The 112,974-nt window shown below is 71.4% G+C and carries 106 protein-coding genes, 1 tRNA gene, 2 pseudogenes and 1 riboswitch (2 of these 110 cut by a window edge); of the genes and pseudogenes, 48 read left to right on the top strand and 61 right to left on the bottom strand.

Going from position 1 to position 112,974, the window contains the following annotated elements:
* From groL to thrC, 4 genes are all read right to left on the bottom strand, one after another.
* A protein-coding gene (gene groL, locus BKA18_RS21640; RefSeq protein WP_006603858.1) for a chaperonin GroEL crosses the window boundary here: on the bottom strand, positions 1-253 show its beginning. It extends 1,373 nt beyond the left edge of the window; the window shows 253 of its 1,626 coding nt (coding positions 1-253); its start codon is at positions 251-253; the stop codon falls past the left edge of the window.
* 324 nt (positions 254-577) lie between these two features.
* Positions 578-781: a cold-shock protein gene (locus tag BKA18_RS21635; protein WP_003986833.1), complete on the bottom strand. Its 204-nt coding sequence runs from the start codon at positions 779-781 to the stop codon at positions 578-580.
* Positions 782-1,204: 423 nt separating this feature from the next.
* Entirely contained in the window at positions 1,205-1,483 is a 279-nt protein-coding gene (locus BKA18_RS21630) for a MoaD/ThiS family protein (protein WP_006603859.1), read from the bottom strand.
* A gap of 76 nt (positions 1,484-1,559) precedes the next feature.
* Positions 1,560-2,843, bottom strand: a complete 1,284-nt coding sequence (gene thrC / locus BKA18_RS21625) for a threonine synthase (protein ID WP_006603860.1) — start codon at positions 2,841-2,843, stop codon at positions 1,560-1,562.
* A 17-nt stretch (positions 2,844-2,860) separates the two neighbouring features.
* Positions 2,861-3,023, bottom strand: a riboswitch (SAM riboswitch).
* Between the two features lie 169 nt (positions 3,024-3,192).
* Here thrC and BKA18_RS21620 point away from each other — a divergent pair.
* On the top strand, positions 3,193-4,155 hold the full coding sequence (locus tag BKA18_RS21620; protein WP_366047634.1) for a glucosyl-3-phosphoglycerate synthase: 963 nt from the start codon (positions 3,193-3,195) through the stop codon (positions 4,153-4,155).
* Positions 4,156-4,218: 63 nt separating this feature from the next.
* Positions 4,219-5,712 carry an alpha,alpha-trehalose-phosphate synthase (UDP-forming) gene (locus BKA18_RS21615; RefSeq protein WP_366047633.1) on the top strand — a complete coding sequence of 498 codons (1,494 nt, stop codon included), beginning with the start codon at positions 4,219-4,221 and terminating at the stop codon, positions 5,710-5,712.
* Positions 5,713-5,838: 126 nt separating this feature from the next.
* Here BKA18_RS21615 and otsB read toward each other — a convergent pair whose 3' ends face one another.
* From otsB to BKA18_RS21600, 3 genes are all read right to left on the bottom strand, one after another.
* Positions 5,839-6,756, bottom strand: a complete 918-nt coding sequence (gene otsB, locus BKA18_RS21610; protein WP_366047632.1) for a trehalose-phosphatase — start codon at positions 6,754-6,756, stop codon at positions 5,839-5,841.
* A gap of 131 nt (positions 6,757-6,887) precedes the next feature.
* The gene (locus BKA18_RS21605) at positions 6,888-7,190 is read right to left on the bottom strand and encodes a DUF3263 domain-containing protein (RefSeq protein ID WP_006603865.1); all 303 of its coding nucleotides are present in this window, start codon (positions 7,188-7,190) and stop codon (positions 6,888-6,890) included.
* Between the two features lie 85 nt (positions 7,191-7,275).
* Entirely contained in the window at positions 7,276-8,541 is a 1,266-nt protein-coding gene (locus BKA18_RS21600) for an ABC transporter substrate-binding protein (RefSeq protein WP_366047631.1), read from the bottom strand.
* A 242-nt stretch (positions 8,542-8,783) separates the two neighbouring features.
* Between BKA18_RS21600 and BKA18_RS21595 the strand changes: the two genes are divergently transcribed.
* Both BKA18_RS21595 and nagA read left to right on the top strand, forming a co-directional pair.
* Positions 8,784-9,749, top strand: coding sequence for an ROK family protein (locus BKA18_RS21595; protein ID WP_366047630.1), 966 nt, complete (start codon positions 8,784-8,786; stop codon positions 9,747-9,749).
* Positions 9,749-10,972 (top strand): N-acetylglucosamine-6-phosphate deacetylase, encoded by a 1,224-nt coding sequence (gene nagA, locus BKA18_RS21590; protein ID WP_366047629.1) that lies wholly within the window; start codon positions 9,749-9,751, stop codon positions 10,970-10,972. The genes BKA18_RS21595 and nagA overlap by 1 nt, the downstream gene beginning before the upstream one ends.
* Here the strand turns inward: nagA and BKA18_RS21585 are convergent.
* Positions 10,929-11,253: pseudogene (locus BKA18_RS21585) on the bottom strand (helix-turn-helix domain-containing protein); the annotation flags it as partial. The gene nagA and the pseudogene BKA18_RS21585 sit on opposite strands and share 44 nt — an antisense overlap.
* A 173-nt stretch (positions 11,254-11,426) precedes the next feature.
* On the opposite strand from BKA18_RS21585, the gene BKA18_RS21580 reads away from it, so the two are divergent.
* A complete protein-coding gene (locus tag BKA18_RS21580; protein WP_366047628.1) occupies positions 11,427-12,353 on the top strand; it encodes a 1-phosphofructokinase family hexose kinase in 927 nt (308 codons plus the stop codon).
* Positions 12,354-12,425: 72 nt separating this feature from the next.
* On the opposite strand, the gene BKA18_RS21575 is transcribed toward BKA18_RS21580, so the two are convergent.
* Both BKA18_RS21575 and cdgB read right to left on the bottom strand, forming a co-directional pair.
* Positions 12,426-13,343, bottom strand: a complete 918-nt coding sequence (locus BKA18_RS21575; protein ID WP_366047627.1) for a CBM35 domain-containing protein — start codon at positions 13,341-13,343, stop codon at positions 12,426-12,428.
* Positions 13,344-13,616: 273 nt separating this feature from the next.
* Entirely contained in the window at positions 13,617-15,284 is a 1,668-nt protein-coding gene (cdgB, locus tag BKA18_RS21570) for a diguanylate cyclase CdgB (protein WP_006603872.1), read from the bottom strand.
* 367 nt (positions 15,285-15,651) lie between these two features.
* Between cdgB and BKA18_RS21565 the strand changes: the two genes are divergently transcribed.
* Positions 15,652-16,212 (top strand): flavin reductase family protein, encoded by a 561-nt coding sequence (locus tag BKA18_RS21565; RefSeq protein WP_366047662.1) that lies wholly within the window; start codon positions 15,652-15,654, stop codon positions 16,210-16,212.
* A 181-nt stretch (positions 16,213-16,393) separates the two neighbouring features.
* Here the strand turns inward: BKA18_RS21565 and arfB are convergent, their stop codons facing one another.
* Positions 16,394-16,822, bottom strand: coding sequence for an alternative ribosome rescue aminoacyl-tRNA hydrolase ArfB (arfB, locus tag BKA18_RS21560; RefSeq protein ID WP_366047626.1), 429 nt, complete (start codon positions 16,820-16,822; stop codon positions 16,394-16,396).
* Positions 16,823-17,025: 203 nt separating this feature from the next.
* Between arfB and BKA18_RS21555 the strand changes: the two genes are divergently transcribed.
* Positions 17,026-17,601, top strand: a complete 576-nt coding sequence (locus tag BKA18_RS21555; RefSeq protein WP_006603875.1) for a TerD family protein — start codon at positions 17,026-17,028, stop codon at positions 17,599-17,601.
* 117 nt (positions 17,602-17,718) lie between these two features.
* On the opposite strand, the gene BKA18_RS21550 is transcribed toward BKA18_RS21555, so the two are convergent.
* The gene (locus BKA18_RS21550; RefSeq protein ID WP_366047625.1) at positions 17,719-17,991 is read right to left on the bottom strand and encodes a helix-turn-helix domain-containing protein; all 273 of its coding nucleotides are present in this window, start codon (positions 17,989-17,991) and stop codon (positions 17,719-17,721) included.
* Between the two features lie 88 nt (positions 17,992-18,079).
* Here BKA18_RS21550 and map point away from each other — a divergent pair, with 88 nt between their 5' ends.
* A complete protein-coding gene (gene map / locus BKA18_RS21545) occupies positions 18,080-18,847 on the top strand; it encodes a type I methionyl aminopeptidase (protein ID WP_366047624.1) in 768 nt (255 codons plus the stop codon).
* Between the two features lie 87 nt (positions 18,848-18,934).
* Positions 18,935-19,432 (top strand): hypothetical protein, encoded by a 498-nt coding sequence (locus tag BKA18_RS21540; RefSeq protein ID WP_006603878.1) that lies wholly within the window; start codon positions 18,935-18,937, stop codon positions 19,430-19,432.
* 233 nt (positions 19,433-19,665) lie between these two features.
* On the opposite strand, the gene BKA18_RS21535 is transcribed toward BKA18_RS21540, so the two are convergent.
* Together BKA18_RS21535 and BKA18_RS21530 are read right to left on the bottom strand one after the other, a co-directional pair.
* A complete protein-coding gene (locus BKA18_RS21535) occupies positions 19,666-20,310 on the bottom strand; it encodes a pentapeptide repeat-containing protein (protein ID WP_366047661.1) in 645 nt (214 codons plus the stop codon).
* Between the two features lie 294 nt (positions 20,311-20,604).
* Positions 20,605-21,708, bottom strand: a complete 1,104-nt coding sequence (locus BKA18_RS21530; protein WP_366047660.1) for an aminopeptidase P family protein — start codon at positions 21,706-21,708, stop codon at positions 20,605-20,607.
* Between the two features lie 266 nt (positions 21,709-21,974).
* On the opposite strand from BKA18_RS21530, the gene BKA18_RS21525 reads away from it, so the two are divergent.
* Positions 21,975-22,802 carry a nuclease-related domain-containing protein gene (locus tag BKA18_RS21525; protein WP_366047622.1) on the top strand — a complete coding sequence of 276 codons (828 nt, stop codon included), beginning with the start codon at positions 21,975-21,977 and terminating at the stop codon, positions 22,800-22,802.
* A 75-nt stretch (positions 22,803-22,877) separates the two neighbouring features.
* On the opposite strand, the gene BKA18_RS21520 is transcribed toward BKA18_RS21525, so the two are convergent.
* Positions 22,878-22,951 (bottom strand) — tRNA-Thr (locus tag BKA18_RS21520).
* Positions 22,952-23,128: 177 nt separating this feature from the next.
* On the opposite strand from BKA18_RS21520, the gene BKA18_RS21515 reads away from it, so the two are divergent.
* From BKA18_RS21515 to BKA18_RS21505, 3 genes are all read left to right on the top strand, one after another.
* Entirely contained in the window at positions 23,129-24,265 is a 1,137-nt protein-coding gene (locus tag BKA18_RS21515) for an ABC transporter ATP-binding protein (RefSeq protein WP_006603882.1), read from the top strand.
* 218 nt (positions 24,266-24,483) lie between these two features.
* The gene (locus tag BKA18_RS21510) at positions 24,484-24,900 is read left to right on the top strand and encodes a hypothetical protein (RefSeq protein ID WP_366047621.1); all 417 of its coding nucleotides are present in this window, start codon (positions 24,484-24,486) and stop codon (positions 24,898-24,900) included.
* Between the two features lie 30 nt (positions 24,901-24,930).
* Complete coding sequence (locus BKA18_RS21505) at positions 24,931-25,659, top strand: nucleotidyltransferase family protein (RefSeq protein ID WP_366047620.1); 729 nt, start codon at positions 24,931-24,933, stop codon at positions 25,657-25,659.
* Between the two features lie 322 nt (positions 25,660-25,981).
* On the opposite strand, the gene BKA18_RS21500 is transcribed toward BKA18_RS21505, so the two are convergent.
* From BKA18_RS21500 to BKA18_RS21470, 7 genes are all read right to left on the bottom strand, one after another.
* The gene (locus tag BKA18_RS21500) at positions 25,982-27,613 is read right to left on the bottom strand and encodes a DoxX family protein (protein WP_366047619.1); all 1,632 of its coding nucleotides are present in this window, start codon (positions 27,611-27,613) and stop codon (positions 25,982-25,984) included.
* A 157-nt stretch (positions 27,614-27,770) separates the two neighbouring features.
* Positions 27,771-28,727: a 23S rRNA (guanosine(2251)-2'-O)-methyltransferase RlmB gene (rlmB, locus tag BKA18_RS21495; RefSeq protein ID WP_006603886.1), complete on the bottom strand. Its 957-nt coding sequence runs from the start codon at positions 28,725-28,727 to the stop codon at positions 27,771-27,773.
* Between the two features lie 128 nt (positions 28,728-28,855).
* Complete coding sequence (cysS, locus tag BKA18_RS21490) at positions 28,856-30,247, bottom strand: cysteine--tRNA ligase (protein ID WP_366047618.1); 1,392 nt, start codon at positions 30,245-30,247, stop codon at positions 28,856-28,858.
* A gap of 121 nt (positions 30,248-30,368) precedes the next feature.
* Positions 30,369-30,773, bottom strand: coding sequence for a PPOX class F420-dependent oxidoreductase (locus tag BKA18_RS21485; RefSeq protein WP_006603888.1), 405 nt, complete (start codon positions 30,771-30,773; stop codon positions 30,369-30,371).
* Between the two features lie 176 nt (positions 30,774-30,949).
* Positions 30,950-31,474 carry a 2-C-methyl-D-erythritol 2,4-cyclodiphosphate synthase gene (ispF, locus tag BKA18_RS21480; RefSeq protein WP_366047659.1) on the bottom strand — a complete coding sequence of 175 codons (525 nt, stop codon included), beginning with the start codon at positions 31,472-31,474 and terminating at the stop codon, positions 30,950-30,952.
* Positions 31,467-32,213: a 2-C-methyl-D-erythritol 4-phosphate cytidylyltransferase gene (ispD, locus tag BKA18_RS21475; RefSeq protein ID WP_006603890.1), complete on the bottom strand. Its 747-nt coding sequence runs from the start codon at positions 32,211-32,213 to the stop codon at positions 31,467-31,469. The genes ispF and ispD overlap by 8 nt, the downstream gene beginning before the upstream one ends.
* A 412-nt stretch (positions 32,214-32,625) precedes the next feature.
* On the bottom strand, positions 32,626-33,108 hold the full coding sequence (locus tag BKA18_RS21470) for a CarD family transcriptional regulator (RefSeq protein WP_003953493.1): 483 nt from the start codon (positions 33,106-33,108) through the stop codon (positions 32,626-32,628).
* Between the two features lie 865 nt (positions 33,109-33,973).
* On the opposite strand from BKA18_RS21470, the gene BKA18_RS21465 reads away from it, so the two are divergent.
* Positions 33,974-34,615 carry a copper chaperone PCu(A)C domain-containing protein gene (locus tag BKA18_RS21465; protein WP_366047617.1) on the top strand — a complete coding sequence of 214 codons (642 nt, stop codon included), beginning with the start codon at positions 33,974-33,976 and terminating at the stop codon, positions 34,613-34,615.
* A 114-nt stretch (positions 34,616-34,729) separates the two neighbouring features.
* Here the strand turns inward: BKA18_RS21465 and phoP are convergent, their stop codons facing one another.
* Together phoP and phoR are read right to left on the bottom strand one after the other, a co-directional pair.
* Positions 34,730-35,401: a two-component system response regulator PhoP gene (gene phoP, locus BKA18_RS21460; RefSeq protein ID WP_465270440.1), complete on the bottom strand. Its 672-nt coding sequence runs from the start codon at positions 35,399-35,401 to the stop codon at positions 34,730-34,732.
* A 5-nt stretch (positions 35,402-35,406) separates the two neighbouring features.
* The gene (phoR, locus tag BKA18_RS21455) at positions 35,407-36,729 is read right to left on the bottom strand and encodes a two-component system sensor histidine kinase PhoR (RefSeq protein WP_366047616.1); all 1,323 of its coding nucleotides are present in this window, start codon (positions 36,727-36,729) and stop codon (positions 35,407-35,409) included.
* A gap of 529 nt (positions 36,730-37,258) precedes the next feature.
* Here phoR and phoU point away from each other — a divergent pair.
* A complete protein-coding gene (gene phoU / locus BKA18_RS21450) occupies positions 37,259-37,939 on the top strand; it encodes a phosphate signaling complex protein PhoU (protein ID WP_006603894.1) in 681 nt (226 codons plus the stop codon).
* 405 nt (positions 37,940-38,344) lie between these two features.
* Here phoU and BKA18_RS21445 read toward each other — a convergent pair whose 3' ends face one another.
* Both BKA18_RS21445 and BKA18_RS21440 read right to left on the bottom strand, forming a co-directional pair.
* Positions 38,345-38,593 (bottom strand): SCO4226 family nickel-binding protein, encoded by a 249-nt coding sequence (locus BKA18_RS21445; RefSeq protein WP_006603895.1) that lies wholly within the window; start codon positions 38,591-38,593, stop codon positions 38,345-38,347.
* Between the two features lie 164 nt (positions 38,594-38,757).
* Complete coding sequence (locus BKA18_RS21440; RefSeq protein WP_366047615.1) at positions 38,758-39,519, bottom strand: phosphoglyceromutase; 762 nt, start codon at positions 39,517-39,519, stop codon at positions 38,758-38,760.
* A 224-nt stretch (positions 39,520-39,743) separates the two neighbouring features.
* Here BKA18_RS21440 and BKA18_RS21435 point away from each other — a divergent pair, with 224 nt between their 5' ends.
* Both BKA18_RS21435 and BKA18_RS21430 read left to right on the top strand, forming a co-directional pair.
* A complete protein-coding gene (locus BKA18_RS21435) occupies positions 39,744-41,192 on the top strand; it encodes an MDR family MFS transporter (protein WP_366047614.1) in 1,449 nt (482 codons plus the stop codon).
* Positions 41,102-41,413, top strand: coding sequence for a deoxyxylulose-5-phosphate synthase (locus BKA18_RS21430; RefSeq protein WP_366047658.1), 312 nt, complete (start codon positions 41,102-41,104; stop codon positions 41,411-41,413). Before BKA18_RS21435 ends, BKA18_RS21430 begins: the two co-directional genes overlap by 91 nt.
* A 125-nt stretch (positions 41,414-41,538) precedes the next feature.
* Here the strand turns inward: BKA18_RS21430 and BKA18_RS21425 are convergent, their stop codons facing one another.
* The 3 genes from BKA18_RS21425 to mshA all read right to left on the bottom strand — a co-directional run bounded on the left by BKA18_RS21425 (position 41,539) and on the right by mshA (position 43,975).
* Positions 41,539-41,835, bottom strand: coding sequence for a hypothetical protein (locus tag BKA18_RS21425; protein ID WP_366047613.1), 297 nt, complete (start codon positions 41,833-41,835; stop codon positions 41,539-41,541).
* 273 nt (positions 41,836-42,108) lie between these two features.
* Positions 42,109-42,612 (bottom strand): type III secretion system chaperone family protein, encoded by a 504-nt coding sequence (locus tag BKA18_RS21420; protein WP_366047612.1) that lies wholly within the window; start codon positions 42,610-42,612, stop codon positions 42,109-42,111.
* Complete coding sequence (gene mshA / locus BKA18_RS21415; protein ID WP_366047611.1) at positions 42,605-43,975, bottom strand: D-inositol-3-phosphate glycosyltransferase; 1,371 nt, start codon at positions 43,973-43,975, stop codon at positions 42,605-42,607. The genes BKA18_RS21420 and mshA overlap by 8 nt, the downstream gene beginning before the upstream one ends.
* A 263-nt stretch (positions 43,976-44,238) precedes the next feature.
* On the opposite strand from mshA, the gene BKA18_RS21410 reads away from it, so the two are divergent.
* Entirely contained in the window at positions 44,239-45,072 is an 834-nt protein-coding gene (locus tag BKA18_RS21410; protein ID WP_366047610.1) for a class I SAM-dependent methyltransferase, read from the top strand.
* Between the two features lie 23 nt (positions 45,073-45,095).
* Here the strand turns inward: BKA18_RS21410 and BKA18_RS21405 are convergent, their stop codons facing one another.
* From BKA18_RS21405 to tgmA, 9 genes are all read right to left on the bottom strand, one after another.
* Entirely contained in the window at positions 45,096-45,989 is an 894-nt protein-coding gene (locus BKA18_RS21405) for a helix-turn-helix domain-containing protein (RefSeq protein ID WP_366047609.1), read from the bottom strand.
* 27 nt (positions 45,990-46,016) lie between these two features.
* The gene (locus BKA18_RS21400; protein WP_366047608.1) at positions 46,017-47,657 is read right to left on the bottom strand and encodes a hypothetical protein; all 1,641 of its coding nucleotides are present in this window, start codon (positions 47,655-47,657) and stop codon (positions 46,017-46,019) included.
* An 81-nt stretch (positions 47,658-47,738) separates the two neighbouring features.
* On the bottom strand, positions 47,739-51,179 hold the full coding sequence (locus BKA18_RS21395; protein ID WP_366047607.1) for a hypothetical protein: 3,441 nt from the start codon (positions 51,177-51,179) through the stop codon (positions 47,739-47,741).
* Positions 51,180-51,220: 41 nt separating this feature from the next.
* A complete protein-coding gene (locus BKA18_RS21390; RefSeq protein ID WP_366047606.1) occupies positions 51,221-53,425 on the bottom strand; it encodes a hypothetical protein in 2,205 nt (734 codons plus the stop codon).
* 209 nt (positions 53,426-53,634) lie between these two features.
* A complete protein-coding gene (locus BKA18_RS21385; protein ID WP_366047605.1) occupies positions 53,635-56,196 on the bottom strand; it encodes a DUF6603 domain-containing protein in 2,562 nt (853 codons plus the stop codon).
* A 505-nt stretch (positions 56,197-56,701) separates the two neighbouring features.
* Complete coding sequence (locus BKA18_RS21380; protein WP_006603908.1) at positions 56,702-57,028, bottom strand: histone-like nucleoid-structuring protein Lsr2; 327 nt, start codon at positions 57,026-57,028, stop codon at positions 56,702-56,704.
* Positions 57,029-57,130: 102 nt separating this feature from the next.
* Positions 57,131-58,300 (bottom strand): ATP-grasp peptide maturase system methyltransferase, encoded by a 1,170-nt coding sequence (gene tgmC / locus BKA18_RS21375; RefSeq protein ID WP_366047604.1) that lies wholly within the window; start codon positions 58,298-58,300, stop codon positions 57,131-57,133.
* Positions 58,293-59,261, bottom strand: a complete 969-nt coding sequence (gene tgmB, locus BKA18_RS21370) for an ATP-grasp ribosomal peptide maturase (protein ID WP_366047603.1) — start codon at positions 59,259-59,261, stop codon at positions 58,293-58,295. Before tgmB ends, tgmC begins: the two co-directional genes overlap by 8 nt.
* Positions 59,261-59,524, bottom strand: a complete 264-nt coding sequence (gene tgmA / locus BKA18_RS21365) for a putative ATP-grasp-modified RiPP (protein WP_366047657.1) — start codon at positions 59,522-59,524, stop codon at positions 59,261-59,263. The genes tgmB and tgmA overlap by 1 nt, the downstream gene beginning before the upstream one ends.
* Before the next feature lie 529 nt (positions 59,525-60,053).
* On the opposite strand from tgmA, the gene BKA18_RS21360 reads away from it, so the two are divergent.
* Both BKA18_RS21360 and BKA18_RS21355 read left to right on the top strand, forming a co-directional pair.
* Entirely contained in the window at positions 60,054-60,890 is an 837-nt protein-coding gene (locus BKA18_RS21360; RefSeq protein WP_366047602.1) for a helix-turn-helix domain-containing protein, read from the top strand.
* Positions 60,887-61,084, top strand: coding sequence for a DUF397 domain-containing protein (locus BKA18_RS21355; RefSeq protein WP_366047601.1), 198 nt, complete (start codon positions 60,887-60,889; stop codon positions 61,082-61,084). The genes BKA18_RS21360 and BKA18_RS21355 overlap by 4 nt, the downstream gene beginning before the upstream one ends.
* Positions 61,085-61,193: 109 nt before the next feature.
* Here the strand turns inward: BKA18_RS21355 and BKA18_RS21350 are convergent, their stop codons facing one another.
* The 5 genes and pseudogenes from BKA18_RS21350 to BKA18_RS21330 form a co-directional block, all read right to left on the bottom strand.
* Positions 61,194-61,613, bottom strand: coding sequence for an NUDIX hydrolase (locus tag BKA18_RS21350; RefSeq protein ID WP_366047600.1), 420 nt, complete (start codon positions 61,611-61,613; stop codon positions 61,194-61,196).
* A gap of 22 nt (positions 61,614-61,635) precedes the next feature.
* Positions 61,636-62,994 (bottom strand): CHAD domain-containing protein, encoded by a 1,359-nt coding sequence (locus tag BKA18_RS21345; RefSeq protein WP_366047599.1) that lies wholly within the window; start codon positions 62,992-62,994, stop codon positions 61,636-61,638.
* Complete coding sequence (locus BKA18_RS21340; RefSeq protein WP_366047598.1) at positions 62,957-65,239, bottom strand: RNA degradosome polyphosphate kinase; 2,283 nt, start codon at positions 65,237-65,239, stop codon at positions 62,957-62,959. The genes BKA18_RS21345 and BKA18_RS21340 overlap by 38 nt, the downstream gene beginning before the upstream one ends.
* 771 nt (positions 65,240-66,010) lie before the next feature.
* Positions 66,011-67,057, bottom strand: coding sequence for an ABC transporter permease (locus BKA18_RS21335; protein ID WP_366047597.1), 1,047 nt, complete (start codon positions 67,055-67,057; stop codon positions 66,011-66,013).
* Positions 67,058-67,644: 587 nt separating this feature from the next.
* A pseudogene (locus BKA18_RS21330) lies at positions 67,645-68,169 on the bottom strand (ATP-binding cassette domain-containing protein); the annotation flags it as partial.
* A 95-nt stretch (positions 68,170-68,264) separates the two neighbouring features.
* Between BKA18_RS21330 and BKA18_RS21325 the strand changes: the two are divergent.
* A complete protein-coding gene (locus BKA18_RS21325) occupies positions 68,265-68,879 on the top strand; it encodes a GNAT family N-acetyltransferase (RefSeq protein WP_366047595.1) in 615 nt (204 codons plus the stop codon).
* A gap of 87 nt (positions 68,880-68,966) precedes the next feature.
* On the opposite strand, the gene mshD is transcribed toward BKA18_RS21325, so the two are convergent.
* On the bottom strand, positions 68,967-69,884 hold the full coding sequence (gene mshD, locus BKA18_RS21320; RefSeq protein WP_429638758.1) for a mycothiol synthase: 918 nt from the start codon (positions 69,882-69,884) through the stop codon (positions 68,967-68,969).
* Positions 69,885-70,059: 175 nt separating this feature from the next.
* Between mshD and BKA18_RS21315 the strand changes: the two genes are divergently transcribed.
* Positions 70,060-71,871: a bifunctional metallophosphatase/5'-nucleotidase gene (locus BKA18_RS21315; RefSeq protein WP_366047593.1), complete on the top strand. Its 1,812-nt coding sequence runs from the start codon at positions 70,060-70,062 to the stop codon at positions 71,869-71,871.
* Positions 71,872-72,206: 335 nt separating this feature from the next.
* A complete protein-coding gene (locus tag BKA18_RS21310) occupies positions 72,207-72,842 on the top strand; it encodes a MerR family transcriptional regulator (protein WP_366047592.1) in 636 nt (211 codons plus the stop codon).
* Between the two features lie 107 nt (positions 72,843-72,949).
* On the opposite strand, the gene BKA18_RS21305 is transcribed toward BKA18_RS21310, so the two are convergent.
* Positions 72,950-73,831, bottom strand: a complete 882-nt coding sequence (locus tag BKA18_RS21305; RefSeq protein WP_366047591.1) for an SDR family oxidoreductase — start codon at positions 73,829-73,831, stop codon at positions 72,950-72,952.
* 436 nt (positions 73,832-74,267) lie between these two features.
* On the opposite strand from BKA18_RS21305, the gene BKA18_RS21300 reads away from it, so the two are divergent.
* Positions 74,268-75,656, top strand: a complete 1,389-nt coding sequence (locus tag BKA18_RS21300; protein ID WP_366047590.1) for an LmeA family phospholipid-binding protein — start codon at positions 74,268-74,270, stop codon at positions 75,654-75,656.
* 45 nt (positions 75,657-75,701) lie between these two features.
* Here BKA18_RS21300 and BKA18_RS21295 read toward each other — a convergent pair whose 3' ends face one another.
* The 5 genes from BKA18_RS21295 to BKA18_RS21275 all read right to left on the bottom strand — a co-directional run bounded on the left by BKA18_RS21295 (position 75,702) and on the right by BKA18_RS21275 (position 81,160).
* Positions 75,702-77,165 (bottom strand): HAMP domain-containing sensor histidine kinase, encoded by a 1,464-nt coding sequence (locus BKA18_RS21295; protein ID WP_366047589.1) that lies wholly within the window; start codon positions 77,163-77,165, stop codon positions 75,702-75,704.
* Positions 77,162-77,896: a response regulator transcription factor gene (locus tag BKA18_RS21290; RefSeq protein ID WP_366047588.1), complete on the bottom strand. Its 735-nt coding sequence runs from the start codon at positions 77,894-77,896 to the stop codon at positions 77,162-77,164. Before BKA18_RS21290 ends, BKA18_RS21295 begins: the two co-directional genes overlap by 4 nt.
* Positions 77,897-78,044: 148 nt before the next feature.
* Positions 78,045-79,157 (bottom strand): S1C family serine protease, encoded by a 1,113-nt coding sequence (locus BKA18_RS21285; protein WP_366047587.1) that lies wholly within the window; start codon positions 79,155-79,157, stop codon positions 78,045-78,047.
* A gap of 113 nt (positions 79,158-79,270) precedes the next feature.
* Positions 79,271-80,296, bottom strand: a complete 1,026-nt coding sequence (locus BKA18_RS21280; RefSeq protein WP_366047586.1) for a LacI family DNA-binding transcriptional regulator — start codon at positions 80,294-80,296, stop codon at positions 79,271-79,273.
* Between the two features lie 24 nt (positions 80,297-80,320).
* On the bottom strand, positions 80,321-81,160 hold the full coding sequence (locus BKA18_RS21275; RefSeq protein ID WP_366047585.1) for a response regulator transcription factor: 840 nt from the start codon (positions 81,158-81,160) through the stop codon (positions 80,321-80,323).
* Positions 81,161-81,407: 247 nt separating this feature from the next.
* On the opposite strand from BKA18_RS21275, the gene BKA18_RS21270 reads away from it, so the two are divergent.
* The gene (locus tag BKA18_RS21270; protein ID WP_429638486.1) at positions 81,408-82,271 is read left to right on the top strand and encodes an alpha/beta hydrolase family protein; all 864 of its coding nucleotides are present in this window, start codon (positions 81,408-81,410) and stop codon (positions 82,269-82,271) included.
* 26 nt (positions 82,272-82,297) lie between these two features.
* Here BKA18_RS21270 and BKA18_RS21265 read toward each other — a convergent pair whose 3' ends face one another.
* Together BKA18_RS21265 and BKA18_RS21260 are read right to left on the bottom strand one after the other, a co-directional pair.
* The gene (locus BKA18_RS21265) at positions 82,298-84,199 is read right to left on the bottom strand and encodes an ABC transporter ATP-binding protein (protein ID WP_366047655.1); all 1,902 of its coding nucleotides are present in this window, start codon (positions 84,197-84,199) and stop codon (positions 82,298-82,300) included.
* Between the two features lie 107 nt (positions 84,200-84,306).
* Complete coding sequence (locus tag BKA18_RS21260; RefSeq protein ID WP_366047584.1) at positions 84,307-86,040, bottom strand: ABC transporter ATP-binding protein; 1,734 nt, start codon at positions 86,038-86,040, stop codon at positions 84,307-84,309.
* A gap of 210 nt (positions 86,041-86,250) precedes the next feature.
* Between BKA18_RS21260 and BKA18_RS21255 the strand changes: the two genes are divergently transcribed.
* From BKA18_RS21255 to BKA18_RS21225, 7 genes are all read left to right on the top strand, one after another.
* Complete coding sequence (locus BKA18_RS21255) at positions 86,251-86,496, top strand: MoaD/ThiS family protein (RefSeq protein WP_366047654.1); 246 nt, start codon at positions 86,251-86,253, stop codon at positions 86,494-86,496.
* A gap of 10 nt (positions 86,497-86,506) precedes the next feature.
* On the top strand, positions 86,507-87,823 hold the full coding sequence (locus BKA18_RS21250) for a hypothetical protein (RefSeq protein WP_366047583.1): 1,317 nt from the start codon (positions 86,507-86,509) through the stop codon (positions 87,821-87,823).
* A gap of 239 nt (positions 87,824-88,062) precedes the next feature.
* Positions 88,063-88,764 (top strand): LmeA family phospholipid-binding protein, encoded by a 702-nt coding sequence (locus BKA18_RS21245; protein ID WP_366047582.1) that lies wholly within the window; start codon positions 88,063-88,065, stop codon positions 88,762-88,764.
* Positions 88,765-89,069: 305 nt separating this feature from the next.
* A complete protein-coding gene (locus BKA18_RS21240) occupies positions 89,070-89,177 on the top strand; it encodes a putative leader peptide (RefSeq protein ID WP_350252853.1) in 108 nt (35 codons plus the stop codon).
* A gap of 166 nt (positions 89,178-89,343) precedes the next feature.
* Entirely contained in the window at positions 89,344-90,189 is an 846-nt protein-coding gene (locus BKA18_RS21235) for a sulfurtransferase (protein ID WP_093484550.1), read from the top strand.
* A 40-nt stretch (positions 90,190-90,229) separates the two neighbouring features.
* Positions 90,230-90,517 (top strand): DUF1416 domain-containing protein, encoded by a 288-nt coding sequence (locus BKA18_RS21230; RefSeq protein ID WP_006603933.1) that lies wholly within the window; start codon positions 90,230-90,232, stop codon positions 90,515-90,517.
* A gap of 147 nt (positions 90,518-90,664) precedes the next feature.
* Complete coding sequence (locus tag BKA18_RS21225) at positions 90,665-90,952, top strand: DUF3099 domain-containing protein (RefSeq protein ID WP_366047581.1); 288 nt, start codon at positions 90,665-90,667, stop codon at positions 90,950-90,952.
* Between the two features lie 22 nt (positions 90,953-90,974).
* Here BKA18_RS21225 and BKA18_RS21220 read toward each other — a convergent pair whose 3' ends face one another.
* A complete protein-coding gene (locus tag BKA18_RS21220) occupies positions 90,975-91,340 on the bottom strand; it encodes a DsrE family protein (protein ID WP_006603935.1) in 366 nt (121 codons plus the stop codon).
* Between the two features lie 324 nt (positions 91,341-91,664).
* On the opposite strand from BKA18_RS21220, the gene BKA18_RS21215 reads away from it, so the two are divergent.
* The 3 genes from BKA18_RS21215 (at position 91,665) to ygfZ (ending at position 93,872) form a co-directional block, all read left to right on the top strand.
* Positions 91,665-92,252: a heme-binding beta-barrel domain-containing protein gene (locus BKA18_RS21215; protein ID WP_093484548.1), complete on the top strand. Its 588-nt coding sequence runs from the start codon at positions 91,665-91,667 to the stop codon at positions 92,250-92,252.
* Between the two features lie 170 nt (positions 92,253-92,422).
* The gene (locus BKA18_RS21210; protein ID WP_006603938.1) at positions 92,423-92,860 is read left to right on the top strand and encodes a Fur family transcriptional regulator; all 438 of its coding nucleotides are present in this window, start codon (positions 92,423-92,425) and stop codon (positions 92,858-92,860) included.
* Positions 92,861-92,891: 31 nt separating this feature from the next.
* The gene (ygfZ, locus tag BKA18_RS21205; protein ID WP_366047580.1) at positions 92,892-93,872 is read left to right on the top strand and encodes a CAF17-like 4Fe-4S cluster assembly/insertion protein YgfZ; all 981 of its coding nucleotides are present in this window, start codon (positions 92,892-92,894) and stop codon (positions 93,870-93,872) included.
* Positions 93,873-93,950: 78 nt separating this feature from the next.
* Here ygfZ and dtd read toward each other — a convergent pair whose 3' ends face one another.
* Entirely contained in the window at positions 93,951-94,376 is a 426-nt protein-coding gene (dtd, locus tag BKA18_RS21200) for a D-aminoacyl-tRNA deacylase (protein ID WP_129246631.1), read from the bottom strand.
* Between the two features lie 175 nt (positions 94,377-94,551).
* On the opposite strand from dtd, the gene BKA18_RS21195 reads away from it, so the two are divergent.
* The 4 genes from BKA18_RS21195 to BKA18_RS21180 all read left to right on the top strand — a co-directional run bounded on the left by BKA18_RS21195 (position 94,552) and on the right by BKA18_RS21180 (position 97,885).
* The gene (locus BKA18_RS21195) at positions 94,552-95,298 is read left to right on the top strand and encodes an RsiG family protein (RefSeq protein WP_366047579.1); all 747 of its coding nucleotides are present in this window, start codon (positions 94,552-94,554) and stop codon (positions 95,296-95,298) included.
* 47 nt (positions 95,299-95,345) lie between these two features.
* Positions 95,346-96,365: an asparaginase gene (locus tag BKA18_RS21190; RefSeq protein WP_366047578.1), complete on the top strand. Its 1,020-nt coding sequence runs from the start codon at positions 95,346-95,348 to the stop codon at positions 96,363-96,365.
* Positions 96,366-96,645: 280 nt separating this feature from the next.
* Positions 96,646-97,077: an ankyrin repeat domain-containing protein gene (locus BKA18_RS21185; RefSeq protein WP_006603943.1), complete on the top strand. Its 432-nt coding sequence runs from the start codon at positions 96,646-96,648 to the stop codon at positions 97,075-97,077.
* Positions 97,078-97,318: 241 nt separating this feature from the next.
* Complete coding sequence (locus tag BKA18_RS21180) at positions 97,319-97,885, top strand: NADPH-dependent FMN reductase (RefSeq protein ID WP_366047577.1); 567 nt, start codon at positions 97,319-97,321, stop codon at positions 97,883-97,885.
* A gap of 230 nt (positions 97,886-98,115) precedes the next feature.
* Here the strand turns inward: BKA18_RS21180 and BKA18_RS21175 are convergent, their stop codons facing one another.
* Together BKA18_RS21175 and BKA18_RS21170 are read right to left on the bottom strand one after the other, a co-directional pair.
* Positions 98,116-98,937 (bottom strand): class I SAM-dependent methyltransferase, encoded by an 822-nt coding sequence (locus tag BKA18_RS21175; RefSeq protein WP_366047576.1) that lies wholly within the window; start codon positions 98,935-98,937, stop codon positions 98,116-98,118.
* Between the two features lie 77 nt (positions 98,938-99,014).
* Positions 99,015-99,425 carry a VOC family protein gene (locus BKA18_RS21170; RefSeq protein WP_006603946.1) on the bottom strand — a complete coding sequence of 137 codons (411 nt, stop codon included), beginning with the start codon at positions 99,423-99,425 and terminating at the stop codon, positions 99,015-99,017.
* A 242-nt stretch (positions 99,426-99,667) separates the two neighbouring features.
* Here BKA18_RS21170 and BKA18_RS21165 point away from each other — a divergent pair, with 242 nt between their 5' ends.
* Positions 99,668-100,258, top strand: coding sequence for a TetR/AcrR family transcriptional regulator (locus BKA18_RS21165; RefSeq protein WP_366047653.1), 591 nt, complete (start codon positions 99,668-99,670; stop codon positions 100,256-100,258).
* Between the two features lie 286 nt (positions 100,259-100,544).
* Here the strand turns inward: BKA18_RS21165 and BKA18_RS21160 are convergent, their stop codons facing one another.
* The 3 genes from BKA18_RS21160 to BKA18_RS21150 form a co-directional block, all read right to left on the bottom strand.
* A complete protein-coding gene (locus BKA18_RS21160) occupies positions 100,545-101,537 on the bottom strand; it encodes an aldo/keto reductase (protein ID WP_366047575.1) in 993 nt (330 codons plus the stop codon).
* A 324-nt stretch (positions 101,538-101,861) separates the two neighbouring features.
* Positions 101,862-102,185, bottom strand: coding sequence for a winged helix-turn-helix domain-containing protein (locus BKA18_RS21155; protein ID WP_366047574.1), 324 nt, complete (start codon positions 102,183-102,185; stop codon positions 101,862-101,864).
* Positions 102,182-102,610, bottom strand: coding sequence for a hypothetical protein (locus BKA18_RS21150; RefSeq protein ID WP_366047573.1), 429 nt, complete (start codon positions 102,608-102,610; stop codon positions 102,182-102,184). Before BKA18_RS21150 ends, BKA18_RS21155 begins: the two co-directional genes overlap by 4 nt.
* Positions 102,611-103,349: 739 nt before the next feature.
* On the opposite strand from BKA18_RS21150, the gene BKA18_RS21145 reads away from it, so the two are divergent.
* The 5 genes from BKA18_RS21145 to BKA18_RS21125 all read left to right on the top strand — a co-directional run bounded on the left by BKA18_RS21145 (position 103,350) and on the right by BKA18_RS21125 (position 106,903).
* The gene (locus tag BKA18_RS21145; RefSeq protein WP_366047572.1) at positions 103,350-104,270 is read left to right on the top strand and encodes a putative protein N(5)-glutamine methyltransferase; all 921 of its coding nucleotides are present in this window, start codon (positions 103,350-103,352) and stop codon (positions 104,268-104,270) included.
* Between the two features lie 70 nt (positions 104,271-104,340).
* Positions 104,341-105,195 carry a GNAT family N-acetyltransferase gene (locus tag BKA18_RS21140; RefSeq protein ID WP_366047571.1) on the top strand — a complete coding sequence of 285 codons (855 nt, stop codon included), beginning with the start codon at positions 104,341-104,343 and terminating at the stop codon, positions 105,193-105,195.
* A 105-nt stretch (positions 105,196-105,300) separates the two neighbouring features.
* The gene (locus tag BKA18_RS21135) at positions 105,301-105,747 is read left to right on the top strand and encodes a helix-turn-helix domain-containing protein (RefSeq protein WP_366047570.1); all 447 of its coding nucleotides are present in this window, start codon (positions 105,301-105,303) and stop codon (positions 105,745-105,747) included.
* A gap of 33 nt (positions 105,748-105,780) precedes the next feature.
* Positions 105,781-106,395 (top strand): hypothetical protein, encoded by a 615-nt coding sequence (locus BKA18_RS21130; protein WP_366047569.1) that lies wholly within the window; start codon positions 105,781-105,783, stop codon positions 106,393-106,395.
* 163 nt (positions 106,396-106,558) lie between these two features.
* Positions 106,559-106,903, top strand: a complete 345-nt coding sequence (locus tag BKA18_RS21125; RefSeq protein WP_208859163.1) for a DUF2516 family protein — start codon at positions 106,559-106,561, stop codon at positions 106,901-106,903.
* 81 nt (positions 106,904-106,984) lie between these two features.
* On the opposite strand, the gene BKA18_RS21120 is transcribed toward BKA18_RS21125, so the two are convergent.
* Positions 106,985-108,424, bottom strand: coding sequence for a PP2C family protein-serine/threonine phosphatase (locus BKA18_RS21120; RefSeq protein WP_366047568.1), 1,440 nt, complete (start codon positions 108,422-108,424; stop codon positions 106,985-106,987).
* A gap of 323 nt (positions 108,425-108,747) precedes the next feature.
* On the bottom strand, positions 108,748-109,815 hold the full coding sequence (locus BKA18_RS21115) for a C40 family peptidase (protein ID WP_366047567.1): 1,068 nt from the start codon (positions 109,813-109,815) through the stop codon (positions 108,748-108,750).
* 415 nt (positions 109,816-110,230) lie between these two features.
* Between BKA18_RS21115 and pstS the strand changes: the two genes are divergently transcribed.
* The 3 genes from pstS to pstA form a co-directional block, all read left to right on the top strand.
* Positions 110,231-111,355: a phosphate ABC transporter substrate-binding protein PstS gene (gene pstS / locus BKA18_RS21110; RefSeq protein WP_366047566.1), complete on the top strand. Its 1,125-nt coding sequence runs from the start codon at positions 110,231-110,233 to the stop codon at positions 111,353-111,355.
* A 131-nt stretch (positions 111,356-111,486) separates the two neighbouring features.
* Entirely contained in the window at positions 111,487-112,482 is a 996-nt protein-coding gene (gene pstC, locus BKA18_RS21105; protein ID WP_366047565.1) for a phosphate ABC transporter permease subunit PstC, read from the top strand.
* Positions 112,479-112,974 carry the 5' end (the start) of a phosphate ABC transporter permease PstA gene (pstA, locus tag BKA18_RS21100; protein ID WP_366047564.1) on the top strand. It continues 584 nt past the right edge of the window, so 496 of the gene's 1,080 nt are visible here — the first part of the coding sequence; it begins with the start codon at positions 112,479-112,481; its stop codon lies off the right edge, out of view. The genes pstC and pstA overlap by 4 nt, the downstream gene beginning before the upstream one ends.

Raw genomic sequence — 112,974 nt, 5'->3', positions numbered from 1 at the left:
CGGCGACGTCGTCCGTCTTCTTCGCGACCTCCTTGACCAGCTCGGCGCCGATCTTCTCGTACGGGTCCTCGAGCTCGATCTCCTTGGCGATGGACACACCATCGTTGGTGATCGTGGGGGCGCCCCACTTCTTCTCGAGGACGACGTTGCGGCCCTTGGGGCCGAGGGTCACCTTGACGGCGTCGGCGAGCTGGTTCATCCCGCGCTCGAGACCGCGCCGCGCCTCCTCGTCGAACGCGATGATCTTGGCCATGTGAAGTGGTCCTCCCGGACTAATGGGGTCTCCCCTGCTCGAACGCAGTTGAGAGCGTGGGGAAGGATTTCTCCGGACCGCGCTGGCGCCCGCGACGGACGGCCTACAGACCCGGGTGGTTCCTTGCCCCACCCGGCCTGCGGGCCTCACCGACCCGGTCCTTCGTAGCACTCTCACTCGGAGAGTGCTAACGCCAATGATTAGCACTCGCAGGGTGCGAGTGCAAGCGCCCACCGGGAGGGTGCCCCCTACGAGGCAGACAGCAGAAGGCCCGTACCCCCTCGGGGGCACGGGCCTTCCGTGACGCAGCAGTCGGTCGGCGCCTCAGCCGGCCACCCGGACCATGTCCGCCTGCGGCCCCTTCTGGCCCTGCGAGATCTCGAACTCGACCCGCTGGCCCTCCTCAAGGGTGCGGTAGCCGTCCATCTGGATCGCGCTGTAGTGGACGAAAACATCCGCACCACCGTCGACCGCGATGAAGCCGTACCCCTTCTCCGCGTTGAACCACTTGACGGTGCCCTGAGCCATGCCTAACTCCCCTATTACTGGCCCTTGCGCAGGACCGCACTTCGCGGACCCGGGTCAGACCTCACCCCGCGAATGGCCCGTGGGGTGTGCGCCGGAACGCGTCGACCGCCGCTGAATGTATCTGCACAGATGCCCAGAGCAACAGGTCAATCGGACGAGAATTCTGGGGCCGGAGAATCGGCAATATGAGGTGAAATCCCAGTTCTCCAGGGCAAGTCGGGCCGGGCGTAGCACACATAAGCGACAAATATCGCTCACACTTCGAGCACAACTGATCGCTGTCTCATATGCGTTCGGCACGCGTACGGTGATATCCGGAGGGGGATCACCCCAATAGTATCTCCTTTCACAACATGGAATTGCCCCGTCCGCTTTCTGGCGGACGGGGCAATTCCGGTCAAGCAGGAGAAGAGTTGGCGCAAATCAGCAGCCGCCGGCGACCGCCGGAATGATCGAGACGCCCGCACCGTCCGGGGTCGGCGTTTCCAGACCCTGCTCGAAGCGCACATCGTCGTCGTTCACGTACACGTTCACGAAGCGGCGCAGCTTGCCGGCGTCGTCCAGCACACGGGCCGCGATGCCCTGGTGGTTCCGCTCCAGGTCGGCGATCACCTCGGACAGGGTCGCGCCCTCGGCGGTGACCTCGGCCTGGCCGCCGGTGTAGGTGCGGAGGATGGTGGGGATGCGGACCTTGACGCTCATGGTTCTGCCTTCCGGGTGGTGCGGAGTACGAGTTCGGGGGCGGGGGCGGTGCCCGTCCGCGGACGGGCCGACGACCTCAGCCGGCCAGGCCGGCCGCGCGGAACGCGTCCAGGTCCGGGCGGATCGTGGCCGTGGGCCCGGAGGTCGGGGCGACCGCGTCCAGGGTCTTGAGGCCGTCACCGGTGTTGAGGACGACGGTGGTCAGGGACGGGTCGAGCAGGCCGTCCTCGATCAGCTTCTTGGTCACGCCGACGGTCACCCCGCCCGCGGTCTCCGCGAAGATCCCCTCGGTCCGGGCCAGCAGCTTGATCGCGTCCACGATCTGCTCGTCGTTGACATCCTCCACCGCACCGCCGGTCCGGCGCGCGATGTCGAGCACGTACGGACCGTCGGCCGGGTTGCCGATCGCCAGCGACTTGGCGATGGTCTTCGGCTTCTGCGGGCGCACGACGTCGTGCCCGGCCTTGAAGGCCGTGGACACCGGCGAGCAGCCCTCCGCCTGGGCGCCGAAGATCTTGTAGGGCTTGTCCTCGACCAGGCCGAGGGCGATCAGCTCCTTGAGCCCCTTGTCGATCTTCGTCAGCTGCGAGCCGGACGCGATCGGGATGACCAGCTGGTCCGGGAGCTGCCAGCCCAGCTGCTCGCAGATCTCGTACGCGAGGGTCTTGGAACCCTCGCCGTAGTACGGACGCAGGTTGACGTTGACGAAGCCCCAGCCCTCGCCCAGCGGGTCGCCGATGAGCTCCGAGCAGAAGCGGTTGACGTCGTCGTAGTTGCCCTCGATGCCGACCAGGTCGCCGCCGTAGACCGCGGCCATGACGACCTTGCCGGCCTCCAGGTCGTGCGGGATGAAGACGCAGGACTTGAAACCGGCGCGGCGGGCCGCGGCGCCGACGGCACCGGCGAGGTTGCCGGTGGAGGAGCAGGAGAGGGTGGTGAAGCCGAAGGCGCGGGCGGCCTCGACGGCGATCGCCACGACGCGGTCCTTGAAGGAGTGCGTCGGGTTGCCGGAGTCGTCCTTGACGTACAGCCCGCCGGTGACGCCCAGCTCGGCGGCGAGCCGGTCGGCCTGGACGAGCTTGGTGAAGCCGGGGTTGAGATTGGGCTTGTCGGCCACGTCGGCGGGGACGGGCAGCAGCGGGGCGTAGCGCCAGATGTTGTCCGGCCCGGCCTCGATCTGCTTCCGCAGCCCCTCGGGGTCGCCGCTCGGCAGGTCGTACGCGACTTCGAGCGGCCCGAAACATTCCTGGCACGCGAAGATCGGACCGAGCGAAAAGCGCTGTCCGCACTCACGGCAGGACAGCGCTGCGGCGGGGCCCAGAGCGACGGTGGGGGTGTTTTCGGTGACTTGCACAGCCATGGAGGCGAGGCCCTTTCTCCTCATCTTCCTCGCGACGAATCTCGCCACGAGACGGATTTGGCACCTTCCCTAGCCGGGAGCCTCGCGCGCGGGACGTAATCGAGCGTCCTTGCGGCAAGACCGGCTGGAGGGTTGCCGGGGCTTCAACGGGCCGTATCCCTCTGCCCCTCTGGATGAGCGGTATGGCACTGGGCCGAAACCCAGGCGTTTGTGGCACGGACCCCGACATGCGACGGTCATCCGCGTTGTTCAAGACTGTAACCGACGGCACTGACAGTTGAGATAGTCGTCCGAACCGCGAGATGGATCACAAGGGCCGCCCTCCGGCGGCGACCGAGGAGTCGTAGACGTGCTGGAAGAGGTGGAGCGCTGGCTGCGCGGCCGTTCCTGGTCCGCCGCGGACCGCCCGCTGGAGCAGCTGCTGGAGGCCAAGCGCCAGACGGGCCGGACGGTCAGCGTCGTCCTGCCCGCGCTCGACGAGGAGGCCACGGTCGGCGCGATCGTGACCACGATCCGTGACACGCTGATGACGGACGCGACCGGGCTGGTCGACGAGCTGGTGGTGCTGGACTCCGGCTCCACCGACCGCACCGCCGAGGTCGCGGCGGCGGCCGGCGCCCGGGTGGTGCACCGCGACAGCATCCTGTCGCGGCTGCCCGCGCTCCCCGGCAAGGGCGAGGTGCTGTGGCGCTCCCTCCTGGCCACCACCGGCGACATCATCTGCTTCATCGACGCCGACCTGCGCGAATTCTCCGCCACCTTCGTCTCCGGCATCATCGGCCCGCTGCTGACCGACCCGGACATCCAGTTCGTCAAGGCGATGTACGACCGCCCCCTGGAGACCGGCCCCGGCGGCATCGACGCCGGCCAGGGCGGCCGGGTCACCGAGCTGGTCGCCCGCCCGCTCCTCAACCTCCACTGGCCCCAGCTGGCCGGCTTCGTCCAGCCCCTCGGCGGCGAGTACGCGGCCCGCCGCTCCCTCCTGGAACGGCTCCCCTTCCCCGTCGGCTACGGCGTCGAGCTCGGCCTGCTCGTCGACGCCCTGCACACCGTCGGCCTCGACGCCCTGGCCCAGGTGGACGTCGGCGTCCGCAAACACCGCCACCAGGACGGCCAGGCCCTGGGCCGGATGGCCGCCGCCATCTACCGCACCGCCCAACTACGCCTGACCCGCGGCCACTTGGTGCGCCCCCGGCTCACCCAGTTCGACCGCGGCGACCAGGGCTTCATCCCGCGCACCACGGACGTGGACACCGAGGAACGCCCCCCGATGACCGAAATCCCGGAGTACGCGGCCCGCCGGGCGGCGTGAGGGGTCACGCCCTTGGCCGCTTCCATGCGTTTGCGGGGATCTGTAGCGGGTTACTGTCGCGACATGGTGTCCGAGCGCAGTGCGGTGCAAGCAGGTGCCGAGGTTCTTGTTGCGTCCAATCGTGGGCCGGTTTCCTACAGCCTGGGGGAGGACGGGACGCTCACCGCCAAGCGGGGCGGGGGCGGGCTGGTGTCGGCGCTGTCGGCGATCGGGCCCGAGACCGATGCGGTGTGGGTGTGTGCCGCGCTCGGCGGCGGGGACCGGGAGGCCGTACGGCGGACGGGTGGTGCGCTGGAGCCGGGCGACACCGGTGGACAGCGTGTCCGGATGCTGGACATCCCGGCCGAGGTGTACGCCGCCGCCTACAACGGTGTCGCGAACTCCGTGCTGTGGTTCGTCCACCACATGCTCTACCAGACACCGCTGGAACCGGTCTTCGGCGCGGAGTTCCGGGCGCAGTGGGCGGCGTACGAGGCGTACAACGCGGCCTTCGCGGACGCGCTGGCCGACGGCGCGGCTCCCGGCGCGGCCGTCCTGGTCCAGGACTACCACCTGGCGCTGGTGCCCGGCATGCTCCGTGAGCGCCGCCCCGACCTGCGCATCGCGCACTTCTCGCACACGCCGTGGGCCCCCGCCGAGTACTTCGCGATACTCCCCGACGACATCCAGCGGCAGCTGGCGCTGGGCATTCTCGGTGCGGACCGGGCGAACTTCCTCACCCACCGGTGGGCCGAGAACTTCCTGGCCTGCGCCGAGACCGGGCTCGGCGGGCAGTGCGAGCGCGTGCGGCCGGAGGACGGGCCGCCCGGCATCGTCGCGCTCGTCCCGGAGCGCAAGGCGCACACGACGTGGATCGGTGTGCACGGGCTCGGCGCCGACGCCGATTTCCTGCGGGAGCGCGCGCACCGTCCCGACGTCGAGGAGCGGATGACGGCGCTGCGCGCACAGATCGGCGGGCCGGACCGCAAGACCGTGGTCCGCGTGGACCGCACCGAACTCTCCAAGAACATCGTGCGGGGCCTGCTCGCCTATCGGCAGCTTCTCGCCGACCGCCCCGAGTGGCGCGAGCGGGTCGTGCACATCGCCTTCGCCTACCCCTCGCGCCAGGACCTCGCCGTCTACCGCGAGTACACCGCGGAGGTCGAGCAGGTGGCGGCGGCCGTCAACGCCGAGTTCGGGACGGCGGATTGGCAGCCCGTCGTGCTGCACGTCAAGGACGATTTCGCCCGCTCGCTGGCCGCCTACCGGCTCGCGGACGTGGCCCTCGTCAACCCGATCAGGGACGGGATGAACCTGGTCGCCAAGGAGATCCCGGTGGTGTCGGACACCGGCTGCGCGCTGGTCCTGTCGCGGGAGGCGGGCGCGCACGAGGAGCTCGGTGCGCATGCGCTGACCGTCAATCCGTACGACGTCATGGGGACCGCCGAGGCGCTGCACGAGGCGCTGTCGATGGACGACGCCGAGCGCGCGGCGCGCACCGAACGGCTGGCCGCGGCGGCCACCGCGCTGCCGCCCGCCCAGTGGCTCCTGGACCAGCTGCGGGAACTGGGCGGCTGAACCGCGGAGTTCGGGCGACTGGTCCGCGGGCTTCGGGTGGCCGATCCGCGGAATCCGGGCGCCGTGTCGGGGCCGGGGAACGGCGCCCGCCGTCAGGGGGTGCCTGCCCCTACGGGATGTCCGCCACTACGGGGTGTCCGTCCCGCTCGTGTCCAGTCGGGCCGCCAGGGCGCCGAGCAGGCCGACGACTCCGGCCGGGCCGTCGACCACCAGGTCGGCGCGCTCGGCCAGTTCGGCGACCTCGGTGCTGCCGCTGCAGACCAGGACGCCGGTCAGCCCGTCGGAGCGGAGTTTCTCGACGGCCGCGAAGGCCGCCAGGTCGCCGAGGTCGTCACCGGCGTAGAGGACGGTGGCGGCGCCGGTCTCCCGGACCCAGTCGGCGAGCGCGACGCCCTTGTCCATGCCGGGCGGGCGGAGTTCCAGGACCAGCCGGCCGGGTTCGACGATCAGGCCATGGCGTTCGGCGAGGGCGGTGAGCGGGGCGCGCAGCCGGTCGAAGGCGCCCTGCGGGTCGGTGGCGCGGCGGGTGTGGACGGCGATGGCGCGGCCGCCCTTGCGCTCGATGGCGGTCTCGACCCAGGTGCCGTGCCAGACCCCGGAGGAGTCCAGGACGCCGGGGAGTTCGGCCTGTATGGCGGCGACGCCAGGGTGGGGCGGCGGGGCGTGGACGGTGCCGGTGGCCGCCTCCCAACGCTCGGCGCCGTAGTGGCCGAGGACGGTGAGGTGGTCCAGGCCGGGGACGTCCGCGAAGCCCCCGAGGCGGACCGCGACGGTGGCCGGGCGGCCGGTGATCACCACGGCGGCGCGCAGCCGGGGCACCAGACGGCCCAGGGCCGCGACGGCACCGGCGTGGGCCCGGGCCTTCTCCGGGTCGGGGACGATCTCGGCGAGGGTGCCGTCGAAGTCGAGGGCGATGACGGCGCGTTCCGGGTGGGCCAGCAGCGCGGCGAGGCCGTCGCGGCCGGCGGGGGTGTGCGGAGTCGGCACGGACCCCGGTTCGGGGGTCGGCTGGGAGTGCGGCGCGGCGTTCGGGGGGCTGCCCATGCGCCGACCTTACCGGCGTGCGGCGGGCGCCGGGGGTACCTCGCGACGCGAGCTGGGAGGGCGTACGGGGGCACCGCGGCGGCGGGCGCGGAAGGCGTCGCCCTCCGCGGCAGGCCCGGCAGTCGTCCCCGTCAGCGGCGCGTGCGGCGGGCGTCGCGTATGCGGCGCAGGCGGTTGACCGTGACGGGGTCGTGGGCGAGCGCGCGGGGGTCGTCCAGCAGGGCGTTGAGGAGCTGGTAGTAGCGGGTCGGGGAGATGCCGAGCTGTTCGCGGATGGCGCGCTCCTTGGGGCCGGGGCCCGGCCAGGAGCGGCGCTCGACGGCGAGCACCGCTTCGTCCCGGGCGGTGAGCTGCGGGGAGCCCTCGTCGGGCCCGGGCCCGACGGGCTCTCGCTCGTCGCCCGGGCCGCCCGTCTCCGCCGTGGCGCCCGTCATCACGCTTCCACGATAAGCGCACCGTCGGACAGCGCCCGGCCCGCCGCCGCGGGGGACGGCCGCCGGCGCCCCCGCCCGTCCCTGGTCACTCGGTGGCGCTGTCGGCCGCGTCCGCGGTGTTCTGGATGTCGGTGAGCACCCCGGACGGGTTGCCGTTCGGGTGGACCGCGGCGCCCATCCTCGCCTTGACGGTCTTGGAGATCAGCGGCCAGGAAGTCTTGTTCGCCGGGTAGAACTCGGCGCTGGCGAGCTGCTTGAGGAAGCCGTGCAGCTTGGTGTACTTGTCGTCGGCCTGCATCGCCTGGGAGGCGGAGGTGGTGACGGGCAGCAGGCCGTATTCGCCGGAGAACTTCTCGACGTTCTTGTCGCTGTAGACGTAGTCCAGGAACTTGCCGGCCTCGGCGCGGTGGCCGTTCTGCTTGAACGCCATCATCCAGTCGGCGACGCCCATGGTGGCCTTGGCCTTGCCCTTGGTGCCGGGCAGCTCGACGGTGCCGTAGTCGATGCCCTTGGCCTCGGCCTGCTTCATCAGGGTGGGGTGGCCGTTGAGCATGCCGACATCGCCGTCGGCGAATGCCTGGAACGCCGCCCCGCGGTTGAGCTTGGCGGGGTCGGTGCCGGTCAGGCCCTTGCCGACGAGGTTGTCCTTGAGCCAGGTGAAGGTCCGGACGTTCTCCGGCGAATCGATCGTGTACTTGCCGATGCTGTCGGTGTAGCCGCCGCCCCCGCTGAGCATCCACATCAGGGTCTCGGCCTGGGTCTCCTCCGGGCCGAGCGGCAGCGCGAACGGCATCTTGACGCCGTGTGCCTTCAGCAGCTGGGCGTCGTGGGCGATGTCGTTCCAGTTCTGCGGCGGGGCGGTGATGCCGGCCTGGGCGAACAGCTTCTTGTTGTAGAAGAGCCGCCGGGTGCTGGCGCCGAACGGCAGGCCGTACTGGACGCGCTTGTATTCGCCGGCCTCCTCCAGGGAGGGGGTGAAGTTGGCCTGGGTGGGGATGGAGAGCAGCTGGTCGGCGCTGTAGAGCTTGCCCTTGGCGGCGTAGTCGGCGTAGGCGCCGATCTGTGCGAGGTCCGGGGCGTGGCCGGCGTCGACCATGTCCGCGACCTTCTTGTCGACGTCCGTCCAGCTGTAGACGTGGACGTCGATCTTGATGCCGGGGTGCTTCTTCTCGAAGCCGCGGGCGAGCTGGTCCCAGTAATGCTGGGAGCCGTTGGACTTGCCGTCGCCGTAGTCCGCCGCGACCAGTTGGAGGGTGACGTCACCGCCGGAGCCGCTCCCGCAACCGGTGAGCGTCATCGTCATGGTGGTGGCGATTGCCGCTGCCGTCAGGCCCAAGTACCGCCGCTGCACTGCTGTTCCGCCTTTTGTTCTGAATTCCGCACTTGCCGGGCCCTCGCCCGTTTGCCGGAGGGGTGTCCCTCATACGGCATGAAGTACGAGTCTCTCCCGAGCCCTTTACAAGGTCTACACCACCCCCCTCCTTCTCGTTCCACACCGGCTTCCGGGCGGCCGGCCGGGCGCGATCCCTCCGGGTGCGATCCGTCCGGCGAGTGGACTAGACCTTTCACGCCGGATCGCGCGAAACTGTTCCCGTGAGACACGTCATCGCCCTTGATGTGGGCGGCACCGGGATGAAGGCCGCCCTCGTGGGGGCGGACACGGGGACCTGCGGGGAGACCTCCGCCGGCCGGCCCGTGCTGCTCCACGAGGCACGGCGCCCCACCGGCCGAGAGCGCGGCCCCGACGCGGTCGTCGAGACCATCCTCGGCTTCGCCGCCGAGCTCCGTGACCTCGGCACGGCCCGTTACGGCGCCCCCGCCGCGGCCGCCGGCGTCGCGGTGCCCGGCATCGTCGACGAGCGGGCCGGCCAGGCCGTCTACGCCTCGAACCTCGGCTGGCGGGACGTCCCGCTGCGGGCGCTGCTGTCCGAGCGGCTCGGCGGGGTGCCGGTCGCCCTGGGCCATGACGTCCGCTGCGGCGGGCTGGCCGAGGGCCGGATCGGGGCCGGGCGGGACGCCGACCGGTTCCTGTTCGTCCCGCTGGGCACCGGGATCGCGGGCGCCATCGGCATCGGCGGCCGGATCGAGGCCGGGGCGCACGGCAGCGCGGGCGAGATCGGCCACATCGTCGTACGGCCCGGCGGGCTGGAGTGCGGCTGCGGTCAGCGCGGCTGTCTGGAGACGGTGGCCTCGGCCGCGGCGGTGGGCCGGGACTGGGCGGCGGCCTGCGGGGATCCGCTGGCCGGCGCGGCGGACGCGGCCAAGGCCGTGGCGTCCGGCGACGAGCGGGCCCGCGCCGTGTGGCACCGCGCCGTCGACGCCCTCGCCGACGGTCTGGTCACCGCGCTCACCCTGCTCGACCCGCAGACTCTGATCATCGGCGGCGGGCTCGCCGAGGCCGGCGACACCCTGTTCACCCCGCTGCGGGAGGCCGTCCGCCGGCGCGTGACGTTCCAGCGGCTCCCCTCGATCGTTCCGGCGGCCCTGGGGGACGCCGCCGGGTGCCTGGGCGCAGGGCTTCTCGCCCGGGATCTTCTCTCCACGGAGGTAACCGCCTGATGGCTCAGCAACAGTCCGTGCAGCGGCCCTCGGACGCCGGGCGTACCGTCCTGGCCGGCGCCCGTATCGCCCGGCCGTCCGGCGTCGTCGAGCGCGGCCGGATCGCCGTCGAGGGCGGCCGGATCGCCGCGGTCCGCAGCCGGGATGCCGACCGCGGCCAGGAGGGGGACGAGGGCGTCGCGGGCGAGACCATGGACCTCTCGGGCCATCTCATCGTCCCCGGCTTCGTGGACATGCACGTCCACGGCGGAGGCGGCGGCTCCTTCTCGTCCGCCGACCCCGAGGAGTGCCTCGCGGTGATCGGCACCCACCGCCGGCACGGCACCACGTCGATGGTCGCCTCCACCGTCACCGGCGAACTGAGCGACCTGGCCCGGCAGGCCGCGGTGCTCGCCGAGCTGGTCCAGCAGGGCGAGCTGGCCGGTATCCACTTCGAGGGCCCGTTCATCTCCCCGCACCGCTGCGGCGCCCACCAGCCGGAGCTGCTGCGCGACCCGGACCCGGCCGAGGTCCGCCGCCTGCTCGACGCCGCACACGGCACCGCGGCCATGATGACCGTCGCGCCCGAACTCCCCGGCGGCCTGGACTCCGTACGCCTGCTGGCCGACGCCGGGGTGATCGCGGCCGTCGGCCACACCGACTCCTCCTACGACGCCACCCGCCGGGCCATCGACGCGGGGGCCACCGTCGCCACCCACCTCTTCAACGCGATGCCCGCACTGGGCCACCGCGCGCCCGGCCCGGTCGCCGCGCTCCTGGAGGACGAGCGGATCACCGTCGAGCTGATCAACGACGGCACCCATCTGCACCCCTCGGTCCTGCAACTGGCGGTCCGGCAGGCGGGCGACGGGCGGGTCGCGTTCATCACCGACGCCATGGGCGCGGCCGGTATGAGCGACGGGATGTATCCGCTCGGCCCGATGCAGGTCGAGGTCACGGACGGCGTCGCGCGCATCAGCGGGGGGCCCACGGCCGGTTCGATCGCCGGCTCCACCCTCACCCTGGACCGCGCCTTCCGGCGCGCCGTCACCGTCGACGGCCTGACGGTCGACCAGGCCGTCCAGGCACTTTCGGCCACCCCGGCCCGCCTCCTGGGCATCGACGACCGGACCGGCTCCCTGAGTTACGGCAAGGACGCCGACCTGGTGGTGCTGGATGCGGCCTACGCCGTGGTGGGGGTCATGCGCCGGGGTGAGTGGCTGGTGCACCCGCAGAAGGGGTGAGCGCGGTTCCCGGCCCGCCGGCCACGGCCCGGCGCCGATACTCCTTGGGCGCGATCCCGTACGCGACGCGGTAGGCACGGCGGAAGTCCGTCGCCCGGTGGTAGCCCCAGCGGGCGGCGATGGCGTGCGCCGGCTTGCCGTGCAGGGCCGGACCGGTGAGTGAGGTCCCGGCGGGCGCCTTCGAGGCGCTGCCGGCGGATCTCCGCGGCGACGGTGGCGTCCCCGTCCTGGAAGAGCCGGTCCAGAGGGCCGGGCGAGATGTGGTGCGCGGCCGCGATGCTGGAGTACCGCCCGCAGGACGGTTCGAGACCGCCCCCGAGCAGGTCGGCCGGACCGGGTCTGGGCCAACCGCCACCGGCGATGGCATGATCGCTCGCGCACTTGTCCGTATGCACCGCCGCGCGCGGTCGCCCGACGCCCGGCCGCCCGGCCATGACTGCCCGGAGGGGCGACCATGATCCTTACGGTCACGCTGAACGCCGCCCTGGACATCACCTACCGCGTTCCCCGGCTCCGTCCGCACGCCACGAACCGGATCACCGAGGTGTCCGAACGCCCCGGCGGCAAGGGCCTGAACGTCGCCCGGGTGCTGGCCGCGCTCGGCCACCGTACGGTCGCCACCGGCTTCGCGGGCGGCGGCACCGGCGAGGCGCTGCGCGCCCTGCTCGCGGAGACCGCGGTCACCGACGCGCTGGTCCCGGTCGGCGGCGCCACCCGCCGCACCGTCGCCGTCGCGGACACGGCCACCGGGGACACCACCCAGCTCAACGAGCCGGGCCCGGTCGTCACCCCCGCCGAATGGGACACCTTCCTCGGCACCTACCGCGAACTTCTGGGCGAGGCACAGGCGGTGGCGCTGTGCGGCAGCCTGCCGCCGGGCGTACCGGTGGACGTCTACGCCCGGCTCACCCGGGCCGCGCGCAGCGCCGGCGTCCCGGTCCTGCTGGACACCAGCGGCGAACCGCTGCGCCGGGGCCTGGCCGCCCGGCCCGACCTCGCCAAGCCCAACGCCGATGAACTCGCCGCCCTGACCGGCAGCACCGAACCGCTGCGCGCCGCCCGTGACGCCCGCCGCCGCGGCGCCCATGCGGTGGCCGCCTCGCTCGGCCCGGCCGGCATGCTCGCGGTAACCGCCGCCGGCGCCTGGCAGGCCGCCCCGCCCCGGCGGATCGCCGGCAACCCGACCGGCGCCGGCGACTCAGCGGTGGCCGGCCTGCTCTCGGGACTGGTGGAACAGCTGTCCTGGCCGGAGCGCCTGACCCGCGCGGTGGCCCTGTCCGCCGCAACCGTACGGGCCCCGGCAGCGGGCGAGTTCGACCCGGCTACGTACGAAGAGCTGCTGCCGCGCGTGGTGGTGACGGACCATCCGACGGCGGCGTGAGGGGGAGGGCGGCCGGGCGCGCATGCCACGACCGCGGCGTCGTCATCCCCGTTCAGCGGCGGCAGTCGCCGCCTACGGCTTGGCCCCGCCCCGCCGCAGCCACACCTGGTCCAGGTTGGCGTTGCACTGGTTGCCCTGTCCGCAGGAGATCTCGATGGTGTTGGTGCCCTGGTTCAGGGTGACGGGCGCCCAGGTGGTCTGCCAGCCCTTCTCCCAGTCACCCTTCGGCGACTTGATGAAGTTCTTCAGGCCGAGCGGCTGAGCGTTGGGCTTGCCATTGACCGCCAGCGTCGCGTTGGCGTCCTCGCCCGGGATGCCGTAGCGCACGTACAGCCGGTACTCGCCCGCTTGCGGCGCATCCGCCTTCCACTGCACCTTCGCCCCGACCTGGTTGAAGCCGGCGACGTACGTACCGCCCGCCGAATGGGAGCCCTGGATGTCCTTGGCGGCCCCTGCCCCGCCGTCCAGAAGCAAGCTGGCCGCATCTTTCTTGGGCAGCGCACCGGGCTTCGCCCTGCCCGCCTTCTTACCGTTGGGCTTGACCGAACCGCCGGCCGCGGGGCCCTGCTTGCCGGCCTCGTTGGCCTTCGATTCGTTGCCGTTGTTGAGCATCGCCACGCCGATGCCTATGCAGACCACCGCGACCACCGAGACCGCGCCTATCAGCAGGCCGTTGCGGTTGCGGCGCGGCTCGGGGCCGTCCGGGGCCGGGGCGCTTCGCGTGCGGTCGCCGCCGGGCAGGGTCTCCGGCGCGGCGTAGTGGGCGTTCTGCTGCCCGTACGTCGTCGGCTGCTGCGGCTGCTGGCCGTACTGGCGCTGGCCGACCGCGCGCACCTGGTTGTAGGACGTCCGCGGAATTCCCGGCTGCCGCGTCGGCGCACCGGTGCCCGCCGAACCCGGTGCGCCGCCCTCGCCGCCTTCCGAGCGGTAGAGATAGGCGAACGGGTCGTCGTTCTCCGGCGTGTCCGCGCCGTTGTTGCCGGCCGTCATTCCGTGTCACTCCCAAGCGGTCTGTGTGCGCGTCTGTCATGCGTGTCTACGCGTCCGCAGGCATCTGCTGCGTGAACTGTCTTCAGGGCCCCCGGCGGCGCCGCGCCGCATCGGCGCAGCCTACCCCGTCGACACGCCCGCACACCGGGCCCGGAGGGGCACAAGATCGCTACGGATCGGTGAATAGCTGGTGCAGGGGCCGGAGCGCGGCGGGTGTGAGATACGCGGCATCCGGCCCGGCCGGCGCGGTGCGCGCCCGGCGGCGGACGCCGTTCAGCCCGCCGCGCGCCGGTTTGTCTTCGAGCGGGAGCGCTTCTCGACGTACATCCGCTGGTCGGCCGACTCCAGCACTTCCTCGGCCGTCATCCCGCAGCTCGCCCAGCCGATGCCGAAGCTGGCGCCCACCCGTACCGCCCGGCCCTCCACCCGGATCGGCGGGATGATCGCGTTGCGCAGCCGCACCGCGAGGTCCTGGGCGTCGGCCGTGCCGAGGCCGTCGGCGAGCACCACGAATTCATCGCCGCCGAGCCGGGCGACCGTATCGCCGTCCCGGACGCCGCTGGTCAGCCGGCGGGCGACCTCTATCAGCACGGCGTCGCCGGTGTTGTGGCCGAAGCGGTCGTTGATCGATTTGAAGCCGTCGAGGTCGCAGAAGAGGACCGCGAGCCCCTTGGAGCCGTCGTCGGCCGGCCCGTCCGCGGGGGCGACGAGATGCACATGGTGGTCGAACGGTGCCGGGGCGTTGCCTTCGAAGCCGTCGATCCCTTCGAACGGCTCCTTGCCGTCGGTCCGGAAGCCGTGCGGATCGGAGCCGGGGCCGCTCAAGGAGGCGTAGGCGTCGGCCATCGAGCCCGGCGGGCGGGAGCACAGCCGGGCGCCGAGCCGGGCCCGCAGCTCGGCGCTGTTCGGCAGCCCGGTCAGCGAATCGTGGCTGGCGCGGTGGGCGAGCTGCAGCTCGTGCCGCTTGCGCTCCTCGATGTCCTCGACGTGGGTGAGCAGGAACCGTGGGCCGTCGGCGGTGTCGGCGACGACGGAGTTGCGCAGCGAGACCCACACATAGGTGCCGTCCCGGCGGGCCAGCCGCAGCTCGGCGCGGCCGCCCTCGGCGGAGGTGCGCAGCAGGGTGCCGATGTCCTCGGGATGGACGAGGTCGGAGAAGGAGTAGCGGCGCATCCCGGACGCCGGGCGGCCCAGCAGCCGGCACAGCGCGTCATTGGTGCGCAGCAGCCGTCCGTGCTGGTCACCGCCCATTTCGGCGACGGCCATCCCGCTCGGCGCGTACTCGAACGCCTGCCGGAAGCTCTCCTCGCTGGCCCGCAGCGCCTGCTGCTCGCGCTCCAGCCGGACCAGCGCGCGCTGCATGTTCGCCCGCAGCCGGGCGTTGCTGATGGCGATCGCGGACTGGAAGGCGTACATCTGCAGGGCTTCCTGGCCCCAGGCGCCGGGCCGCCGGCCGTTGCGCGGCCGGTCGACGGAGATCACCCCGAGCAGCTCGCCGCCGCCGTTGGCCGCGGTGTACATGGGCGCGAAGAGGCGGTCCATGGAGTGCCACTCGTCGGGGAACCGGGGCGCGGGTCCGGCCGTGTGCCACTGCGGTACGTCGTCGTCATCGAGCACCCAGCCCTCGGTGTGCGGGATGAAGATGAGGTCGCCCCAGCGCTCGCCCATGGACAGCCGGCGGTCCCAGGCGGCCCGGGAGCCCACGCGTCCGGCCATCAGCGCCTCGGCGCCCGCGCTGCCGGCGACCGCGGCGACGACGAGATCGCCGTCGGGGCGGACGAGATTGACGGCGGCCAGCTCGAAGCCGAGTCCGGTGATCGCACCATCGGCGACCGTCTGCAACGTGTCCGCGAGGCTACGTGCGGTGTTCAGCTCCGCGACCACTTGATGAAGCTGCCGCAGGGTCGCAAGGCGGACGTATGGCTCCGACTCGGTCTCCATCGTTCGCTCTCCCTGAGACCTCGACAGCAAACTCCACGATTCTTTGTCGTCCGATTCCACGCTCACTGAATCACAGTGAGCTGTTCACTCGGTACACAGGGTCAACAATTAGCGCCTGCTGTGACTCAAGTCACAGACCGTGAGGGACGGTTGGCGATCTTCCATATAACCCGCAACGGGAGCGCGCCTTCACCCTTTCTACACTTCCTGAACGCAAATTCCGAGCGTTCCGGGCTTCGGTCGCCAGACCTAGGACGCAAGTGGTGCGGGGGCCCGATGCGCGCCGGGGCCGGTCGAAGTTAGCGTTCATGGCGTGTTCACGAAAACCCCAGCCGATTCGACGACCGCCGGGCCCGCCGCCCTTTCCATGCCGGCCGTCACCCTCGCATCCGTGCCGGACGACGCCCCGATCCCGCATTCTGTTGGGGTGAGTGACGACGAGTTCCGTGCCGCCCTGTCCCGCCTCGCCGCCGGCGTGGTGCTGATCACCGCCCATGACCCGGACGACGGACCCCAGGGCGAGGACGTCGGCATGACCGCCACGGCGTTCCTGTCCGTCTCCCTCGACCCGCCGCTCGTGATGGTGAGCGTTCGCAACGACTCACGGATGGACGACCTGCTGGAGCTGCAGCCGCGGTGGGCCGTTTCGGTGCTCTCGGGGCATCAGCGGCAGATTGCCGGACGATTCGCAATGAAGGGCCGTATCAGCGACAGACTCCTCTTCGCGGACATCCCGTTCGTACGGGGCGAAGTGTCCGGCGCTCCGCTCATCGACGGCGCCCTGGCGACCCTGGAGTGCCGCACCGAGCAGCGGGTCGTGGCCGGCGACCACACCCTCGTCATCGCCCGCGTCCTGGCCAGCTCGGTCTCCAGCGAGGACGACGGACCGCTGACGTACTTCCGGGGGAAGTACCGCCAGTTGGGGTGAGGCGGGGCGGGGCGGGCCGCTCCAGGGCGCACTCCTCGCGGGCGGCAGTGCCTGCGTCTTGTCGAGGGCGAAGCGCAGCTCGACCTGGCTGTCGCTGGTGTTGACGGGCTGGCCGCCCGCGGACGCCGGGGCGCGTCGCCGTACCGGTCCCCCTGCCGGTCGAGCCCAGTCGCGGCGCCGGTCAGGTCCAGTCGCGGCCCGAGCGGCCGCGCTTGGTGTCGCCGCGCTGCTTCTTCTCGCGCAGCCGCCGCTCGTTGATGCCCCGCGGGATCCGCGACTTACGGCGCGGCTTGGGCGGCGGCGCGGTGGCCTCGGCGAGCAGTGCGGCCAGCCGGACGGCGGCGGTCTCGCGGTTGCGCCATTGGGAGCGGTGCTCGGAGGCGCGTACCGACAGCACGCCGTCGACCAGCCGACCCGCCAGCCGCTCCAGGGCGCGCTCCTTCCACACGGGCGGCAGCGCCTGCGTCTTGTCGAGGGCGAAGCGCAGCTCGACCTGGCTGTCGCTGGTGTTGACGTGCTGGCCGCCCGGACCGGAGGACCGCGAGAATCGCCATACGAGCTCGGCCTCCGGAAGGGCGACCGAACCGCGGATGACATAGGGCCCGGACATGAGTCCTATGATCCCGCGCGCCACGGACCCCGTCATCCGCTTTTCCTGGTCCATCGCGGCACATCCGCCCTCGGCATTCGGCAAAGAAAGTAAAGACTGCTGGAACCTCCTGGTCCCTCGATGGCGTTGTGGAGGGTGACGGTAGCTTCGTCCGCAGTACGGAGCCCGACGCTTCGACGAGTCGACAAGGAAAGGGACATCCCATGGCTGTAAGCCTGTCCAAGGGCGGCAACGTCTCGCTCACCAAGGAGGCACCGGGCCTGACCGCCGTCACGGTCGGCCTCGGCTGGGACGTCCGCACCACCACCGGCACGGACTTCGACCTCGACGCGAGCGCCATCGCGGTGAACGGCAACGGCAAGGTCTACTCGGACCAGCACTTCGTCTTCTTCAACAACAAGGCCACGCCGGACCAGTCGATCGTCCACACCGGCGACAACGTCACCGGCCAGGGCGAGGGCGACGACGAGCAGATCAACGTCAACCTGGCGGCGCTGCCGGCCGACATCGACAAGATCGTCTTCCCGGTCTCCATCTACGACGCCGAGAACCGCAGCCAGAACTTCGGCCAGGTGCGCAACGCCTTCATCCGCATCGTCAACCAGGCCGGCGGCACCGAAATCGCCCGCTACGACCTCAGCGAGGACGCCGCCACCGAGACCGCCATGGTCTTCGGCGAGCTCTACCGCAACGGCGCGGAGTGGAAGTTCCGCGCCGTGGGCCAGGGTTACGCGTCGGGCCTCGTCGGCATCGCCCAGGACTTCGGCGTCAACGTCTGAGACGTCCGCCCGCATTCCGGCGCACAGCGCGCAGCGGAGGGCCGGTTCCCCCTAGGGGAGCCGGCCCTCCGCGTTTTTCCGGGGGCGCGGCGGGGTGGGCGGGCGTACGACGCCCCGTCAGGCGACCGCGTCCTCGGCGGCCGCCTCGGGCGGGGTGGCCAGCGTGGCCACCTCGTCCAGGGACAGCCCGAGCGTGCCGGCCAGCGCGGCGACCGTGAAGAACGCCGGTGTCGGCGCCCGGCCGGTCTCGATCTTCCGCAGCGTCTCGGCGGACAGTCCCGCCGCCGCCGCGATCTCGACCATGCTCCGCGCGCCACGTGCCGCACGCAGCAGCGCGCCGAGCCGCTCGCCGCGTTCACGTTCCCAGGGGGTCAGTGGAGTTCGCACCATGCCCGTGATACTAATACCGGTAAATAAATACCGGTAAACAAATAACGCCTGCCGCTGGGTCGGCCGGCGCGCTCGGGAGGTCGTACCCATGGTGGAGATCAAGACGGATGCCGAACTCGACGCGATGCGGGCGGCCGGCCGGGTCGTGGCCGACGCGCTGGCCGCGGTGCGCGCGGCGGCCGCCCCGGGCGTGCGACTGCTGGACCTGGACGAGGTCGCCCGTACGGTCCTGCGCGAAGCCGGCGCCACCTCACCGTTCCTCGGCTACCGCCCGTCCTTCGCCCCCACCCCGTTCCCCGCCGTCCTCTGCGCGTCCGTCAATGACGCGATCGTGCACGGCGTCCCGGACGGCTCCCGACTGCGCGACGGCGACCTGGTGAGCATCGACTGCGGCGCCCTCGTGGACGGCTGGGCCGGCGACGCGGCCCTCAGCTTCACGGTCGGCACCCCCCGCCGGGAGGACCAGCGCCTCATGGACACCACCCGGCAGGCGCTGGAGGCGGGCATCGCGGCAGCCGTCGTCGGCGCCCGGATCGGCGACATCTCCCATGCGATCGGCACCGTCGGACGCGCCGCCGGCTACGGCATCGCCGAGGACTTCGGCGGACACGGCATCGGCCGCCGGATGCACGAGGACCCCGCGGTCCCCAACGAGGGCCGCCCGGGCCGCGGCCTCGTCCTCCGGCACGGCCTGGTCCTCGCCATCGAGCCGATGTTCCTCGCCGGCGGCAAGGACACCTACTACGCAGCCGACGACGGCTGGACCCTGCGCACCACGGACACCTCCCGCGCCGCCCACTTCGAGCACACGGTGGCGGTGACGGAGGAAGGGCCGCGGGTTTTGACGGGGGTGTAAGGCAGCCCAGGCAGGCAGCCCACCACGAGCTTCCGCGACAACCGACGCGGCCGATAGCCCGCCACCCCGGCGTGACACCATCAGGACGTGATCGACCTGGGCTACTCCCTCTCCCGCCGCTTTCCGGATCCGCCGCAGATGGACTACCGGACCGCGGACGTGCGCACGCTGCGCCATGACCTCTTCTGCGGCGACGTCTACCTCGCCGACACGAAGACGGACCGCGAGCTGTCCACGGCCTGGGGCTGGGTGCCCGTCCTCGACTTCGCCTGGGCGCTGTGCGACATCGTCGAGCAGCTCGACACCGACCCCCGCGGCAACCGCTCCGCCCGCCCGATCCACGCCGAGCTGGACTTCACCGAGTCCGCCGACCGGATCTTCTTCGAGCGCCGCTTCGGATGGGTGGACGTCGACGCCGACTGGATGGCGGCCGACGAGGCCCCGCTCACCTTCAACCACTCCGCGCTGCGCCGCGAGGCCCGCGACTTCCTGCACGACCTGATCGCCGACCTCACCGATATGCACGACGGCCTCGGCGACAACCCCGCCATCTGGGACCTCCAGGCCCGCTTCCCGCGCGTCTGATCACCTTCCCGCGCATCCGGGCCCGTCCCAGCTCCCCCGCATCCGGCCACCGGACCGGCCGCCTTCCGGCCGCCTTCCGGCCGCCTTGCCCCTCACCCTGCCACCGGACCGGCCACGCCCTGGCCCCATCCCGAGCCCCCCTGACGCCCTCCGGGGTCCCCCTGACCCACCACTCAACTCCCCCTGACTCCCAGTGACGCGCCCCCTCCCGCTCCACTCCCCCTCACTCCCCCTCACTCCACCCGCACCCCAATCTGCGCCGCGAACGCCGGGGCGAGATCGAGCAGTTGGGCAGCACTGATCACCGCGCCCGACAGACGGTCGATCCCCCACGCGATGTCCACCGCGGCCGCACCCCGCAGGTCGACGTCCTTCATCCGCGCCTCGGAGAAGTCCACCCGCGCCAGGGTGCAGTCGTCGAACGTCACCCGCTCCAGCACCGCCCCCGCGAAGTCCGCCTCGATCAGCACACACCCCTCGAAGGCGACGTCCCGCAGCTTGGCCATCCGCAGATTCGGGAAGTCGATCTTCCCGCCACGCACCACCACCCGCTCCAGCACCGCACCGTGCAGCTGCGTCCCACCGAGCCGGGGGTCCGACACCTCCACATCGCGCAGCGACGCCTGGGACAGATCCGTGCCGACCCCGCGCACCCCGCTCAGCACACTGTCGATGATCCGCGCCCGGCCGAGCCCCGTCTCGTCGAGCGTGCACCTCCTGACCGCGCAGTCCATGAACCGGGCGCCGCGCGCCGACTGCCCGCCCCAGTCGGCGTCCACGAACTCCAGCCCGTCGTAATCCCCCTCCTCCTCCAGCTCGCCGCCGTCGTACGCGGTCAGCTCCGGCAACCGCACCTCCGGCCGCCGCACCGCCCGCACCGTCCCCTTGCCGCGCTGCCCTGCCACGCGATCACCGCCTTCCGTCCCGCCGCGCCGCCCCGTGCCGGTCCACGACTTTCCGCACCTGCACAACCCAGCGTGAACCACCCCACTGACAACGCACGCTGACCTGCGGCTTCGCCACTGATCGCGATGCGTCCGCCGCCGAAGCCCCCTGAGCCCGGGGGCTGACCCGCCGGCGCAAGCAAGAGCAGGGCGGACGGGTCGGGCCGGCCGGGCAACGCCAGAGCGCGCCCTCCCGCCAGGCTCCGCCCGCCCTCCTTTCCCCCTCCCCTACCGCACGATCGCCATCTCCCGCCCCGTCTCGTTCAAACGCCGCCCGCCCGACTCCGTACACGTCACGATGTCCTCGATCCGCACCCCGAACCGCCCCGGCAGATAGATCCCCGGCTCGATCGAGAAGCACATCCCGGGCACCAGCGTCAGATGCTCGCCCTCGACCACATACGGCGGCTCATGGGTGGTCACCCCGATGCCGTGCCCGGTCCGGTGGATGAAGTACTCGCCGTATCCCGCGGCCTTGATCACCTTCCGGGCCACCCGGTCGATGTCCTGGCACGCGACGCCCGGCCGCACCGCCTCGAACGCCGCCTGCTGCGCCTCCCGCACGACGTCGTGCACCTTGCGCTCCTCGGCGCCCGGCTGCCCGACGTGCACGGTCCGCGTCGTATCCGAGCCGTAGCCGTCCTTGAGGCCGCCGAAGTCGAGCACGACCATGTCGCCGTCCTCGATGACCCGCTCCCCGGGCTCGTGGTGCGGATTGGCGCCGTTCGGGCCCGAGCCGACGATCGTGAAGTCCACCTGGCTGTGTCCGTGCTCGACCAGCAGCCGTGCCAGATCCGCCGCCACCTCCGACTCCCGGCGCCCGCCGAAGGGCCGCCGCAGGATGTCCTCGTACGTCGCATCCGCGGCGGCTCCGGCCGCCGCCAGCCGCGCCACCTCATGGGCGTCCTTGACCGCCCGCAGCATCGGCAGCACCTCGGTCAGCGCCGCGTACGCACTGCCCGGCAGCGACCGTTGCAGCCCCAGCAGATGCATCGCCCAGGTCGAGTCGGACAACCCGTAACGCCCCTGCGGGTCCATCCACTTGGCGACCGCGGCATACGGGTCCGCACCGTCGGTCCACCCCGACACCTCCAGCGCCCGGGCTCCTACGGAACACTCCGCATCCGGATACTCCAATACGGGCACCAGCAGCCGCGAGCGCCGCCCCGGCTCGATCACCAGGGCGGTCAGCCGCTCGGTGATCGCGGTCGGGCGGTAGCCGCACAGCCACGTCAGATCCGGCCCCGGAGTCACGATCAGCCCGGCCAGCCCGGCATCGGCGGCGGCCCGCCCGGCCCGCGCCATCCGCCGCTCGTAGTCCTCATGCGTCATCGAAGTCACCATGCCGGTGAACTTAGCGCCGCTACGCCCCCGTCGACCCGGCACACGCCCCCGCCACGCCCGAGCCGCTGACCGCCGGCGCCGGGTAGCGAGCGCAGCAAGCCTTGCACGCCCAAGAAGGCCCTCCCTCTCCACACCACCTTGCCGACCGTCACCAACTGTGCTCCCCTGAAAGTGAGTTGGACCATCAGGTTGGGGGCCGCGTGGGGGACTTACGCACGGAACGGTGGCGCCGCTACGGACACGATCGCGTGTACGTGAACCGCGTAGCGGACTCGGCTGCAGTGGCCTGGTACGACTGCAGAACAGGAAAGATCAACATCCTGGACGAGAGCTATCGCGACGAAGCCTTGTCAGCCCTGACACCGTTCCTGACGTCCGAGCCGGACGTCACACCCGCAGCGGACCCACGAAGCCTCCCGGCTCCACCCGCGGCCGCCGCTCCGTCGTCGAGCCAAGACCTGGCCACAAACGAGCCGGGAGCCTCGCTACGACGCCGGATCGAGGAAGTCGAACCGAGCCCCCTGCTGCGCACGCTCAAGCGGTGGTTCAGGCTGGACGCCGAATTACGCCCGTGGGAGACCGGCCTCCAGGGCGAGCGCATCGCGGGCAGGAGCCTGAACCGGCTACGGCGGGACGGCTGGTACGTCCTGCACTCGGTGGAGCTACCGAGCGGCGCCGACATCGACCACGTGGCCATCGGCCCTCCCGGTGTCTTCACCATCAACACCAAGCACCACAGAGGCAGCAGGATCTGGCTGGGCGATCACGCCGCCATGGTCAACGGCCAGTCGACCCCCTACGTCCGCAACAGCCTCTTCGAGGCGCAGCGAGCAGCACGATTACTGACCCACACCTGCGGCTTCCCGGTGGCGGTCCACCCCGTACTGGCCGTGGTCGGCGCCGCAACGGTGACCGTCCGGACCGCGGCGCCCTCGGTACGCCTGATCGACGGCACCCACGCGGCCCGCGAACTCTCCGGCCTCTCCCCCGTCCTCACCCCGCCCGACATCGAGCGCATCTACGCCGCCGCACGCGAGGGCGACACCTGGCTGGCCACATCGAGAAGACCCGACCACACGTGAGGGCCCGCGGAGCCCGGACACGGCAGAAGCCCCAGACCATCACCGGCCCGGGGCTTCTTCCCTGCTCAAACACAGAGCCCCCTGTCGGATTCGAACCGACGACCTTCGCTTTACAAGAGCGGTGCTCTGGCCAGCTGAGCTAAGGAGGCGTGCGTGAAGCAGTGTACCCAGGCTCGCCGGATGCCCGTCCCCAATTCGTGACGGCTGGGCTACTGACACCGGGGCCGGGCGCGGGTAACGTCACGGAGAGTCCATATCAGTGGACTACACCACTCCTTTTACTCGGATCGTCCGGCACGTTCCTGCCGGTGAAGGGACTTTTCACCATGGCTACGGTCACGTATGACCAGGCAACCCGTATCTACCCGGGTTCCGACAAGCCCGCCGTCGACAAACTGGACATCGCCATCGAGGACGGCGAGTTTCTGGTCCTGGTCGGCCCCTCCGGATGCGGTAAGTCCACCTCTCTGCGCATGCTCGCGGGGCTGGAGGACGTCGACGGAGGCGCCATCCGCATCGGGGACCGCGATGTCACCCACCTTCCGCCCAAGGACCGGGACATCGCCATGGTGTTCCAGAACTATGCGCTCTACCCGCATATGACGGTCGCGGACAACATGGGCTTCGCGCTCAAGATCGCCGGTGTGCCGAAGGCCGAAATCCGGCAGAAGGTCGAGGATGCGGCCAAGATCCTGGACCTGACCGAGTACCTGGGGCGCAAGCCCAAGGCGCTGTCCGGCGGTCAGCGGCAGCGCGTGGCGATGGGCCGGGCGATCGTCCGGGAGCCGCAGGTCTTCCTGATGGACGAGCCGCTGTCCAACCTGGACGCCAAGCTGCGGGTGCAGACGCGTACGCAGATCGCGGGGCTCCAGCGCCGGCTCGGCATCACCACGGTGTACGTCACGCACGACCAGGTCGAGGCCATGACGATGGGCGACCGGGTCGCCGTGCTCAAGGACGGTCTGCTGCAGCAGATCGATTCGCCGCGGAACATGTACGACCGGCCGGCGAACCTGTTCGTGGCGGGGTTCATCGGGTCGCCCGCGATGAACCTGGTGGAGGTGCCGATCACCGACGGCGGTGTGAAGTTCGGCAACAGCGTGGTGCCGGTCAACCGCGAGGCGCTGGCCGCGGCCGCCGACAAGGGTGACCGGACGGTGACGGTGGGCGTGCGCCCCGAGCACTTCGACATCGTCGAGCAGAACGGCGCCGCCGCGCAGTCGCTGTCCAAGGAGAGCGCGGACGCACCGGCCGGTCTGGCCATCACCGTCAATGTCGTCGAAGAGCTCGGCGCGGACGGCTATGTGTACGGCACCGCGGAGGTCGGCGGCGAGGTCAAGGACCTGGTCGTACGGGTCCACGGCCGGCAGGTCCCGGACAAGGGCAGCCGGCTGCACGTCGTGCCGCGGCCGGGCGAGACGCACGTCTTCTCGACGTCGTCCGGGGAGCGCCTCACCGACTGACATCGGGACGGGCATCGAATGAGAGCGGCGGCGGTCCGGGGTAGCACTCGGTACCGCCGCCGCTGTGCTGTCCGGCTGCGCGACAGTGCCGCTACAGGGACATAACCGGGCTTTTCCTACCAGTTCGTCAACATCAGCACTGCACCGACGGGCCATTGTGTCCCTCGATACGGTGACCAAATGTCGCCAAATCATCACTCCTCGCTACCATCTCGACCGTGAACTCCGCAGCCCGCCGCATCGGCAGAACTCTCGCCCTGGTCCTTCCCGTCGTCCTCGTGCTGTCCGGGACCCTCGCGGTCACCCGCGTCCCCTGGGCATCGACGGCCACCGACTCACAAGTACTGACCGCGTCCTCCGGAAGCGCCGCCACCAAGGCCGCGCACAGCACCCCCGAGGAGGCCCTGCGCCAGCGCCTCCTGGTCGAGCTCCAGGAGAAGGATCCGGGCGTCGCCCTGACCCACCTCCAGGAGGCGACCACCAAGCGCCCCTCGCTGGCCAAGCACTGCGCTTCGATCGCCCGTGACCTCGGCCGTGCTGCGGTCGCCAAGTACGGCGCCGCACACCGCGCCCAGGCCTTCTCCCGCCCGGTCTGCGACACCTCCTTCGCCACCGGCGTCGCCGGCGCCCAGTGACCCCCGCACGCACCGCATAGGGTGCGCACCATGACAGGTGCCCAGCATCCTCACCCCACGCAGGCCGTGGTCCTGGCCGGCGGCCAGGGCTCACGTCTCCGCCCGTACACCGACGACCGCCCCAAGCCGATGGTCGAGATTCCCGGTACCGGGACTCCGATCATCGGCCATCAGCTGAACTGGCTGGCCGAGGAAGGCGTCACGGACGTGGTCGTCTCCTGCGGGCACCTCGCCGGCGTCCTCCAGGACTGGCTGGCCGACGCCCCACTCCCCGTGCGCGTCACGACCGTTGTCGAGACCGAGCCCCTGGGCCGCGGCGGCGGGCTCAAGCACGCGGCCGGCTCGCTGCCCCGCCCGGACGAGCCCTGGTACGCCACCAACGGCGACATCTGGACCCGCTTCCCGCTCCGGGACATGGCCGCCTTCCATCACGAACGCGATGCCGAGGCCACCCTCGCGCTGGCCCGCCCGCACATTCCCTGGGGCGCCGTGGAGACCGACGCGTTCGGGCACGTCCTGGACTTCATCGAGTCGCCGCCGTCGCCGTATCTCATCAACGCCGGCGTGTACGTCTTCTCCGCCGCCTTCGCGGACCTGCTCCCCACCCGCGGCGATCACGAGCGCACCACCTTCCCGCGCCTCGCCCGCGAACGCCGGCTGGCCGGTTTCCCGCTCCCGCAGGGGGCCTACTGGCGTGCCATCGACACCGCCAAGGACCTCATCGAGGCCGCCAAGGAGCTGAGCGCGCAGGGGCGTTGAGGCATTGGGGGCGTTGAGGCGTCGAGGGCGTTGAGGCGTTGAAGGCTTCGCCCACGGCGGGGCCTACGGGGCCTTCCTTACGCCCCCGTACCGTCACGGCCGGCCCGTCGCCACGCTCCCCGTCCTCGCCTCTCCCCCGCCGCTACGTTCTCCGTCGCACGTTCGCGCCGCCGCGTCCTGTGCCGCCTTCCGCCGCCCCGTACATGCCTCCACCTGCCCGTACACGCCTGTCCCCGACCGCTCCCCCCTCCCCGTAGTGGCCGGTGGATACCGGCCGTACGGAGCGAGCGAGGCGATCGGGGACAGTGGCGGGGGAAGCCGGTCAGCCCAGGAGGCCGCCCAGGGCGTCGCGGCCGGAGTCGCCTCCGGAGCCGCCGTTTCCGGAGCTTCCGGTGCCGGTGGTGCCGCCGCCGGTGCCGCCCGCGCTGGTGGGCACCCGGCTCGGTACCGGGGCGTGGCGGGTCGGCGGGTTCTGCTGGGGTGCGCTGGTGGTCGCCCCCGGCTGCTGGGAGAGGCCACTGGTGCTGCCGGACGACCGGCCGGTGCCGGGAGCCGACGCGGACGGGGTGCCGGGCTTGTGGGCCTTGCGCGAGGCGTCCGCGGAGGGCGTGCCGGGGCGGGGTGCGGCGCTGCCGGGGTGCCGCTTGCCGGGCCGGGCGGTGTGCTTGTCGGGGCGGGGCAGCGGGGAGCCGGGGAGGTTGTTGATCGCGGGCTCTCCGGGCCGCGGGACGGTCGCCACCGTCGCGGACCGCACGGCCCCGCCGAGCAGCGAACCGATGAGCAGGGTCAGTCCGGCCACCATCGCGGTCATCATGGCGCCGCGGCGCAGCACCCGGCGCCGCAGGTCGGCGACCTCGACGCGGGGGCCGAGCCGCCGCCAGGCCTCGCCTGCCAGCCGGCTGTCCATGGAGTAGACCGGGGCGCCCGCGATGATCAGCGGGCTCCAGGCGGCGAGGTAGATGATGTCGGGGGCGTCGTAGGCGGGGACGGTGCGCCAGCTGACGGTCATCAGCAGCGCCGCGGACAGCAGGGTGCCGATCGACGCGGCGACGCGCTGCCACAGCCCGCAGATGGTCAGGACGCCGACGACGACCTGGAGGAAGGCGACGGTCAGACCGGCGCCGACCGGGTGCGAGACCGCGAAGTCCCGCAGCGGCACGGCCAGCGCCCAGGGGTCGAGCGACTGCAGCCACTTGACCATCGAGCCCCGCTCGCCGCCGTCGAAGTAGACGGGGTCGCAGAGCTTGCCCATGCCGGCGTAGACGGAGATCAGGCCGAGGAAGATCCGCAGCGGCAGGAGGACGACGCCGAGGTTCATCCGGCGGCCGGGGTAGTACGCATGCCGTACGGAGTCGGCGCCGCGCCGCTTGGCGCCGGGGTCGTAGCCGTCCGGTGCCTCGAACCGGTCGTCGTCATAGTCGTCGTCGAACCGGCCGTGGTCGCGGTAGGGGGCGTTCCGGTAGGGGTGGTCGCTGTCGTACGCGCCGCCCACGGGGCGTACGCCGCGCAGCAGGGAGTCGGAGTCGGCGGGGCCGCGCTGGCCGATCACGGTCTGGGCGGGAGCGCCGTCGCCGACGCGGATCCGCGGCAGGACCTGGGTCGTGCCGACGTCCTCGCCCTGGCCGCCGTCGAGGCCGATGCCCGAATCGCGCACCGCGTGCAGGAGTTGGGTGGTGGCGCCGGCCGTGCCGCCCGGTGCGGTGCGGCCGCTCCACACCACCGGTGCCCGGCGTCTGGCACCGGCGGCCGAGCCGCTGAGGGCGGGGATGTGCGCGGTGTCGGCCACGGCGTGGCGCGCCGCGGGCGCGGCGAGCTGTACGCGGAAGCTGGCGTGGTTGACGATGACCTGCGCGGGATCGCACGGCACCTTGACCGAGCTCAGGCCCGGCTCGTCATCGAAGCCCGGCGAGCGTCCCCCCGTAGGCGTGCGGGGTGTTCTGGTGTCCACGCTCATCTAACCGAGTGACCCGCGCTTAAGACACTGCCTTGACCGGGTCGATCTGTCCGAGACCCGTCAAAAGATCACGGGATTCCGCAAAGACCTACGGTGGGTCAGGTCTTGCCCCAGGGTGTGGCGCGGGTCCGCACCGTCCACCCCGGGGCGCCTGGACTCAGCCGCGGCGGCGCGCCGCCTCCCACAGGACGACACCGGCCGCGACACCGGCGTTCAGCGACTCGGCGCCGCCCGGCATCGGGATCCGCACCCGGACATCGCAGGTCTCGCCGACCAGCCGCGACAGGCCCTTGCCCTCGCTGCCGACCACGATGACGACCGGGCCGTCCAGCGCCTCGACGTCCTGGAGCTCCAGCTCGCCGTCCGCGGCCAGACCGACGACCGTCAGACCGGCCTTCTGGTACGACTCCAGGGTCCGGGTCAGGTTGGTGGCGCGGGCGACCGGCGTCCGGGCCGCGGTGCCCGCGGAGGTCTTCCACGCGCCGGCCGTCATACCGGCCGCGCGGCGCTCCGGCACAACCACGCCGTGGCCGCCGAAGGCACACACGGAGCGGACGACCGCACCGAGGTTGCGCGGGTCGGTGACGCCGTCGAGCGCGACGATCAGCGGGTCGTCGCCGTCGTCGAAGGCAGCCGCGGCCAGGTCCTCGGGGTGGGCGTAGTCGTACGGCGGGACCTGGAGGACCAGGCCCTGGTGGTTGAGACCGTTGGTCATCCGGTCCAGCTCGGGGCGCGGCGCCTCCATCAGATTGATGTCGCCGCGCTCCGAGGCGAGCTGGAGTGCGGCGCGCACCCGCTCGTCGGTGTCGATGAACTGCTGGACGTAGAGGTTGGTCGCGGGCACGCCGTCGCGCAGCGCCTCGAAGACCGGGTTACGGCCGACGACCAGCTCGGCGGTGCCCTTGGCACCACCGCGGCGCGGCGCCGGGCGGCGCGCCGCGGCCTGCTTCGCCTTGGCGTTGGCGACGCGGTTCTTGACGTGTCCCTTACGGGCGGACGCGGGCGGGGTCGGGCCCTTGCCCTCCAGGCTCCGGCGCCGCTTGCCGCCGCTGCCGACCTGCGCGCCCTTCTTGTTGGACGTGCGGCGGTTCCTGCGCTGGCTGTTGCCGGCCATGGGTCACCTGTTTCTTCACTGCTCTCGACGTCTCGCGACGTGGAGTGGGTACGTACGTATGGATTGAGTGTCGCTCGCGGCCACCGGGGCGGTCGAATCCGGGTGGCCGGCGGAGCGCGGGACGGGGGTCAGGACAGCGACCACCGGGGGCCCGAGGGGGTGTCCTCGATGGCGAGTCCGGACTGCTGGAGTTGGTCGCGGATGGCGTCGGCGGTGGCGTAGTCCTTGCGGGAACGGGCGGCCTGGCGCTGTTCGAGGACGAGGCGGACCAGGGAGTCGACGACGCCGTGCAGGTCCGTACCGCGGTCCGTGTCGCCCGACCAGGCCTCGTCGAGCGGGTCCAGGCCGAGCACCCCGAGCATCGCCCGCAGCTCGGCCAGCCGGGCCACCGCGGCTTCCTTGTCGTCGGCGGTCAGCGCGGCATTGCCCTGCCGGACGGTGGTGTGCACGATCGCCAGCGCCTGCGGGACGCCCAGGTCGTCGTCCATCGCCTCGGCGAAGGCCGGCGGCACCTCCGCCGCCGGCTCGACCGGCCCGACCTTCTCCACGACGCGCTGCACAAAGCCCTCGATCCGCGCGAACGCGGACTCGGCCTCGCGCAGCGCGTCCTCGCTGTACTCGATCATCGAGCGGTAGTGCGGGGTGCCGAGGTAGTAGCGCAGCACGATGGGGCGCCAGCGCTTGACCATCTCGGAGACCAGCAGGGAGTTGCCCAGCGACTTGGACATCTTCTCGCCGCTCATGGTCACCCACGCGTTGTGCGCCCAGTACACGGCGAAGTCGTCGCCGAAGGCCTTGGCCTGGGCGATCTCGTTCTCGTGGTGCGGGAAGATCAGGTCGATGCCGCCGCCATGGATGTCGAAGGCCTCGCCCAGGTACTTGTGAGCCATCGCCGAGCACTCCAGGTGCCAGCCGGGGCGACCGCGGCCCCAGGGGGTCTCCCAGCTGGGCTCGCCCTCCTTGGCGGCCTTCCACATCGCGAAGTCGCGCGGGTCCCGCTTGCCGGTCTCGCCCTCGCCGGAGGGCTGGAGGAGGTTGTCCAACTCCTGGTTGGACAGCTGGAGATACCCCGGGAACGACTTCACGTCGAAGTAGACGTTGCCGTCCGCGGCGTAGGCGTGGCCGCGCTCGATCAGGCCGCGCATCATCTCGATCATCTCGGGGATGTGGCCGGTGGCGCGCGGCTCGTAGGTCGGACGCAGGCAGCCGAGGGCGTCGTAGGCCGTGTTGAAGGCGACCTCGTTCTCGTAGCCGATCGCCCACCACGGGCGGTCCTGCTCGTCGGCCTTCTTGATGATCTTGTCGTCGATGTCCGTGATATTGCGCACGAACGTCACGTCATAGCCGCGGTGGGCGAACCAGCGGCGCATGATGTCGAAGTTCAGCCCCGACCTGATGTGCCCGATGTGCGGGGCGGCCTGCACGGTGGCACCACACAGGTAGATCGAGACACAGCCCGGCACGAGCGGGGTGAAGTCGCGAATCTGCCGGGCGCTGGTGTCGTACAGGCGAATCGTCACGGAACCAGGGTAGTCGGAACGAGGCAGTGCCCCGCGACCCATTGGGCCACGGGGGAAGGGATCCGCGCCAACCGTCCGATTCGCCGTAAATGCCCGGCATCCATGGCGGTCCGGCGCCGGTTCAGATGCTGCCGACCACCTTGCGCGGGGTGATCCGGACCACGACCCGCGGGGCGTCGTCGGCCGCGGCGGGATTGAAGTCGGCGTACGGCTTGCCGGTGTACTTCTGCGACAGCTCGTCGATCAGCTGCTGCCCGCCCTCGGTGGTGAGCGAGGCGGAGCCGCGCACCTCGGCGTAGGTGTACGGCGCGTCGAAGGGCTGGACGAGGACCGAGACACGGGGGTCGCGCCGGATGTTGGCCTCCTTGCGGCGGCCCACGGTCGTCGAGAACAGCAGATCGTCGCCGTCCCGCTTCACCCAGACCGGGGAGAGCTGCGGGCTGCCGTCGGGCTGGATCGTGGCCACGGTCACGAAGACCGGGGAGTCCAGGAGCTTCTTGAGGTCGTCGGACAGGGTGGCAGTCACGAGGGATCCTTCCTGCGGGCCGTTCCGATGGACACGAACACTCCGATCCTCCCCCAACACCCGTGCGGCGCCCGGAATTCCCGCGCCATCCGGGGGAATGCCGGGCGCCGCAGCGCGCCTCGCGTCGGAGCGTGGTGTCGGAGCCTGGTGTCGGAGCGTCGTGTCGGGCCGTGGCGTCAGGCCGTACGGAAGACGATCGCCGTGGCGATCGCGGCCAGGCCCTCGGCGCGGCCGGTCAGCCCCAGTCCGTCCGAGGTCGTCCCGGAGACCGAGACCGGCGCGCCGACGGCCGCCGACAGCGCCTTCTGCGCCTCGCCCCGCCGCTTGCCGACCTTGGGGCGAACGCCGATGACCTGCACCGCGACATTGCCGATGGTGAAGCCCTCGGTCCGGACGATCCGCGCGGCCTCGGCCAGCAGCGTCACACCGGAGGCGCCGGACCACTCGGGGCGGCCGGTGCCGAAGTGTGCGCCCAGGTCGCCGACGCCGGCCGCCGAGAACAGGGCGTCGCATGCGGCGTGCGCGGCCACATCGCCGTCGCTGTGGCCGGCCAGGCCGTAGCCGTCACTCTCCGCGGCGTCCCACAGCAGCCCGGCGCACCAGAGCTCCCGGCCCTGCTCGAAGGCGTGCACGTCCGTGCCGATACCGACGAGCGGCAGTAGCGGGGCGGCGGGGGCCCCGGTGGGAAGCGGCTCAGACATAGCCATCGGTGGCCCTCCTGCGGGCGAGCACGGCCTCGGCCAGGACCAGGTCCAGCGGCCGGGTCACCTTGAATGCCTCTTCATGTCCGGGGACGACCACGACCGGCGATCCGAGCCGCTCGACCAGCCCGGCATCGTCCGTGGCGCCCTCGCCCTCGACGACGATGTCGTGCGCCTTGCGCAGGGTCGCCAGATCGAAGCCCTGCGGGGTCTGCACGGCACGCAGCAGGGCCCGCTCCGGGGTGCCGACCACCGGCTCGGGCGTGCCCGGCGGCTGCGGCTCGACCTGCTTGACGGTGTCCGCCAGCGGCAGCGCGGGGACGACGGCGGGTGCACCGGCCCGTACGGCGGCGACCACCGCGTCGACCGTGTCGGCCGGCACCAGCGGCCGCGCGGCGTCATGCACCAGCACGACCTCGATGGTGTCCGGGAGCGCCGCCAGACCGAGCTGTACGGACTCCTGGCGGGTCTGTCCGCCGGGGACGACCACGAGGTCGGTGCGCTCGGCGAGCGGATGCTCGTGCAGCAGGCGGCCGACCTCGGCGGCGCCGTCGGGTGGGGCGACCACCACGATGAGTGAGACGGCACGGGAGGCGGCCATCGCACGGACGGCATGCACCAGCATGGGGGTGCCGCCCAGCGTGCGCAGCGCCTTGGGGGTGCCGGGACCGAGCCGGACACCGCGGCCGGCGGCGGGAATCACCGCGGCGGTGCGGACCGGGCGGGAGGGATCTGACATCGATGGCTCCGGAGTCCGGGGCGAGCCCGGAATTGACGCAGACAGGTTTGTTTCCTCGGGCGAGGTGGGTATGGCCTGGGAGTGCCCCCCGCTCGTAGAGCTTGGGGGAGTGCCGGGCGCGACGCCTCGACCGGACCCTTCCGTGACACGGTCGAGACAGCCGCCCGGGCCCGGCACGCCACAGTCGGCGGTCCCTCGGCGATCTCAGCACATCGCCGATCCGCCGGCAGATATGCCGCAGCGCCCGGCAACGGACCACTCCACTTGGGAAGTGGTCGTCACTCGGGCACCGCGGCATTACTACGTCGGCATTGCTATGTCGGCGCTGTCGTCGCTGCGCCGGGCACGTCGTCGGCGGACGCGTGACCCACGCATGCATGATCCGCACACGCTTGACCAGCACACAGCATCGTCAGGACGCGAGTACCTCGTCGAGCAGGGCCTCGGCCTTGTCCTCGTTGGTGTTCTCCGCGAGGGCGAGTTCGCTCACCAGAATCTGGCGCGCCTTCGCGAGCATCCTCTTCTCACCGGCGGAAAGACCGCGCTCACGCTCACGCCGCCACAGGTCGCGCACCACTTCGGCAACCTTGATCACATCGCCGGAAGCGAGCTTCTCAAGATTTGCCTTGTAGCGACGGGACCAGTTCGTCGGCTCTTCGGCATACGGTGCGCGAAGCACCTCGAAGACCCGGTCCAGCCCGTCCTGACCAACCACGTCGCGTACGCCGACGAACTCCGCATTGTCCGCTGGCACACGAACAGTCAAGTCGCCCTGGGCGACCTTCAGCACCAAGTAGGTCTTGTCCACGCCTTTGATCTGGCGAGTTTCGATGGCCTCGATCAGCGCGGCCCCGTGATGGGGATAGACCACGGTGTCGCCAACCTTGAACGTCATGTGACAGGTACCCCTTCCGTGGCTATCCATGCTAACACGGGAACGGGCCGTTCTGAATGGCGTTTTCGCAGGTCAGGGCATATCTCGGGGCTTGACAACAGTAACCGGAACGTGCTGCGAGGGGTCGCGGAAGACGGGTATTCGCAGGTCGGAGGGGCTGCACGGGTGAGTGGAAACATGCCCGTCACGTACCGGGAAGGCGGGGTTCGGGAGGTCGAACGTCCCGTTTTGCGCAGATCCGCATGAGCGAGTTCCGCTACTCCGTTCGGCTGCTCGGGGACCTCTCCCGAGCGATTCCCGAATTGATCACCATCCGGCGGCCGAAGAGTGTGATCAATTCCGCGAGGCCTTCACATTCCCTGCGAATACTGCTTTTCACCGGGGGAACCTGCCGGCTCTCACCCGAACGGCCGCTCGTCGAATTTCCGCCACGTTCTCGGTACGCGTTCTCGTGGTGCGTCCGGATCCGTACGTCCGGATGTGCGCGCCGAACTGCGCGCCGAACTGCGCGTCGAACTGTGTGCCCTCGGGGTTGGCGATCTGGGTCCTGTTCCGTGGGCTCCTCTCCGGTCCACTCCGTGGCTCGTTCTCCGTTCCGTTCCGTGGCCGGTGGCGGGTTTCTCGGAGGTCCTCGCACGGGGGCCGGAAAACCGGACGTGAGCGGTGGTGACGGGCCCTGAGTGCGCTGGGGGCGGGTCGGGTGCGGCGGCGTGAGGACGGCTCGGTAACCTAGCGGCGCTGACACACCCTTAGGGCGGCTTTACGCACCCGTCGTCATGACGCGTACGCAGTGCCGCCCCAGCCGCCCATCCGCGACCGGGCACGAAGTTCGGCCGCCGTAGCTCGTCAAGGAGATGCCGCCGCCGTGAGCCGCAGCCTTCGACGCGGCGTCCTCGCCGCCACCGTCCTTTCGCTCTCGATCGCCACGCTGTCCGCGTGCGGGGCCGGGAACGACGCCCAGACGCTGCAGGTCAAGCCGGACAACGCCGCGACCTCCGTCGGCGACATCAAGATCCAGAACGCGTCCGTCGTCACCCAGCCCGATGTGAACGCCAAGGGCCCGGCCGTGATCTCCGCGACGGTGTTCAACAACGGCGCCAAGGACCAGAAGCTGACCGCGATCTCCGTCGACGGCACCGGCCAGTCGGCCAAGCTCTCGCCGACCACCGGCTCGGGCCCGGTCGTCGTGCCCGCCGGCGGCTCCATCGTGATCGGCGGCAAGGGCGACGCCTCGGCCGTCCTGGCCAGCGGCCGGGAGGCCGTCAAGGACGGGAACGCCCAGCCGCTGACGTTCACCTTGAGCTCGGCCGGCCAGGTCAAGATCAACGCCTATGTGGTCCCGGCGAAGAGCTACTTCGCGGGCTACGGGCCCTCCCAGCTGCCGCAGCCGTCCGGTTCGGCGTCCCCGTCGGGCTCCGGCAAGCCCTCGGCGTCGGGCAAGCCGTCCGGTTCGGCCAGCCCGTCCGGTTCCGCGAAGCCCTCGGGGTCGGCGCACGGCGGTCACTGACCCCGGCCCGTCACAGCAAGGCGTCAGGGGCGCCCCTCCGGCTCGGAGGGGCGCCCCTGACGCGTACTGCGGCTTGCCACCCGGGCGGCGGCCGCTGAGCTGCTCAGGCTGGGTTTACGGCTCGAACTTGTACCCCAGGCCGCGGACCGTGACGAGGTAGCGCGGCGCGCCCGGGTCGGGCTCGATCTTGGCGCGCAGCCGCTTGACGTGCACGTCCAGGGTCTTGGTGTCGCCCACGTAGTCGGCGCCCCAGACCCGGTCGATGAGCTGCATCCGGGTCAGCACCCGGCCGGCGTTGCGCAGCAGCATCTCCAGGAGGTCGAACTCCTTGAGGGGCAGATCGACCTTGCCGCCGGAGACCGTGACGACATGGCGGTCCACGTCCATCCGGACCGGACCGGCCTCCAGGGCCTGCGGGGTGACCTCCTCCGGCTCGCCGCGGCGGCGCAGCACGGCGCGGATGCGGGCGACGAGCTCGCGGGAGGAGAAGGGCTTGGTGACGTAGTCATCGGCTCCTATCTCCAGGCCGACGACCTTGTCGATCTCGCTGTCCTTGGCGGTCACCATGATGACCGGGACGTTGGAGCGGCCACGCAGCTGGCGGCAGACCTCGGTACCGGGCAGGCCCGGCAGCATCAGGTCGAGCAGGACGAGGTCGGCGCCGTTGCGCTCGAATTCGTCCAGTCCGTCAGGGCCCGTAGCCGCGATGGCGACCTCGAAGCCCTCCTTACGGAGCATGTAAGACAGTGCGTCGCTGAACGATTCCTCGTCCTCGACGACGAGCACTCGGGTCACGGAAGGACCTCCGGGGCTGGGTGTGCAGGGAGTGGATCGTTGAAGGTCTCGTACGGGCGGTCCTCGTCGTCGAGGCCCTCCGCGGAGAGGTCGGCGGGCCGTTCGCGGTCGCGTACGGCCCCGGCTTCCGGGAGACGCAGGGTGAAGGTGGAGCCTTGTCCCTCAGCGCTCCACACCGTGACCTCCCCGCCGTGCGAGGCGGCCACATGCTTGACGATGGCGAGACCGAGGCCGGTCCCGCCGGTGGCGCGCGAGCGCGCCGGGTCCACACGGTAGAAGCGCTCGAAGATGCGCTCCCGATCCCTTTCGGATATCCCGATGCCCTGGTCGGTCACCGCGATCTCGATCAGGTCGCCACCGGGGGCGGAGACCCGCCGCCCGGCGATCCCGACGCGGGTGCGCGACGGGGAGTAGTTGACGGCGTTCTCGACGAGGTTGCCCAGGGCCGCCGCGAGCTGGCCGCGGTTGCCCCAGATGCTCAGGTCGGCGGGGCCGTCCTCGCGCCGCCCGCCGCCACCCCGGGCGGCGGATCCTTCGGGCCCGCCGATCGACGTGGCCATGGTGATCTGCTTCGCGCCGGCCTGCTGGCGGCAGCGGTCGATCGCCTCGGCGACCAGCTCGTCGACCCGGACCGGCTCGGCGTCCTCCAGCGGGTCGTCGTTCTGCACCCGGGAGAGGTCGATGAGCTCCTGGACGAGGTTGGTCAGGCGGGTGGCTTCGTTCTGCATCCGGCCGGCGAAGCGCTCGACGGCCTCGGGGTCGTCGCTGGCGTCCATCACGGCCTCGGAGAGCAGCGAGAGCGCGCCGACGGGCGTCTTGAGCTCGTGGCTGACGTTGGCCACGAAGTCGCGGCGGACCGCCTCTATGCGGCGGGCCTCCGTGAGGTCCTCGACCAGCAGCAGGACGAGCCGGGAGCCGAGCGGGGCGACTCTGGCGGAGACCGCGAGCGCCTCGCCGCGGCCGGTGCCGCGGCGCGGCAGATCCAGCTCGACCTGGCGTATCTCGCCGTCCCGGCGGGTGTCCCGGGCCATCTGCATCATCGGCTCGACGGCGAGCTTGCCGCCGCGGACCAGCCCGAGGGCGTACGCGGCGGAGCTGGCCTTGACGACGGCGTCGGCCTCGTCCAGCACCACGGCGGAGGAGCGGAGCACGGACAGCACGGTGTCGACCCCGGGCGGCAGCACGGCGTCCGTGTGCAGCGAGGTACGGGTGGGCTTGGCCTGGTCGCGTTCGCTCCAGCGGAACGCCAGCATGGCGAAGACGCCGGTGCACAGCCCGGCGATCGCTGCCACTGCGGCGACGGCCGCGTCCACGTTCATGACTCCAGGTTATGCGCCGGGTCGGACACTTCCCCAGGGTTGCGAGGCGCTGCCCTATCACACGTCGCCCAGAGTTCACCGTGGCGTCCGCGCTGGTTCACTCCGGCAACCGGACGCGGGCGGGCGGCTGCCGGCCGGATGTCCCTTGGGGATACGCCGCGCGAGCCCCGCCCGGCCGGAGGGTGGCCAGGTGAACCGCGCGGCCGGCACCGCGGCAGGCGATGCGTCGCCCAGAATTCACCTTCACGTCGGCGCCGGTTCACCCCCGGTGGCACCGCAGGTCGCGCGGCGCCCGCAGGGTGACGGTGCGGGTGCCGGAGCAATTCCGCACCGTCGCGCGACCGGGCACCCGGAGTGACCGAGGGGCGTCGGCCCCGCCGGCACACGGCACCGCGGAGTGCTGGCTCCATGGGCCATCACCCTCCTGGGATCCGGCTCGCGCGGGCACTGACCGTGAGAGCGTGGGCAGAGGTCACCTGTACCCCGTGCCACCTCCCACACCACCACTCGATGCGAGAGAAGGTCACAGATGCGGGACGCGTACCACGAGGAGCTTGATTCGATCGGCGAGGGCCTGGTCGAGATGGCCCGGCTCGTCGGCTCCGCGATCGGGCGCGCCACCACGGCGATTCTCGACGCGGACCTCAAGCTGGCCGAGGCCGTCATCGCCGCCGACGAGAAGGTCGACGACCTCCAGCGCGACCTTGAGGCCCGGGCGATCGCCCTGCTGGCGCGGCAGCAGCCGGTCGCCACCGACCTGCGGATCGTCGTCACCTCGCTGCGGATGAGCGCCGACCTGGAGCGCTCCGGCGACCTGGCCCAGCACGTGGCCAAGCTGTCCCGGCTGCGCTTCCCGGAGACGGCCGTACCGCGCGATCTGCACGCCACCATCCTGGAGATGGGGCAGCTGGCGCAGCGCCTGATGGCCAAGGCCGCCGAGGTCATCATCACCAAGGACGTCGACCTCGCGCTCCAGCTGGAGCAGGACGACGACGCGATGGACATGCTGCACCGCACCCTCTTCCAGCACCTGATGGACGACCGCTGGAAGCACGGCATCGAGACCGCCGTGGACGTGACCCTGCTGGGCCGCTACTACGAGCGCTTCGCGGACCACGCGGTCTCCGTCGCCAAGCGGGTCGTCTACCTCGTCACCGGCGAGCACGCCGACGAGATCGCCTCCTCGTCGACGGCGGTGGAGGGCGCCTGACCGCGGCGGCGGGCGAAGGGCGGGAGTCCGTTTCCGGTGCCACCGTGCGCGGTTGACGTATGCCTCCGCGCGCCGTTGACGCGCCTGGTCGCCCGGGCATGCAATGGGCACCAGGTGACCCCTAGGAGGCAATGCATGGCACCCATGGCGGACTCCCACTACCCCGCGCCCCACGGCGCCCCGACGGTCGTCGAGCGCCCACGGCTCCCGGTGCTCGGCGCCTGTAGCTGCGGCCCCGGCTGCAGCTGCGGCTGTCAGTCGGGCGGACCGTGCCAGTGCGGCGGCGGCTGCTAGCGAGCTCGACGGCACAGCGCGACGGCGGCCCCGACCGGTTGATCTTCCGGTCGGGGCCGCTGCCGTTGCCGGTGTCTGTGTCCCCTCGTCCCCGGTGGCCGTAGGTCCGCGTCACACGCTGAGCGGCACCGGATGGATTTCGTCCGCCTTGTGGCCGGCGCGCTCGTGGACCCGCTGCACGGCGCCCGCCGAGGGCGCCTCCGACAGGCAGAAGACGTCGCCGGAGTCGGGGTCGGCCCAGGCGTGCTCGAAGTGCACGCCCTCCTGGGCCTCGATGGCGAGGTCGGCCTGGTGCGCCGCCTTCAGCTGGTCGGCCGTGAGGCCCTCCATACCGCGGTGGATGTCCATGAACTTGGGCATCTGTCTCATCCTCCAGGTTGCGGACATGTGCCCCTCTTCCATGCTGCCCCCGCACGCCGCGGCACGCCGGGTCGAGCCGCACCCCGGGCGGCCCCCGCCCCCGCCCAGCACCGAGCCCCCCACCTGCGGAAAAAACCGCGGGCAGGGGGCTCGACTGCGGGTTCCTACTTCTTCTTCCCCTGGTTCTTCACTGCCTCGATGGCGGCCTTGGCGGCCGCCGGGTCGAGGTAGGTGCCGCCGGGGTTGACCGGGCGGAAGTCGGCGTCGAGCTCGTAGGCGAGCGGGATGCCGGTGGGGATGTTCAGGCCGGCGATGTCCTCGTCGGAGATGCCGTCGAGGTGCTTGACCAGGGCGCGCAGGCTGTTGCCGTGCGCGGCGACCAGGACCGTACGGCCGACGAGGAGGTCGGGGATGATGCCGTCGTACCAGTACGGCAGCATGCGCGTGACGACGTCCTTGAGGCACTCCGTGCGCGGGCGCAGCTCGCTGGGGATGTCGGCGTAGCGCGGGTCATCGCTCTGGGAGAACTCGGTGCCGTCCGCCAGCGCGGGCGGCGGGGTGTCGTACGAGCGGCGCCAGAGCATGAACTGCTCCTCGCCGAACTCGGCCAGCGTCTGCGCCTTGTCCTTGCCCTGGAGCGCACCGTAGTGGCGCTCGTTCAGCCGCCAGCTGCGGCGGACCGGGATCCAGTGGCGGTCGGCAGACTCCAGGGCCAGCTGCGCGGTGCGGATGGCGCGCTTCTGGAGGGAGGTGTGCACTACGTCGGGGAGCAGGCCGGCGTCCTTGAGCAGCTCTCCGCCGCGGACTGCCTCCTTCTCGCCCTTCTCGTTGAGATTGACGTCCACCCAGCCGGTGAACAGGTTCTTCGCGTTCCATTCGCTCTCGCCATGGCGGAGGAGGATCAGCTTGTACGGTGCGTCGGCCATGGCGTCGAGCGTAATCGAATCCCGGGGAGGGCCCTCCGGGGGTCCAGAACCTGGGCTTCCCGGTGACGTTTGAGGCTTCCGGTCAATTCAGTGGCGAGGCACACCGCCCCGAAAGTAGGTTGCGGTCGTCGGTTGCACCGCTTACGCCCATCCGGTCGTCGCGCAGCCGCCACCCGCCGCTTTCACGACCACGCCGCGCCGCACCATTCCTCGGGGGAACTGTCATGCCCACGCCTATAGCTCCACCTCGGCCGACCCTGCCGGCCCGGCTGCGCCGCGCCGCCGTGGAGAGCGTCTCCGGACTCCCCCGGCAGTTCTGGTGGCTGTGGACCAGCACCCTGATCAACCGGCTGGGCGCCTTCGTCGCCACCTTCCTCGCCCTCTATCTGACGGTCGAGCGCGGCTACTCCGCCTCGTACGCGGGCCTGGTCGGCGCGCTCTACGGACTCGGCGGGGTGCTCTCCTCCGTGGGCGCCGGGGTGCTCACCGACCGGCTCGGCCGCCGGCCGACGATGCTGATCGCGCAGCTGTCGACGGCGGCCTCGGTGGCGCTGCTCGGCTTCATGACGGACCCGGTGGGCATCGCGGCGGTGGCGTGCGTGGTCGGGATGGCGTCCAACGCCTCCCGCCCCGCCGTGCAGGCGATGATGGCGGACATCGTCGCCCCCGAGGACCGCGTCCGCGCCTTCTCGCTCAACTACTGGGCGATCAACCTCGGCTTCGCCGTCTCCTCCACCGCCGCCGGACTCATCGCCCAGCACGGCTATCTGGCCCTCTTCCTCGGCGAGGCCACGCTCGTCCTGGCCTGCGCCCTGGTCGTGTTCCGGAAGCTGCCGGAGACCCGCCCCGGCCACGGCCAGGACGCGGCCGGGGCTCCCGGCCCTCCGGCCCCCGCGGCCGTCTCCCTGCGCACCGTTCTGCGCGACGGCCGCTTCATGACCGTCGTCGGCCTCAATCTGCTGCTCGCCCTGCTCTTCCAGCAGGCGTACGTCTCGATGCCGGTGTCGATGGGCCAGGACGGCTTCTCCAGCGCCGACTTCGGCATGGTCATCGCCGTCAACGGCATCCTGATCGTCCTGCTGCAGATCCCCGTCACGCGGTTCATCGAGCACCGCAGCCCGGCGATGCTCCTGGTCGGCTCGGCCCTGCTGGCCGGTTACGGCTTCGGGCTCACCGCGCTGGCGGGCTCGGTCGCCATGTACGCGGTCGCCGTCGCCGTCTGGACCCTCGGCGAGATCATCAACTCCCCCACCCAGATGGGCCTGGTGGTCCGCCTCTCGCCGGTGCACGGCCGCGGCCGCTACCAGGGGATCTACGCACTGTCCTGGTCCATCGCCTCCCTGACGGCCCCTCTGCTCGGCGGCACGGTCATCGACCACTACGGAGCCGATGCGCTGTGGGCCGGCTGCGCGGCCGTCGGCACGGCGGCCGCGGCGGGCTACGGGCTGCTGCTGCGGAGACTGCCCGGGCAGGAGCCGCACACCGCCCGGCGCGTCGGCGCACCCCCGGAAATCCCGTCGAACCCCGCCCCCGCCGCGGATACGCTCCCGGCATGCCCCCCGGGAAAACGTCCTTCGTCTGCCTGCCCTGCCGGGCCTCGTACAAGCAGCCCTACCCCGAGCCCTACGCCGGTGCCCACGAACGACGCTGCCCGCGCTGTGCGGAGCCGCTGATCCACGCCGGTTCCGCGTTCGCACCGCCGCGGCGCCGCGACACCGCCGGCTGGCGGGTGCTCTCGGTACTGCTGCACGCGGGCATCCGCTTCCACAAGAGCTGCTGTGGCGGGCCGGGTTACCGCCCCCGCACGCTCGCCGAGATCCGCGTGCGGAGGGCGTACGCGAAGGCCGCCGGCGAGCCGTTCGCCCGCGCACTGGTGCGGCACGAGATCCCGTAGCCGCCGACGGGGCCGACCGCCGGGCCCCCTCATGAGGACGCCGCCGGGGCCCTTTTCACGGGCCCCGGCGGCGTCCTGCACGGCCTTCTCCCGGCTCAGCCGGTCACGAGCGGGCGGGAATCGGCTCAGCGGAAGGAGTGCGCCAGCCATCCGCCGCCGGTGTGGATACCGCCCACCGGCCGGTGGTGGCGGTGGTGACGGTGGTGGTGACGCCGGTGGTGGTGGTGCTTGCACTTGTCGTGGTGGCGACCCCAGCGGTGGTCCTCGTCGCCTCTCCGGTCATCGTCGTGGCGGGAGCTCGCCACCGACGATCCACCGTCCGTGGCGGGGCCCTCGACCGCGGACGAGGCGAACGCGGCGGGCGTCACCGCGAGCACCGCGGTGATGACGGCTGAGGCGAACAAAGTACGGGCAGTGCGCATAGGAGATGTTCCTTTCTGCCTACTGCGAAGGGAGACACAGCGTCGGCCATCCGAATCACCGTAGTGATATGACCCACAGTCAGCCTTTATGCCACGTTTCCTCCCGCGCGCACGTCACCCACGAGCGAAGAGCTGAGCTTTCCGGGTGGACCGCATGCGTATTTGACCCGTCAGGCCGAACGGCACGCCGGGGTGGTGTTTGGCCGGCTGGGTCGCCGACCTCGGGTCACGCGGGGGCGGTGCAGGTGGAGTTCAGGAGGGAAGAGCCCGCGCCTACGCCTCCGCCCGCCCGCGCCCCTGGGTCAGATGCACGAAGGCGTCCAGATTGCGGGTGGATTCGCCGCGGGAGACCCGCCAGTCGTACTCCTTGCGGATGGCGGTGGCGAAGCCCATTTCGAGCAGGGTGTTGAAGCTGCCGTCGGCGTTCTCCAGGACGGTGCCGAGGATGCGGTCGAGCTCGTCGGGGGTGACGGCGGCGAGCGGGAGTTTGCCGACGAGGTAGATGTCGCCGAGCTTGTCGATGGCGTAACTGACGCCGTACAGGCGGGTGTTGCGCTCCAGCAGCCAGCGGTGCACGGCGGCGTCGTTCTCATCGGGATGCCGGACGACGAAGGCGTTGATGGAGAGCGAGTGCTTGCCGACGATGAGCGAGCAGGTCGTGGAGAGCTTGCGGGTGCCGGGGAGCTTGACGACATAGGTGCCGTCGGTGGGGCTCTCCCATTCCAGGCCGGCGTCGTCCAGAGCCGCCTCGATCACCTGTCGCGCGTCGTCAGCCATGGGGCGATCGTAGGTGACGGCGCCGCTCCTGCATCGCGGCGGTGTACACCTCGGCGGTCGCCGCGGCGGCCGTGTCCCAGCCGAAGGACTGGGCGTGGCGGGCGGCGTCGGTGCCCATCCGGGCGGGCAGGGCCGGGTCCGCGACGAAACGGCCCAGTGCGCGGGCGTAGTCGGCGGGGTCGTGGCCGGCGACGAGGAAGCCGCTGACGCCGTCGCGCACGGCCACCGGCAGACCGCCGACCGCGGCCGCGATCACCGGGGTGCCACAGGCCTGGGCCTCGATGGCGACCAGGCCGAAGGACTCGCTGTACGAGGGCATGACCAGCACGGATGCGGCGCGGTACCAGTCGGCGAGCTGCTCCTGGCCGACCGGCGGGCGGAACTGCACCAGATCGGCGATGCCGAGCCGGGCGGCCAGCTTCTGCAGGCCCTCGGGCTTGGCCAGCCCGCTGCCGCTGGGGCCGCCCACTACGGGCACCACCAGGCGGGAGCGCAGCGAGGGGTCCTCGTTCACCAGGGCGGCGACCGCCCGCAGCAGGACGTCGGGGGCCTTCAGCGGCTGTATGCGGCCGGCGAAGAGCGGGATGACCGCGTCCTGGGGCAGGCCGAGGCGGGCCCGGGCCGCGGCCCGGCTCTCGGTGACCGCACCGCCGGTGGGCCGGAAGCGGTCGAGGTTGACACCGGGGTGGACCACCGCGACCTTGCCGGGCTCGGCCTCGTAATGCCGCACGAGCTCGTCCGACTCCTCGGCGGTGTTGGCTATCAGCCGGTCAGCGGCGCGCACGATCTGCGTTTCGCCGATGACCCGAGCCGCGGGCTCGGGGGTGTCGCCGGCGGCCAGGGCGGCGTTCTTGACCTTGGCCATGGTGTGCATGGCGTGCACCAGCGGGGCGCCCCAGCGTTCGGCGGCCAGCCAGCCGACATGGCCGGACAGCCAGTAGTGGGAGTGGACCAGGTCGTAGTGGCCGGGGCGCTGACCGGCCCAGGCCTGCATCACGCCATGGGTGAAGGCACACAGCTGCGCGGGCAGCTCCTCCTTGGCCAGGCCCTCGTACGGACCGGCGTCCACATGCCGTACCAGGACGCCGGGGGCGAGCTCGACGGCGGGCGGGAGGGTGCCGGTGGTGGCGCGGGTGAAGATCTCCACCTCGATGTTGATCGAGGCGAGCTTCCTGGCCAGCTCGACGATGTAGACGTTCATGCCGCCGGCGTCGCCGGTACCGGGCTGGTGCAGCGGGGAGGTGTGGACGCTGAGCATGGCCACCCGGCGCGGGCGACGGGGGCTGCCCGGCAGGCGCAGCCGGGCCTGGCCTGCGAACTGGCCATGGGGACGGCTGCGGAGCCGGGACACGTATGGGCTCACGTCGAGCTACCTCCTAGGCGGGGCGGGCGGCACGCCTCCGACCCCGTCCAACAACAGGCCCCGGTCATCCATTTCCGCCCGGAGCGCTCCACCCACACTTTGCCAAAGCGTGACCAAGGGCGGGGTGGGGGTACCGCGGTGGGGGCGGCTCGGCGTCACGGCGGGCGGAAGGGTCGGACGGGACCTCGGTGGGCGGTCTGCCGGGGTGGCCGGCGGTACCGCGGCTGCCGGCCCGCCTCCGGCCACCCCATACTCTCGACGGCATGGCCCGCCGCCCCTCCGTCCTCGCCGCCCCGGCATCCGCACCGTCCCGACCGGTCGGAAACGCCACCCGCGGGACCACCAACCCCAACCGTCTGCGCCGCATGGACCGCTGGATAGCGGCCGAACACGGCGCCGTGCTGCGCCGCGCCGCCGACCCCGTGGCCGTCGACCTGGGCTATGGCGCGGCGCCCTGGACCGCGGTCGAGCTGCTCGGCCGGCTGCGGACGGTCCGGCCGGACGCCCGGGTCGTCGGCATAGAGATAGATCCGGCGCGGGTCGTGGCCGCCCGGTCCTACGAGCGGCCCGGGCTGGACTTCGTCCACGGCGGCTTCGAGGTGCCGCTGCCGGGGCCGCGTACCGGGGCACCGGTCCTCATACGGGCCGCGAATGTGCTGCGGCAGTACGACGAGGACGAGGTGGCCGCCGTGTGGCAGCGGCTGTGCGCCCGGCTGGCGCCCGGCGGGCTGCTCGTCGAGGGCACCTGCGACGAGATCGGACGGCGCCACGTCTGGGTGGCGCTGGGCCCCGAGGGGCCGCGCACGGTCACCTTCGCCACCCGGCTCGGCTCCCTCCGGACCCCCTCCGACCTGGCCGAACGCCTCCCGAAGGCGCTGATACACCGCAATGTCCCGGGCGAGGCGGTCCATGCCTTCCTCCGGGACTTCGACCGCGCCTGGGCCGCGGCCGCCCCGCTGGGCGCGCTGGGCGCACGCCAGCGGTGGCGCGCCGCCGTCCAGGCCCTGGCCACGGACTGGCCGCTGGCCGGCGACCCCCGGCGCCGCCGCCAGGGGGAGATCACGGTGCGGTGGGAGGCCCTGGCCCCCAGGGGCTGAGCCACCCGGCCCCCGCGCGGCAGCTACCCGTCCGCCCCCGCGGCCGCCATGGCCCGCCGCTCGTCCGCCGCCCGCGCCCCGAGCTCCCGCAGCCGGCGCTCCGTCTCCGACCCGCGCGGGGCCGTGTACGTCACCAGTGCCTGGTCGGGGTCGGTGCTCAGCCGGAAGCTCTCGAAGGTGATCAGGAGCTCGCCGACGTGCGGATGCAGCAGGCGCTTGGTGCCGCGCAGGCACTCGTACACCGCCTGGGTCTCCCAGAGCCGCCGGAAGTCCGCGCTGTGGTCGAGGAGTTCATTGACCACCGCACAGATCCGCGGGTCGTCGGGGTGCCGGCCGCTGTCGGCACGCAGATTGCCGACCACCTCCACGGCCTTCGCCTCCCAGTCCGGGTGCAGGGCCCGCGCCACCGGGTCGAGGAAGACCAGCAGCGCGGTGTTCCGCCGGTCCGGGGCGAGCGCCTCCAGGTCGAAGGCGAAGCGGCCGCCGAGCGTGTTCCAGGCCAGGATGTCCAGACCGCGGCCGATGACCATGGCCGGGACGGTGGTCTCCATCGCGTCCAGCAGCTGCCGGATCTCCGGGCGCACGGTCTGCGTGGGGCCCGAGGCGGCGGGGCGGCAGTCGACCGCACCCGGACGCCGGGGCACGGCGATGTTGCGCAGATAGGTCACCTCGCCGCCGGAGAGCCGCAGCGCCCGGGCGATGGCGTCCAGGACGGAGTCGGAGATGGCGTGCGCCCGGCCCTGTTCGATGCGGGTGTAGTAGTCGACGCTGATGCCGGCGAGCTGGGCGACCTCCTCGCGCCGCAGCCCGCGCACCCGGCGCCGGCTCACCCCGCCGGGCAGGCCGAGCTCGGCCGGGTCGAGCGCCGCGCGGCGCGCCTTGAGGAACGAGCCGATCTCGATTTCCGCGTACAGCATCGGTCCAGTATGCGTCGCGCGGCTCCGTCACCCTTCCGACGGCTCCGCCGTGGAGTCCGCCGGCGCGTCCGAGAAGAAGGTCTCGGGGACCTCTGCCTCGGCTGCCTCGTCCTGCTCCGGCATATCGGCGGCCGCTACCTGCGTCAGGTTGGGTCCACCGCCGAGCGGGGTCCAGTACACGGAGAAGTAGCCGTTCCCCTGGCCACCGGAGAGCTTGGTGTTGTCGAGGGACACCTTGACGGTGCCACCCTTTGCGACGGGAACGGACATCTGGTTCTTCGACTGCGGCGAACCGCTGAAAGTCACTTGCGGTACGGAGATGGAATGTGTCACGCCGGCCGTGGTCGCCTGCGCGGTGAAGTACGCATTGAGCTCCCGCCAGCCGGTGTTGGACGTGAAGTACAGACACGTCATGACGACGGTGAGGAATCCGGCACCGTTCGCCTGGTACGTCGTTGTTGGAAAACCGGAGGAGATGTAGTTGGAATGGAGCGTCTGCGAGCTGTTCTTGAAGATTCCGACGGTGCCGTAGGCGTTGAGGTGGGTTCCCGCGGCGGTGTCGAGGCGGCCCGTCTTGAGCCAGAGGTAGCCGTCGGCGCCGGGATCGACGGTGAGGTTCTTGGTGGTGGTGGCACCGTTGAGCTGCGTGGTACCGGCGACGGTGAATTTGCTCAGGACATTGACCTCGCGTCCCGCGGTGGAGAGCGTCAGCCGCCCCCCGATCGCGAGCGCCCCGTAGGAACCACTGCCTTCGATGGTCCGGACGTGCAGGGTGTTTGCGGTGTTGACCGTGAGGTCCTTGGTGGTCGTGGCGCCATTCAGGCTGGCGGTGCCGCCGACGGTGAGGTTCTTGGTGCTGGTGGCACCGTTGAGTTGCGTGCTGCCGTGGACGATGAGGTTGCCGATCTCCAGGTCCGGCTTGATGACGGATACCTGGGCGGACAGGATTCGCACCACGGGGTTCGAGGCGTCCCCGGTGGTGCCCCGCAGATAGAAGGTCGTATCCGATTTCACGTTGGTGATGCGCTTCCTGGTGTCGTTGGTGACATCCAGATTGGTGTCGCCGTACAGCAGCTCATAGGTGGCGTTGGCGGAGCGCTCCCAGTTCAGAGTGACCTCGCCGCCGTTGTTGATGACGAGGGGCGTGCAGATGAGGTTGCGCAGGTAGAAGTCCGCCGGGAATTTCCCCACGTGGAATGTGGTGGCCCGGGACTGGAAAGCGCTCGATCCGGTGCGGGAACTCTCGGTGATGGTGATCGGCGAGGTACCGACCTTCCGGTTGACCGGGATATCGGAGAGCTGGATGGTGAATCCGGTCTCCGGGCCGATCGGCGCATGGCCGGCCGACGGGGAGAAGACGAATTCCTTCGCGGCGGCGTCCAGCCGGACCGACCAGCCGGACAGGCTGATCCGTGGGGTGACCTTGGCCAGGTCCGTGGCGAGGTCCGGCGACATCGGCCCGGCCGGGACCTTGACCTTGATCCATTGCACATCCGCCGGTGTACCGCTGTGCCGTGACCCGACGATCTGGAGTTCTCCCTTCTCCTCGGGCACCTGGGGATTCTCCGGCGAGGCTTTCAACGGGTCCGGACTGGTGGTGAGGGTGTACGCCAGCAGGGGTTCGTTGGCGGTGGTGTCTACGGTGCGGGTCGGGGAAACCAGGGCCATCGGGTGCTCCTTCAGCCGTCAGGGACCGCGCCGTCCGCTGCCGGAACAGGGGCGCGGCGCGGCCCGCATGGTGATGCGGTCTCAGCGGTCGGTGCGGCTGTGCGCGGCGGCGTCGTCGAGGGTGAGGAAGCCGGAGCGGAGTTCGGGCCGGGCCAGGGGCAGGTCGTACTGGTCCTGGCTGAGGATGGGGAGCTGCTCCCAGGCGCCGCCGCGCTGCTCGGTCCAGGTCCAACCGCCCACGACTCCGGCCGGGGTGGGCATGAGCACGGTTTCCTCGACCTCGTCCCGGGCACCCCGCAATTCGGTGGTGGCGGCCAGCAGGGGGCCGGTACGGAAGTTCACCGTCATCCGGGCGATGGCCCGGTCGGTGAATTCCTGGGGGACGAAGACGCGCTTGGTGGCGAGGATGTCGGTGGTGGCGTGCACGGCGGCGCGCGGATCCAGCAGCACGGTGGCGACGGCGGTGCGGTGGTCGCCGAAGTTCAGGTGCAGGCTGGGGTCGTCGCCGATCGGCCGCAGATAGCTGCCGCTGCCGGCGGCCGGGTCGATCACCGTCTCGAAGTGGTCGTAGTCGTCGTCGAGGACGTATCCGACGAGGCCGTCGTCGGTCTGCGCGGCCTCGCCGAGGCGGATCGCCCAGGGGTAGTCCGGCAGTTCCGGCTGCGGCGGGTCGAACAGGGCCTGCCAGCTGACATCGGTACGCAGCGGGCCGTGCAGGTCCATGGTCAGCCGGGTGCGTACGAGGGCGAGCGGCCGGCCCAGGAAAAAGCCCAGGCCCGGGTCGGCGGGGCCGTCCGGGTCGATGGTCTCCAGGGTCCGGTCGACCGTGGCCCGGAGGGCATCGAAGGTCTGCGGGCCACGGCTCTTGACCGCGTGCAGCAGGTCGTGTGCGTGCCGCGAGCGGGCCCGCAGCTGGTCGAAGTCGGTCACCTCCGAGCCGGGCAGCACCGACCAGGAGACCTCGTGCCGTCCGGCGCCGTTCAGCGTCACCCGCAGTTCGCCGAGTGCGGCGCCGTCGGGCGCGTACACGACCAGGGATCTGTCGAGGCGGTTGTGGAGAAGCCATGCGCAGACGGGGTTGGCACCGGGGGTCAGGTCGACGTCGTCGTCCGCGGCGGCGGACAGGAAGTCGAAGCGCAGCCGGGCGGGCTGGAGGAGTCGCGGGCCGAGTTCGACGAGGCGGTCGCTGTCGTAGCCGCTGACCGGGTGGGCCGGTCGCATGGTGCGGGACATCTCGGGCCGGAAGTGGCTCGGGTCGCCGATCAGGTTGACGGCGCGGCCGAACCGGTCGACGACGGCCAGGTCGAGGAAGGCCAGCTGGCCGGCGCGCAGTTGCTGGAACGTCGAGGGGGGCCACTCGTCCCAGTCGCTGGCGGGCAGGCCGCCGGGGTCCGGTGGCGGGTAATCGCCGTTGCCGATGAGCGCGGCGGTCTCCCCGGTCGGCTGGAGGCCGGAGAGCGGCCGGCGTTGGGCGAGGGCGGCGCCGAATCCGTCGAGGGTCTGGGAGAGCAGGTCGCGTTCCCGGGCGCCGGTGCGCAGCCGCCGCATCGTGTCGGCGGGGAGGCCGGTGCGCAGGCGGGCGTAGCTCTCCAGGGCACCGTCGAGACAGTGCCCGGCGGCGGGGGCGAGCATCTGCCGTCCGGAGACGATCAGGGGGGTGCCGGGTTCGCCGGTGCCCTGCCATTGGTAGCGGGAGCGTTCGATGAACGCCCAGTGGTCGGTGTCGTCTTCGCGGAACGGCAGCGGGAAGTACTCGGCCTTCCACAGCAGGTAGAGCGGTTGCCACGGCATGCGCCAGGCGGTGGTGCCGTACGCGGGCAGGGTGCCGGTGACATTGCTGATCGCGCCGGTGTTCAGGGCCCGGTCGAGGATGAGGAACTCGCTGAGCAGGGCCGGGAAGCAGGCAGGCTGATGGGTGAGGTCGAGCTGGCGGGCGACGGCGGCGACGTCGGCGGTGGTGATGCCCGAGGCGCGGGTGACCAGTCGCTCGGGGGTGCGGCACGGCAGGGGGGCGTCCCGGGTGAGCGGGGCGTGCAGGTGGGCGCCGTCGAGGGCGAGGACCGGGTCGGCGCTGTAGTCGTAGTCCTGGGCGGGGACGCGGAGCAGCCGGCGGGCGGCGCGCGGACCGTGGGCGGGGTAGAGGGCGGCCGTCCGCGCGGCCAGCTCCGCTTCGGTCCTGCCCCAGGGCAGGGTGCGGCGCTGGTCGGCGAGCCGCCGGGCGAGGGCGGTGACCTGGCCGGCGGCGCCCTCGGCGTACGTGAGGTCGAGTTCGTCCTCGATCCGGTCGCGGAACTCGTCGGACTGGCGCGGCAGTTGGCTGAGCCACCACAGGTGGTAGAGGCGCTCCCGGGCGGCGTCTAGGGCGGTTTCGGTGGCGTCGTGCTCGGCCTGTTTGCGGTTGAGTTCGGCGACGGTGTCCGCCTCTGCGGCGCGGGCGGCCGGTGGGGTGGGGTCGGCGTCCGGGTCGGCGTCGCGTTCGCCGATGAACCAGCGGTAGCCGCCCGGGACCGGGCCGAAGGCGGTGTCATGGGCGCGGCGGTCGGTGAGGATGTCGGCCTCGGGACGGTCGCGTTCGTCGAGGGCGTCGATGCCGCCGAGGAGGAAGGCGCGGAAGAGCTCCGCCTCCTGGGCGTCGAAGGCTCCGTCGCCGTCGGCCTGGGAGCCGAGCTCGGCGGCTGCCTCGGCGACGCTGTTGGCGACGATGGCGGTGACGTCGTCGCGGTGGGGGCAGTCGGAGTCCGGGACCGGGCCGGTGAGGTCCCAGTCCAGGCCGAGCACGGTTCCGGTGTAGACGGAGGTGCGGATGCCGCTGCCGGAACCGGCGGGCTTGGTCCACTGCAAGCGGTCCAGGAGGGTCGCGAGGTCGTCGGTGCCGGCCAGGATGTCGCTGTCCGGATCGGCGTACCAGCCGGCGACGAAGTAGCTCAGCCGCTCCGTGTCCGCTACCCCCTCCAGCGTGTCGTGCAGGGAGAACACGTTCGTGTTGTACGGCTGGAAGACGGAGAAGGTGAGCAGACCCGGACCGATCGCGGTGAGGAAGGGCGCGTGCCCGGTGGGCGGTTCGCGCCAGGGGCCGGTGAGTTCGTGGCACTTGCCGATCAGCGTGGCGGCCGGTTCGTCGCTGTCCGGGTCCTGGAAGGAGACGGTGCCGTCCATCGGGTCGAGATAGTCGCTCTCGACGACCCAGGCCGTCAGTGCGCGGGTGGTGTCGGTGTGGCGGACGACCAGCCACCGGTTGGGGACGAGCGGGAAGTCGCCGACGCCTTCCTCCTCGTCGTGCCGGCCGCGGGTGAGCGCGGCGGGGAGTTCCCACTGGAGGTAGACGCCGAGCCGGTCCTCGCGGCCGGTCCATTCCTCGGGGCTGGAGAAGGGCTCCGGCTCGGGCGGCACGCCGTCGCCGATGTCCTTGAAGTTGGTGATCCAGCGGTTGATCACGTGCTCGTTGCCGGTGTCGCGGGTCTGCCGGTTGACGGCCAGCGCGGCGACCTCGACCGGTACGACCAGGGTGGTGTCCACGGACATGGTCCGGTGGGTCCTTTCGTTCGTCGCTCAGCGGGTGACGGTCACGGCCGGGAGAAGGTCTGCACCTGCGGGGCGTTGATCAACTGCAGGGCGAACTGGGCGGACGAGATCCGCTCCACCCCGTGCGCCGCGGACAGGGCGGGCACCAGGGCGTCGCCGCTGCCGTGGACATTGAGCACATCGCGGCCGCCGGAGCGCAGAAAGCGGCCGAAGCCGGCCGGCTTCGGGAACTCGCCCTTGGGGTAACCGATGCGGTCTCCGCTGATCTCGCGGAGCTCGATGGTGCCGGTGTCGCCGATGCCGAAGCAGATACCGCGGGGCGGTTCGGCCAGCTCGAAGCGGTCGATCAGCCGCGGGTAGAGCAGGAGTTGGATGTCGGTGCCGTAGACGGCGCTGCGCAGCGGCTCGACGGGTGTGCCGCCGGCGTAGGCGGTGATGATGGTCCGGGGCCAGTCGGGGACCAGTTGGGAGTGGAGCAGCACCGCGCAGGCCGGGACCGGTCCGCCGGTGGTGGCCAGTGCGTTGAGATCGGCGTCCAGCGCATGGCCGACGCCGATGCTGAGGGCCCCGTCCACCGCGGCCCGGATCCAGCAGGGGTCGGCGTACGCGAAACGGATGCTCTCCGGCGGAAGGGCCCGGTCGTCGGGCACCAGGTGCTCCAGCCCGAGCATCTCCAGCCGCCGCAGCCGGTCGAGCCAGTCGGTCACGGTCGTGAACTCGTCCGCGGCGGCGCGGGTCAGGGCATCGGCGACGCCCGGGTCGGCGAGCAGGGCCCGCGGATCCGCGGAGGTGCGGCGGGCACCCGTGGCGACGGTCCGGCGCCGGCCGGCCCGCAGATCCGGCCCGGCCCCGTCCACCGCCCGTGTGAAGCGGGTGCCGTCGCCGTCCAGCAGCATCCGGTCGAAGGATTCGCAGGCCAGCGGTGCGGTGAGCTGCCGGGCGGACACCGCCCGGCCGGCCAGTTCGGGGTGGGACGCCAGGCGGCGCACGGCGGTGCGGGCGGCGGACCGGAACGCCATCAGCGCGCTACGGAACCGGTCATCGGCCAGCGCGAGGACCCGCCCGGCGGTGAAGGCGGCGGCGTAGGCGGTGTCGAAGACCCCGTACTTCTCCAGGTAGATCAGCGCTTCGCCGGGCGATTCCAGCCGGGTCGCCGCCGGGCCGGGCAGCCGGGGGGCGGGCCGGGCGGTGAGCGGGCCGCGGTGGAAGGCGACGGTGCGCTCCCCGGTCTCCAGGCGCTGCGGCAGCGCGACCGCGCCGCCTGCCATCCGGTCGAGGGCTTCTTGCTGCGGGGCCGTCGGCCGGTCCGGCGCGGCGGCCGGCACCCGCAGCCGCAGCTCCGTTTCGGGGCGCGGGGTGCTGCCGTCGGTGGTGGCCAGGTTCTGGCAGACATCGCCGAAGCCGATGCCGGAGTCCGTCTCGCTGGTGAAGGTCCAACAGGTGAGAGAGACCAGCCGGACACCTTCGGACGGGGCCGGGGCGGTCAGATACGCGTCGAAGCCTTCGAGGGAGACGAGGTGCACGACGTGCCGGCCACCGGTGGCGGCAGGGAACCGGTTCGCCACGACGACCGCGTTGAGTTCCTTCTCGTCCGGTTCCGGGTCGTCCCCGGCACGGGTGGCGTCGGGCGGGCCGCCCTCCCGGACGTGGGCGAGGTAGCCCATCTCCACGGGCAGCGGCGCGACCGCGTCGAAGAGCGCCGCCGGGACCAGGACCGTCGCACAGTGCTCGGCGTACTCCTCGGGCCGCAGGCTCTCCGGTGGCAGGACGGGGGTCTTGCCGGGCCCCAGCCCGCCGTCGAGGAACTCCCGCACGGTCCCGGCGGCGACGGTGCCAACGGCGTCCCGGTCCTCGGGCAGTTCGTCCTCCCGGAACAACAGCAGGGCCATCCAGGGCACTTCACCCGGGTGGTCCGGCCCGAGCCGGCGGCTCCACGGCAGGCCGGGGGCGTCGAGGTTGAGATGCGGGAGGGTCTGGCCGTACATGCCGACGGCGTCCGGCACGGGGAAGCGCGCGTTGATGGCGGCCGGGCCGATGCCGAAGCGCGGCTGGACGACGTCGAACGGCTGCGGCGTGGCGTCGATGACGCGGTCGGCGCCGTCGACGGCCCGGAGGGTCTGCCGGTTGTCGATCCGGTACCGGCCGGCGTAGAGGGACGGGATGCGGTGGTCGAAGAACCGGGTGCGGTGCCGGGCGGCGGGGGTGCTGGTGCGGGGCCGGGGGACGGAATCGGGGGTGGTGGTCACGGACGTGCCTTTCGACAGGACGCGGTGTTCGACAGGACGCGGTGGTGGAAGGCGCCGTGGCGGGCGCGGACAGGGCGGGGAGGTGCGGTGCCGGGCCGGCCCGCGGGGGGGGTGCGCGGACCGGCGGGGCGGATCCGTCCGTACGAACCGGCGGGGCGGATCCGTCCGTACGAACGGCTGGACGGGTCCTTCCATACGGACCGGGCGGATCAGCCCGCGGGCACCAACATCGGTTCGGCGGTGAAGGCGGTGCCCGCAGCGTGGGCGTACTCGCTCAGGTCGTGGTCGAGGGAGCCCGGACCGGCGCCGAGCCGGGTGAGCGCCTCGGCCAGCGCGGCGCGCCGGTCGCGGGTGCCGGCGGTGTCGATCCCGCCCGCGATCAGGCCGATGACCCCGCCGGGCCGCTCCGGCACGAGCCCCGCCGCCGCCTCGTCCGCGGACAACGGCTGGTTGCCGTCGGGGGCGATGGGGTCGAAGGAGAGGCCCTTCTCGTCGATGAAGCCGGTGGAGGTGCCGTGGTCCACCGGCGGCGACACCAGCCGGACCCCGAGAATCCGCCCCGGGATCAGCCCCTCACCGGGGGCATCCGCCTTCTCCCCCCACAGGCCGTTGGGCACGCTGCCGCGGAGCACCGTACGAGCCCAGTCCGTCAGGCTCTCCGGCCCGCCGTTGTAACTGAGCCACACCCGCAGCTCGCTCTGCCGGTCCTTGAGCCGCATGGGGAGGATGTCCAGCGTGTCGTCGGTCTCGACCGGGGTGGTGCCCTCGCGGTCCAGATACAGCCTGCTGACCGGCGCCTGCGTGTCGGCGGTGAAGGTGAAACCGCCGCTGTCGACGAGCCACGGTGCGGCCCCCTCGCGGGTGGAGGGGGCGCCCGCACCGGTGTAGCCGGTGACCGGGGTGGTGCGCACCATGTTCTCGGGCGGGGGCAGCATGCCCTGGAAGCCGCCCCAGCCCAGGGCGGGTTCGCCGCTGCGGCGGCCGGCCCCGAAGCCGATGGTGAAGGAGATGAACCACAGGTGGACGGTGGCCTCGCCGCCGACCGCGGGCCCCCACACCCGCAGGCTGACCCCGACCTCGATGGAGATCCTGATCTTGACGAACCACACCTTGATGGTGGCGGAGACCCCGACCCTGATCCCGAGGCCCACATCGAAGTAGAAGGGGTTCCACTCCACCAGGGCGTCGAACCGGGCGCTGAGCCAGGCGCGCAGCATCCCCGACTGGAAGGTCACGTCCAGTCCGCCGCCGGCCATCAGCGACTTCGGGGTGAACGCGGCGTACGCGCTGCCGGTGATGTTGACCGTGGAGCCGACGCCCCAGGTGATGCCGGCGGGCTGCTGTTGGGGATAGCGGGCGGGCAGCTCCCGTCCCCGCGGCACCGCGCCGAGAATCAGCGCGAAGTCACCGGCGTACTCGTGCTCCCCGAACCAGAACTTCATCCCGACGCCGCCGCGCAGCTTGCAGTTCGGGTCGATGAGGAAGGTCTTCTCGGTGAAGCCCGCGCCGATGCTCAGTTCCCCCGCGGTGGGCCGCAGCGTGGCCTCGATGCCGATCTCCACCCGGGCGATCTTCTTCTCGCTCTTGGTGGGCAGTTGGGCGCCGGCCACCCCGAGCAGACTGATCGTCAGGTCCGAGCCGGTCTGCACCAGCGCCATCGCGTGGCCGCGCAGGGTCTCGAAGCAGTCGAAGGCCAGACCGGCGGCGAACCACAGATCCCCCTCCTGCGGCCGCACCCACGGAGCGGAGCCGCCGATCAGCTCACTCAGCACCTTGAGCGGATCGACCTCTTCGTCATCGGCGCCGATCTCACCCGGGTTGTCGAGGGCGATCAGGAACGGGAAGCTCCCCAGCGCATCGGCCGACGGCACCCGCACCCGGCTGTTCCAGCCGAACCCGGCCGAGATGCCGCGCACCTGGAACATCGGCGGGCCGAACCCGGTCTCGCTGCCCAGCGCCCCGTACGCGAACAGGGACGGCTGGGCCCCGCTGCCGTCGGGCACCACGTACGCACCCATGGCGGAGCCGTTGAACGCCCCGGTGTCCACCAACAGCACCCCGCCCACCACGGTCTTGTACGGCGGGGAGGCCGGCAGCGCGGTCAGCGCCCCGGCGATCCGCAGCGGCGGGTTCACATAGTCGACGCTCAGACCGTTCTCCCCGCCGGGCGTACCGATCGGCGACCAACCGCGCACCGTGGGGGATTCGAGCAGGCGCACGCCCTGTCTGCGGCGCACCGGAGGGCGGGGGGTGAGGATGCCGTGTTCGGTGAGCAACGCCTGTGGAGCGCGGTCCCGTTCGCGCTCGGCAGCGGTTCGGAGACGGGCCGGCGGCAGCGCCCGGCCCAGGCCGTCCAGCCGTCCCGGGTCGACCCGAGGCGTCGGGCGCCTGCCGGTCAGCGGAAGGTAGTGACCGTCCCTCACCACCCAGGCACCGGGCAGGAGTTCGACGTTGCCGGCCGGGGCACCCTCGACGAGCATCAGCGCACGGCCGCCGCCCAGGTCGGCGGCGGCCAGCGCTCCGGTCACCAGCCCGTCCTCGCCGGTGAACTCCATGCGTACCGGCACCGGCACCGGGGACGCGGTGGTGACCGTCCGCCCGGTGACCCACAGCTCCTCGGCGTCGCACAGCGCGCCGTCGACGCGCAGCACACTGCCGTGGAACACCAGGCCCACCGCGCCGTCGCCCAGAAAGGATGCCGGGATCTCGATGGCTGCACCGGGCACCGCCTCTTCAAGGATGTCCCGGATCTCGCCCACACGTACCGTCACAGCTTCCAGCCCCCGAACCACGCAGAAGGGATAGACAGAGCCAGACACGGCCCGGCGGCAGGAACATCACATACCCGGCGCCTCGCCCACTGTGTCCGGTATGCGGCGGGCGGCACAACCTCGCCTGACCGAGTTGGCCGGAAGCCCCCTCGGACGGCGTGAAATCACCGAACGTGAGCGAGTGGTGACGGAACGTTTCGGTGGGCGGCCCTCGACCAGGAACCGGCCGGGAACCGGCCACCGGTCTTTCCCGGGCCTCGGAGAAAGATGGCTTCTTGATTGTCCCATTTAATTCCCCGGTCACCGCAGACCCGTGATCCGGCGATATGGCGTCCGATTGCTGCTCGATTGCCGCTCGATTCCGGTGAACCCGCGGACCGGCCGGACCCGCCTCGGGACGATGGTGAACACTCCCCCCTTTTCGAGCGGCGTCCGGCTCAATCAGGCAGGCGCCCGCCGAGGCCCCCGGCAACGGCGACCCCGGCGGATTTTCCAGCTTTCCCGGCTATTTCTTGGCCTTCCCGTAGGCCTCACGAATGGAGGCGGGCACCCGGCCGCGCTCGCTGACCTCGTACCCCTTCGACTTCGCCCAGGCCCTGATGGCGGCGGTGTCCTCGCCGCTCGGCGCCGCCTGCCGCGGCTTTTTGGACTTACGCGTCTTGCGGCCCACCCGCGTGAACGGCGCGACGGCCTCCAGCAGCTTGTCGTAGCTGTCCGGGCCCAGGTCGATCTCGTAAGTGACGCCGTCAAGAGCCAAGGTGTGCGTGCTGACCTCGGCGGTCTCTTCACCCGTGAGGTCATCCGCGTAGATGGTGATTACTTTCTGTGCCATGCCGCGATTTTACGTCCCACCGGTGAAATCGCAGCATCACGGATCCGGCAGGCCAGTTTCGGATCCGTGCGGAGAATATTGCGCGCGCATTAGCTCCCTCGCTCAGGCGAGATGGTGTTGCCAGATGAGCAGCGGGTGGCCCTCGATCCAGTACGTGTGGGTCGTGTCCGTGATGCGGAGCCGTACGGCGGAAATGTCGGGGCTTCCCGCGTCTTGCCACGCGGTCAGAGCCCGTTCGATGTCGTCCCACAGAGCCACGGGCCCACCCTGGCGGACCGTCCAGGCATCGCCGGCTGCAATGAACTCGGCGAAGGACTCGCGTTCCGGATCAAAGACGTACAGAAGCTGGGCGCCTTCGCGCGTCGCAGCGCGGACGAACTGTGCACCCGGCGCGGCGAGCTGGGCGAGGAAGGCCGGCATCCACTCTTCCAGCAGGGCGGGCGGGAACTCTGCCGGTCGCTCGCTGTCGGCGTAGGCCGTGCGGGCGGACAGGTCCCCGGAGACCGGTGGTGCAGCCTGGGATCGCGCCTGCATGAAGGAGGAGCGGCCGGTGATCCTGCCCTCGGCAGTGCCGTCCGCACCCACGATGACCTTGGCCAGGCCCGTGCCGTAGCCCCACGAGCCGCCGACGGTAGCCAGCACGATGCCGCCCGGCTTGGTCTGCCTGATCCAGGTGTAGGGGATGCGGCGGACAGCACAGGTGGCGATGACCCGGTCGTACGGGGCGCGGCAGGGGTGGCCGAGGAGCCCGTCCCCGGTCACGGTCCATGTCTCGAATCCGGCCGTCTCCAACGCGGCGTCCGCGCGGGCCGAGACGGCGGGGTCGACTTCCACCGTCGTGACGTTGTCTTCGCCGAGTCGGTGACACATCAGAGCCGAGGAATAACCGGTGCCGGTGCCGATCTCCAGCACGTGATGTCCGTCTTGGGCCTCCAGACACTCGATCATGTACACCACGGTGACCGGGGTGGTGGATGACGACGTGGGAGAGCCCGTCACGAGATCGCTGACCTGGTCGGCGGTGAGGTGTCCGTCGAGCTGTGTGGTCAGGGACCGGTCGCTGTAGGCGATCTGTGCCCACTCGGCCGGCTCGGACCCGACCGCGGTGACCGGCCGCCACCGGCCGCCTTCCTCGGGCAGGAACACTCCGGGGTGAAGGAACAGCTCACGGGGTACGGCCTCCACCGCGGCTCGCCATGCGGGAGTGGTGAGGACTTTGGCCTTCTCCAGTCGATCGGCGAGGGCACGCCGCTCCGGCGCAGTATCAGTCATGGGTTTTCCCTTGCGTCAGCAGGTCAGCGAATGCGGCGGACATGTCGAGTCCGGTCTCTCCCTCCAGCCACCCCCATTGGCCGTTCGGATTCAGCTCCAGCCACCAGTAGTCCCCCTCCTGGTCCACGGCGAGGTCAAAGCTCCCGGATACCAACCCGAAGTGATCCAGGTAGGCCAGAAGCGCCTTGTTCATGCGGGCGGGCAGGTCTATCACGGCGTAGGAGAGTGCGGAGTAGTCCTTGCGCCAGTCCAGAAGGCAGGAGTCGATGCGTACGGCAAACACCTCCCGGCTGACCACCAGGACCCGCACGTCGGCGACCTTGTTCACGCGGGCTTGGAACAGGTGCGGTGTCACGCACACGCCGTCATCGATCTCGGCAGCCGTGACCGGATCCGCCCATCCCGTCACCGGGACTCCGTCTCGCTCGTACGGAGTCCACCGCAGCGTCTTGTAGATCACCTGACCGTTGGCGGCAATGAACTCCCTTGCCTCGCTCGGATCATTGGTCACGAGCGTGGGCGGCACGGTGAGGCCGAGACGCTGAGCAACGGCGAGTTGTGCGGGCTTGTAGTCGGCAGCAGCAATGCGGAGCGGGTGATTGACCCATAACGGGCCGTCGAGTGCGTAGAGGGTTCCTCCGAGTCCGTAGCGAACCTGCGCAGCCGCGAACCGTGCATCGTGATCGCTCAGGTTCGGGAAAGTGGGCCAGGTGGGGCGGCGCCAGTACACCGCCCGCACGTGAGTCAGGTCAGCGGTTCTCGACGGGGTACGTACCTGCCCGGCCACCGGGACCGGGCAGGTACCGAACCGAGCCGAGACCGTCAGGCCCTTACCGATGTCGGAGGGATTGACCCTGACCACCGGCACACTTCGCCGGTTGAGTTCGGCGATCACCATGTCGGCGGTGACATCGTCCGCCTCGGTGACCACGAGAACCGGCCTTTCCTCGGTCACGGTCATCAGTCCTGCGTACTGTCCTGGTCGTGACCCTGGTCGTTCTGCGAGTCCGAATTCGTGGTCGTCGAGGTCTCGGTACCGGAGCTGGTGCCGTGCTTGCCCATCTCGACCACGCTGCCGGCACGGTCGCGGAAGACGCCGAGCTGTGTGGCGGGGTCGATGGCGACTGTGGCGTGTAGGCGGCGAACGGTGGTCGGGTATGGGGCGAGCCGACCGGCACCCCAGGGACGAGTGAGGGTCTCGGTCGTTTCGGTGCTCGCGATCATTGCGCGATCTCCCTTCTCTTGTGAGGCCAGGCCCGGGTTGGGCTCGGGGATGGCCCGGGGAACCCAGTGCTCCCCCTCGCTCTCCACCGGCACTCCGTCATGCTGGGGGTGCCGCCGCAGCAGCACGCGGCAGTCGACGGCCTTCGTCTTGTCGCCGCTCCGTTCGGCATCCGCCAATTCGGCCCGCAGCGTCCGGCACTTGGCACAGTTCACAGCGACCGCCCCAGCGGTCCGTACTGCTGCCACCGCGCGTAGTCCTGATGCATGCGCGCGCGAAGGTGCGTCACAGCCTCGCTGTCGTCGTCCGCGGTCCGCTCGTGCTCCGGGGGGTCGCCGGCTCCGGCTGTTGCGCCTGCCGGATCGCTCGCGCCGGTGCGGTGCCGAGCAGTACGGCCTTCGGGGGGAGTGCGCTTCCCGGGCAAAGTCCGCTCCTCTCTGTAGTCATTCCACTACCGACGCGGTTCAGAGTGACCTAGAGTCAAAAGCTGTTCAACCTGTCAGAGGAGGAGGAAGCGTTGGTGAAAGCCCGTTGAATCGCAAGGAGTTGATGCCGGACCATAGCCCTCGCGAAGCGTTCGGGGCGCGTTTACGCAGCTCCCGGGAAGCACGCGGCTGGACGCAAGATGAGCTTGCCGAGCGCATGGGGTATTCCAGTACGCACATTTCCGCGGTCGAAACTGGTCGGAAGCCCCCGACTTTGCGCTTTTCGCGCAGCGCCGACCGCACGTTCGGCACCGAAGGCACCGTGGACACGTTCGAGCGTCAGTGGCGCGAGATCCGGCACGGCAGCCTGTTGGAGGGCTTCCCGGAGTACGTCGGACACGAGGGCCGGGCGGCGGAGATCCGGCTGTACGAAGTGGGCATCATCCCGGGCCTGCTGCAGACCCCGGAGTACGCGTCCGTGCTCGCTGGGAGTCACGTCAAGCGCGGAGCGATCACGTCCGATCAGGCGGACGAACGGGTGTCGCTCGTTGCGGAACGACAGGCAGCGCTTGTCCGCACGCCCCCGCCGCTGGTGTTCGTAGTGCTGGACGAAAGCTGCATCCGTCGGCCCATCGGCGGATCCGCCGTCATGGACGCACAGTTGGCGCGGCTGGTCGATTTCGCCGAGCTGCCGAACACCGTGCTCCACGTCGCCCCGTTCGACATGGGAGAGCGGCGCCCGTTCCACCTGCCGATCACGGTGCTGACGCTGCCGGACCGCTCGCTGATGTCGTACGCGGAGTCGGCCCAACGGGGCCATCTCGAACGGGAAAGTAGCTCGGTGCTGCCCATACTGACGGCCTACCATCAACTACAGGCCGACGCGCCCTCCCAAGCGGCGTCAGTGGCCATGATCAATGACTTACGAAAGGGCGCCCCGTGACCGAACCCGTCCGATGGATCAAATCCTCGTACAGCGACAACGGCGGACAGTGCATCGAGTGGGCACCGGAGCACGCGAACACCCACGGTGCCGTCCCGGTCAGGGACAGCAAGAACCCTCAGGGGCCTGCGCTCCTCTTCCCTGCCCCGCAGTGGAACCACTTCGTGGCGTACGCCAAGGGGCAGTCCATCTGATCCCGATCCCGACACTCACAGCCGAGGGCCCTCCCACGTATCCCGTGGAGGGCCCTCGTGACGTCTCAGGGGCGAGGCCTGACAAGAGGCTGAGGCTTCTGTCGCGCCCTCACGCCACATGCAGCGCCGCGAGCAACGCGTCCACCAGGGGCCGGTCCCGTTCCTGGGTGAGGCGGAGGCGGGCGTCGTCCGGGGAGAGCCACTCCAGGCGGTCGACCTCGGTGTTCGGGGTGAAGGCGCCGGCGAGGGCCTCGGCTGCCCAGTAACGGACCTGTTTGGGGCGGCCGTTGGCCACGTAGTAGGAGGTGGGCAGGGGCGCGCCGGGGCGGCAGTCCATGCCGGTCTCCTCCGCCACCTCGCGCACCGCGCCGGCCAGGGCGCTCTCGCCGCGCTTCAACTTGCCTTTGGGGTGGGACCAGTCGTCGTACTTGGGGCGGTGGACGAGCGCGATCTCCAGGCCGTCCTCGGAGGCCGCGCGGCGCCACAGGACGCAACCCGCCGCGCGTACCGGCCGCTGCACCACCGTCACGTCCTCAGCCCCTTCCGGCCGGTCATGGCATCCCTCCGGGGAGGTCGTGCGTTCCTGCCCCCGCGCGCGGCAGCCACACCCGGCCGAAGGCGAAGCGGGCCGCCTCCACCTCGTGCCGCTGGTCGGCGTGCAGCACGCCGAGGGCGTAGGCGGTGGCCGGGGCGATGCGGGGAGTACGGGCCGCGGCGGCGGCTGCGGCGGCGGCCTCCGCCGCGTCGCGGTGCCACTCCAGCGCCCGGCCCGCTTCCGCCAGCCGGTGATCGGTGTCCTCCAGCGCGAGGACCTCCCGGGCGTAACGGCTCAGCCGCACCAGCAACCGGACCTGGTGCCAGGGCGCGTCCTGGCGCTGGTCGGCGGCGAGCGCGGCGGCGTTGTACGGGTAGCCGGCGCGGGACAGCGGCAGCGCGGCCACCGCCTCCACCAGCCGCCGGTACGCCTGGTCGGCGAGCGGCGGCAGCGCCTCGGCGGCGGGCAGTTCGGCGTTCTTACCGGCCAGCGGGGCCTCGGAGGCGAGCACCGCCACGGAGTCGGCGACGGCGTGGAAGCGGGCGGAGCCCAGGGCCTGGAGGGCGGCGGAGTGGGCGCGGGTGCGGGCGAGGGTGAGCTGGCGGTCGAGCAGTGCGCCGGCGCGCGCGGCACCGGCCGCGAGTGCGCCGTCGGGGTCGGTCTCGGTGGCGGCAGCGGAGGAGGCGGCGGGCTGGGAGGCGGCCGCCGTGGTGGAGCGGCTCGGTGCCGGGCGGTCCCGCCGGTTTCCCCGGCTGTCCCGCTTCTCGCGTTTCGCCTGGTCGCCTCGGTCATCCAGGCTGCCGCGGTCTGGCCGCTCGGGCCGTTCCCCCCGGCCCGTCAGCCGTTGCAAGGCGGCCATCAGCCGGTCGCGGCGGGCCGCGCAGGCCTGTTCGCGGGCCAGCGTGCCGGACAGCCAGCCGAGTTCGGAGCGGAGCTGGTCGGCCCACTCCTCCTCGGTCAGCGGCCGGAAGGTGTGCAGGGTGGCGCTGATCCGGCGGGCGGCGCGGCGCAGCTGGCGGGCCGCGTCGCCGGCGCCCTCCGCGTCCGAACCGCTCTCGCGGTGCAGCCGCAGGCTGCGCAGGAAGTCCGCGGCCTGCTGGTGCAGATAGCCGGCGAGGACCTCCTCGGCCGTGCGGGCGGTGAGACCGGTGCCGAGGTCGGGCCCGGCGCGGGTGCCGTCCTCCCCGGAGGTGTAGGTCATCAGCGGTCCGTGCGAGGTGCCATGGGGGCTGCCGTCTTCCGCGTAGGGTCCGTCCACCACTGCGGAGCGGGCTCCGGGCACCCCACCGCGCTCGTATCCGATGCCGATAAGACCCGCCGGCCCTCCGGTCTGCTGGTCATGTCGCTGGGCCACGCCGGCGCCTCCGGGCGTCAATGAGCATTTCCTGTATGTTGCGCAGCGGCGCGCCGTCCGCGTCCGCCGCGTGCCGGGTCCAGTCGCCGTCCGGGCCCAGGTGCCAGGAGGACGTGGAGTCCGACGTCCCGGTCTCCAGCAGCCGGTTGAGTGCGGCGCGGTGTGCCGGGTCGGCGACCCGCACCAGTGCTTCGATCCGCCGGTCGAGATTACGGTGCATCATGTCGGCGCTGCCCAGCCACACTTCGGGTTCCCCGCCGTTGCCGAAGGCGAAGATCCGGGAGTGTTCCAGGAAGCGGCCGAGGATGCTGCGGACGCGGATGTTCTCGCTCAGGCCGGGGACTCCCGGGCGCAGCGCGCAGATGCCGCGTACCAGGATGTCGACCGGCACGCCGGCCTGCGAGGCGCGGTAGAGCGCATCGATGACGGCCTCGTCGACCATCGAGTTGACCTTGATGCGGACGTAGGCCGCCCGGCCCGCGCGCTGCTGGTCGATCTCCTTGGTGATGCGCTGTATCAGGCCGTCCCGCAGGGACTTGGGCGCGACCAGGAGGCGGCGGTAGGTCTCCCGGCGGGAGTAGCCGGAGAGCCGGTTGAACAGATCCGAGAGGTCGGCGCCGACCTGTGGGTCGGCGGTCAGCAGCCCCAGATCCTCGTAGAGCCGGGCCGTCTTGGGGTGGTAATTGCCGGTCCCCACATGGGAATAGCGGCGCAGCATCTCGCCTTCCTGGCGGACGACGAGGGAGAGCTTGCAGTGCGTCTTGAGGCCGACCAGGCCGTAGACGACGTGGCAGCCGGACTCCTCCAGCTTCCGCGCCCACTTGATGTTGGCCTGTTCGTCGAAGCGGGCCTTGATCTCGACCAGGACGAGGACCTGCTTGCCGGATTCCGCGGCGTCTATCAGGGCGTCGACGATCGGGGAGTCGCCGGAGGTGCGGTAGAGCGTCTGCTTGATCGCGAGGACGTCCGGGTCGGCCGCGGCCTGCTCCAGGAACGCCTGCACGGAGGTGGAGAAGGAGTCGTAGGGGTGGTGCAGGAGGACGTCGCGGGCGCGCAGGGCGGCGAAGATGTCCGGGGCGGAGGCCGACTCCACCTCGGCGAGGTCGCGGTGGGTGCCGGCCACGAACTTGGGGTACTTCAGCTCGGGCCGGTCCAGCGCGCCGATCCCGAAGAGCCCGGTGAGGTCCAGCGGGCCGGGCAGCGGGTAGACCTCGGCGTCGGAGATCTTCAGCTCCTGGACGAGCAGATCGAGCACGGCCGGGTCGATGGACTCCTCGACCTCCAGGCGGACCGGCGGGCCGAAGCGCCGCCGCATCAGCTCCTTCTCCAGGGCCTGGAGGAGGTTCTCCGCGTCGTCCTCCTCGACCTCCAGGTCTTCGTTGCGGGTGACCCGGAACATGTGGTGGGCGCGCACCTCCATCCCCGGGAACAGCTCCTCCAGGTGAGCGGCGATGACGTCCTCGATGGGGACGTAGCGCTGCGGGGAGGCCTCCAGGAAGCGGGAGAGCAGCGGCGGCACCTTGACCCGCGCGAAGTGGTCGTGGCCGCTGACCGGGTTGCGTACGACGACGGCGAGATTCAGCGAGAGGCCGGAGATGTACGGGAAGGGGTGCGCGGGGTCCACGGCCAGCGGGGTGAGCACCGGGAAGATCTGCTGGCGGAAGAGGGTGAACAGGCGGGCCTGCTCCTTCTCGCTCAGATCGGGCCAGCGGATCAGATGGATGCCCTGCGCGGCGAGCTCGGGGGCGATGTCCTGCTGGAAGCAGGCGGCATGCCGGGCCATGAGTTCGCGCGAGCGGGTCCAGATCAGATCCAGCACCTCACGGGGCTGGAGTCCGGACGCGGAGCGGGTGGCGACGCCGGTGGCTATCCGTCGCTTGAGTCCGGCGACCCGGACCATGAAGAACTCGTCCAGGTTGCTGGCGAAAATCGCCAGGAAGTTGGCCCGTTCGAGGAGGGGGGTGGCCGGATCTTCGGCCAGCTCCAGCACCCGCTCGTTGAAGGCCAGCCAGCTGCGCTCGCGGTCCAGGAACCGGTCGCCGGGCAGTTCCTCGCCGTCCACGCCCACCACACCGCGGTCCTCGTACGCATCGGGATCGGCGTCGAGGTCGGGCTCCAGCCCGGGCACCGTCCCGCGGACCGCCTGCGGGCGGTGCGCGGCGATGGAGCCCACGGACGGCTGGGCCGCGGGGGCCGCGGCCTTGGGGGGCTTGGTGGTCGACGTCTCTGGCTGGACCTGTGCCTGAGCGCCGGGCTGCTGGTTCATGTCCTTATTCTTCCGCGTCCCCGGGGTTCCAGGCGCGTCAGGAAGGAGTGGCGGCGCGACATGGAGCCTGGGAGTCGGGACGTTCGGCACAGCGGGCTGCATTCAGTGATGCTCGCAAGCGACATTGAATCGCTGGTAACGCGGATATTACGGCCAGGCAAGCGGGGTGCTACTCCCCGGGGTATTCCGGGGGTGCCGGCCAAGGGCCGCCGGGGGTGTGCGTGTGCGCCCGTGACTCTGTGTGCGGACGTCCGTTCCGGTGCCGTCGGCCGGGGCCCGGTCGGTGTGTGCGGGGCGGCGGCGCCCGGAGTCCGGACCCCGGCGCCGGGCTCTGCGGTGCCGCGCGCCTTTCGTGTCTGCCCCGGCGCAGGCGTTGTCACACGCCCGATTATAGACGGGAAATCGCCCGCCCTTTTTGATCAAGGGGCGGTGTACGAGAATGGGGTGCGGGTATCTCGATTTCCCCGGTTATTGCGCATGGGGTATCCCACCTTTTTGGGCTGCGCGCATTCTCCGGTGCGGGCGGGAAGGCTTGGCGGGAGGCCGGAAACCCGGCTTGCGGGGCGCGGGATGCCTTACGGGTGACCGCTCCCCCGCCGCCCGTTCTGCACGACGCGCGGTGAACAGGTCCTCGCCTTCCGGCATTTGGGCGCCGGGCTGCTCCGTCGTCGTCCCGCGTCCGGAATTTCTCCCGGGGGAAAGGAACGCCGGGCGGAATGTGCCGGAGAGGGAAATGCGTGAGGGGGCGAGTGGGGAAATCGCAGCGCCCCCTCACCCGTACCGCCGCCGCACCACCCGGAAGGCGATCACGGTCAGCACCACCGCCAGCGCCACCACGATCCCAGCCTCGATCCACGCCAGCGGCCAGTGGTGCGTGACCGGGTGCTGGTCCATGTACTGGCCGACCACGTGCTCCCGGCGCAGGCAGCCGGCGAAGTCCTGGTCGGGGCGGCACGGCACGTCGGGCACATGGGCGCCGGAGGCGGTGTAGTACCCCTGGCCCACCTGCCAGGCGTCGTCCGGCAGCTGAGTGGGCTGACGGGGCCCGAACTCGGTCGTGACGATCGGCATCAGATACGGCCTGAGCTGCGTGAACGCGTACTGGACCAGGACCATGACGGTCAGCGTGACGCCCATCGACACCACCGTGCGGCGCAGCAGCAGACCGGCCAGCAGGCCGATCGCCAGGCCGAGCAGGGCGTAGGCGACGGGCACCGGGCCGAGCGAGTTGAAGCCGAGGGTCGAGTACCAGTAGGAGCCGGACACCTCGTCGCCGCCGACCTGCCAGAGCCAGGCGAAGGCCGCCGACAGCAGCGTGGTGGCGGCGAGCACGAGCGCGGCGGGCAGCGCGACCTTCGCCGCCAGCCAGCGCACCGGGCCGACCGACTGGGTCAGCACGAGCTGGTGGGTGCCGGCCTCCAGCTCACGGGCGATCAGCGGGGCGCCGAGGAACAGGCCGATCAGCGCGGGCAGCAGCACCAGGCCCGATTCGGCGAGGCTCAGGGACGAGCCATAGGCCTCGCGGAAGGCGGTGACCGCGTCCTGGGTGTCCGAGCAGCGCGCGACGAGGGAGATCTGCGAACAGCCGGCGATGTGGTGGGCGTCGATGAACCCGGCCATCCGGCCGCGCAGCACCGCGCACCAGACCGTGCCGCCGACCGCCGCGGTGAGCAGTACCCCGAGGACCAGCCGGTGCTGGCGCCACACCAGCCAGACGAGGCCGCCCAGTGGTCCGCGGCCGCCCGTCGTGCGGGAGCGCTTCGGTATGTCCGCGGTGCGCCCGCTCCCGCTCGCCCCGAGGTGTGCCGTGCTGGTCATGCCGCCGCTCCCTTGCCGCTGTGGTGGTCGTGCCGTGTGCCCTCCGCGCCGCGCGGCGGGTCCGCCCGGCCGTCCGGCAGTGCCCCCGGTCGGGGCGGTCCGTTGCGGGACGGTCCGTTGCGCGGCATGCCGGGGATGCCGGGCTTGTTGCCGGGCCGGCGGCGCAGCGGCGCCGAGACCGGTTCCGCGCTCGGTGCGATCAGCTCGGGTGCATCGGGCGCGCGGAGATAGGCGAGCAGAAGTTCCTCCAGGGACGGTTCCGCGGTCTCCCAGGGCCCGGCGGCGACCGCGCCGTTGCGCCGTACGACCGCGGTGAAGCGCCGCCCGGACAGCTGCGCCTCGACGACCGGGTGCGCGGCGACCTCCGGCGGCAGCCCCGCGCCCCGGTGCGACCCCATCACCAGGGCGTGCGCCCCGATGACGTCATCGACCTCGCCCGCGAGCCGTACCCGGCCGCCGCCCAGCACCAGCAGGTAGTCACAGACCCCGTCCAGCTCGGCGAGCAGATCCGACGACAGGACGACGGTGGTGCCGTGCGCGGCCGCCTCGGCCAGCAGCAGGGCGGCGATCCGGTGCCGTACGAGCGGGTCGAGATCGGCCAACGGCTCGTCGAGCAGCAGGAGTTCGGGGCGCTTGGCGAAGGCGAGGGCGAGCGCGAGGCGGGTGCGCCGGCCGCCGGAGAGGGTGGCGACCCGGGCGTCAAGGGGAATGCGGCCGTCGCGGACGATCCGCTCGGCGCACCGCCCGCTCCAGCGGCCGGGGTTGAGTGCGCGGCCCAGCCGCAGCGTCTCGGCGACCGTCAGGGCGGGGTAGAGCGGCTTGTCCTGGGCGAGATGGGCGAGGACGGGGCGGCCCGCGGCGGTGCCGGGGGCTTTGCCGTACACCCGTACCGACCCCTCGCTGGGGCGGGTCAGTCCGGACGCGAGCGAGAGCAGGGTGCTCTTGCCGGCGCCGTTCGGTCCGACCAGGGCGCAGATACGGCCGGCCGGCAGCCGGAAGGTGCAGTCGCGCAGCGCCCAGCGGCGGCGGTAGCGCTTGCCGAGGCCGATCGCCTCGATGGCGGTGCGCCCCGAGGCCCGGCCGTCCACCTCGCCCCTGGCCGTCGGCCGCATCGCCGTCCCCCCTCTGATGCATTCCACTAATTAAGTAGTGAAAGGGTGAGGGAAGTGGGCTGCACCTGTCAACCTCCACTGCGTACGCTGCCCGCGTGCCCCTGCCTCCCGCGTCCCAGACGACGCCGCTGCCGTACACCCCCGACTACCCGATACGCACCGAACGGCTGGACCTGCGCCCCGTCACCCAGGACGACTTCGCCGCGATCCACGCCTACCAACGCCGCCCCGAGGTCTGCCGCTACCTCTACTGGGGCCCCTTCGACGAGGCCGGCTCCCGGGCCTCCGTCACCGCCAAGACCACCCGCACGACGCTGCGCGAGTCCGGCGACCTGCTCCAGCTCGCGGTCGTCGTCCGCGACAGCGGCACCCTGGTCGGCGACGTCACCTTCGTCTGGAACAGCCGAGAGCACCGCCAGGGCGGGATCGGCTATGTCTTCCACCCCGACCACGCGGGGCACGGCTACGCCACCGAGGCGAGCCGGGCGCTGCTGCGGCTCGGCTTCGAGGAGCTGCAACTCCACCGCATCCAGGCGGAGCTGGACGGCCGCAACACCGCCTCGGCCCGGCTCCTGGAGCGGCTGGGGATGCGCCGCGAGGGCCATCTGCGGGAGAACGAGTTCCTCGACGGGGAGTGGGCCGACGAGGTCATCTACGCGATGCTGGCGCGCGAGTGGCGGGCGCAGCAGCACCCCGCACCCCGGCAATGAGGAGCGGGGCGGACCGCCCTGGGCCCGCCCCGCCGTACGCTCGTCCGCCGCCCGCCCCACGCGGGCCCGACGCTCAGGTCTCAGATCTCAGGTCTCCGAGCGGTACATCAGATCCGTCTCATGGGTGGCGAACCCCATCCGCTCGTACACGCTCACCGCCGCGGCGTTGTCCGCGTCCACGTAGAGCATCGCCGTCGGCAGCCCCTCGGCGGCCAGATGTCGCAGTCCGATCGAGGTCAGCGCCTTGCCCAGGCCACCACCCTGGGCGCCCGGCCGCACCCCGAGCACATAGACCTCACCGAGGCCCTCGTCGGCATGCACCTTGGTCCAGTGGAAGCCGACCAGCCGGCCTTCCTTCTCCGCCAGGAAGAACCCCTTGGGGTCGAACCACGCCTCGGCCTTGCGGTCGTCCAGATCGCGCTGGGTCAGCGCGCCCTGCTCGGGGTGGTGCGCAAAGGCCTCCGCGTTCACCTCCAGCCAGGCCGCGTCATCGGTGCCCGGCTGGAAGGTCCGTACGGACACCCCCTCGGGGAACACCGGCTCCGGCAGCTCCAGATCCGTCAGCGGGCGCCGCATCTGCCGCAGCTCGCGGAACATCGTCAGCCCCAGGGTCTGGGCGAGGTGCCGGGCGGCCGGGTGCCCGCCGTGGGCCCAGACCCGCAGCCGGCGCCCGGACTGCTCCAGCAGCTCGCCGCCCAGCGCCCGGCCGTGCCCGCGGCCGCGGTGCCCGGGGTGCACCACCAGCTCGGCGGCCGGCGCCTCCACCGGGTCGGTGTCCTCCAGCTGCCCGTACGCGACCAGCTCCTCGGCCTCGGCCCCGGGCGCGTACACCAGTACATGGCGCACGCCGGGGCGCCGGCCCCCGCGCAGCTGCAGCCGGCCCTGCTCGGACACGGCGGGCTGCCCGTCCGTCCGCGCGGCCCGCTCGATCAGATCGACCACGGCCGCGGCCGTCTCCGGCGCGATCTCGTCGACCACCTGGATCCTGCGGCCGACCCGGCCCATCTCCTGTGCAGCGTCAGTCATGCGTGAAGGGTACGACCCGGCCGGGTGCGGTGCGGGGTAGCACCCGCGCTCCCGGCCCCTGACCGCCCACCAGCTCGTCACCGTTTCCCTCTGTTGCGCTACGCGCGTCGACAATAAGCTGCCGTCCGCTCAGGACCATCCAGGAGGGGAACACATGCCAGCGAGACCACAACGGCGCCGCACCATCAGCAGATTGACGATCGGCGTGGCCGTACTGGCCACGGCCGCCACGGTGACCGCCGCCGCCCAGCCGGCCGGCGCAGACACCGGCCACCGCGCCCACGCCGGCCGCACCGTCGATGTGCAGCTGCTCTCCTTCAACGACTTCCACGGCAACCTCGAACCGCCGCAGGGCTCCTCCGGCAACGTCGAGGAGCTCCAGCCGGACGGCAGCAAGAAGAGCGTCGCGGCGGGCGGTGTCGAGTACCTCGCCCAGTCGCTGCGCACGGCCCGTAAGGGACACCCCTACTCGGTCACCGCGGCGGCCGGCGACCTGGTCGGGGCCAGCCCGCTGCTGTCGGGGCTGTTCCACGACGAGCCGACCATCGAGGCGATGAACAAGCTGGGCCTCGACGTCACCTCCGTCGGCAACCACGAATTCGACGAGGGCCGGGCGGAACTGACGCGCCTGCAGAACGGCGGCTGCCACCCGAAGGACGGCTGCTACATGAAGGGCCGGAAGTTCCGGGGCGCCGACTTCCCGTACCTCACCGCCAACGTCACGGACGAGAAGAGCGGTAAGACGCTGCTCAAGCCGTACAGCGTCTGGCAGCACAAGGGCGTCAAGATCGGCTTCATCGGCGTGACGCTGGAGGGCACCCCGAACGTCGTCAGCGCCAACGGCGTCAAGGGCCTGAAGTTCCACGACGAGGTCGAGACGATCGACAAGTACGCCAAGATCCTCGACCGGCAGGGCGTGAAGGCGATCGTCGCCCTCATCCACGAGGGCGGCCTGCCCGCCTCCAGCTCGTACAACTACAACTGCGACAGTCCCGGGCCCGGCGACGGTATTTCCGGACCGATCACCGACATCGCCAAGCACGTCACCCCGAAGGTCGACGCGCTGGTCACCGGCCACACCCACCAGGCCTACGCCTGCACCATCCCGGACCCCTCCGGCCGGCCGCGCACCGTCACCTCCGCCGCGTCCTACGGCAAGCTCTACACCGACACCACGCTGACCTACGACCGCCGCACCCGTGACATCGTGCGGACCAAGGTCAAGGCGCCCGGCGCGGTCAACCACGTCGTCAACCGCACCCAGCCCAAGGCCGCGGACCTGACGTCGCTGATCGCCCGCTGGAACAAGCTGGCCGCGCCGGTCGCGAACCGTCCCGTCGGCCATATCTCCGCCGACATCGCGGGCCGCGGCGCCGAGGCTCCCGAGTCACCGCTCGGCGACGTCATCTCCGACGCCCAGCTGGAGGCCACCAAGGCGGCCGACAAGGGCGGCGCCCAGCTCGCCCTGATGAACCCCGGCGGCATCCGCTCCGACCTCGCCTTCAAGTCGTCCGGCTCGGAGGGCGACGGGGTGGTCACCTACGGCGAGGCGTTCACCGTCCAGCCCTTCACCAACATGATGAACGTCGTCGACCTCACCGGCGCCCAGCTCCTGACCGCACTCCAGCAGCAGGTCAGCGGCCCGAACGCGGCCTCCCCCAAGATCCTCCAGGTCTCCAAGGGCCTGACCTACACCCTGGACATGAAGCAGTCGGGCGCCGACCGCATCGTCAAGGACTCGGTGAAGCTGAACGGCACCGCCCTGGACCCGGCCAAGACCTACCGCGTCGCACTGAACGAATTCCTGGCCGGCGGCGGCGACGGCTTCCCCGTCCTCAAGGACGCCAAGAACAAGTACGTCGGTCAGTCCGACCTGGACGCCTTGACCGCCTACCTGACGGCCCACTCGTCGGCGTCGGACCCGCTCACCCCGCCCAAGGCGGACCGGATCACGGTGGAGAAGTAGTCCCGGCAGCCGATCGGCACCTCTCGACGACGTCGGGCGCCGACTCGACTGCCTCGCACAGCGCGTCCCCTCCAGCCATGTGCCGGGGCGGGGACGCCTTCGTCGGTGGGCCTTCCGTGCGGACGAGCATTCGGCCACATGCGGGGACCGCCGCCCAGCCCCGGGTGCACAGCAGCCCGCTGTCACCGTCCCGCGAGAGCTCCTTGCGCATGCGCGGCATCGCGGCATCGCGGCATCGCGGCATCGCGGCATCGCGGCATCGCAGTCAGGACTCTTGGATAGCGATGCTGTCCATGCTTGAGTAGTACCACTATCCAAGGGGAAGGTGTAAGAGCATGCGGCTGGCGGAGCTGAGCGAGCGCAGTGGCGTGTCCACCGCCACGATCAAGTACTACCTGCGCGAAGGGCTGCTCCAGCCCGGGCGCCGGGTCTCCGCCACCCAGGCAGAGTACGGGGAGGACCACCTGCGGCGGCTGCGCCTGGTGCGGGCGCTGATCCAGATCGGCGGGGTTTCGGTGGCCGCCGCGCGCGGGGTGATCGCTGCCGCGGAAGACGAGTCGCTGGACCACCACATGCGGCTGGGCGCGGCGACCCAGGCGCTGCCCTGCCCCGAGGAGCCGGCCGAGGACGACCCGGCGGTGCAGACCGCCCGCCGCTCGGTGGAGGCGCTACTGGAGCGGCTTGGCTGGTCCTACGGTCCCGGCCTGGACATGCTCAACCCCGCCTGCAGGCGGCTCATCGACTCGGTCGCCGCACTGGTGCGGCTCGGCTACCCCTGCGACACCGAGCAATTGCTGCCGTACGGCCAGCTGGCGGCGCAACTGGCGGTCACCGACCTGGACATGGTCGAGGAGCAGCCGACCCCGTCCGGGCAGATCGAGGCGGCCGTCGCGCTGACGGTGCTGTACGAACCGGTGCTGCTGAGCCTGCGGCGCATGGCTCACGCGCAGGAGTCGGCCCGGCGGTTCTGAGGCGCCGCCGCCCCGCCCGCGACGGCCCCGCCACCCGCGTCCGCCCGCCCACTCAAGAAGCAGGACCGAAGGGGAAGTTGGCCGGCCGGGGGCGGGGCACCCCTCTTCTAGGAGAAGTCGGCCGCGTGGTCCCGGGCCCACTCGGCGTACGTACGGCCCGGGCGGCCGGTGACCCGTTCGACGGCGTCGGAGACGGGGAACGACGGCGCGTGGACCATCGTGCCGAACAGCCGGACCAGTTCCCGCGCGGCCTCCAGCGGCAGATGCGGCCCGGCCATCGCCTCGGCCGCCGCCTCCTCGGAGATCTGCTCGACCTGCGTGGGCCGCCCGGTCGCCCGTCCGATCTCGGCGACCTGCTGCGCCACGGTCAGCACCTCCGGGCCGGTGACGCGGTACGCCTGGCCCAGATGCGCGCCGCTGCGGTCCAGCAGGGCCACGGCGGCGACATCGGCGAGGTCGGCCTCGTGTACGGGCGAGCCCTGGGCACCGGGGTGTGCCTCGCGCACGACACCGGACGCACGGATCGACGGCGCCCAGGCGAGGGTGTTGGTGGAGTAGTTGCTGCCGCGGACGAAGGTCCACTCCAGGCCGGAGTCGCGCACCGTGCGCTCCACGTCGGCGTGCATGCGGGCGATGTGGTTCGAGTCGTCGGCAGCCGTATCGGTCACCGCCATCGAGGAGTTGAGGACGATCCGGCGGACACCGGCCGCGACGGCGGCGTCGACCAGCGCGGTCACTGCCCGGCCGCCGCCGGCCGCCAGATTGAGGAACAGCGCATCGGCGCCGGCCAGCAGCGGTGCGAGGTCCTGCGCGCCGGTGAGATCGGCGCGGACCGTCTCGGCGCCGGCCGGCAGGGCGGCGCGGGCCGGATCGCGGGTCAGCGCGCGTACGGCGGCGCCGTCCGCGAGCAGCCGGTCGACAAGACAGCGGCCGATGTTGCCGGTTGCTCCGGTCACCACGATCAGGGGGGCGCGGTCAGGAGCGTTCATGGGCTGAGGAGAGTTCATGGGATCAGGAGAGTTCATGGGATGGCGTCCGTCTTCCGGTTGTCGGGTCGATGATGGCTTGGTGGGTCGCCGAGTGAGTGTGGGGGCCAGGGCGCAACGGCGTACGGAGCAAGGGGCGTTGGGCAAGGGGCAATGCTCTGCGTGCGGAATGGCCGACAGTCATGGCGTACCGAGAAGCGACGAAGGCGCGGCTCGTACGGGCTCGTTCAGGCCGGATGGGCGGGCAGGGCCGGTATCGGTCGACGGCCTCGGACACGGTGGCGCCCGTCGCTCAGGTCACCAAGACGTGTGACGCTAGTTCAGTTCGCCCCACACGCAAGGCAATTTTTACTCAAGGCCGAGGCGACAACCCGCGCATACCAGACGTACTACCGGGGCAACTTGCGTTCGAGGGGCCCACTCATGGTGGGATGTACGGATGCGCACCCCCACACGCATACCCTCGCCCTCGCCCGCCGCGCCGCACCGCGCTGAGTCCTTTTCGACGGGCACCCAGGACGACCCTGCCGGCGAGACCAGAAAGCTCACCCCGATCACCCCGGCCAACCCGTATGCGGACCTGGCAGCCCTCGCCGACCCGGAGCCGGAACCCGAGTCGGAATTCTCGTTCGATGCCGACGGGGTGCCGCGGCGCCGCACCTACCTCAACGAGCGCGACGACAGCGACGACCCGCTGGGCCTGGGGCTGCGCTCGGACGACGAGGTGGACCAGGCATGGAAGCCGCCGAACCACCGCCGCAAGAGCCGCAGGAAGCGTGGCATCGGCCGCTTCGCGGCCATGGGGATCACCCTGAAGCTGCTGGTCGCCGTCCTGGTCGGCACCTCGTTCCTGGCGCTGGGGGACCGGTTCGCCGTGCTGTACGCGCAGAATGCGGCCGCGAAGAAGCTGAAGGACTCGCTGCATCTGAACGCCACTCCGGAAGTCGACATCAAGGGCTTCCCGTTCCTGACCCAGCTCGCGGACAAGCGCGTCGACCAGGTCAAGGTGACCATTCCCGACCTGGCCGCCGACCGGGTTTCGCTGGCCAAGTTCGAGGCCACCGCGAACGACGTGGAGCTGGACGGCGATCTGCCCAGCTCCATCAAGGGCGCCACGATCGGCACGATGCACGGCAGCGTGCTGCTCGCGTTCGACGACATGAACCGCGAACTGGGCGCCTCGCAGGTCAAGTTCAGCGAGATGGGACCCAACGCGGTCCGCGCGGTCGGCCAACTTCCGGTCGCCGGCCATGACTTGCGCGTCCGGGCCGAGGCACGCATCCACCGGTCCGGCGACCGCGGCATCTCCACCGACATCAGCCGGATGCGCCTGGACATCGGCGACATCGCCGTCTACCGCCCCGGCACCGGCAAGGATGAGGGCCTGCGGCTGACCCGTAAGACCGCCGCCGAGCTCAGCCGGCAGGCCGCCAAGGTCAAGCAGATGCTGAGCATCCCGGCGATCGCCGACCGGATCGGCATCCCCAAGGCCTACATCCAGGACGCGCTGCGCAGCGAGGAGAAGCTGCACGAGCTGACCGGCTCGCCGCGCTTCATCCAGCAGCTGATGAAGGTCAATCTGGTCGATGTGGTCGCGGACCACCCCTGGCTGCTGCAGAAGGTCGGCATCGACCCGAAGATCCTCGGCACGCTCACCGGCCTGACCAAGCCGCAGCTCGCCGACAAGCTGTCGCTGTCCTTCCAGCTCCCCAAGACGCCCGGGAACGTCCGGCTCCAGCACATCTCCGTCGAGCGGGACGGCATCCGCGCCGACATCGCGGGGTCGGATCTGCCGTTCGGGGACGCGAAGAAGCAGACGAAGAAGTAGCCCGACGGGCCCGGGACCGCCGGTGGGAGGCGGCTCCCGGGTCTGTTACGGGCCCGGCGCGCCCGGCGGCGGTGTCGCGGCGCCCGGGAGCGTCAGCACCGCCTCGGTGCCGCCGACATCCGCGGACCGCAGCCGTACCGCGCCGCCCGCCTGCTCTGCCGTCCGCGCCACGATCGACAGCCCCAGACCACTGCCCGGCAGGCTGCGGGCGGACGGGGAGCGCCAGAACCGCTCGAAGACGTGCGGCAGTTCGTCCTGCGGAATGCCGGGGCCGTGATCGCGAACGGTCAGCTCCCCGGAGGCCAGCCGGACCTCGACGGTGCCGCCGGGCGGGCTGAACTTCACCGCGTTGTCGAGCAGATTGACCACCGCCCTCTCCAGCGCGGCCGGCTCGGCCCGTACGTACCAGGGGTGCAGGTCCGCCGCGAAGGTCAGCGTCGGGCCGCGCAGCCGGGCCCGCTCCAGCGCCGCGCCGACGACGTCGTGCAGCGCGACGACCGCGATGGCGCTCTGCCCCGGCGCGGGAGGCCGGGACAGCTCCTGCAGATCGCCGATCAGCGCCGCCAGCTCCCCCATCTGTGCCTTGACCGAGGCCAGCAGGGCCTCCTTGTCGGCGGCCGGGATCGGCCGGCCGGACTGCTCGCTGCGCACCAGCAGATCGATATTGGTCCGCAGGGAGGTCAGCGGCGTACGCAGCTCATGGCCCGCGTCCGCGATCAGCTGCTGCTGGAGATCGCGGGACGCGGCCAGCGCCGCGGTCATGGAGTTGAAGGAGCGCGAGAGCCGGGCGATCTCGTCCTCGCCGTCGGCCGGGATCCGGATGGCCAGGTCCTCGGTGCGGGCGACGTGCTCGACGGCGTCGGTCAGCCGGTCCACGGGCTTGAGGCCGGAGCGGGCGATGCCCAGTCCGGCCGTGCCCGCGCCGACGACGCCCAGCCCCGCGACGGCCGCCAGCAGCAGCGCGAGGCGGTCCAGCGACCTGTTGACCTCGGTCAGCGGGCGCGAGATGGACACCGCGAACTGCTCGCCCTGGACACCGATGTGCTTGGTCAGCACCCGGACGTCCGCTCCGCTCGTGCTGACGGCGTCGTGCAGGGTGTCCTGCTGCACACCCTGCGCCACCCCGACGTCCGCGCGCTGCACCTTCACCGGCTGCGAGTTGGGTCCGACGCACCGCGAGCCGTCGACCTGCACGATCTGGATGTTGTAGTCCGACGGCGGGGCGTTCTTGCTCTCCGGCGGCTCGGTGGACTGGCAGTTGGCGTAGGTCAGCTGGAGGTAGCCGGTCGTCACGAGGGTGTTCTGCAGCGTGTTGTCCACCTCGTCGCGCAGCTGGGCGCGGGTGAGCAACCAGCAGGCCAGCGCGGAGAACGCCACCGCCACCGCCACCGCGGCCGCGGTGAGCAGGGTCAGCCGCGAGCGCAGCGGCAGCCGCGCGAAGCGTGCGCCGAGCCTGCTCACTCTCGGGCCCGCGCCGCCCGCCGCGTGTGCGCCGGTGCCCTGGCTCATTCCGCGCCGCCGTCCGCCCGCAGGACGTAGCCGACTCCGCGGACGGTGTGCACCAGCCGCGGCTCGCCGGCCGCTTCCGTCTTGCGGCGCAGATACATCACGTACACGTCGAGGGAGTTGGAGGTGGGTTCGAAGTCGAAGCCCCATACGGCCTTGAGGATCTGCTCCCGGGTCAGCACCTGCCGCGGATGGGCGAGGAACATCTCCAGCAGGGTGAATTCGGTACGGGTCAGCTCGACCGGCCGGCCGCCCCGGGTCACCTCGCGGGTCGCCAGGTCCATCCGCAGATCGGCGAAGCTCAGCGTCTCACCCTCCTCGGAGGCGCCCCCGCCGGCCGCGTACCCGCTGCGGCGCAGCAGGGCGCGGATCCGGGCCAGCAGCTCGTCCAGCTCGAAGGGCTTGACGAGGTAGTCGTCGGCGCCGGCGTCCAGCCCGGTGACCCGGTCGCCGACCGTGTCACGGGCGGTCAGCATCAGGATCGGCACGGTGACCCCGCTCGCCCGCAGCCGGCGGGCGGCGGTCAGCCCGTCCATCCGGGGCATCAGGACGTCCAGCACGATCAGTTCGGGGTCGCCGGACGCGACCTTCTCGACCGCGTCCAGGCCGTCGACCGCCTGCTCGGTCACGTACCCCTCGAAGACCAGTGAGCGCTGCAGGGCCTCCCGGACCGCGGGCTCGTCGTCGACGATCAGGATGCGGGCGGGGTGGTCACCGTGCTCGGCGGGGCTCATGGGTGCGGCTACCTCGGGTGGGATCAGGAACGGCTGCTCTTCAGCCTTGCACGACGACGGGAATCTAGCGGGGTGAAGTGAGGGGTCTCGTGCCGGGTGGCGGCCCGGCCGGGGCACCGGCCGGCGGTAGCCGGGGGAGAGTGCGAGGTCAGACGCCGCTGTTGCTGCCTCCGCTGCCACCGCCGCGCAGCGAGTCGAGGTCGGCCTTGACGGTGTTGATCGGGATGGCGAAGCCCAGGCCGATGCTGCCCGCCGAACTGCCCGACGAGCCGTCCGACGCCGAACTCGGTGCGTACATCGCGGAGTTGATGCCGATGATCTGGCCCTGCATATTGATCAGGGCGCCGCCGGAGTTGCCCGGGTTGAGCGAGGCGTCGGTCTGTATCGCCTTGTACGAGGTCTTCGAGGAGCCGGTGTCGCCGTTGAACTGCCGGCCGCCGAACTCGAACGGCCAGCCGCCGTCGCCGCCCCCGTTGCCCTGCTGCCCCTGGCTCTCCTCCTTGGGGACGGTCACGTCCCGGTTGAGCGCCGAGACGATTCCGCTGGTCACCGAGCCGGTCAGCCCCTCGGGCGAGCCGATCGCCACCACCTGGTCGCCGACCGCGATCTTGTCGGAGTCGCCGAGCTGGGCCGCGGTCAGGTTCTTGGCGCCGCTGATCTTGACCATCGCCAGGTCCTTGTCGGGGTCGGTGCCGACGACCTTGGCTGTCTTGCGGCTGCCGTCGCTGAAGGTGACGGTCACCGTGCGCGCACCGGCCACCACGTGGTTGTTGGTGACGATCTCGCCGCTGCTGGTGACGACCACGCCCGAGCCGGTGGACTCCCCGCCCGCGGTCCGGGCCTTGATCTCCACGATCGCCGGGCTCACCGCCTTGGCCACCGCGGAGACCCCGCCGCCGCTGGGCTTGTCGCCCGCATTGACCAGCGGGGTGGAGGAGGTGTTCTGCGTCGCCCGGTTGGTGGCGTCGGAGATCAGCGCCGCGCTGCCGCCGCCGATGAGGCCGGAGATGAGCGCCACCGCCGCGATCAGCGCCACCGGCCGGCGGGGCCGGCGCCGCGACGAGGGGGCGTACGGAGGTGGCGATGGCACCTCCTGCCCGGCACCGCCCGGGACGCCGTCATGGGCGCTCTGGGTGTACTGGCTGCCGTACCCGTACGCGGAGGCGTAGGCGTTGCGGTCCGCGGAGGCGTAGTCGTTGCCGTCCGCGGACGGCCGGTCCTGGGGCATCTCATCGCCGCTTCGGCGGTAGCTCTCGGTCATGTCGAAAACTCTGTGCCAGGTACATGAGAACCGGCTGAGAGCGTCCTAAGGAACCCTACAGAAGTGGGTATGCCCGATATAAAGACGCCGGGTTCAGGTCCCGCCCCGCGGCCTCAGCCGCCGCAGCCGCAGGACCGCCGGACCACCAGCCGCGACGGGAACTGCCGCAGCCGCTCCCGCCGGGAGCCGACCACCCGCAACCCGTCGTCCAGCACCAGATCGACCGCTGCCCGCGCCATCGCCTCGCGGTCCGAGGCGACCGTGGTCAGCGGCGGATCGGTCAGCGCGGCTTCCTTCACGTCGTCGAAGCCCGCGACCGCCAGCTCACCGGGCACATCGATGCGCAGCTCGCGGGCGGCCCGCAGCACGCCGATCGCCTGGTCGTCGGTGGCGCACATGATGGCCGGCGGCCGCTTAGGCCCGGCCAGCAGCTTCAGCGCGACCTGGTAGGCGTCGTAGCGGTTGTACGGGGCCTGGAAGTAGCGGCCCTCCGCGGACTTCCCGGACTCCTGCATGGCCCGCCGCCAGCCTTCGACGTGGTCGGTGACCGGGTCGCCGGACTTGGGGGTCTCCTCCGTACCGCCGAGGAAGGCGACGTAGGGATGGCCGTGCTCCAGCAGATGCCGGGTCGCCAGCTGCGCACCCCAGACGTCGTCCGTCATCACCGCGACATCGTCGATGGCGTCCGGCCGGCGGTGCAGCAGCACCACCCGGGCGTCCCAGGCGTCGATCTCGGCGGCCGCATGCTCGCTGGGGCCCTGGCTGATCAGGATCAGCCCGGACACCCGCATCCCGAGGAAGGCCCGCAGATAGTGCACCTCGCGCTCGTCGAGGTAGTTGGCGTTGCCGACCAGGACCATCTTTCCGCGCTCGGCGGCGGCCTGTTCGACGGCGTGCGCCATCTCCGCGAAGAACGGCTGCCGGGTGTCCGGCACGATCAGCCCTATGAGGTCGGTACGGCGGGACGCCATCGCCTGCGCCACCCGGTCCGGCCGGTAGCCGAGCTCCTTGATGGCGGCGAGTACCCGCTCGCGCGTGGCCGGGGCAACCGGCCGTGGTCCGTTGTTGATGACGTAACTGACAACGGCGGTGGACGTACCCGCCAGTCTTGCCACATCATCCCGCGTCACCTTGGCCACGCGCGGCAGTCTACGCGGGTGGTGCTACCGGCGGGCAGGCCGCGCATCAGGGGAGTCCGCGCCCGCGGTGACCGCCCTCCCGGAGCCGTCACCGTCCGGTGCGCCGCGGCCGTCCCGCTGCGGCGTTTCCGAGGGCTCCGTCTTCGCGGCGTCGCCCGTGCCCTTGTTCTTGCCGTCTCCCGACCGCTCCGGCTTCTCCGGCACCACGAAGCGGTAGCCGACGTTGCGGACCGTGCCGATCAGCGACTCGTGCTCGGGGCCGAGCTTGGCGCGCAGCCGCCGGACGTGGACGTCGACCGTCCGCGTGCCGCCGAAGTAGTCGTAGCCCCACACCTCCTGGAGGAGCTGGGCGCGGGTGAAGACCCGGCCCGGGTGCTGCGCCAGATACTTCAGCAGCTCGAACTCCTTGAAAGTCAGGTCCAGGACCCGGCCCTTGAGCTTCGCGCTGTAGGTCGCCTCGTCGACCGAGAGATCGCCGCTGCGGATCTCCATCGGACCGTCGTCGGTGGTGATCTGCTGGCGGCCCATGGCCAGCCGCAGCCGCGCCTCGACCTCGGCCGGGCCCGCCGTGTCCAGCAGGACGTCGTCCACGCCCCAGTCGGCGGTGACGGCGGCCAGCCCGCCCTCGGTGACGACCAGCACCAGCGGACAGCCGGGTCCGGTGGACCGCAGCAGCTGGCACAGGGACCGTACGTGGGGCAGGTCGCGGCGGCCGTCGATCAGTATGACGTCGGCCCCGGGGGTGTCGATGAGTGCCGGGCCCTCGGCGGGGGCCACCCGCACGCTGTGCAGCAACAGGCCGAGCGCCGGGAGCACCTCCGTCGACGGCTGGAGTGCATTGGTCAGCAGCAGGAGTGAACTCACGCGCGACCACCTGCCCGGTTGCCGGGGTGTTCCGCCCCTTGCTGTGTGCGGTCCTGCCTGCTTCGCTCGCCCATGACGTCTGGTTCCTCCTCGGTCCCTGCGACGGGGGCACCTCCCGGCCTCGGCCGGGGTGTCTGCGGCACTGCTTCGTACGGGTCCTCGCAGCCGCGCGTGAACGTGGCTGAAAGCACAAAAGGACCCGGGGGCAACGCTGCCCGGATCCTTCCTGCCCAGCAGAATAGCTCACATGACTCCCGGACCCGAGGCCGAATGTGCGGCCTCTTGTGTTCCCTCGATCACTTCGAGTGGTCATCGGGTGTGCCTGTTGACCGCCGACGGGGTCCGGATCGAGGCCGCCCACACCCCCCGTCGGGCCCCATCTGAAGCGGATCCGGCGGCCTGCGCCGACACCCCCGCGATCGTCCTGGCGCACGGCTTCACCGGGGCCCTGGAACGCCCCGCACTTCGTCGGGCAGCTGCCGCATTTTCCCAGCATGCGGACGTGATCACGTTTTCTTTCCGTGGACATGGCGGCTCCGGCGGGCGTTCCACGGTCGGCGACCGCGAGGTCGAGGATCTGGCCGCCGCGGTCCGCTGGGCCCGCGCCCTGGGCCACCGCCGGGTCGCCACCGTCGGCTTCTCCATGGGCGGCTCGGTCGTCCTGCGGCACGCGGCCCTGCACGGCCCGGGGGAGCACGGGGAGCGCACGGATGCGCACCCCGACACGGTCGTCGCGGTGAGCGCCCCCGCCCGCTGGTACTACCGCGGCACCGCGGCCATGCGCCGCCTCCACTGGGTGATCACCCGCCCCACCGGACGGCTCGTCTCCCGGCTCGGGCTGCGCACCAGAATCCACCCCGAGGACTGGGACCCCGTCCCGCTCTCCCCCACCGAGGCCGCCGGGCTGATCGCGCCCACCCCGCTGCTGGTGGTCCACGGTGACCGTGACCCGTACTTCCCCCTCGACCATCCGCGGATGCTGATGTCGGCCGCCGACCCCGCGACGGCGGAGCTGTGGATCGAGCAGGGCTTCGGACACGCCGAGAACGCGGCCGCGCCGGAGCTGCTGGGGCGGATCGGGGAGTGGATCACGGCGCACACACCGGCGTAGGGCATCGGTCGCCCGCCGCTGCGCGCTCACTCCGTCTCGGCCACCGCCTCCGCGAACTGCGCCGCATACAGGCGGGCATAGGCGCCGCCCGTCGCCAGCAGGGCGTCATGGGAGCCCTGCTCGACGATCGCGCCGTTCTCCATCACCAGGATGACGTCGGCGTCGCGGATGGTGGAGAGCCGGTGGGCGATGACGAAGCTGGTGCGGCCGCTGCGGAGCCGGGCCATCGCATGCTGGATGAGCACCTCGGTGCGGGTGTCGACCGAGCTGGTGGCCTCGTCCAGGACGAGGATGGCCGGTTCGGCGAGGAAGGCCCGGGCGATGGTGATCAGCTGCTTCTCACCGGCCGAGACGTTGCCGCCCTCGTCGTCGAGCACGGTGTCGTAGCCGTCCGGCAGGGTGCGCACGAAGCGGTCGACATGGGTGGCCCTGGCCGCCGCCACGATCTTGTCCATCGAGGTGCCCGCGGGCGCTCCGTAGGCGATGTTCTCCGCGACCGTGCCGCCGAAGAGCCAGGTGTCCTGGAGGACCATGCCGATATGGGACCGCAGCTCCTCGCGCGACATGGCGGCGATGTCCGTGCCGTCGAGGGTGATCCGGCCGCCGCGCACCTCGTAGAAGCGCATCAGCAGATTGACCAGCGTGGTCTTGCCGGCGCCCGTCGGGCCGACGATCGCCACCGTCTGCCCGGGGTGGACGGCCAGCGACAGCCCTTCGATGAGCGGTTTGTCGGCCGTGTAGTGGAAGGTGACGTCCTCGAATCCGACGCGTCCCTCGACCCGTTCGGGCCGGGCCGGCCGGGCGGCGTCGGGCTCCTGCTCGGCGGCGTCGAGGAGTTCGAAGACCCGCTCGGCGGAGGCGACGCCGGACTGGACGAGGTTGGCCATCGAGGCGACCTGGGTGAGCGGCTGGCTGAACTGCCGGGAGTACTGGATGAAGGCCTGGACGTCACCGATCGACAGCGCCCCGGAGGCGACCCGCAGACCGCCGACGACCGCCACCATGACGTAGTTCAGATTGCCGATGAACATCATCGCGGGCTGGATGATCCCGGAGATGAACTGGGCCCGGAACCCGGCGGCGTACAGGGCCTCGTTCTGCTGCCTAAACAGCTCGGCGGACTCCCGCTGGCGGCCGAAGACCTTCACCAGGCTGTGGCCGGTGTACATCTCCTCGATGTGCGCGTTGAGCTTGCCGGTGGTCTTCCACTGCCGGACGAACTGCGGCTGGGCGCGCTTGCCGACCTGGGTGGCGACGACGAGCGAGACCGGGACCGTGACCAGGGCGACCAGCGCCAGCAGCCACGAGATCCAGAACATCATCGCCAGCACCCCGGCGATGGTCAGCAGCGAGGTGACCATCTGGCTGAGGGTCTGCTGCAGCGTCTGCTGGATGTTGTCGATGTCGTTGGTCGCCCGGGAGAGCACCTCGCCGCGCTGCTGCCGGTCGAAGTAGCTCAGCGGCAGCCGCGCCAGCTTCTCCTCGACCTGCTCGCGCAGCCGGAAAACGGTCCGCTGGACGACCCGGGTGGCGATCCGGGCCTGTACGAAGCCGAACACCGAGGCGCCCGCGTAGATCAGGGCGGCCCAGAGCAGGACCCCGCCGACGGCGCCGAAGTCGATGCCCTGGCCGGGGACGACCGGCATCGTGCCGAGCATGTCGGCGATCCCGCCCTGGCCGTGGGCGCGCAGCTGGGCCACCGCCTGGGCCTTGGTGATCCCCTCGGGCAGCCGGCGGCCGACGATGCCGGACATGATCAGGTCGGTGGCGCGGCCGAGGACCTTGGGGCCCACCACCGTCAGCGTCACGCTGAGCGCGGTCAGCGTCAGCGCGAGGCCGATGACGCCGCGCTCGGGCCGCATCTGGGCCAGCAGCCGCTTGCCGGAGCCCTTGAAGTCCATCGACTTCTCGGTGGGCTGGCCGCCCATCATCCGGGCGGGCCCGATCGCCGGGGCCGGGCCTCTTCGGGGCGCCGCCTGAGCACTCTCCCCGCCGGCGGACGGGGTCCCGGCGGCCGGCGCCTTGTCCGCGGTGGTCACGCCGCCTCCTGCTCGGTGAGCTGGGAGAGCACGATCTCCCGGTAGGTCTCGTTGCCGGCCATCAGCTCGGTGTGGGTGCCGGTGCCGACGACCCGGCCCTCGTCGAGGACGACGATCCGGTCGGCGCCGCGGATCGTGGCGACCCGCTGGGCGACGATCACCACCGTCGCGCGGTCGGTCTCCCGGGACAGCGCGGCCCGCAGCGCGGCGTCCGTCGCATAGTCCAGCGCGGAGAAGGAGTCGTCGAAGAGGTAGATCTCGGGCCGGCGCACCAGCGCCCGCGCGATGGCCAGCCGCTGCCGCTGGCCGCCGGAGACATTGCCGCCGCCCTGCGCGACGGGAGCGTCCAGACCGCCCTCCATCCGCTCGACGAACTCCCGCGCCTGGGCGGTCTCCAGGGCGTGCCACAGCTCCTCGTCGGTGGCGTCCGGATTGCCGTAGCGCAGATTGGTGGCGACGGTCCCGGAGAAGAGGTACGGCTTCTGCGGGACCAGGCCGATGGTCCGGGCCAGCGTCTCCTGGTCGAGGGTGCGGACGTCCTCGCCGTCCACCAGGACCGCGCCGCCGGTCGCGTCGAACAGCCGCGGTACGAGCCCCAGCAGGGTCGACTTGCCGGAGCCGGTGGAGCCGATGACGGCGGTGGTCTCACCGGGGCGGGCGGTCAGCGAGACGTCCTTGAGGACCGGCTGCTCGGCACCGGGGAAGCGGAACTCGACGTGGCGCAGCTCCAGTTCGCCGTGCCGGCGCAGCTCGGTGACCGGGTTTTCGGGCGGGATGACGCTGGAGTCGGTCGACAGCACCTCCTGGATGCGCTCGGCGCAGACCTCGGCGCGCGGCAGCATCATCACCATGAACGTCGCCATCATGATCGACATCAGGATGTACATGAGGTAGCTGAGGAACGCCGTCAGCGCGCCGATCTGCATCTCGCCGGAGTCGATCCGCAGCCCGCCGAACCAGACGACGGCCACGCTGGAGAGGTTCACGATCAGCATGACCAGCGGGAACATCATCGACATCAGCCGGCCGGAGCGCAGCGACACCTCGAACAGATCGGTGTTGGCCCCGGCGAAGCGCTCGCGCTCGTAGCGGTCGCGGACAAAGGCGCGGATGACGCGGATACCGGCGATCTGCTCGCGCAGTACGCGGTTGACGATGTCGATGCGCTGCTGCACCCCGCGGAAGAGCGGCCGCAGCCGGCGCACGATCAGGGAGATCAGGAGCCCCAGCACCGGCACGATGACCAGCAGCAGGCCGGACAGCGGCACGTCCTGGTGCAGCGCCATCAGCACACCGCCGATGCACATGATCGGCGCCGAGACCATCATCGTGAACGTCATCAGCACCAGCATCTGGACCTGCTGGACGTCATTGGTCGTGCGGGTGATCAGCGACGGCGCCCCGAAGGCGCCCATTTCCCGGGCGGAGAAGGACAGCACCCGGTCGAAGACCGCGGCGCGGACGTCCCGGCCGAGCGCCATGGCCGTACGGGCACCGAAATAGACCGCACCGATCGCGCAGACGATCTGCAGGAGAGTGACGGCGATCATGTAGGCGCCGGTGCCGAGGATGTAGCCCGTGTCCCCCTTCACGACACCGTTGTCGATGATGTCGGCGTTGAGGGTCGGCAGATAGAGGGTGGCCAGGGTCTGGATCAGCTGGAGCAGCACGATCAGGGAGATCGCGCGTCTGTGGGGCCGCAAATGCGCCCATGCAAGTCGGACCAACACACAGTGAGCCTAGGCGAACATGTGCCCACAGCAACCGAATTTCCCCGGCCGGCGCCGCACGGACAGTCGGCTGTGCCGGACATCGCCCGGAACCGGACCGCCCGCCACGTACGCCATCATGGAGGCGGCAACGACGGGGTGCCCGCCACCACGGGCAGCCCCCCGACCGACCGACACGACGAAGAGGCCGCCGTGACAACAACTGGCACCGTGCGCTACTGGGCAGCGGCCAAGGCCGCCGCCGGCACGGCAGAGGAGCTGTATGCGGCGGCGACGCTCGCCGAGGCGCTCGACGCGGCGCGGACGGCGCACGCCGCGAACCCCGAGTTCGCGCGCGTACTGCTGCGCTGCTCCTTCCTGGTGGACGGCGATCCGGTCGGCACCCGCGACCACGGGGCGGTGCCGCTGGCAGAGGGCGGGACCGTCGAGGTACTGCCGCCGTTCGCGGGAGGGTGAGCACACGATCATGAGCGACAACCAGCCGCAGCACCGCAACCCGTACCCGCCGCACGATCCCGCCGCCCGGCAGGACCCGTACGGCCGCCCCGATCCCTACGCCCCGCAGGAGCCCTACGCCCCGCAGGATCCGTACGCCCCCCGGCCGCAGCAGTCCGCGCAGGGGCCGTACGGCCGGCCGGCCCACGCCGCGCCCCCGCAGCAGCCGGGGCACGACCCGTACGCGCAGCAGCAGTACGGGCAGCAGCCGGGGCACGACCCGTACGGCCGGCAGTACGGGCAGCAGCAGCACGGGCGGGAGGCGTACGGGCAGCAGCAGTACGGGCAGCGACCGCAGCACGCACGGCAGCAGCCGCAGCAACCCCACCAGCCCGCACAGCAGCCGCCCTACGGCCACGACGGCCACCGCATCCCGTCCGCGGAGCCCTCGCAGCTGCCGCCCCAGCACCAGAGCGCGCGGCCGGCCGAGGACCCCTACGGCCGCGCCCACCCCCAGCAGCAGGCCAGGCCGGCGCCCGCCACGCCCGCGGCGAAGCCGCCGCTGCCCACCCCGCCGGTCTCCAGCGCGCCGCTCGCGGCGAACCAGCGCGCCCGCGCCGAGGGCCGCTCGCCGATCATCCCGCCCGGCATCCAGCCGGCCGCGCTGACCGCCGGGCTCGCCCTGCTGCTGGCGCTGACCGCGCCGCTGGGCCGCCCCGTGCTCGCCGTCCCGGTGGCGCTGCTGCAAGCGGTCACCGCCGCCGGCTGGTTCCGGCTCAACGGCATGTGGCCGGCCCGGCAGGGCATCGCGCTCGCCTTCCTCGCCGGCCTGACCACCGATGCCGCGCTGCTGGCCACCGACCGCGAGAGCGCGCCGCTGGTGGGCATCGGCACGCTCGGCGTGTGGTGTCTGCTCGTCCTCGTCCTCCAGCTGCGCAACCGCAGCAGCGCCGACGAGCGGATGTACGCCCTGACCGCGGGCCTGACCTCGACCGCGCTCGTGGTGCTCGCCGCCGGCCAGCTCGCGGCGAGCCCGTATGCGGTGGTGGTCGGCGCCGCCGGGGCCGCGGTGGCCACCCTCGCCCGTGCGCTGCCGCTGCCCGGCCCCGCCTCGATCGGCGTCTCCCTGGTGGCCGCCGCGGGCGCCGGTATCGCGGCCGGCCAGCTCACCGGCCTCGGTGCGTCCGGTGCGCTGCTGGGCCTGGCGGCCGGCGGCTGCGCCCTGATCGGGCTGCGGGTGGCCAGTTACGACTACCCGTCCCGCTTCGTCCATCTGACGGCCGGGGTGGCCCTGCCGCTGGCCCTGGCCGCGCCCGCGGTCTACGTCCTGGGGCGGACGCTGGGATGACCACGCCGGGATAGCCACCGAAGCACGCACAGAAGCCGCGGAATCCGCAGGAACCACAGGAACCACAGGATTCAGCAGCGAAACGGAGCGGCGGCCGCCGGAAAAGCGCCCTGTGCCGTCCGGCGGCCGCCGCCTCCCGCTTCCCGTACCCCGTCGTCTAGGCTCCCCCGGAACGCAGGCAGGGGGCCTGCCCGGACGAGTCGGCCGGTATCCGGCCCAGGTGTGGGGGAAGTGGTTCGATGCGTGCACTTCGCGTGCTGTTGTTCGTCGTGGTCATACTCGGCGGGCTGTTCGTGGCGGCCGACCGGGTCGCGGTGAATCTCGCCGAGGACAAGGCCGCGGACAAGATCCGCAGCAGCCAGGGGCTCGACAAGGCGCCGAACGTCGCCATCAAGGGATTCCCGTTCCTGACCCAGGTCGCCGGGCGCAGCCTCCAGGAGGTGGACGCCGACCTCGGCGGCATCCAGGCCCGTGCCCAGGGACGCACGCTGCGCATCGACCAGCTGTCCGCACAGTTCCACGAGGTCACGCTGAACAGCGACTACACGTCCATCGAGAGCGCCGCCTGGGCGACCGGCAACGCCCGGATCAACTACGCCGACCTGACCAAGGCGGCGGGCGCCGACGTCAAGGTCACCTACGGCGGGGAGAAGAACGGCCGCAGCCAGGTCAAGATATCGCCGAACGTCCCGCTGCTCAGCCAGCTGGACGTGACCGGCTCCATCAGCATCGTGCACGGCGACACCGTCCGGCTGCGGGCCGACGGGCTCCCCGGGATGTGCAAGGTCCTCCCGGGCTGCGAGGCCAAGGTCCGCGCCCAGACCGACCACGACTGGAAGCTGGAGCAGCTGCCCGGCAACCTGAAGCTGGAGAAGGTCGTGACGATGCCCGACGGCATCTCGATCTCCGCCTCCGGCAAGAACGTCAAGCTTCCCGGCTGACCGGCCACCACGGCCGACCGATCCGCCACGGCGGGCCGCCCCACCGGCCCGCGCCGCCGCCCGGTCCGCCGCCTCCGCCGGCCGCTCGTCCTGCCCGATCGGCTCGCGCCGCCGCCCGGATCCGTCCCGCCGTCCATTTCCTGAGACGCCCCGGTCCGTACGCCAGACCCCCCACCGGCGTACGGGCCCCGCGGACCTGCGGACGCGCGCCCGGAAACGCATCCCGTCCCACATTGCGGACAATCGCGTCTCGCTATTCGACACGCCGGTGACACGCCCCACTCTGCCTCCCTACGATCGGAGCCATGCAGAGCTCATTGAGCGGTCTCCGTCCACGGGGACGTGCGGTACTGACGAAGCGGCGGGCAGTAGACCTGTGCCGCGTCGCCGCCATGCTCTGTCGCCCTGTCTGACGGGCCTTCCCCGCCCGTCCTCACCCGGCCGGCCCCTCGGGCCGCCGTCCGCTCGCCCCCGCACAGCGCCCGTCCGGGCCTCCCGCCCGGAGATCATTCGCGCGTACCCGGCGGAACCGCGTGCCACTCTGCAACCGCCCCCGCAACTGCCCCGGAGGAGAACACCATGAGCCGTAGCGACGTCCTCGTAGACGCCGACTGGGTCGAAAGCCACCTCGAGGACCCGAAGGTCGTCCTCGTAGAGGTCGACGAGGACACCTCGGCCTACGACAAGAACCACATCAAGAACGCCGTCCGCATCGACTGGAAGCAGGACCTCCAGGACCCGGTGCGCCGCGACTTCGTCGACCAGGCGGGCTTCGAGAAGCTGCTCTCGGCCAAGGGCATCGCCAACGACGACACCGTCGTCCTCTACGGCGGCAACAACAACTGGTTCGCCTCCTACGCCTACTGGTACTTCAAGCTCTACGGCCACGACAGCGTCAAGCTGCTCGACGGCGGCCGCAAGAAGTGGGAGCTGGACTCGCGCGACCTGGTCGACGGCTCCGAGGTCCCGCAGCGCCCGGCGACCGAGTACAAGGCCAAGGCCCAGAACACGGCCATCCGCGCCTTCCGTGACGACGTCGTCGCCGCGATCGACAACCTCAACCTCGTCGACGTGCGCTCCCCCGACGAGTTCAGCGGCAAGCTGCTCGCCCCGGCGCACCTCCCGCAGGAGCAGTCGCAGCGCCCCGGCCACGTGCCCAGCGCCCGCAACATCCCGTGGTCGAAGAACGCCAACGACGACGGCACCTTCAAGTCGGACGACGAGCTCAAGGCCCTCTACGAGGAGGAGTCCGTCGACCTGGCGAAGGACACCATCGCCTACTGCAGGATCGGCGAGCGCTCCGCGCTGACCTGGTTCGTGCTGCACGAGCTCCTCGGCCAGACCAACGTCAAGAACTACGACGGCTCCTGGACCGAGTACGGCTCGCTGGTCGGCGTGCCGATCGAGCTCGGCGCCAACAAGTAACCACCCCCGCTTCTCCCTTACCCCTCAAGGAAGTACCCCTATGTGTGGAGCACAGGCAGGCGGCCCGGACGCCTCGACCATCAAGCCCGGTGAGACCACGATCCAGGGCAGCGTGACCCGCGACGGCGAGCCCGTCACCGGTTACGTCCGACTCCTGGACAGCACCGGCGAGTTCACCGCCGAGGTTCCCACCTCCGCGACCGGACAGTTCCGCTTCTACGCGGCCGAGGGCACCTGGACGCTGCGTGCGCTCGTCCCGGGCGGCACCGCGGACCGCACCGTCGTCGCCCAGAAGGGCGGCCTGGCGGAGGTTGCCATCGCCGTCTGACGGCAATGATGGCCGAAGGGCCGCACCCCAGAGGTTTGGACGCCTTGATCGGGGGTGCGGCCCTTCGGCCGTGTCCGGGCACTGGGCGGCCCGGGCCGGGGCTCCGCCCGACTTCTGTCCGGCCCCGTGCGGACTTACCGTGGAGACATGGACGCGCACCGCCGGTCGCCCGTAGAGCGCCGCCATCGCAGGTACTTCGTCCTGATGGGCGTGTGCCTGGTGCTGTTCGTCCTGGCGTGGGGCGTGGTGCGGCTGTGGTCGGTGCCGGCCGCGGTGGGGATGTGCGTCGTCGCGATGGTGATCCCGCCGGTCGCGGCGATCATCGGCAACCGCCGGGAGCCCGGCGAGCGCTGGTGGGACGAGTCCGGCGATCCGGAGTCCGACCGCTGGTGGCGTGAGCTGGACGACCGGGGGGACGACAAGCACGCCCAGTAGGCCCGCCCGCGCCCGCGGGACTTCAGTAGACCAGCGCCTGGACGTCGTCCGGCATGATCTCGCTGACGAACACCTGGGCACCGGCGATCCCGGCCCCCTCGATCAGGTCCTTCTGCTCGATGTCACGCCGCGCCGCGCACTGGGTGCAGACCGTGAGGGCCCCGCCGCCGGCCCGGATGCCGTCGATCAGTTCCGGCAGCGGCGCCGCGTGCGGCAGCTCGAACTCCGCCGCCCGTCCCGGCAGCGCGAACCACACCGACTCCCCGGTCAGCCACAGCGACACCTCGACGCCGCTGGCGACCGCCACCGCCGCCACCGTGAACGCCTGCGAGCACCGCTCGGGCGCATCTGCACCCGCCGTCACCTTGATCACGAGCTTCTTCGCCATGGGGCCAAGAGTAGGCGCGAGGGGCGGGATGGGGGTGCCCCCCTGCTCCTTTAGAGCTGGGGGCGGACCTCACAGCGCCGCTGTCAGCGCCGCCGACTAGACTCGCAGGCGGTCCGTTACCCCCTCACTCCGTCCAAGGAGCGCGCTCGTGCTTGAGGCATTCTTCACCACCCTGCTGGTTCTGGTCGCCGTCGGTGTGCTCGGGTTCGCCGCTCTGACCTGGCAGAAGCTCTACCAGGGCCAGCGCTGACCGACCGCCGGTCCCGGCCGGCCACGCGCCTCGCGCACCCCTTCCGCCCCCTTCTATAGATCGTCTGAGCTCTCATGATCGAGATCCCGTCCGACCTGAACCCGGCCCTGGTGCCGCTCGCCTTCCTCCTCGGCAACTGGGAGGGCGCCGGCGTCGCCGACTTCCCGGGCACCGAGAAGTGCAACTTCGGGCAGGCGGTCACCTTCACCCACGACGGCCGTGACTTCCTCGAATACACCTCGCACAGCTGGGTGCTCGACGGCGAGGGCAAGAAGGTCCGCCCCCTGGAGACCGAAACCGGCTTCTGGCGCATCGACGCGGACCGCAAGGTCGAGATCGTGATGTGCCGGGACCAGGGCGTGGTGGAGGTCTGGTACGGCGAGCTGGCCGACCAGAAGCCGCAGATCGACCTGGCCACCGACGCCATCGCGCGCACCGCCGCGTCCGGCCCGTACAGCGGCGGCAAGCGGCTCTACGGCTACGTCAACAGCGATCTGATGTGGGTCGGCGAGAAGTCCACCCCGGACGTGCCGCTGCGGCCCTACATGTCGGCGCATCTGAAGAAGGTCGCCGACCTCAAGGAATGGGCGGAGAGCCTCCCCGAGGACATGCCGGACGGCGTCTCCTTCTTCCGGCCGGACGGCACGCCCTACAACCCGTAAGGCACCCGGGAGAGTCCGCCCCCGTTGTGGGGCGGACCGCCCCCTCCCGCGCCCCCGGTTGCCCGCGGCGCACAGCGCTTGGCACCACGCGCCGTGGACGGCGGCCGAAGACCACCGCACAGCAGGCAGGAATCTTCGCCGTCCCGGGGAGAGCACTTCATACTGGCGGTGTGGTGACCAAAGACTGGCAGAGCGACCTCCGCAGGCGCGGATACCGCCTGACCCCGCAGCGTCAGCTCGTGCTGGAGGCTGTGGACAGGCTGGAGCACGCCACCCCGGACGACATCCTCACCGAGGTGCGCAAGACGGCGGGCGGGGTGAACATCTCCACCGTCTACCGGACCCTGGAGCTCCTGGAGGAGCTGGACCTGGTCAGCCATGCCCACCTCGGCCACGGCGCCCCCACGTACCACCTCGCCGACCGCCACCACCACATCCACCTGGTGTGCCGGGACTGCACGGACGTCATCGAGGCGGATCTGTCGGTGGCCGCACCGTTCACGGCGCAGCTGCGCGAACAGTTCGGCTTCGAGACGGACATGAAGCACTTCGCGATCTTCGGGCGCTGCGCGGCCTGCCGGGGCAAGGCCGCCCCGGGCGACGGCTGAGGCAGTTGCACGCGAGTCGTAGGCTGGGCGCATGCTGCGACAATCACCCGCCAGCCCCCTGCTGTCGCTGCCCGGCGCAGTCCCCGCCGAGGCCCCCGACGAAGGCGTTGCCGCGCACTACGGCGACCTCTTCCGGGAGCAGCGCGCGCTCGCCGACGGCTCCGGCTTCGTCGACCTCTCACACCGCGGCGTGGTCACCGTCACCGGCGCCGAGCGGCTGAGCTGGCTGCACCTGCTGCTCACCCAGCACGTCAGCGACCTCCCACCCGGCCAGGCCACCGAGGCGCTGATCCTCTCCGCGCACGGCCACATCGAGCATGCCGTCTCCCTCGTCGACGACGGCGAGACGACCTGGATGCACACCGAACCGGGCATGCAGGAGGCGCTGATCGCCTACCTGGAGAGCATGAAGTTCTTCTACCGGGTCGAGGTCGCCGACCGTACCGACGAGATCGCCGTCGTGCATCTGCCGGCCGGCTCCATCGCCGAGGCGCCCGAGCACACCGTCGTCCGCGAGACCCCGCACGGCCGCGATCTGTTCCTGCCGCGCACCGGCCTGGAGGCGTTCGCCGACACCCACGGCCCGGCCATCGGCGTACTGGCGCTGGAGGCGCTGCGCGTCGAGGCCCACCGCCCCCGGCTGGGCATGGAGACCGACCACCGCACCATCCCGCACGAAGTGGGCTGGATCGGCAGCGCCGTCCACCTCCAGAAGGGCTGCTACCGCGGCCAGGAGACCGTCGCCCGGGTCCACAACCTCGGCAAGCCGCCGCGCCGGCTGGTCTTCCTGCACCTGGACGGCAGTGAGGTCCATCTGCCGCCGCACGGCACCCCCATCCGCCTCGCCGCGGACGGCGAGGAGGGCCGCCAGCTCGGCTTCGTCACCACCTCGGCCCGCCATCACGAGCTCGGCCCGATCGCCCTCGCCCTGGTCAAGCGGAACGTGCCGGTGGACGCCCCGCTGATGGCGGGCGGCACCGCGGCGGCCCAGGAGGTCGTCGTCGAGCCGTAGGGGCGGCGGGCTCCTGCCCCGGCTACGGCTGCCGTGACGCGGCGGGAACCGGTCGGTGACGCGGGGCCCCGGTCCCGGCTACACCTCCACCAGCACCGTGAACGGCCCGTCGTTGGTCAGCGACACCTTCATGTCGGCCCCGAAGCGGCCGGTCTCGACCGCGGCGCCCAGCGCCCGCAGCTGTGCGACGACCTCGTCGACCAGCGGCTCGGCGACCGGCCCCGGGGCCGCGGCGTTCCAGGTGGGCCGGCGCCCCTTGCGGGCGTCACCGTAGAGAGTGAACTGGCTGATCACCAGGAGCGGCGCCGAGGTGTCCGAGCAGGACTTCTCGCCCTGCAGCAGCCGCACCGACCACAGCTTGCGGGCGAGCTGCGCCGCCTTGAGCGGTGTGTCGTCGTGCGTGACCCCCACCAGCACGCACAGCCCCTCACCGACGATCTCCCCGACCGTCTCGCCCGCCACCTCGACGCGTGCGCCGTCAATCCTCTGCACCACAGCTCGCATACCCGCCATGATGCCGGGCGGGCCGCTGCCTTCGGACAGCAGTGCCCCCACGGGGGCCGTTCGGGTGCCATGGCCCTGCAGAAGGACCGCCCAGAGTGGCACGATGCGTGCACGTGGTGCGTTTCATGGACAACATGCCCAGGACGCGGCACCGGACGAGGGGACGGAACGATTCATGAGCACTCTCGGCGCCGGACAGACACCCGGTCCCGTACCAACCGCCCGTACGACACCGACCGGACGGACGACATCCACCGCCCCCACGACGGACCCTGCCCGTCCGGCACCCGGCACCCCACCGCCGCCCGCCGCCCTGACGACGACCACGACCGCGGCGACGGCCCGCGTCGAGCCCCCCGGCACGGAGGACGGCCCCATGCTCCCGGCAGGCAAGGGGCAGCACCCCCGCCCCCCACAGCAGCGCGATCACTGCCGTCCGGCGACGACCCCCGATCTGTCCGGTCTGGGGCTGCCCGAGTTGCGGGTGGTGCGGCGTGATTCGCAGCAGGAAGAGGCCGATCTGAGCTACGTGCGGCGGCTGTTGCAGGGCCGGATCGACATTCTGCGGGCCGAGATCGCCCGCCGGACCACCCAGCACTCCCCCCTCCTCGACCGGCTCCCGGAGATCCTGACGGACCTGCCGTCGCGGCACCGCTCCTCGGCACGGCACGTGACGCTCGGGACCCCGCACAGCGAGGAGTACCGCAGGCTGGCCGAGGAGATGCTCGGTGAGGTGGAGCTCTCCGACCTCACCGCGCGTACGGACCAGGAGCTGCACGACGCGATGGGCCGCCTGATCCGCTACGAGCAGCAGGTGTCGCGGCGCCGCCAGTCGCTGCAGCGCACCACGGACGATTGCAGTGCGGAAATCGCCCGCAGGTACCGTGAAGGCGAAGCCCAAGTAGACGACCTGCTGTCCTGACGGCCACCAGCCTCCGGGGGCGCAGGCCACTCCCCGGAAGGCCACCGATGACCTCGCCCACTCCGATACCCGCGCCGCCCCCGGGCTCCGCCGCGTCCCCGGTTTCCGGGGCGGCGGTGTCCGTCGCGGCGCACCCCGTCCTCGCCGAGGTCGTCCGCTCCGGCTTCGTCGAGGGCCGGCACCGCGGCTCGCTGGTGGTCCTGGCGGCCGATGGCAGCGTGGACTGGGCGCTGGGTGAGGTCACCGCGCCGGTCTTCCCCCGCTCCACGAACAAGCCGATGCAGGCCGCGGCGGTGCTGCGGGCGGGCCTGGACCTCTCCGGTGAGCGGCTGGCGCTGGCCGCCGCGAGCCACTCCGGCGAGCCGTTCCACCTCGCGCTCGTACGGACCATGCTGGCCGAGCACGGGCTGAGAGCCGACCAGCTCCAGACGCCGGCGGACCTGCCGCTGGACCCCGAGGAGGCCGAGGCCTACCTCGCCTCAGGCCGGGCCCGCGACCGTCTCACCATGAACTGCTCGGGCAAGCACGCCGCCATGCTGGCCGCCGCCGCCCTCAACGGCTGGCCGCTCGCCTCGTACCTCGACCCGGACCATCCGCTGCAGCAACTGGTGGCCGACGGGGTCCGCATCGCCGGCGGCGAGGACGTCGCCCACATCGGCACGGACGGCTGCGGCGCGCCCCTGCTCTCCCTCTCCCTGACGGGCCTGGCCCGCGCCTTCCGGCACTTCGTCCTGGCCGAGCCCGGCACCCCGGAGCGGCGGGTCGCGGACGCGATGCGCGCCCACCCGGAGTTCGTCGCCGGCACCCGCCGCCCCGACACCTGGCTGATGCAGGCCCTCCACGGCACCCTCGCCAAGATGGGCGCCGAGGCCGTACAGGCCCTGGCCCTCCCCGACGGCCGCGCCCTGGCCTTCAAGATCGACGACGGCGCCACCCGCACCCTCGGCCCGGTCCTCGCCCGCACCCTGCGCCTCATGGGCATCGACCACCCCGTACTCGCCCGCCTCGAAGACGCCCCGCTCCTCGGCGGCGGCGCCCGGGTCGGGGAAATCCGCGCCAGTTTCTGAGGGGCCGGGGCTGACGGCTCGGGGCGGGGGCTGCGGACGGGTCCGGGGCGGGGCTGGGACGGCTCCGGGCTGCGGCTGGGGGCGACGGCTCGGGGCCGCCGGGCTGCGGGGGCGCGGCCGCGGAGCCACCGCGCAGCCGCCCCGTCCGTGCCCGTGCCCGTGCCCGTGCCCGTGCCCGTGCCCGTGCCCGTGCCCGTGCCCGCTGCCGCAACGGCGTGGGCCTGCATAAGGTGGCGATGACAGCGCACGCACCACCCACCACAGCAGGAGGCCGGCGACCATGAGCGACGCGAATTCCGAGCCGCAGGGGCCCGAGGCGATCGAGCACGCGCACGACCCCGAGGTACTGCAGCTCGCGGCCAAGGTGTTCGACCTGGCGCGGAACGGTGACACCGACACCGTCGCCGCCTACGTGGACGCGGGCGTTCCCGCCAACCTGACCAACGACAAGGGCGACTCGCTCGTGATGCTGGCGGCGTACCACGGCCACCCGGCCACCGTAGAGGCCCTGTTGCAGCGCGGCGCCGACGCCGACCGCCCCAACGACCGCGGCCAGACCCCGCTCGCCGGCGCGGTCTTCAAGGCCGAGGACGAGGTCGTCAAGGTCCTGGTGGCCCACGGCGCGGACCCGTCGGCCGGCACCCCCTCGGCGATCGACACGGCCCGGATGTTCGAGAAGGCGGAGCTGCTGAAGCTGTTCGGCGCGGAGTGACCTGACCCGGCGGACGGTACGCCGGACGGCCCGGCAGGTGCCACGGCAGACGGCCCGGCGTGGGCACGGCAGACGGCCCGGCGTGGGCACGGCAGAGAGCCCGGCGGGGGCACGGCACAGGGCCCGGCACGCGGCGCCCGCGCTTGACCTCAAGTTTGCTTGAGGTCCTAGCGTCGAGTCCCGACGGCGCCCCAGCCGTCACCGACTCACGCGTCGTCACGCACGCCATGAAGGGCCCCGCATGTCCGAGCACCCCTACCGCCTCGCAGTGATCATCGGCAGCACCCGGGAGGGCCGGTTCGCACCCGTCATCGCGAACTGGTTCACCCGGCAGACCGAACGCCACCCGCACACCGACGTGGACGTCATCGACCTGGACGCGGTCCGCCCGTACGAACTCCGTTACGGCAGCGAGGAGTACGAGTCCTACGCCAAGCGCGTGGACGAGGCGGACGCGTTCGTCGTGATCACCCCGGAGTACAACCACTCCTTCCCCGCCCCGCTCAAGCACGCCATCGACCTGCTGCACACCCAGTGGCAGGCCAAGCCGGTCGGCTTCGTCTCGTACGGCGGGGTCTCCGGCGGCCTCCGCGCCGTTGAACAACTGCGGCTGATCTTCGCCGAGTTGCACGCCACCACGGTGCGCGAAACGGTGAGCTTCCCGCTCGCCGGCACCCTCTTCGACGACGCCGGCGACCTGCACGAACCGGCCGTCGCCACCCAGGCCGCCGACGCCCTGCTCCACCAGCTGACCTGGTGGGCGGTAACCCTCCGCGAGGCCCGCGCCACCCGCCCCTACGGCGGCTAGGTGTATTGCTCACGAGCGTTGCCCACAGCCGCCGCTGGGCCTTGATCAATGGCGAAGACCTCCGGTGCGGTGGAGGTGTCTAAGACTGCACCGCACGGAGGTCTTCGTGTCCCACCATCAGGCCCGGCTCCTGCCGTCTCCGGCAGGCGACTGCTGGTCGAAGTGTCCGTTCCGGCCGGCCGGTGGCTCATGCAGCAGCGCCGAACCCGGCCGGCCGCGCCAGGCTGAAGTCAGCGCACCGCCGTCACGACATGCATGCGCATCGCGCACGGAATGCGCCCGTCCGGCAGGGCCATAGCAGCCGACTCCGCCTCGAAGCGGGCCCGCAGATCCGCCGTGACCGAGGAATCGAGCGGCCCGAGGTCGTAGAACGTGCTCACGGTGCGCCAGATCCGGTCGGGCGGGCCGGTCAGATCGAGATGTACGGTCTCCCACTCCACCGGGCCGAATCCGGCGGGGCGGAACACCGCGTCGAAGCCGTCGCGGGTCCGCAGCCGCGGGTCCCCGAGCCGCGGAATCTGCTGTTCCGCGGGCGCCGCCAGGAACAGCGGCTTCGCCAGCCGCAGAAACAGCTCGCACGCCTCACCACCGGCCGCTCCGCCGCCCAGGACGACGGCCAGCGTGCCGCCCGGCTCCAGCACCCGCGCCAGCTCCGCCGCGACCCGCTCCACCTCACCCATCAGCATCAGCGCCATATGGGACGCACAGCCATCGAACTGACCGTCTCGGAAGGGTAGTTGTTGCGCTCGCCCCATCCGGAGGTCGGCCTGGTCGACGCCCGGCCGGCGGCTCGCCAGCGTCAGCTCCTCGGCGGACAGATCGAGCCCGGCAAGCTCCCGCCGGGCGCCCCCCTCCCGCTCGGCGAGGAGTTCGAGCAGCAGCCCGTCGCCGCAGCCGAGATCCAGCACCCGGTCGCATGCCGACACCCGGTCCCGCAGGATCTCGTAACTGGAACGGCCGCCCTCGGCCCGCCCGTGCGCCATGGCCTGCACGGTCACCGAAGGGTGCGCGGCATGAAAAGCCCGCAGAAACTCTTCCTGGTCCGTCGTCATCCACCGATCCTAGGGACCCCGCCCCTAGCCGGCCCTCCTGCCGCCCTGAACCCAACACCCCGCGGATCGTGGGGAGTTCACCCCACCGAGGGGCGCTCCTGAAGCGCCCATCCGTTGCCGTCCGGGTCGCTGAAGTAGACGAACGAGTTCCACGCGCCACCGGGACCGTCGACCAGCGCCCCGTTCTCGACATGCTGTACGGGACCGACCGTCACGCCCCGTTCGGCCAACTCCGCACGGGCCGCGGCGATATCGGGCACCACCAGCTGCAGCCCGTGCACCGAACCGGGCTTCACCTCCGGGTCATCGGCGCCCGCACCGATGACGATCGAGCAGCCCGACCCCGGCGGCGTCAGCTGCACGATGCGGACGTCGCTGCCGACGCACATGTCGTGATCGACGGCAAAGCCCATCTGCTCGCTGTAGAAGCGCTTCGACCGTTCCACGTCGGCAACCGGAATCGGCACCAGTTCGAGCTTCCAGTCCATGGCGCGCCGTCCTTCCGTTCGGCCGGCGGCCCAGGAACGGCCGCCGTCGGTACCGGCTCTCCGCGCTGCAAAAAGTCTAGGCAGCGGGGGCGGATGCCCGCACAGGCAGCGGGGGCGGATGCTCGCACCCGTTGACGGAGTGAGCACTCACTCCGTACCGTAGGGTCATGACTTCCCCTTCCCCTTCGCCTTCACCTTCACGCCGACGCGCCCCCGGCATGAGCGTCGAGCAACGCCGAGCCATGATCGTGGCCGCCGCGCTGCCGCTCGTGGCGGAGTACGGCGCGGCCGTCACCACCAGCCAGATCGCCCGCGCCGCCGGTATCGGGGAGGCCACGATCTTCCGCGCGTTCAAGGACAAGGACGAGGTGCTGGACGCCTGTGTCGCCGAGACCGTCGGCACGGACCATGTGCTGCGCGAGCTCGCCTCGATCTCCCTGGACGAGCCGATCGCCACCCGGCTGACCGAAGCCGCCGAGGCGCTGCGCGCCCACCTGGAGCGGATGGGCACCGTCATCGGCGCCCTGCACGCCTCCGGCCACCTCCGCGGCCGCGCACCCGGCCCGGCCGCGCGGAGTGCCGGTGACGCCCCGCCGCCGGACGCCCGGGCCCGATCCTTCGCCGCCCTGCGCCACGCCATCATCGAGCTGCTCGAACCCGACCGCGCCGCGTTCCGCCTGAGCCCCGAGAAGGTCGCCTCCGCGTTCCTCGCCCTGCTCTTCACCCGGCAGCAGTCCCCGGCCGGGGAAGGCGACGGCACCCCACTCACCCCCGAAGAACTCATCTCCGTGCTACTGCACGGCACCCTCGACGCGGGCCCTGGAAGCGCGTGATGACCACGCCCCCCTGCCGCCCCGGGAGGGCCTGATGGCCATGCTCACCTGCCGCCCCGGGACCGCCTGATGACCATGCTCCCCTGCCGCCCCGGGACCGCCTGATGACCATGCTCCCCTACTGCCCCAGGAGCACCCGATGACGGTGGCCCTCAACCACACCATCGTCCCGGCCGCCGACCGCCGACCATCCACTGTGCGCCCGCGGCCTGTTCTTCCCCGATGACTCCGGCAACCTCTACGAGGTCATGTCACCGGAATAGCCGCGCCACGGGGCCGCCGGGCCTCATCCATCGACGAACGCCATGCTGGCCTCGTCGTACCGCGTCCCGGCTATCTGGCCGGCGGGGGCTGCGGCGTCGATTGCGGTGAGTTCCTCGGCGGTCAGCTCGACGGCGAGTGCGCCGAGGTTCTCCTCCAGGTACTTCTGCCGACGGGTGCCGGGGATCGGCACCACATCGTTCCCGCGGTGCTGCACCCAGGCCAGGGCGAGCTGCCCGGCGCTGACGCCCTTCTCGACGGCGATCTCGTCGAGCTTCTCCACGATGGCCAGGTTCTGCTCCAGGTTGCCGTCGGCGAAGCGCGGCTGGCTGCGACGCACATCGGACTCCGGCAGCCCCTTCACCGAGGTGTAGCGCCCGGTCAGAAAGCCGCGGCCGAGCGGCGAGAACGGCACCAGCCCGATGCCGAGTTCACGGCACAGCGGAGCGATCTCGTGCTCCAGATCGCGGGTCCACAGCGACCATTCACTCTGCAGCGCGGCGATCGGGTGCACCGCATGCGCCCGCCGAATGGTCGCGGCACTCGCCTCGGACAGTCCGAGGTGCCGTACCTTGCCGGCCGCGACGAGCTCGGCCATCGCACCGACGGTCTCCTCGATCGGCACGTTCGGGTCGACGCGGTGCTGGTAGTACAGGTCGATGTGGTCGACCCCGAGCCGGCGCAGGGAGGCGTCGCAGGCCTCCCGCACATAGGCGGCGTCGCCCCGGATCGCCGTCGGCTCGCCGAGCCGGTTGGCGAACCCGAACTTCGTCGCCAGCACCGCCTCGTCCCGCCGGCCGGCGACAGCCCGGCCGATCAACTCCTCGTTGTGGCCCGCCCCGTAGAAGTCGGAGGTGTCCAGCAGGGTGACGCCGAGGTCCAGGGCCCGGTTGATGGTCGCGATCGACTGCGCGTCGTCCGACGCGCCGTAACCGTGGCTCATCCCCATACAGCCGAGCCCCTGCGCGGAAACCGCGAGCTCACCGAGGTGACGTGTCGGAATGCTCGTCGTGGTCATGATGCTGTTGCCTCCTGGACGTGGCGTACGACGGACGGATCTGGATCCCGGACCGGAAGCGCCTGCCCCGCTGAGCCCACGGCCGGCTGCGGCAACGGAACCACCCACCCGCAGCCCGAGCCGCCTGTCGGCTGTCGGCTGTCGGCAGCCACCTGCCTTCTCGCGGCCGTGTGCCGTAGGCCCTCTGCCGGAATCCCGTCTCAAACGCTATGAGTTGAAGCGCACTCCAAGTCAACAAGGCGGCACGACAGCCCGCCGCGTCGACATCGAGACGCCCGCCCACCTCGGCTGACGAACCGCCGCCGCCGGACTCCCGTCCAGGCGTCAGCGTTCGGCCGCCGTCTCCGCTATCGCCCGCAGGGCCTGGCAGTGGGCGGCGAAGGCGGCGCGGCCATCGGGCGTGAGGGCGAGCCAGGTGCGTGGGCGCTTGCCGACATACCCCTTGGTGACGGCGACATAACCGGCCTTCTCCAGGGTGCCGACCTGCCGCGACAGGACCGAGTCGCTCACCTCGACGGCGTCGCGGACGAAGCCGAACTCGGCTTTGTCGGCGGCCGCCAGGGTCGCCACGATGGAGAAGCGGACGGGCGCGTGGATCACCTCGTCGAGGCCGTGACGCGGATGTATGCCGGGGCGTGAGGTAGTCACCGTCGGGCCTCCAAGTAGCCGCCTATCAGTCCGGGAAGGGCGACCAGCAGTGCCCCTGGCACCCACCACGCCACGGCGCCGGGGAACCAGATGAGGCCGGCGCTCAGCACCCCTCCATAGAACAGCGCCCACACGATGATCAGACTCGCATGCCGCCGCTTAAACCCCAACCGGGCAACGCGCTGCCGGGCGGCGTAGAAGGACAGCCCGATGATGACGGTGAACCAGATGCCGCAGCCGATGGCCACTCCGTAGGGCCTGCTGATCAACCCGATGCTGAGCACCATGACCGCCGCCGCGCTGCCGAAGATCACCTGGTACCAGGCGTACCACTTCGTGCCGTCCCGCACGGTCGAGCGCAGCTCCTGCTCACGAGCCAGCGCGGCCACCGCGGCCATCGCGTCCTGTGAGGCGTACTCCGCCATGTCATCCCCCTTGATCGTTGCTTCCGCTGCTTCCGGCTGCTTCCGCTGCCGCCGATTCCTCCTGGCTCCGCTGGCCCCCGAAATCCCGAGCGCGGCTTCACGCATCGCATACGCCGCCCCCGACGAACCCCAACCGGCCGACTGCGAACCCGACTTCCGACTCCAGCGTGACAAGAACTTTCCAAAATGACAAGTACTTTCGGGTTGTTGGCTTCGCGTCCGGGGCGGCCGACCGGCCCGCGGACCGCGGACCCGGCTCACCGGCGCGGGTTTGCACGGCAATTCGGCACCCGCCGCGGTGGCCGGCCACTTCGACCCACCGCAAGCTCCCCCAGCACCACGGCCCCGGCTGGATCAGAACCGATCTGCACACCGGCACCACGGTCGAGGTCTCCTTCGACGACGCCGGAGGCATCGACGCGGTCGAGGTCGGCACCCTCGACGGAACGACTCCGCGCCGACCCCGGGACCGGCTTCCACGACACCCGATCAGCGACGGCCGAACTCGCGACCGGAACCGGCGGCCGCACGCCACCCACCTGTGCGCCGCGCCCCAGGTCAGGTAATGTTGCCCCCTCAGTAGTGGACCGAACGAGGAGGTGAGACCGATTCCCCGCCAGACCAGGCAGGCGCTCCCGGCTCACGCCCCTCAGGTCCACCCGATGCAGGTGACCACCCGACACACGTGACCCGGGATGCGCCCTCGGCGCCCCGAAAGGCCCACATGTCGTCACCTCAAATGCCGTCCCCCCACATGCTGTCCCAGCCGTCGCTGCACCGACCGGACGGCACGTCACCCCTCTCCCCGCGACTCCCCCCGCCACTCTCCCGCGCCACCGTCATCAGCACACTGCGCGCCGCCGGCTGCGTATTCGCCGAGGACGAGGCGGAGTTGCTGATCTCCACCGCACATACGGCGGACGAACTCGCCGCCATGGTGGAGCGCCGCGTCCTGGGCCTCCCCCTGGAACACGTCGTCGGCTGGGCGGAGTTCCACGGACTGCGGGTCACCGTCGACCCCGGCGTCTTCGTTCCGCGGCGCCGCACCGAATTCCTCGTGGACCAGGCCATCGGCCTCGGCCGCCGGACCGCCGCCCGCACCGGGCGGCCCACGGTCGTCGTCGACCTGTGCTGCGGATCCGGTGCGGTGGGCGCCGCGCTGGCTGCCGCCCTGGACCGGGTCGAGCTGTACGCCGCGGACATCGAGCCGGCCGCGGTGCGCTGCGCCCGGCGCAACGTCACAGCCGCCGGGGGCGAGGTCTACGAGGGCGATCTCTTCGAGGCACTGCCCACCGGCCTCCGGGGCCGTATCGATGTCCTGGTGGCCAATGTTCCCTACGTACCGACCCACGAGGTCGGGCTGCTGCCGCCCGAAGCCCGCGAGCACGAGCCGCGGGTCGCGCTGGACGGCGGCGCGGACGGGCTGGACGTCCTGCGGCGGGTGACCGCGGCCGCGCCGCAGTGGCTGGCGCCAGGGGGGCACCTGCTGGTCGAAACGAGCGAACGACAGGCACCACAGGCCGTCGAAACCTTCACCCGCAACGGGCTCCTCCCCCGGGTGGCCACCTCCGACGCGCTCTACGCCACGGTCATCATCGGGACCCGCCCCGCCCCCGGGCAGGACGAGGCAACCGCCTGCCCACCACCCCACGCCCCCTGAACTGGCGGCGGAGCTCGGGCAACCCCAGGAATGCACCCACCGGCGCCGCGTCCGTGAGAGAGCGTGAAGCATGCGCCCGGACACTTGGCACCTCACCGAAGACATCGACGACTTTCTCGCCCGAGCCGGTGACTTCCTGCGCTCGCGCCCCGCCCTGCACACCACGCCGCTGACAGTGATCGAGAGACTGCGCACGCGCGGGGCGGGCTCATATGGCGCCGAAGCCACCGTATTCGGCCACCTGGAGTCGGGCGGCGAGGTCCGCGCCCTCTTCTACCGCCCTCCGTCCCACCGCCTGACCCTCACTCCCCTCTCCCCGGAGCACGCCGACCACCTCGCCGCCCACCTGGCCGGCCTCGGCCACCCCCTCGCCGGCGTCACCGCGGACCACGACACCGCCACCGCTTTCGCCGCGGCATGGCAGCGGCACACAGGCGCAGCGCCGGTACGCAGCTGGCGGGGCCGTCTCCACCGACTCGGCACGCTCACCCCACCGGAGCCGCGCCCGGACGGCCGGGGCCGTGTCGTGGGCGCGCAGGACCATGAGCAACTCCTCGCCTGGTGCGGCGAGTTCGTCGCCGACGTCGGAGAGAACCCCGCCATCGACGCCGGCTCCTGGGCCGACTCGCGCTTCGCCGACAAACGCTTCACGTTCTGGGAGACCCCGGACGGCACTCCCGTCTCCATGGCAGGCTCGACTGCGATGGTCGGCGGCATGATCCGGGTGGACCCCGTCTTCACCCCGGCCCACCTCCGGGGCCGAGGCTACGCGGGCGCTGTGACGGTCGAGGTGAGCAGGGCCGCGCTGACCGCGGGCGCGACGGACGTCGTCCTGTTCACGGACCCGGCCAACCCCACCAGCAACGCCCTCTACCAGCGGATCGGATACGTCCCGGTCACCGACTTCACCGGGTACACCTTCTGAGGCCGCCGATCATGCCGCCGGTGCTCACCACGCCCCTCACCCCACCAGAGCACTCTTGCTAGCGCCCCGCTTGCAAAAGTTAGCACTGGGAGGCACCATCGGGGTATGGCATCACTCAACGTCGGCAACCTCGGCGAGTTCCTGCGGGAGCAGCGGCGCACGGCGCAGCTGAGTCTGCGGCAGCTCGCGGATGCCGCCGGGGTGTCCAACCCGTACCTCAGCCAGATCGAGCGCGGCTTGCGCAAGCCGAGCGCGGAGATTCTGCAGCAGCTCGCCAAGGCGCTGCGGATATCCGCGGAGACGCTGTACGTCCAGGCCGGGATTCTGGACGAGCGGCACGGTCTGGACGGGGTCGAGGTGCAGACCGCGATACTCACCGACCCGGCGCTGAACGAGAGACAGAAGCAGGTCCTGCTGCAGATCTACGAGTCCTTCCGCAAGGAGAACGGGCTCGGGACCGGCGGCAAGGACAGCACTGCGAGCGGGCACGAGAACGGGCGCGGCACGGACACCCTCGACACAGAGGCCGACGGCGGCCCGCACGCCACCTGAGCAACCGATTCCGTTTCCAGGAGGAAGAACGTCATGGCCATCTCCGATGACCTCCGCAAGACCCTGACCGACGCCACCCCGCTGTACGCCCTGGCCGGCACCGTCGACCTGGCGGCCGAGAAGCTCGGCGAGGTGCCGCAGCTCGTCGAGAAGATCCGGGCCGAGGCCCCCAAGCGCTTCGACTCCGTGCGCAGCACCGACCCCAAGGACGTCCAGGCCCTGGTCAGCAAGCAGGCCAAGGAAGCCCAGGAGAAGCTGTCCGAGCTGCTGGGCTCGCTGGACGGCGACATCAAGAAGGTCCGCGACCAGGCGCAGGAGCTGGCGCTGCAGGGCGTGGGCCGGGCGGCCGAGGCCGTCGTACGGGCCCGCGAGGGCTACGAGGAGCTGGCCGAGCGCGGCCGTGGCGCGGTGGCGACCTGGCGCGGCGAGGCCGCCGACCAGGTCGAGGACCTCGCGGTGGCGATCGAGCCGGAGCCGAAGCCGGCGACCAAGAGCTCCCCGAAGCCCCAGACCGCGAACGGGGCCAAGGCGCAGACCAAGGCCACCCCCGCGGCGCAGCCCAAGCCCGCCGCGCCGAAGAAGCCCGTCGCGCAGCGCAAGCCGGCGCCGGCGCCGACGAAGAAGAGCACCCCGCCCTCGACGAAGTGAGCGCGATGTGACGTCCCTCACGCTTGCGTGAGGGCGCCGTTCCGGGGCCGGGCCGGGCACACTTCAGGTGCCCGGCCCGTTGTCCGGGTACCGTGGGGCCGCACGGGCGGCAGACGGCCGTGACGGACCGACGAACACGAACGGCGAACGGGCGGTGGATGGCGTGCTGATTTATGGGTTCCAGAGCATTCTGAGCTGGGTGCAGCTCGCCCTGGGCGTCTACGCCGCCGTGATGCTGATCGATGCCGCCGTGCGCCGCGAGGACGCCTACCGCGCCGCGAGCAAGCAGACCAAGGGCATGTGGCTGATCTTCCTCGCCCTTGCCACGGCGCTGCTGTTCATTCTCCCGATCATGTCGTTCCTGCCGATCATCGGCGTGATCGCGGTGATCGTCTACACCGTTGACGTACGGCCCGCGCTCCGGGAGGTCTCCGGTGGCGGCAGCGGCCCGCGCCGCGGGGGCTCCAGCTCGGACGGTCCGTACGGGCCCTTCAACGGCGGGCGCTGAGCCCGGCCGAAGAGGCCCCGGAGGGCCGGAAGCCGCTTCCCCCGCGGCCGATTCACTCGCGGCCCCTTCGCCTCGGCCGCTTCACCCGCGGCTCTGCCAGCGCCGGTCCAGCAGGAGCACGGCCACATCGTCCGTCAGCTCGCCGCCGTTGAGATCGCGTACTTCCCTGACCGAGGCGTCCAGCAGTTCCTCGCCGCTGAGGCCGGCCGCCATCTGGCGGCTGACCAGTTCGGTCATACCCTCCTGGCCGAGGCGCTGGTTGCCGACGCCGATCCGGCCCTCGATCAGCCCGTCGGTGTACATCATCAGGCTCCAGGAGCCGCCCAGTTCGACCTGCCGGCGCGGCCAGCGGGCGTGCGGCAGCAGGCCGAGCGCCGGGCCGCCGAATTCGTAGGGCAGCAGTTGCGGGCTCTCGCCGGCCCTGGCCAGCAGCGGTGCGGGGTGGCCGGCCAGGCACAGCCCGGCGCGGCGGCCGTCCGCGGAGATGTCGACGGTGCACAGCGTCGCGAAGATCTCGTCGTCCGCGCGCTCGTGCTCCAGCACCTTCTGGAGGGTGGCGAGCAGTTCGTCACCGGACAGGCCGGCGAAGGTCAGCGCGCGCCAGGCGATCCGCAGCTCGACGCCGAGCGCGGCCTCGTCGGGGCCGTGGCCGCAGACATCGCCGATCATCGCGTGGACGGCGCCGTCCGGGGTGCGCACGGTGTCGTAGAAGTCGCCGCCGAGCAGGGCGCGGCTGCGGCCGGGGCGGTAGCAGGCCGCGAAGCGCAGATCGGAGCCGTCGAGCAGGGGCGTGGGCAGCAGGCCCCGTTCCAGCCGGGCGTTCTCCTGGGCGAGCATCCGCGACTCGGTGAGCTGGCGCTGGGCGAGGTCGGCGCGTTTGCGTTCGACGGCGTAGCGGACCGCACGGCTGAGCACCGCGCCGTCCAGTTCATCCCGGAAAAGGTAGTCCTGGGCGCCGACGCGTACGGCGTCGGCGGCGCGCTCGGCGTCCGTCTCGTAGGTGAGCACCAGGACGGCGTGCGACGGCGCCAGGCGCAGGACGTCGCGCAGGACGCCCAGTTCGTCACCCCGGCTGCCGTGACCGGCGTCACGTTCCGCGCGGCCCTCGGGGGCCTGCGGGGCCAGGTCGAGCAGGATGCAGTGCACATCGTCGGTGAGCAGCCGCTCGGCCTCGGTGAGGTTGCGGGCGGTACGCAGGCGCACCTTGCGGCCCGCCCAGTCCCACATCTCGGGGACATGACTGTTGGGGTCCTCGCCGATGAGGAGCAGGGTCAGGCCCTGGGGGGCGGGTCCGTGGTCGGCCGAAAGTCGCTGTTCGCCCGGCAGCGGCTGGGTGGGCTCGCGGAAGCCCTGCACTGCCGGCTGGGCCGCCTCCTGGCCCGGGGCGCGCACGCCCTGGGCCGTCGCGTCCCCCGCGCCCGGCGCGTCGGCGACCCGCGCGGTATCCGCGCAGGCGTCATCCACCGGTCCTGCCTGGTGCGGCAGCACGACCGTCCGCTGGTGCGGTACGGGTACGGGCATCGGTCTGCTTCCTTCCCTCCCCCCGAGGGGTGCGGCGGGGCGCCGACGGCGCTCCACCGTGCCCGGCATCCGCCGCTCGTCGGTCAATTGAGCGGGGCGCTGACCGGGCACTGACAGGCGACCATAGCGTCAGTACGGAGTGGGATGGAATGCCCGACAGCAATCGGCCATCGTCATATGCCCCGACCGATCAGCCATTTGACCTGGAGAGGGCGGAATGCGGAATGACGAACATCACCCCGCTTGAGTGCATTCAGCGACGCGGCGGCAACCCTCGGAGAGCGAAACAATCAGGACAGTTATCTCGGGTGTGAGCCGCGCCATCAGTGGCCGGCGTCACCATCGGGGCGGACAACGCCGAGAATCGGCATCGAACCGGCACCGGTGATCGTGACCTGCCGGCCGGGACGCGGCGCATGCACAATCGCGCCGTCACCGAGATACATCCCGACATGGCTGGCATCGGAGAAATAAATAATCAGATCGCCCGGCCGCATGTCCTTGAGGTCGACCCGGGGCAGCTGCCGCCACTGCTCCTGCGACGTCCGCGGAATCGTCCGGCCGGCGGCCTGCCAGGACCGCAGGGTCAGCCCGGAGCAGTCGAAGGTGTCCGGTCCCTCCGCACCCCACACATAGTCCTTGCCGATCTGCGCGGTGGCGTACGAAATCGCCTTCTTGCCCTCGGCCGATGCTTTGTTGCTGATGTCGTCGAGGACGCCCGAGTCCAGCCACTTCTGCTGCTGCTTGAAGGCCTGCTCGTCCTCCAGCTTCCGCAGCCGGTCCTTTTCCTTGGCGGCCAGCCGGGATTCCAGCTCCTTTGCCGCGTCGATCTGTTTCTTGATGTCCCGCTGGGCGCTTTCCTTCTTCTTGCGATTCGCCTCCAGCTTCTCCCAGCGGTCCGTGGCCGAGGCCGAATACCGCTGCAAGTCGCCTTTGAGATGCGCCAGTTGGCTCATCACTCGTTTTGCGGCGAGCTGTCCCTTACGGGCCAGGGTGGCGTTGTCGAGAAAGCGTTCCGGGTCGGCGTTGAGCACCAGTTTCGCCTCGGCGGGCAGCCCGCCGCCGCGGTACTGGGCACTGGCCAGCGCGCCCGCCTGCCGCTTGAGGGCGGCCAGCTTGTGCTGGGTGGTGTCGATGGTGCGCGCCAGCTGGACGATCTGCTTCTGCTGGACGTCGACCTGTTCCTTGGCGGCGTTGTAGGCGTCGGTGGCCTGCTCGGCCTTGCGGTAGAGGGCGTCGATCTTCTTGCGTACGTCGTCGAGGTGGCGGGCATCGGCGTCCGCGGCCTTCGCCGGGTCCGCGGACGGGTTCTTCGGGTCATCGGTGGTGGCGGCCGTGGCCGTACCGCCGAGCAGCCCCGTCGCGCACAGGACGACGGCGGTACAGGCCATCACCCGGCTACCCCGTATGCCCCATGCGCCCCATCTGCCCTGAATCCCCTGTGCATCCCGAACGTCCTGCCGCACCCCCTGGCTCCCCACCAGCCACCTCCGGTCGTCCCACACCGATTCGCGCCGTCTCAGGCGCGGATGCTGCCATACCGGCCGGTAATTCAACAGGGTGACGTGCCGCTTTGCACCCCTCGAACGGCACTTATCGGCCCGCACCCAGCCGATGGCCGAGGTTCACCGTGCGTTCACTCTCCTCCATCGGCCGCTTTACCTGATCTACCTAATTTCAGCCTTACCGAGTGCGCGTCCCCCACGGCACAAGCGCAGCCGGCTTCCGCCGTGAACGCGGCAGTCATCACGACACCACCCAACGCTCGCCGACGAAGCGGCGCGCCCCAGGAAGGAAATCTCGACAGTGAAGCTTCAGCGCAAGAACCGGGTTCGCGCCCTCGCCGTTGGCGCTCTCGCCGTCTCCGGTGCCCTGGCCCTGACCGCGTGCGGCTCGGACGACACCTCCGGCGGCGGCGGTAGCGCCGGCGCCGCCAAGACGTCGAACATCAAGTGTGACGGCAAGGGCAAGCTTCTGGCGTCCGGCTCGTCCGCGCAGAAGAACGCCATGGACGTCTGGGTGCAGGCCTACGCCGGCGCCTGCAAGGGCACCGAGATCAACTACCAGCCGACCGGCTCCGGCGCCGGCGTCACCACCTTCCTGCAGGGCCAGACCGCCTTCGCGGGCTCCGACTCGGCGCTCAAGCCCGAAGAGGTCGCCAAGTCCAAGAAGGTCTGCAAGGGCGGCCAGGCCATCGACATGCCGATGGTCGGCGGCCCGATCGCGGTCGGCTACAACGTCCCCGGCGTGGACAACCTCGTGCTGGACGCCCCGACCCTGGCGAAGATCTTCGACGCGAAGATCACCAAGTGGAACGACCCGGCGATCAAGAAGCTGAACCCGGGCGCCAAGCTCCCGGACCTCAAGGTCCAGGCGTTCCACCGCTCCGACGACTCGGGCACCACCGACAACTTCACCAAGTACCTCAAGGGCGCCGCCCCGGGTGACTGGAAGCACGAGCCGGCGAAGAAGTGGGAGGGCACCGGCGGCCAGGCGGCCTCGGGCTCGGCCGGCGTCTCCTCGCAGGTCAAGCAGACCAGCGGTGCGATCTCCTACTTCGAGCTGTCGTACGCGACGGCCGGCAAGATCCCCACGGCCAAGCTGAACACCGGCGCCAAGGAGCCGGTCGACGCCACCGTCGACAACGCCTCGAAGGCCATCTCCGAGGCCCAGCAGGTCGGCAAGGGCGACGACCTGGCCCTGAAGCTCAACTACACCAGCAAGGCCGAGGGCGCGTACCCGATCACCCTGGTGACGTACGAGATCGCCTGCGACAAGGGCAACAAGGCCGAGACGCTGCCCGCCACCAAGTCCTTCCTGACCTACGCCGCCAGCAAGGACGGCCAGGCCGCGCTCAAGGCCCTCGGCTACGCCCCGCTGCCCACCGAGATCGCCGACAAGGTCCGCGCGACCGTCGCCAAGCTCTCCTGACCTACCGGGCGGCGGCCCATCAACCGCCGTAGGACCGAAGGGGCCCCCTCACAAGGGCCCCTTTGGGCCGCCGCCCGTCCGGTGCACCGCCGCGCCAGGAGCCCTCACCGGCTCCGCAGACCGGAGAATCCATGAATACCTCCTCCTCCACGACCGATACGCCCCTCCCACCGCACCACGACCGCTCCGCCGTCTCCGGCAAGGCGGTCCGCCCCGGCGACCGGATCTTCCTCGGGCTCTCCCGGGGCTCCGGCATCGCCCTGCTGGCGATCATGGCCGCCATCGCGGTCTTCCTGACCTACCGCTCGGTGCTCGCCATCTCCGGCGACAAGGCCAACTTCTTCACCACGCTGGACTGGAACGCCACCGGTACGGAGCCGAAGTTCGGCATCGCGGTCCTCGCCTTCGGCACCCTCGTCAGCTCGCTGATCGCGATGCTGATAGCCGTGCCGGTCGCGGTCGGCATCGCGCTGTTCATCTCGCACTACGCGCCGCGCAAGCTGTCCTCGCCGCTCGGGTACGTCATCGACCTGCTCGCCGCGGTGCCCAGCATCATCTACGGCCTGTGGGGCGCGCTGTTCCTCGTTCCGCACCTGAGCGGCCTTTACAGCTGGTTCGACGACTACCTCGGCTGGACCGGCATCCTCAGTTACGGCGGCGGGGCGGCCCGTTCGCTGTTCACCGTCGGCATCCTGCTCGCGATCATGATCCTGCCGATCGTCACCAGCGTCAGCCGTGAGGTCTTCCTGCAGGTCCCGAAGATGCACGAGGAGGCCGCGCTGGCGCTCGGCGCCACCCGCTGGGAAGTCATCCGGATGTCGGTGCTCCCCTTCGGCCGCTCCGGAATCATCAGCGCCTCCATGCTCGGCCTGGGCCGCGCGCTCGGCGAGACGATGGCCGTCGCCACGGTCCTCTCGCCCAGCTTCCTGATCAACACCAGCCTGCTGGATCCGGGCGGCGGCACCTTCGCCCAGAACATCGCCAGCAAGTTCAGTGAGGCCGACCAGTTCGGCCAGGACGCGCTGATCGCCTCGGGCCTCGTCCTCTTCGTGATCACGCTGGTCGTCAACGGCGCGGCCCGCCTGATCATCGCCCGCCGCAAGGAGTACTCGGGAGCCGCAGCATGAACGTCATGACCGACCGCCGCGCGGTCTCCGACGCCGGCAGCCCGCTCCCCGTCTCCCTCAAGCTGCCCCGGCTGCCGCGCTGGACCCCGCCGGTGCTCGCCCTGGTGGCGGCCGGTTCGGGCTGCGGCATCGGACTGGCCGCCGGCCTGGACAGCACGGTCCAGTGGGGCCTGATCGCCGGCCTGCTCTTCGTCCTGGGCACGTTCGCGCTGGCCGCGGGCGTCGAGGGCACCCGACAGGCCAAGGACCGGCTGGCCACCAGCCTGGTCTGGCTCGCCTTCCTGATCGCCGTCGTCCCGCTGGCCTCCCTGCTGTGGGAGACCGTCGCCCGCGGCACCAAGGTGCTGGACGGCTACTTCCTGTCCCACTCGATGGGCACCACCCCGGACGCCCTGCCCGGCGGCGGCATCTACCACGCGATCATCGGCACGCTGGAGCAGGTCGGCCTGGCCACCCTGATCGCCGCGCCGCTCGGTCTGCTCACCGCGATCT

Origin of the sequence: Streptomyces auratus, from assembly GCF_050433025.1 — a bacterium.
Classification (GTDB): domain Bacteria; phylum Actinomycetota; class Actinomycetes; order Streptomycetales; family Streptomycetaceae; genus Streptomyces; species Streptomyces sioyaensis.
The sequence above is the reverse complement of the archived record's forward strand: the minus strand, read 5'-3'. Positions and strand labels throughout refer to the sequence as shown.

Coding starts and splice junctions, on each gene's coding strand:
- BKA18_RS21635 (WP_003986833.1), bottom strand. CDS start 781: ATGGCTCAGGGCACCGTCAAGTGGTTCAACGCGGAGAAGGGGTACGGC.
- BKA18_RS21630 (WP_006603859.1), bottom strand. CDS start 1,483: ATGAGCGTCAAGGTCCGCATCCCCACCATCCTCCGCACCTACACCGGC.
- thrC (WP_006603860.1), bottom strand. CDS start 2,843: ATGGCTGTGCAAGTCACCGAAAACACCCCCACCGTCGCTCTGGGCCCC.
- BKA18_RS21615 (WP_366047633.1), top strand. CDS start 4,219: ATGGTGTCCGAGCGCAGTGCGGTGCAAGCAGGTGCCGAGGTTCTTGTT.
- otsB (WP_366047632.1), bottom strand. CDS start 6,756: ATGGGCAGCCCCCCGAACGCCGCGCCGCACTCCCAGCCGACCCCCGAA.
- BKA18_RS21605 (WP_006603865.1), bottom strand. CDS start 7,190: ATGACGGGCGCCACGGCGGAGACGGGCGGCCCGGGCGACGAGCGAGAG.
- nagA (WP_366047629.1), top strand. CDS start 9,749: ATGGCTCAGCAACAGTCCGTGCAGCGGCCCTCGGACGCCGGGCGTACC.
- BKA18_RS21580 (WP_366047628.1), top strand. CDS start 11,427: ATGATCCTTACGGTCACGCTGAACGCCGCCCTGGACATCACCTACCGC.
- BKA18_RS21575 (WP_366047627.1), bottom strand. CDS start 13,343: ATGACGGCCGGCAACAACGGCGCGGACACGCCGGAGAACGACGACCCG.
- cdgB (WP_006603872.1), bottom strand. CDS start 15,284: ATGGAGACCGAGTCGGAGCCATACGTCCGCCTTGCGACCCTGCGGCAG.
- BKA18_RS21565 (WP_366047662.1), top strand. CDS start 15,652: ATGCCGGCCGTCACCCTCGCATCCGTGCCGGACGACGCCCCGATCCCG.
- arfB (WP_366047626.1), bottom strand. CDS start 16,822: ATGTCCGGGCCCTATGTCATCCGCGGTTCGGTCGCCCTTCCGGAGGCC.
- BKA18_RS21555 (WP_006603875.1), top strand. CDS start 17,026: ATGGCTGTAAGCCTGTCCAAGGGCGGCAACGTCTCGCTCACCAAGGAG.
- BKA18_RS21550 (WP_366047625.1), bottom strand. CDS start 17,991: ATGGTGCGAACTCCACTGACCCCCTGGGAACGTGAACGCGGCGAGCGG.
- map (WP_366047624.1), top strand. CDS start 18,080: ATGGTGGAGATCAAGACGGATGCCGAACTCGACGCGATGCGGGCGGCC.
- BKA18_RS21530 (WP_366047660.1), bottom strand. CDS start 21,708: ATGACGCATGAGGACTACGAGCGGCGGATGGCGCGGGCCGGGCGGGCC.
- BKA18_RS21515 (WP_006603882.1), top strand. CDS start 23,129: ATGGCTACGGTCACGTATGACCAGGCAACCCGTATCTACCCGGGTTCC.
- BKA18_RS21505 (WP_366047620.1), top strand. CDS start 24,931: ATGACAGGTGCCCAGCATCCTCACCCCACGCAGGCCGTGGTCCTGGCC.
- BKA18_RS21500 (WP_366047619.1), bottom strand. CDS start 27,613: ATGAGCGTGGACACCAGAACACCCCGCACGCCTACGGGGGGACGCTCG.
- rlmB (WP_006603886.1), bottom strand. CDS start 28,727: ATGGCCGGCAACAGCCAGCGCAGGAACCGCCGCACGTCCAACAAGAAG.
- ispF (WP_366047659.1), bottom strand. CDS start 31,474: ATGTCTGAGCCGCTTCCCACCGGGGCCCCCGCCGCCCCGCTACTGCCG.
- ispD (WP_006603890.1), bottom strand. CDS start 32,213: ATGTCAGATCCCTCCCGCCCGGTCCGCACCGCCGCGGTGATTCCCGCC.
- BKA18_RS21470 (WP_003953493.1), bottom strand. CDS start 33,108: ATGACGTTCAAGGTTGGCGACACCGTGGTCTATCCCCATCACGGGGCC.
- phoR (WP_366047616.1), bottom strand. CDS start 36,729: ATGAACGTGGACGCGGCCGTCGCCGCAGTGGCAGCGATCGCCGGGCTG.
- phoU (WP_006603894.1), top strand. CDS start 37,259: ATGCGGGACGCGTACCACGAGGAGCTTGATTCGATCGGCGAGGGCCTG.
- BKA18_RS21445 (WP_006603895.1), bottom strand. CDS start 38,593: ATGCCCAAGTTCATGGACATCCACCGCGGTATGGAGGGCCTCACGGCC.
- BKA18_RS21440 (WP_366047615.1), bottom strand. CDS start 39,519: ATGGCCGACGCACCGTACAAGCTGATCCTCCTCCGCCATGGCGAGAGC.
- BKA18_RS21435 (WP_366047614.1), top strand. CDS start 39,744: ATGCCCACGCCTATAGCTCCACCTCGGCCGACCCTGCCGGCCCGGCTG.
- BKA18_RS21425 (WP_366047613.1), bottom strand. CDS start 41,835: ATGCGCACTGCCCGTACTTTGTTCGCCTCAGCCGTCATCACCGCGGTG.
- BKA18_RS21420 (WP_366047612.1), bottom strand. CDS start 42,612: ATGGCTGACGACGCGCGACAGGTGATCGAGGCGGCTCTGGACGACGCC.
- BKA18_RS21410 (WP_366047610.1), top strand. CDS start 44,239: ATGGCCCGCCGCCCCTCCGTCCTCGCCGCCCCGGCATCCGCACCGTCC.
- BKA18_RS21405 (WP_366047609.1), bottom strand. CDS start 45,989: ATGCTGTACGCGGAAATCGAGATCGGCTCGTTCCTCAAGGCGCGCCGC.
- BKA18_RS21400 (WP_366047608.1), bottom strand. CDS start 47,657: ATGGCCCTGGTTTCCCCGACCCGCACCGTAGACACCACCGCCAACGAA.
- BKA18_RS21395 (WP_366047607.1), bottom strand. CDS start 51,179: ATGTCCGTGGACACCACCCTGGTCGTACCGGTCGAGGTCGCCGCGCTG.
- BKA18_RS21380 (WP_006603908.1), bottom strand. CDS start 57,028: ATGGCACAGAAAGTAATCACCATCTACGCGGATGACCTCACGGGTGAA.
- tgmC (WP_366047604.1), bottom strand. CDS start 58,300: ATGACTGATACTGCGCCGGAGCGGCGTGCCCTCGCCGATCGACTGGAG.
- tgmB (WP_366047603.1), bottom strand. CDS start 59,261: ATGACCGTGACCGAGGAAAGGCCGGTTCTCGTGGTCACCGAGGCGGAC.
- tgmA (WP_366047657.1), bottom strand. CDS start 59,524: ATGATCGCGAGCACCGAAACGACCGAGACCCTCACTCGTCCCTGGGGT.
- BKA18_RS21340 (WP_366047598.1), bottom strand. CDS start 65,239: ATGAACCAGCAGCCCGGCGCTCAGGCACAGGTCCAGCCAGAGACGTCG.
- BKA18_RS21335 (WP_366047597.1), bottom strand. CDS start 67,057: ATGACCAGCACGGCACACCTCGGGGCGAGCGGGAGCGGGCGCACCGCG.
- mshD (WP_429638758.1), bottom strand. CDS start 69,884: ATGGGCCGGGTCGGCCGCAGGATCCAGGTGGTCGACGAGATCGCGCCG.
- BKA18_RS21315 (WP_366047593.1), top strand. CDS start 70,060: ATGCCAGCGAGACCACAACGGCGCCGCACCATCAGCAGATTGACGATC.
- BKA18_RS21310 (WP_366047592.1), top strand. CDS start 72,207: ATGCGGCTGGCGGAGCTGAGCGAGCGCAGTGGCGTGTCCACCGCCACG.
- BKA18_RS21305 (WP_366047591.1), bottom strand. CDS start 73,831: ATGAACGCTCCTGACCGCGCCCCCCTGATCGTGGTGACCGGAGCAACC.
- BKA18_RS21300 (WP_366047590.1), top strand. CDS start 74,268: ATGCGCACCCCCACACGCATACCCTCGCCCTCGCCCGCCGCGCCGCAC.
- BKA18_RS21295 (WP_366047589.1), bottom strand. CDS start 77,165: ATGAGCCAGGGCACCGGCGCACACGCGGCGGGCGGCGCGGGCCCGAGA.
- BKA18_RS21290 (WP_366047588.1), bottom strand. CDS start 77,896: ATGAGCCCCGCCGAGCACGGTGACCACCCCGCCCGCATCCTGATCGTC.
- BKA18_RS21285 (WP_366047587.1), bottom strand. CDS start 79,157: ATGACCGAGAGCTACCGCCGAAGCGGCGATGAGATGCCCCAGGACCGG.
- BKA18_RS21270 (WP_429638486.1), top strand. CDS start 81,408: ATGACTCCCGGACCCGAGGCCGAATGTGCGGCCTCTTGTGTTCCCTCG.
- BKA18_RS21265 (WP_366047655.1), bottom strand. CDS start 84,199: ATGGGCGGCCAGCCCACCGAGAAGTCGATGGACTTCAAGGGCTCCGGC.
- BKA18_RS21250 (WP_366047583.1), top strand. CDS start 86,507: ATGAGCGACAACCAGCCGCAGCACCGCAACCCGTACCCGCCGCACGAT.
- BKA18_RS21245 (WP_366047582.1), top strand. CDS start 88,063: ATGCGTGCACTTCGCGTGCTGTTGTTCGTCGTGGTCATACTCGGCGGG.
- BKA18_RS21240 (WP_350252853.1), top strand. CDS start 89,070: ATGCAGAGCTCATTGAGCGGTCTCCGTCCACGGGGACGTGCGGTACTG.
- BKA18_RS21235 (WP_093484550.1), top strand. CDS start 89,344: ATGAGCCGTAGCGACGTCCTCGTAGACGCCGACTGGGTCGAAAGCCAC.
- BKA18_RS21230 (WP_006603933.1), top strand. CDS start 90,230: ATGTGTGGAGCACAGGCAGGCGGCCCGGACGCCTCGACCATCAAGCCC.
- BKA18_RS21225 (WP_366047581.1), top strand. CDS start 90,665: ATGGACGCGCACCGCCGGTCGCCCGTAGAGCGCCGCCATCGCAGGTAC.
- BKA18_RS21220 (WP_006603935.1), bottom strand. CDS start 91,340: ATGGCGAAGAAGCTCGTGATCAAGGTGACGGCGGGTGCAGATGCGCCC.
- BKA18_RS21215 (WP_093484548.1), top strand. CDS start 91,665: ATGATCGAGATCCCGTCCGACCTGAACCCGGCCCTGGTGCCGCTCGCC.
- ygfZ (WP_366047580.1), top strand. CDS start 92,892: ATGCTGCGACAATCACCCGCCAGCCCCCTGCTGTCGCTGCCCGGCGCA.
- dtd (WP_129246631.1), bottom strand. CDS start 94,376: ATGCGAGCTGTGGTGCAGAGGATTGACGGCGCACGCGTCGAGGTGGCG.
- BKA18_RS21195 (WP_366047579.1), top strand. CDS start 94,552: ATGAGCACTCTCGGCGCCGGACAGACACCCGGTCCCGTACCAACCGCC.
- BKA18_RS21190 (WP_366047578.1), top strand. CDS start 95,346: ATGACCTCGCCCACTCCGATACCCGCGCCGCCCCCGGGCTCCGCCGCG.
- BKA18_RS21185 (WP_006603943.1), top strand. CDS start 96,646: ATGAGCGACGCGAATTCCGAGCCGCAGGGGCCCGAGGCGATCGAGCAC.
- BKA18_RS21180 (WP_366047577.1), top strand. CDS start 97,319: ATGTCCGAGCACCCCTACCGCCTCGCAGTGATCATCGGCAGCACCCGG.
- BKA18_RS21175 (WP_366047576.1), bottom strand. CDS start 98,937: ATGACGACGGACCAGGAAGAGTTTCTGCGGGCTTTTCATGCCGCGCAC.
- BKA18_RS21170 (WP_006603946.1), bottom strand. CDS start 99,425: ATGGACTGGAAGCTCGAACTGGTGCCGATTCCGGTTGCCGACGTGGAA.
- BKA18_RS21165 (WP_366047653.1), top strand. CDS start 99,668: ATGATCGTGGCCGCCGCGCTGCCGCTCGTGGCGGAGTACGGCGCGGCC.
- BKA18_RS21160 (WP_366047575.1), bottom strand. CDS start 101,537: ATGACCACGACGAGCATTCCGACACGTCACCTCGGTGAGCTCGCGGTT.
- BKA18_RS21150 (WP_366047573.1), bottom strand. CDS start 102,610: ATGGCGGAGTACGCCTCACAGGACGCGATGGCCGCGGTGGCCGCGCTG.
- BKA18_RS21145 (WP_366047572.1), top strand. CDS start 103,350: ATGCCGTCCCCCCACATGCTGTCCCAGCCGTCGCTGCACCGACCGGAC.
- BKA18_RS21140 (WP_366047571.1), top strand. CDS start 104,341: ATGCGCCCGGACACTTGGCACCTCACCGAAGACATCGACGACTTTCTC.
- BKA18_RS21135 (WP_366047570.1), top strand. CDS start 105,301: ATGGCATCACTCAACGTCGGCAACCTCGGCGAGTTCCTGCGGGAGCAG.
- BKA18_RS21130 (WP_366047569.1), top strand. CDS start 105,781: ATGGCCATCTCCGATGACCTCCGCAAGACCCTGACCGACGCCACCCCG.
- BKA18_RS21120 (WP_366047568.1), bottom strand. CDS start 108,424: ATGCCCGTACCCGTACCGCACCAGCGGACGGTCGTGCTGCCGCACCAG.
- BKA18_RS21115 (WP_366047567.1), bottom strand. CDS start 109,815: ATGGCCTGTACCGCCGTCGTCCTGTGCGCGACGGGGCTGCTCGGCGGT.
- pstC (WP_366047565.1), top strand. CDS start 111,487: ATGAATACCTCCTCCTCCACGACCGATACGCCCCTCCCACCGCACCAC.